The sequence below is a fragment of the Streptomyces sp. JLBT605 genome (genome assembly GCF_058215555.1).
Window position 1 is genome coordinate 3862232 of record NZ_CM177087.1, and the last position, 113417, is coordinate 3975648.

Sequence of the window (113417 nt, forward strand, 5' to 3'; positions counted from 1 at the left end):
ACAACGCCTGCGGCTCCCACTCGGTGGCCTGGGGCACCACCGCCGACAACGTGCACGCCCTGGAGGTGCTGAGTTACGGCGGCGAGCGGATGCGCCTCGGCCGGGGACCGGGTTCCCTGGACGCGCTGCCGCCCCGGCTGCGGGACGGCCTGCGCGCCCTGACCGACGGCCATCTGGCGCTGCTGCGCACCGGATTCCCCGAACTGCCGCGCCGGATCTCCGGTTACGCGCTGGACGCCCTGCTCCCGGAGCGGGACCGCGATGTGGCGCGCGCGTTCACCGGCAGCGAGGGCACCCTCGGGGTGCTCACCGAGGCCGAAGTGCGGCTGGTGGAGGCGCCGCGGGCGCGGGCGCTGGTGGTGCTCGGCTACTCCGACGAGACCGCGGCCGCCGACGCCGCTCCCACCCTGCTGCCGTACGCCCCGCTGACCGTGGAGGGCATGGCGGCCGACCTGGTGCCGGGCGTGGCGGGGCTGCCGGAGGGCGACGCCTGGCTGTTCGTGGAGGTCGGCGGCGACAGCCCGGCCGAGGCGCGGGCCCGCGCCGAGGAACTGGTCAGGGCCGGTGCGGCCGGCACCGCGGCCCGCCCCGGGCGCGGCGGCGGCCACCTCGTCGTCACCGATCCGGCGCGGCAGCGCGCGCTGTGGCGGATCCGCGAGGACGCCGCCGGCACCGCGACCCGCACGGCCCGGGGCGCGGAAGCCTGGCCCGGGTGGGAGGACTGCGCGGTGCCGCCCGCCCGGCTCGGCGGCTATCTGCGGGACTTCCGCGCGCTGCTGGCCCAGCACGGGCTGCACGGCACTCCGTACGGCCATTTCGGCGACGGCTGCATCCATGTCCGCATCGACTTCGACCTCCTCGGCGCGGAGGGGGTCGGCCGGTTCCGCGCCTTCTCCACCGACCTGGCCGAGCTGGTCGTGGCGCACGGCGGCTCGCTCTCCGGGGAGCACGGCGACGGGCTGGCGCGCGCCGAACTGCTGCCGCGGATGTACGGGGCGGAGATGGTCCGGCTGTTCGAGCAGGTCAAGGAGGTGTGGGACCCGGCGGACGGCCTCAACCCCGGCGTTCTGGTCCGGCCCCGCCCGCTGGATGAGAACCTGCGCTTCGCGGTGCTGCCCAGGCGCCCGGTGGACGTCGCCTTCGGCTATCCGCGGGACGGCGGGGACTTCTCGGCGGCGGTGCGGCGCTGCGTGGGCGTCGCCAAGTGCCGTACCGACACGGTCGCGGGCGCGGACGTGATGTGCCCCTCTTACCGGGTCACTGGCGAGGAGCGGCACTCCACGCGCGGCAGGGCCCGGTTGCTGCACGAGATGCTGGCGGGCGAGGTGGTCACCGACGGCTGGCGGTCCGAGGAGGTGCGCGAGGCACTCGACCTGTGCCTGTCCTGCAAGGGCTGCCGCAGCGACTGCCCGGTGGACGTCGACATGGCCACCTACAAGGCGGAGTTCCTGCATCACTACTACCGCGACCGGCCACGTCCGGCGGCGCACCACACCATGGGCCGGCTGCCGGCCTGGCTGCGGGCCGCCGCCGCGCTGCGCGCCGCGCCGCTGGTCAACGGCGTGGCCGGGGTCCCGCCGCTGGCGGCGGTGGCGAAGCGGCTGGGCGGCATCGCCCCGGAGCGCGACATCCCGCGGCTGGCCCGTCAGCCCCTCACCCGCTGGTGGCGCGAGCGTCTCCGCCAGGCCGCGGCCACCCCCGGTCCGTCCGGCGCGGCGCGCACGGTGGTGGTGTGGCCCGACACCTTCACCAACCACCTCTCCCCGCGGGCGGGCCGCTCCGCTATCGCCGTGCTGGAGGCGGCCGGGCTGCGGGTCGTGCTGCCGCCCGCGCCGGTGTGCTGTGGGCTGACCCTCGTCTCCACCGGGCAGCTCGACCGCGCGCGCACCGTGATGCGACGCACCCTTGAGGTGATGGCGCCGGCCCTGGACGCCGGGCTGCCGGTGGTCGGGCTCGAACCGAGCTGCACCGCCGCGCTCCGCACCGACCTGCCGGAGCTGCTGGCCGGTGAGGGGCGCGCCGCCCGGCTCGCCGCCTCGACGCGCACCTTCGCGCAGGCCCTGGAGGAGTACGCGCCGCAGTGGCGGCCGCCCCGGCTGGACCGGCCGGTGGCCGGCCAGACGCACTGCCACCAGCACGCGGTGCTCGGCGACGAGGCGGAGCGCAGGCTGCGGGAACGGGCCGGACTCACCGGCGAGTTGAGCGGCGGCTGCTGCGGTCTCGCCGGGAACTTCGGCTTCGAGCGGGGCCACTACGAGGTGTCCGTTGCCTGCGCCGAGGAGCAGCTGCTGCCCGCGGTCCGCAGCGCCCCGCCGGACGCGGAGATCCTGGCGGACGGCTTCTCCTGCCGTACGCAGCTCCGGCAGCTGGGCGGTGACGCGGGCCACCGGGCCCGGCATCTCGCGGAGCTCCTGGCGGAGGGGCTCTAGCGGCGGGACGGCGATGGGGCGGGCCCTTTCCTTCGGGCCCGCCCCGCCCGTTCGCGCGACGCTCAGGACGTGGGTGTCCCGGGCTTCAGGTTCGAGGTGACGGCACGTCAGACGCCGACGACGTCGGGCGCGGTGACCGCGCCGGGCGCCACGCCGGTGCCTCCGGGGCCGGCGTCGGAGAACAGCACCGAGCGCACCTTCAGCCGGTCACTGCCGCCCGGCCCGCCCGGTTGGAGGGTGTAGGAGTGGCCCTGGCAGCCCGGCTCGGTGAAGACCATCGCGGCGCGGTCGGTGCGGTTGACGGGGGTGTCGGCCGGGTCGGTGGCCTGCGAGTCGTCGACCTCCGGAAGCGTGATACACACGCCGCTCTGCGGGCTCACCAGCATCGCGTAGCGTGCGCCGTCCTCGGTCTGGTAGCGGTAGGAGAAGTCGCCGGTGGCCGCGGAGGCGGTTCCGGGTGCCGAGAGGGCGAGCGTGAGGGCTGCGGCGGAGACGGCCATGACGTGGCTGAGACGCATGAGGCTGATCCTTTTTCCCTAGGAAGAACCGACGAGTAGTGATGATCACCTTAGAAGTGAACAAAACTGACAATGCAGTTCTTCTGCGCGAGTCCATGGACATGCGCTCGCTCGGCTCAAATAGTCATGCAATCGTGCTTGGCCGTTTCGGGGTCCGTCGCCGGGGCTTTCGTCGGGCCTTCCGTCGGGCCTTTCGTCAGGCATTCCGTCGGACTTGCGAGGGGGTGACGGGCCCCCGGCGCGATGCCGGGAGCCCGCGGGGGTGGTGGCCTGTCACATCTCGGTGATCTCGGCGGCCGCCATGGCTCTTCGCGTCACGCTTTCCTGCTCCTTGGGCGCGGTGTCGGAGAACATCACCGACCGCACCTTCGGCTGTTCCTTGCCGGGCTGCGCGCCGGGTTCGATGGTGTGGTGGTGGCCCTGGCAGCCCGGCTCGGAGAAGACCGTCGCCGCGCGGTCGGTGTGGTTGACCGGGGCTTCCGCGGGTGGGGCGTCCGCCGGATCACGGACCTCCGGCAGGTTCAGGCACACCCCGCTCTGAGGGTTCATCAGCGCTGCTTGGCTCATTTCCCCGTCGTCGTTCTGGTAGCGGTAGGTGAAGTCGCCGCCGGCCGCGGAGGCGGCGCCGGGCATCGACAGGGCGAGGGCGAAGGCCGCGGCCGGGACGGCCAGGGCGTGGTGGAGACGCATGAGGCAGATCCTTTGTGGGTCGAGGAGAACCGACAAGTGCTGGCAATCACCTTAGAAGTGAAAAATCTGGCAATACGGTTCTTCCGTGCGAGTCTCGCAAACGTGTCCTCGCTTGGCTCAAAATCATGCAATCGCGCTTGATTGTTTTTGCGGGCGCTGCCACGCTCGGGCCCGACGAGGGGAGACCACCGTGTCCGATCCGGCAGTCGTGCTCGCCGATCTGCGTGCCGAGTCAGAGGAGTTGGACGCCATGGTCGCCACGCTCGGCGACTCCGGCTGGTCCCTGCCCACGCCGGCGCCGGGGTGGTCGATCGCCCATCAGATCGCGCACCTGGCCTGGACCGACGAGCAGGCCCTGCTGGCGGCCACCGATCCGGCGGGATTCGCCCGGGAGGCGCGGCGGGCGGCGGCCGCGCCGGAGAGTTTCGTCGACGAGGGCGCGGCGGCGGGCGCGCGGCAACCGCCCGCCACGCTGCTGCACCGCTGGCGCGCCGGCCGGGCCGCGCTGGAGCGGGCACTCGACGCGCAACCACCGGGCAGCCGACTCCCCTGGTACGGGCCGCCGATGAGCGTGGCCTCGATGGCCACCGCCCGGCTGATGGAGACCTGGGCGCACGGCCAGGACATCGCCGACACCCTCGGCGTACGGCGCGCGCCCACCGCCCGGCTGCGGCATGTCGCCCGGATCGGCGTCCGGGCACGTGACTACGCCTTCGCGGTGCGCGGGCTGGAGCCCCCAGCCGGGGAGTTCCGTGTCGAACTCACCGCCCCGGACGGCACCCTGTGGACGTACGGGCCCAAGGACGCCCCGCTGGTGACCGGTCCGGCGCTGGACTTCTGCCTGCTGGTCACCCAGCGCGCCCACCGCGCGGACCTCGCGGTCCGCGCCGAAGGGCCGGACGCCGACCGCTGGCTGGACATCGCCCAGGCGTTCGCCGGCCCCCCGGGCCCGGGCCGGCCCCGCACCAGGCCCGCCCCGCCCGTCGGGGGTGCTCGATGAGCGGGCCCGGGCCGCTGCGGATCGGCAATGCCTCCGGCTTCTACGGAGACCGCTTCGACGCGCTCTGCGAGATGCTCACCGGCGGACCGCTGTCCGTGCTGACCGGCGACTACCTCGCCGAGCTCACCATGCTCATCCTGGGCCGGGACCAGCTGAAGTCCCCCGGGCGCGGTTACGCGAAGACCTTTGTGAGCCAGCTCGAAGAGGGGCTGGGGCTCGCCGTCGAACGCGGCGTGCGGATCGTCACCAACGCGGGCGGGCTCAACCCCGCCGGTCTGGCCGACGCCATCCGGGAGCTGGCCGACCGGCTCGGCCTCGCGGTGCGCGTCGCCCATGTGGAGGGCGACGACCTGCGCGACCGTGCCGGGCGCGCCGGATGGGGCACCGACGTGCTCACCGCCAACGCCTACCTCGGCGGCGCCGGGATCGCCGCCTGCCTGCGCGCCGGGGCGGACGTCGTCGTCACCGGCCGGGTCACCGACGCGGCACTGGTCAGCGGCCCGGCCGCCGCCCACTTCGGCTGGGCCGCCGACGACTGGGACGCCCTGGCCGGTGCGGTGGTGGCGGGCCATGTGCTGGAGTGCGGCGCCCAGGCCACCGGCGGCAACTACGCCTTCTTCCGGGAGCACGACGTCCGCCACCCCGGCTTCCCGCTCGCCGAGATCCACGCCGACGGCTCCGCGGTGATCACCAAGCACCCCGGCACCGGCGGCGCCGTCACCACCGGCACCGTCACCGCCCAGCTCCTCTACGAGACCGCGGGCGCCCGCTACCTCGGCCCGGACGTCACCGCCCGGCTCGACACCGTCCGGCTGCGCCAGGACGGCCCGGACCGGGTACGGATCGACCCGGTCCGCGGCGAGGCCCCCCCGCCCACCCTCAAGGTCGGCCTCACCCGGATCGGCGGCTGGCGCAACGAGGTCACCTTCGTACTGACCGGACTGGACATCGACGCCAAGGCCGCGCTGGTGCGGGAGCAGATGGAGGCCGCGCTGGCCAGGGTGGAGCGCCGCCCCGCCGAGGTCCGCTGGACCCTGGCCCGTACCGACCGGGCCGACGCCGAGGCGCAGGAGGAGGCGAGCGCCCTGCTGCGGCTGGTCGTACGCGACCAGGACGCGGAGGCGGTCGGCCGGGCGGTCAGTGGTGCCGCCGTCGAGCTGGGGCTCGCCGGATACCCGGGCTTCCACCTCACCGCGCCACCCGGCAGGGGCGACCCGTACGGGGTCTTCGAGGCGGTGGCGGTCGACGCCCGGGACGTCCCGCACATCGCGGTGCTGCCTGACGGCACCCGGCAGGCCATCCCTCCGGCCCCCGCTGATCCCCAACACTCACGCCCGCCGGACCGGCTGCTGCCGGAACCGCTGTTGCCCGACCCGCCGCTGCCCGACCCGCTGCCGCGCGGGCCCGTGCGCCGGGCGCCGCTGGGGCTGGTGGCGGGGGCGCGCAGCGGCGACAAGGGTGGCATGGCGAACGTGGGCGTCTGGGTCCGTACCGACGACGCCTGGCGCTGGCTGGCCCACACCCTGACCGTCGACCGCTTCCGCGAACTGCTCCCGGAGACCGCCGCGTTCCCCGTCGAACGGCACGTCCTGCCCCGCCTGCGTGCCCTCAATTTCACTGTCGACGGGCTGCTCGGCGCGGGCGTCGCCGCCCAGGCCCGCTTCGACCCCCAGGCCAAAGCCGTCGGCGAATGGCTGCGCTCCCGCCACCTGGACATACCGGAGGTGCTACTTGTGAGCGACGCGCGCGCGGCCGCCGGGCCGCAGATGACTGGGGGCACCCCCGGCCGGAGGCTGGGGGAGATGGTGGCGCCTCTGCGCCGCGCGGGCGGAGAAGCGAGCGAGGAGGCACAGTGACCGTGCTCCCCTCCGCGCTCGATCCGTCGGGCCCGGAGTACGCCGAGAACCGGGCCACGATGCTCGCCAGACTCGCCGAGATCGAGGCCGAGCACGCCAAGGCGCTCGCCGGGGGCGGCGAGAAGTACGTGGCGCGCCACCAGCGGCGGGGCAAGCTCCTCGCCCGGGCCCGGATCGAACTCCTGCTGGACCCCGACACCCCCTTCCTGGAGCTGTCCCCGCTCGCCGCCTGGGGCAGTGACTACGCGGTCGGCGCCTCGCTCGTCACCGGCATCGGCGTGATCGAAGGCGTCGAGTGCCTGATCACCGCCAGCGACCCCACGGTGCGCGGCGGTGCCAGCAACCCCTGGACGCTGAAGAAGGCGCTGCGCGCCAACGAGATCGCGTACGCCAACCGCCTCCCGGTGGTCAGCCTGGTGGAGTCCGGCGGCGCCGATCTGCCCAGCCAGAAGGAGATCTTCATCCCGGGCGGCGCGCTCTTCCGCGACCTGACCCGGCTCTCGGCCGCCGGTATCCCGACCGTCGCCGTGGTCTTCGGCAACTCCACCGCCGGAGGCGCGTACATCCCCGGGATGTCGGATCACGTGATCATGGTCAAGGGGCGCTCCAAGGTCTTCCTCGGCGGTCCGCCGCTGGTCAAGATGGCCACCGGGGAGGAGAGCGACGACGAGTCCCTCGGCGGCGCCGGGATGCACGCGCGCACCTCCGGCCTCGCCGACTACTTCGCGCTCGACGAACCGGACGCGCTGCGCCAGTGCCGTCGGGTGATCGCCCGCCTCAACTGGCGCAAGGCCCAACCCGATCCGGGCGCCTCCCTCGTCCGGCCCCCGAAGTACGACGAGGACGAACTGCTCGGCATCGTCCCCGGCGACCTCAAGATCCCCTTCGATCCGCGCGAGGTCATCGCCCGGATCGTCGACGGCTCCGACTTCGACGAGTTCAAGCCGCTCTACGGGCCGAGCCTGGTCACCGGCTGGGCCACCCTGCACGGCTACCCGGTCGGTCTCCTCGCCAACGCGCAGGGGGTGCTGTTCAGCGCGGAGTCGCAGAAGGCCGCGCAGTTCATCCAGCTCGCCAACCAGCGCGACATCCCACTGCTGTTCCTGCACAACACCACCGGCTACATGGTCGGCAGGGAGTACGAGCAGGGCGGCATCATCAAACACGGCGCGATGATGATCAACGCGGTCGCCAACTCCCGGGTCCCGCACATCTCGGTGCTGATGGGCGCCAGCTACGGAGCCGGGCACTACGGCATGTGCGGGCGCGCCTATGACCCGCGCTTCCTCTTCGCCTGGCCCAGCGCCAAGTCCGCGGTGATGGGGCCGCAGCAGCTCGCCGGGGTGCTGTCGATCGTCGCCCGCGCCTCCGCCGCCGCCAAGGGGCAGCCGTACGACGACGAGGCCGACGCCGCGCTGCGCGCCATGGTGGAGCAGCAGATCGAGTCCGAGTCGCTGCCGCTGTTCCTGTCCGGGCGGCTCTACGACGACGGGGTCATCGACCCCCGGGACACCCGGACGGTGCTCGGGCTGTGCCTGTCCGCCCTCCACACCGCGCCGATCGAGGGCGCGCGGGGTGGCTTCGGGGTCTTCCGGATGTGAGGGGTGTGGGGCGAGGGATGGCAGGTGAGGGGTGTGGGGCGAGGGATGACAGGTGAGGGGTGTGGGTTTGTGGACGTTTCCGTGACCGCTTCGATCGATTCGGTTCTGGTCGCCAACCGTGGTGAGATCGCCCGCCGGATCTTCCGCACCTGCCGTGCCCTGGGGCTGGCCACCGTCGCCGTCCACTCCGACGCGGACGCGGCCGCCCCGCATGTGCGCGAGGCCGACGCGGCGGTGCGGTTGCCCGGCACCGCGCCGGCCGACACGTATCTGCGCGGCGACCTGATCGTGAAGGCCGCGCTGGCCGCGGGCGCGGACGCGGTCCATCCCGGGTACGGCTTCCTCTCCGAGAGCGCGGAGTTCGCACGCGCGGTGCGGGACGCGGGGCTGACCTGGATCGGGCCGCCGCCCGGCGCGATCGAGGCGATGGCCTCCAAGACCCGCGCCAAGACCCTGATGGCCGCCGCCGGCGTCCCGCTGCTCGACCCCATAGACCCGGCCGAGGCCACCGACGCCGACCTGCCGCTGCTGGTGAAGGCGGCCTCGGGCGGGGGTGGCCGGGGCATGCGGGTGGTCCGCGATCTCGCCGCGCTCCCCGCCGAACTGGCCTCTGCCCGGTCGGAGGCGGCGGCCGCCTTCGGTGACGGCGAGGTCTTCGTGGAGCCGTATGTCGAGCGGGGCCGCCATGTCGAGGTGCAGATCCTCGCGGACCGGCACGGGACGGTGTGGGCGCTGGGCACGCGCGACTGCTCGCTCCAGCGCCGCCACCAGAAGGTGATCGAGGAGGCCCCGGCGCCCGGGTTGAGCGCCGGACTCCGGGAAACCCTGCGGGAGTCGGCGATCGCGGCGGCCCGGGCGGTGGGGTACGAGGGCGCGGGCACGGTGGAGTTCCTGGTCGCCGGAGGCCGGGCGTACTTCCTGGAGATGAACACCCGGCTCCAGGTCGAGCACCCGGTGACCGAGGAGGTCCACGGGCTGGACCTGGTCGCCCTCCAAATCCGGGTGGCGCAGGGCGAACCGCTGCCGGACACCGGCCCTCCGGAGCCCGGCGGCCATGCGGTGGAGGCCCGGCTGTACGCGGAGGACCCGGCGGCGGAGTGGCGTCCGCAGACGGGGGTGTTGGAACGGCTGCTTGTGCCGGGGGCTGTGCCGGGGCCGGGCTTTGCGGCGGAGCGGGTGCGGGTGGCTGTGCCGGGGCCTCCGGGGCAGGACCCTGGACCGTATGTTTACGGCGCAGGCACCCTGGATCGTGAAGTGAACGCAGTTAGCGCCACAAATACACGGAAGCGTCCAGGACCCTACCCCTGCGGCCCCGTCACGCGTCCGTACCCGGCCGCGGGCCGGCCTCGGTTGCGGATCGACGCCGGATACGAGGACGGGGACGAGATCGGCCCGTACTACGACCCGATGCTGGCCAAGGTCATCGCCTGGGCGCCGACCCGCGCCGAAGCGGTCCGGGTGCTCGCCCGGGCGCTGGAGCGGGCCCATGTCCACGGGCCGGTCACCAACCGGGAGCTGCTCGTCCGCTCGCTGCGCCACCCGGATTTTGTGGCCGGTGAGATGGACACCGGTTTCTATGAGCGGAAGCTGGCCGAGTTGACGGTCTCGGACGGCGGTGCCGCCCGGCTGGCGGCACTCGCGGCGGGGCTGGCGGAGGCGGCGGCTCATGCCGGTGCCGGCGGCTCGGCGGCGCGGCTCGGCGGCTGGCGGAACGTCCCGTCCCAGCCGCAGACCAAGTCCTACCGGTCGGAACCGGACGGGGCCGTCCATGAGATCGGCTACCACGTCACCCGGCGGGGCCCGGTGCCGACCTGCGGTTCGGGTGTGCGGGTCGTGGCCGTCAGCCCCCATCAGGTGACGCTGGAGGCGGACGGGGTGGCCCGGCGGTACGAGGTGACCCGGTACGGCAGCCGCGTCCATGTGGACACCCCCACCGGGGCCCACACCTTCACCGCGCTGCCGCGCTTCCCCGAACCCGGGTCGGCCACCGCCCCCGGTTCCCTGCTGGCCCCCATGCCCGGCACCGTGGTCCGCCTCGCCGACGGCCTCGACCAGGGCAGCCGGGTCCGCCAGGGCCAGGCGCTGCTCTGGCTGGAGGCGATGAAGATGGAGCACAAGATCACCGCCCCGGCCGACGGCACCCTCACCGCCCTCCACGCGACCCCCGGCCGGCAGGTCGAACCCGGCACCCTCCTCGCCGTCGTCACCCCGGATACCGACTGATTTCCACCCCCGCACGCCCGCATCCGAAGGAGTCCAGATGCCCCTCCCCATCGAGACCCCGGAACACCAGGCGCTCCGCGAAGCCGTCGCCGCCCTCGGCAAGCGCTACGGCCGCGCGTACTTCACCGCCGTCACCCGTGACGGCAAGCAGGCCGACGAACTGTGGTCGGAGGCCGGCAAGCTCGGCTACCTCGGGGTCAACCTCCCCGAGGCGTACGGCGGCGGAGGCGGCGGCATAGCCGAGCTGTCCATCGTCCTGGAGGAGCTGGGCGCGGCCGGCTGCCCGCTGCTGCTCCTGGTCGTCTCGCCCGCCATCTGCGGCACCGTCATCGCCCGCTTCGGCACCGAGGAGCAGAAGCGGCGCTGGCTCCCGGGCCTCGCCGACGGCACGCTCCGCATGGCCTTCGGCATCACCGAGCCGGACGCCGGCTCCAACTCCCACCGCATCACCACCACCGCCCGCCGCGACGGAACCGGCCCCGGCGCCGACTGGCTGCTCACCGGCCGCAAGGTCTTCATCTCCGGCGTGGACGCGGCCGACGCGACCCTCGTCGTCGGCCGCACCGAGGACGCCCGCACCGGCAAGCTCAAGCCGTGCCTGTTCATCGTGGAGCGCGAGACCCCCGGCTTCTCGTACCACCGGATCCCGATGGAGCTGCACGCCCCGGAGAAGCAGTTCGAACTGGTGCTGGAGGAGGTGCGGCTGCCCGCCCACGCGCTGGTCGGGCAGGAGGACGCCGGGCTGCTCCAGCTGTTCGCCGGGCTCAACCCCGAACGCATCATGACGGCCGCGTTCGCGATCGGCATGGGCCGTTACGCGCTGGGCCAGGCGGTGGAGTACGCCCGGACCCGCCAGGTGTGGAAGGAGCCGATCGGCGCCCATCAAGCCATCGCGCACCCCCTGGCCCAGGCCCATATCGAGCTGGAACTGGCCAGGCTGATGATGGCGAAGGCGGCCCACCTCTATGACGAGGGCGACGACATGGGCGCCGGCGAGGCGGCCAATATGGCGAAATACGCGGCAGGCGAGGCGGCCGTCAAGGCGGTCGACACGGCCGTGCACACCCTGGGCGGCAACGGCCTGACCGCCGAGTTCGGCCTGGCCTCGCTGGTCACCGGGGCCCGGGTGGCGCGGATCGCGCCGGTCAGCCGCGAGATGATCCTCAACTTTGTCTCTCATCAGACCCTGGGTCTCCCCAAGTCGTACTGATCCGGCCACGCTGGGGCGGGTGGGCCGGAGGCGGTCGGCGGCCAGTCGGCGGCACGCGCGTCCGGTCCCGCATGGCCTTAACGGATTGACCGGAGGAGTCGCCATGGTGTTCCGCAGCGAGTACCCCGATGTCCCGCCCGTCGACCTGCCCATCCACGACGCCGTGCTCGGCCGCGCCGCCGAGTACGGCGACCGGCCCGCCCTCATCGACGGAATCGACGGCACCGTCGTCAGCTACGCCCAGCTCGACCACGCCACCCGCCGCATCGCCGCCGCGCTCGCCGAGGCGGGGCTGCGCAAGGGCGACGTACTGGCCCTGCACAGCCCGAACAGCCTGGCGTATCCGCAGGTCTTCTACGGCGCCACCCGCGCCGGCGCGTCGGTGACCACGGTCCATCCGCTGGCCACCGCCGAGGAGTTCGCCAAGCAGCTGCGGGACTCCCGGGCGGCCTGGATCGTCACCGTCTCCGCGCTGCTGGAGGTCGCCCGGCACGCCGCCGAACTGGCCGGCGGGGTGCGCGAGGTCTTCGTCTGCGACCAGGCGCCGGGGCACCGGTCGGTGCGCTCCATGCTGGAGTGCACCGGCCCGGAGCCGGAGGTGGAGTTCGACCCCGGGTCGGACGTGGCGGTGCTGCCGTACTCCTCGGGCACCACCGGCAGCCCGAAGGGGGTGATGCTCACCCACCGCAGCATCGCGACCAACCTGGTGCAGCAGGGCTCGCTGGTGCCGGCCGAGCCGGACGACCGGGTGCTGGCGGTGCTGCCGTTCTTCCACATCTACGGCCTCACCGTGCTGATGAACGAGCCGCTGCGGCACGGCGTCCCGGTCGTCGTCATGCCCCGCTACGACCTGATACGGATGCTGGCGGCGATCGAGCGGCACCGGGTGACCGCGCTCTTCGTGGCGCCCCCGATCGTGCTGGCGCTGGCCAAGGACCCGGCGGTGGCGGGGTACGACCTGTCCTCGCTGCGCTATGTGCTGAGCGCCGCGGCACCGCTGGACGCGGAGCTGGCGGTGGCCTGCGAGCACCGGCTGGGCATCCCGCCGCTGCTCCAGGCGTACGGGATGACGGAGCTGTCGCCGGGCTCGCACGTCGTGCCCCGGTACGCCAAGGACGTGCCGCCGGGCACGGTCGGCAAACTGATGCCCGGCACCGAGATGCGGGTGGTGGGGCTCGGCGACGGGCGACCCGACCTGCCGGCCGGGGAGGAGGGCGAGATCTGGCTGCGCGGGCCGCAGGTGATGAAGGGTTATCTGGGACGGCCCGCCGAGACCGACGCGATGATCGACCCGGACGGCTGGCTGCACACCGGCGACATCGGGCGGATCGACGCCGACGGCTGGGTCTTCGTGGTGGACCGGATGAAGGAGCTGATCAAATACAAGGGCTACCAGGTCGCCCCCGCCGACCTGGAGGCCGTGCTGCTCACCCATGAGGCGGTGGCCGACGCGGCGGTGATCGGGGTCGTGGACGAGCGGGGCAACGAGATCCCCAAGGCGTTCGTCGTCCTGCGCGCGGGGGCGAGCCTCACCGAGGACGAGGTGATCCGTTACGTTGCCGGACAGGTGGCCCCGTACAAGAAGGTGCGCCGGGTGGAGTTCCTCTCGACCGTGCCGCGTACCGCCGCCGGCAAGATCCTCAGGCGCGAACTGCGCGCCAGGGAAGGGAGTCCGTCATCCCCATGAACAACGCCAACCACGGGCCGCTGGTGCACGGCGAGCGGCGGGAGGGCATCACCGTGCTCACCCTCGACTCGCCGCACAACCGCAACGCGCTCTCCACCGCCCTGGTCGGTGAGGTGCACGCCGCGCTGGACCGGGCCGCCGCGGACCCGGGCACCCGGGCCGTGCTGCTCACGCACACCGGCACCACCTTCTGCGCCGGGGCGGACCTGCGCGAGGCCCGCCCCTCGGGCCCGCGCGACCTGGTGGCGCTGCTCCGCGCGATCGTGGAGCTGCCGGTTCCGGTGGTCGCCCGGGTCACCGGGCACGTCCGGGCCGGCGGGCTCGGGCTGCTCGGCGCCTGCGACATATCGGTGGCGGGTCCGGACGCGAGCTTCGCCTTCACCGAGGCCCGGCTCGGACTGGCCCCGGCGGTGATCTCGCTGCCGCTGCTGCCGCGCCTCGACCCGCGCGCGGCGGCCCGCTACTACCTCACCGGTGAGCGGTTCGACGCGGCGGAGGCGGCCCGTATCGGGCTGGTCACCCTGGCGGCCGGGGAGGACGGCGTGGACCAGGCGCTGGACCCGATCCTGGACGGCCTGCGGCGCGGCTCCCCGCAGGGCCTGGCCGAGTCCAAGCGGCTGGTCACCGCGGAGGTGCTGCGGGCCTTCGACCGGGACGCCGACCGGCTCGCCGAGCAGTCGGAGCGGCTGTTCGGGTCGGCCGAGGCGCGCGAGGGCATGACGGCCTTCCTGGAGCGGAGGGACCCGGCATGGGCGCGGTGAACTTCCCGGACGCGGGCGCGGTGCACCGGCCCGCGCCGTTGCCGGTGCCGGAGCAGGGCCCGGGCACGTCCCGGCGGCCCGGCGGCGCGGGCCCGGCGCCGCGGCCCCTCGGCGCGGCCGGGGTGGACGGGCGTGCCGCCGGGATGGACGGGCGTGCGGCCGGGATGGACGGGCGGGGCGCCGGGATGGACGGGCGGGGCGCGGCCTGGCCCAAGCAGGACCGCAGCCGCGCCACCCGGCAGCGGCTGCTGTCCGCCGCGGTGGAGTGCCTGGCGGAGCACGGCTGGGCCGGGTCCACGGTGTCGGTGGTCGCCGAGCGGGCCGGGGTGTCGCGCGGCGCCGCCCAGCACCACTTCCCCACCCGGGAGGACCTGTTCACCGCGGCCGTCGAGCACGTCGCGGAGCAGCGTTCGGCGGCGCTGCGGGCCCTGGCCCGGGACCTGCCACCGGCCGGCTCGTCCGCCCGCGTCCGGACCATCGTGGCGGAGCTGGTCGACCTCTACACCGGGCCGCTGTTCCGCGCCGCCCTCCAGCTGTGGGTCGCGGCGTCCAACGAGCCGCAGCTGGGGCGGCGGGTCGTCGATCTGGAGGCCCGGGTCGGCCGGGAGACCCACCGGATGGCGGTGCGGCTGCTGGACGCCGACGAGAGCGTGCCGGGTGTCCGGGAGACGGTGCAGGGGCTGCTGGACCTGGGCCGGGGCCTCGGGCTGGCCAACCTGCTCACCGACGACCGGGCCCGCCGGGACCGCATCGTCGAGCAGTGGGCCCGCCTCGTGGACGACGCCCTGAACGGGTGAATCCCCCTGCCCCGGGAGAGAGCCGGGACAGGGGGATCCAGGGATTGGGACGGGCTACCGGGCTACCGGGCTGTTCGGTGCGCCGGTGCGCGCCGGGCAGCGGGCGGGGCCGGTGGGCCGGCGTCAGCCGGTGATACCGCCGTAGCCCGGGATCTCCGCCAGCGCACGCGAGCCCGGGCCCGTGTAGCGGGCCGACGGGCGGACCAGCCGTCCGGTGCGCTTCTGCTCGAGGATGTGCGCGCTCCACCCGGCCGTCCGGGCGCAGGTGAACATCGAGGTGAACATGTGCGCCGGGACCTCGGCGAAGTCCAGCACGATGGCCGCCCAGAACTCCACGTTGGTGGCCAGCACCCGGTCCGGGCGGCGGTTGTGCAGCTCCTCCAGCGCGGCCTTCTCCAGCGCCTCGGCGATCTCGAAGCGCGGCGCGCCCAGCTCGCGGGCGGTGCGCCGCAGCACCCGGGCGCGCGGGTCCTCGGCGCGGTAGACGCGGTGGCCGAAGCCCATCAGCCGCTCGCCGCGGTCCAGCGCCTGCTTGACGTAAGCGACCGCGTCCCCGGTGCGCTCGATCTCCTCGATCATGCCCAGCACCCGGGAGGGCGCGCCGCCGTGCAGCGGGCCGGACATCGCGCCGACCGCGCCGGAGAGAGCGGCGGCCACGTCGGCGCCGGTGGAGGCGATGACGCGGGCGGTGAAGGTGGAGGCGTTCATGCCGTGCTCGGCGGCCGAGGTCCAGTACGCGTCCACGGCGGCCACGTGCTTGGGGTCGGGCTCCCCGCGCCAGCGCCGCATGAAGCGCTCGACGACGGTCTCCGCCTTGTCGATCTCCTTCTGCGGGACCATCGGCAGCCCCTGGCCGCGCGCCGACTGGGCCACGTAGGACAGGGCCATCACGGCGGCGCGCGCGAGGTCCTCGCGGGCCTGCTCGGCGTCGATGTCCAGCAGCGGCTTCAGGCCCCAGACGGGGGCCAGCATGGCCAGCGCGGACTGGACGTCGACCCGGATGTCGCCGGAGTGGACCGGGATCGGGAACGGCTCGGCGGGCGGCAGGCCCGGGTCGAACGCCCCGTCGACCAGCAGGCCCCACACGTTCCCGAAGGAGACCTGGCCGACCAGGTCCTCGATGTCGACGCCTCGGTAGCGGAGCGCGCCGCCTTCCTTGTCGGGTTCGGCGATCTCCGTCTCGAACGCGATGACTCCTTCGAGTCCAGGCACGAAGTCGGACATCAGGCGGCTCCTCATGATGTGGTCGACGGTCGACATGCGGCTCTTGACCGGGGTGTCAGCGTCAGGGTCAGGGGTCATGGACGTTGGTCTGGTTGTGCCCGGCCGGCTACGCGGTCGCCCTGCACGACTCGCGGTCCGTCAGCGGTCACCCCGGTGATGCCCCGCGAGCGTGGAGGTCACCCAGGCGCGTCGGGAGGCAGCACGGGCCGGACACGATAGCGTCGATGTCCGGAGGCCACAGTGGGCCAGCACATGATTTTGGTGGGTTCGGCACCTGCGGGGAAGCGTGAGAAGCGGCACACTGCCCGGTTCGCCGCGGGAGGGTTACGCGGGCGTGCCGCAGGGCAAATGGGTTGCCCGGTCCGTTCCCGGTGACCTGCCGGGTGCCCTGCCGGGTGGCCTGCCTCGTGGGCGGTCTGGTGGCCGGTCCGGGGATCCGCACGGCCCCGGCGGCCGCCGTAGGGCGATGTTGCAAGATAGGCGCGTGCCTCACCTCGACCCGCACGACCCGAACGAGCCCCGTGATCCTTGTCCGGGGCTCCCGCATGACCCGTTCGTCGAGCTCACCCTCGACCCGGCCACCATGCGCAAGCAGTACCGCTCGGAGGGGCTGGCCGAGAGCGAACTCGCGACGAGCCCGTACGAGCAGTTCGCACGCTGGTTCATCCAGGCGGTGGAGAGCGGGCTGCCGGAGCCCAACGCCATGATCGCCTCGACCGCGGACGCGTCGGGCCGGCCGAGCTCCCGCACGGTCCTGATGAAGTCCTACGACGAGCACGGCTTCGTCTTCTTCACCAACTACGACTCCCGCAAGGGCCGGCAGATCGCCGAGAACCCCCACGTCTCGCTGCTCTTCCCCTGGCACGCGCTGGCCCGCCAGGTCATCGTCAGCGGCGTCGCGGAGCGCACCGGCCGGGACGAGACCGCGGCGTACTTCCGCACCCGCCCGCACGGCTCCCAGCTGGGCGCCTGGGCCAGCCCGCAGTCCTCGGTGATCTCCTCACGCGAGGAGCTGGACCGCCGCTACGCGGAGCTTGCGGACCGCTACCCGCAGGAGCAGGTGCCGGTGCCGCCGGAGTGGGGCGGCTACCGGGTGGTGCCCACCGAGGTCGAGTTCTGGCAGGGGCGCGAGAACCGCCTCCACGACCGGCTGCGCTACGTCCGCGAGGCCGAGGGCTGGCGCGTCGAACGCCTCTGCCCCTGACCGAGACGGGCAGCTCCTCGCGGCCGACCCGGGTCCGGGCCGCGCGGTCGACCGAGGCGAGCGGCCTCGCGGCCGCCCCGGTTCCGGTCACCCGCGACCAGCGGAAAGCGCAGACGACCCGTGGGCTGACTTCCCTCGGAGAGGGAACCGGCCGGACGTGCCGGCGAGCCCACGGGTCGGGTGACTGCTTGGGATTGGGCCGGCGGTTCGCCGGCACCGCGCAGAGCGCGACGACGGGCGCTAGCCCGCAGCCACCTCACGCGTCCGGTAATCACACATCTTCCGAACCACCTCCCTTCTCGTGTACTGCCACAGTAGGAACCCGTCGGCCGCGACTCAACAGAATTTCTGCCGGGCAACGATTTCGTCGAACGTGATGTGGTCCGTGTCACGTTCGAGTTGAATGACCCGACGTGCAGCAGACGCAGCAGATGCCGTTGGCGCAGCTCGTTCAGGCGCGTGTCCCAGGGGGGTTCCGGTGACCACTTCGCGACGTTTTGAACCTCCTCGCCCCAGGCCGGCGGAGCCATCGCCACCGGACTCCGGCCCGGATCCGGCAGCCGCCGGGACGGTCCGGGACGACGCCCACCAGGGGCCCGGCCGGGACGACTCCGATCTGCTGGCCGCCCTGCTGGACGGCATGGACGCCGCGCTCTTCGCGCTGGACGCCGACGGCACCGTCACCCACTGGAACCGCGAGGCGGCACGGATCCTCGGCTGGTCGGCGGCGGAAGCCGTCGGCCGCCGCGGCCTGGGCGGCTGGGCCACCCGCGCCGCCGACGCCCCCGACGTCGAGACGCGGCTGATGGCCGCGATGGAGGGGGCGGGCCGCCAGGTCCACGAGTTCGCGCTGCGCACCAGGGACGGCGGACGGGTCCTGGTGCGTACCCAGTCCTCCCCGGTGCGGCGCCCCGGCGGCCGGCCCTCCGGGGTCTACTGCGCGTTCAGCGAGGTGCACGCGCAGATCGATCTGGAGCGGTCGATCGCCCTGAGCGAGGCGCTGCTGGACGACGCCACCTGGGGTGTCGTCGTGGTCGACGCCGATCTGCGCCCCGCGGTGGTGAACAGCCACGCGGCCCGGGCCCTGCGGGCGGGCCGTTCGGCCCTGCTGGGCCGCCCGCTCGGTGAGGTGGTCGCCGACGGAGTGGACGTACTGGAGAACGCCCTGCAGCACGTGCTGGCCGAGGGCACCCCGCCGGCGCCGACCGAGCTGTGGGTGACGCTGCGCCGCGCCGAGGACACCGGCCGCGATCCGGCCGCGGGCGGCGGACGGCGCGGCGCCGGCGCGGACCCCGGCGGCGCCCGCCGGGAGGGCCGCGGAGCGGGGTTTGGCGCCTCGGACGCGGCGGCCGCGGCCGGGGACGGGGCGCGGGCGGAGGCCGGGGCCGAGCGGCGCTGCTGGCGCAGCGGCTTCCTGCGGCTGGCCTCGCCGCTCGCCGAGGAACCGGTGCCGCTCGGCGTGGCCTGGCTGTTCCTGGACGTGACCGAGACCAAGCGGGCCGAGCAGGAGAGTTCCCGGCTGCGCTTCCGGAGCACTCAGCTGCACCGGGCGGCGCGGGCCGCCGCCGAGTGCGAGGACCCGGTGGAGGCGGCCACCGTCCAGCTGGACTTCGCGCTCGCCGGCTTCGCCGACCACGCGCTGATCGACCTGGTCCTGGAGCCGTCCGGCGCCGGACAGCCGCCGCTCGCGGAGATGCCGCCGTACGAGCCCCGGCTGCCGGACGCCGCCGACGCCCCGTACCGCCCGGGCTCCGCCGGTCCGCACCCCGCCCCGCATCCGCCGCACGCCTCGCCGCCGCCGCTGACCGGTGCCGCGGATGCCCTCGCGGCCGCCCGCGCGGACCTGGGGTCGTACGCGCTCCAGCCCCACCGTGGGCCGCACCAGTACGACGCCTTGGCGCCGCTCTACCCGCCGCCGGTGCGGATCCGGCTGGTCCGGGCCGCGGCGACGCCCGCCGGGGCGTCCGGGCCGGTCCCGGGCCCCTGCGGTCCGGTCTTCTCCGGCGGCATCCCGGTGCCGTATCCGGACGGCCACCCGGCGCTCCAGGCAGCCGAACGCTGCGGTTCGGTGCGGGCCAGCTCGGCCCGGCTGGAGGGCGCGGCGGCCGCGCAGTGGGCGCAGGCCCGCACCTGGCCGGAGGGCACCGTGCACGGGCTCTGCTCGGTGCTGCGCAGCCGGGGCCGCACCCTGGGCGTGGCGACCTTCCTGCGCGGAGCGAGCCGCCGCCCCTTCGACCGGGCGGACGCGGCGTACGCGGAGGACGTGTCGGTACGGGTGGCGGCCGCCCTCGACCTGGCCCGGCAGCTGCGCTGACCGACCTGGCGCGGCCGGGGGCGCGGCCACGGGGGGCCGGCGGGCGCCCGCGGGGTGCGCTCAGTGGCGGTAGAAGATCCGGTCCGCGTACTCCGCCATCACCCGCCCGTTCCACTCGTGTCCGCCGTCCACGTTCCCCGACCGCAACATCGGCGGGTCGATGCCGCGCGCCGCCAGCTCGCCGGCGGTCGCGGCGAGCACGGCCTGCATCAGGGCGCTGGTGACCACGGTGGACGCGGGCCCGAAGGGCGCGCCGATGCCCTCGGCGGTCAGCTCGGCGTCACCGAGCGGGATCTTGGTGTCGAGCACCAGATCGCAGTGGTCCTTGAGGAAACTGCCGCTGGAGTGCCGGGATTTGGTACCGGTTGCGTATTCAACGGAGGTCACGCCGATCACCTTGACCCCGAGCGCCCGTGCGTTCAGCGCCATCTCCACCGGCAGGGGATTGCGGCCGGACAGCGAGATGACGACGAGCACGTCGCCGCGGCCGATCGGGCTGGTGTCCAGGACGGCGGCGGCGAGCCCGTCGACCCGCTCCAGCGCGCTGCCGAGGGTGGCGGGCACCACGTCGATCCCGACCACGCCCGGCACCGGCAGCAGGTTCATCAGCGCCAGGCCACCGGCCCGGTAGACCACGTCCTGGGCGGGGAGCGAGGAGTGACCGGCGCCGAAGGCGAACAGCCGGCCGCCCGCGACGACGGTGTCCGCGAGGAGGGATCCGGCCGCGGCGATGCTCTCGCCCTCCTCGTCGCGCACCCGCTGCAGCAGTCCGATCGCGGCGTCGAAGTACTGCCCTGCCAACTTGCTCTCGCTCATCCCTGCGGGTGCCCTTTCCGTGGGTGCGTACGCTGGTGGCGCGGATCACGTTGCGGTCTGGACCAGCGCTCTGTCAATACGGACTCGACAAGGGGTCGGGCCCAAGTCGTGGACCAGCCCCGCTTGTCAGTGGGATGCGTCAGAATTGAGGGCAGGGCCACCGCACGACATATCGAGGGGCACGCATGTCCGGACTGATCGACACCACGGAGATGTATCTCCGCACCATCCTCGAGCTGGAGGAGGAAGGTGTAGTTCCGATGCGCGCGCGTATCGCGGAGCGGCTCGATCAGAGCGGCCCGACGGTCAGCCAGACAGTCGCCCGCATGGAGCGGGACGGCCTGGTCCAGATCGCCGGCGACCGGCATCTGGAGCTGACCGACGAGGGCCGGCGGCTGGCCACCCGCGTGATGCGCAAGCACCGGCTCGCCGAGTGCCTGCTCGTCGACGTGATCGGGCTGGAGTGGGAGCAGGTGCACGCCGAGGCGTGCCGCTGGGAGCACGTGATGAGCGAGGCGGTGGAGCGTCGCGTGCTGGAGCTGCTGCGGCACCCGACCGAGTCGCCGTACGGCAACCCGATCCCGGGTCTGGAGGAGCTGGGGGAGAAGGCGGAGGCCGATCCCTTCCTGGACGAGAGCATGGTCAGCCTGATCGATCTGGACCCGGGCACCGAGGGCAAGACGGTCGTGGTGCGGCGGATCGGCGAGCCCATCCAGACCGACGCCCAGCTGATGCACACCCTGCGCAGGGCCGGAGTGCAGCCCGGCTCGGTGGTGAGCGTGACGGAGTCGCCGGGCGGCGTGCTGGTGGGCAGCAGCGGCGAGGCCGCCGAGCTGGACACCGGGATCGCCGCGCACGTCTTCGTGGCCAAGCGCTGAGCGCGGCGCGGCCCCGCCGCGCCGCTCCCGCCCGTCCCCCCGTCCCTGTCCTGGCGCCGTCTTTCCCCGGCCTGCTCCGGGCCCGTTCCCCGGCTCCTGCCGGAGCGGAAGCGGAACATCCCTCCGTCGGCGCCGGACCGTGTGCCGTGTGCGGCCCCTAGGCCTGGACCAGACCAAAACGGAGTCACTTACCTGCGGTAACCACCGAGGGTGCCTCCGGAGTTACCCAGAAAGCAAGCGCCCGCGCCTCGGGCATGTCACGCTGTCGCTGTCGCGTGTGCGGCCGTGCGGGGGTGCGGCCGATGCGCTGGGTGTGGAGACGAGCGGAAGACCTGGGGCCAAGGGGTGCGGGCGCGGCCTGCCCTCCCTCCGCCGGCCGCCCCCGGTCAGGGAGGGACTCCATGGAACGCACGGGTGGCACCCCCGCACGGGTGCCCGCCAGACGCGGCGCCCTTCGGCCGGTGTCCGGTAGGTGCGGCGCCGCTGGGCCGCTGCCCGCCGGGCGCGGCGTCTACGGGCCGGCGCTCGGCCCGGGGCGAGCCCCGCGCCGGTTGCCGGGCGGCGGTGGGCGGGGTGCCGACGAGGCGCATGACAAAGGCCCCGGCGCCTGGTGCCGCCGGGGCCCCGCCTCCCCATGTCCCCCCTCTTTCCCCCGGACGCCTCCGGCGGCCGGATCCGCGATGGAGCGGGACCTGCCGCCGGAGGCGTCGGCGACCCGAAGCCCCGAGCTCTCAGGGTCTGCCTCGGCGGACTCCCTTCCCCGAGCCGTCCGCCTCCCGTTGAAGATCTCCCCTCGACGAGGACGAACAATCCTTGAGGCCGGTCACTCGAACGAGCGGTCTTGGCCCGCAGAGCCGCGTGTTCGAATAATCGTTCGATAGCCTGGGTCGGGCCGACACAGTCGAGAGGCGCAGAGGCGAGGCGAGGAATGGGGGTGCCAGAAAAATGGTGCGGCGTATCGACGTAACCGGGGCAGGCGGTGTGCGGCTCGCTGCCTGGGAGTTCACCGACCCACCCAAAGCGGCCGCCGGTGGCGGCGCGGAGGCGCAGGATCCCGGCGTGCTGCTGCTGCACGGGCTCATGGGCCGCGCCGCGCACTGGGCGGACACCGCCCGCTGGCTCACCACCCGGCACCGCGCCGTCGCCCTCGACCAGCGCGGACACGGCCGCAGCGAGAAGCCCGCTGACGGCCCGTTCACCCGCGAGGCCTATGTGGCCGACGCCGAGGCCGCCATCGAGCAGCTGGATCTCGCCCCGGTCACCCTCATCGGCCATTCCATGGGCGCCCTCACCGCCTGGCAGCTCGCCGCCCGCCGCCCCGACCTCGTCCAGGCCCTGGTGATCAGCGATATGCGCGCCTCCGCGCTGGGCGCCGCCTCGCAGCGCGAATGGGCCGACTGGTTCGCCTCCTGGCCCCTCCCCTTCGCCACCCTCGCCGACGTCCGCAAGTGGTTCGGCGAGGACGACCCCTGGCTGGAGCGCCCCAACCCGTCCCGAGGCGAGTTCTACGCCGAGGTGATGACCGAGCGCTCCGACGGCTGGCGCCCGGTCTTCTCCCGCCGCCAGATGCTGAGGTCCCGCGAGACCTGGGTCCATGACGCCCACTGGGAGGAGCTGGCCCTGGTCGAATGCCCCGCCCTGGTCATCCGCGGCCTCGACGGCGAGTTGGGCCGCGCCGAAGCCCAGGAGATGGTCCGGGTCCTGCCCCGCGGCCAGTACGCCGAAGTGCCCGACGCCGGCCACCTCATCCACTACGACCAGCCGGTCCAGTGGCGCCGGGCGGTCGAGTCGTTCATGACCTCGGTGGTGCCGGTGTAGGCCGGCGCGGGCGAACAGGCGCGCGTGCGTCGCGTCCACGGCCGCCGGGGCCGGTCCGTGGACCGACCCCGGCGGGGGATGCACACGCGGATGCGTCAGCGGTTGACGGACTGTACCTCACGGACCGTCACGTTCTGCGAGGTGCCGAAGGTGCCGGCAGGAAGGTCGCCGCCGCCGTTGGGGACGCCCTTCCAGGTGATCTCCCAGGTGATCGTCGCCTTGAGCTTGTACGGGGCCTTGCCCTGCGTGGCGCGCAGGTAGGTCAGGCCGCACGGCGGGGTCTTGTCGCCCGAGCCCTTGGCGTACGGGGTGCCGATGCTGCCGTCCTCGTTGATCGGGCATGCGCCGGAGGACGGGTGCAGCTCGGCGTTCTCGGTGCCCGGCTCCAGCTTGAGGGCGACGGGCTTGGCGGTGGTGGTGGCCGAGATGCCCATGTTGTCCAGGGACGCGGTCACCGACACCGGCTTGAAGGTCGCCTTGTCCAGCCAGGCCCAGGTGTGCAGGTTGACCGTCTGCCGGCCGCTCGGGCTGAGGCTGATGTCGGTGTCCGGAACCTTCAGCTGCTGGTAGGCGAGGCCGGCCAGCATCTCCGGGTCGATGGCGTTCTCGACCTCCGGCTGCTCGCCCTTGTCGACCCAGAACGGGAGCTTGGTGTTGCAGGCGGCGCGCTTCACGCCGTCCGGCTCGTTGGGGTTCTCCACCGCACCCCACCACATGCCCTTGCCCTGCTTGTCCAGGTTGTAGTTCTTGTACTCGCCGTCTTTGTAGTTGTTCCGGTATTCGCCCACGGCACGCTTGGCGTAGCTGTGCTGCCCGGGGTAGTTGATCGTCTCGTTGTACATGTCCTCGGTCGACTTGGCGAACTCCTTGGAGTCCCACAGCGGCGCGTACCAGCACGGCGGAGGCGTCCAGCTGCTGCCGCTCACGGTGAGCGAACCGGTCGACTTTCCGGAGCCGTTGTTCGAGGTGTCATAGGTGATTTTCGCGGCCCGGGCGTTGATGTTCTGCCCCTCCCGGCCGCCGGAGGTCGACGAGTCCACCGGGCCGCCCGCATAGGCGGGTGACGCCGCCAGGACAGCGGTGGCCGTGACGAGGGCGCTGAGCAGCGCACGTGGCGCGGAGATTCTTATGCCTTGCATTGGGTGGCTTCCCCCTGAACCTTGACCGACCGTGCCAGCCAGACGGTGTCCTTGTCGGCCGGCTCCATGCCGATCTCAAAGAAGTAGTAATCCTTGTCGCTCGGCTGGGTTCGGAGCACCTTGCCGCTCTTCACTTCCTTGCCGAACATCTTCGACTGGTCTTCGCAGAAGGTGACCGAGGCCCGCTTGCCGTCCTCGGCCACACGGACCTCCGGGCGGGTGTAGCGGTCGGTGCCGGTCAGCGTCCAGCCGCCTTTGACGTGCTTGTCGATCTGCTCCTGCGCGTAGGACTGGGTGTCACCCAGCGGCGAGGAGAAGTACAGGTAGGCGGGGTCCTTGGGCTCCTGCTCGATGATGCCGTGCTTGATACCCCGCACATAGCCCATCGCGCTCTCCAGGACGGCCGCCTGCTTCGCATCGGTCGGCGCCTCCCACTCCGTGACGAGGGTGAAGTCCTTCGGGAAGTTCACCTTGGGTGCGTCGGGGTCGGCCGGCGCCTTGGTGGCCGGCTTCGCCGAGGAGGAGTGGCTCGCCTTGCCGGCACCGGGGATCTCGTCGTCCTTCTTGTCGTCGCTACTGCCGCATCCTGCGAGCAATAGCGCTGCCGCCGCGGCGGCAGCGAGTGCGGGCACGGTGCGACGGACCACGGTGGCTCCCGGTGTGAATAAAGGTGGTTGCGTGGGCAAGGACGCTAGCGGGGTTCATGCGGTTCGTCACGACTTCCCCGCGGTGGAGACGGTCACGTCGACCTGCGGTTGTGACGGGTGAGGGGCGCCCGCGGTTCCCGCGGACGCCCCTCGCATTCGCTCCGTGGCGGGCTACATCGGCGTGGTGACGGTGAACGGCTCGCCGTCGCCCAGGTGCAGGAAGCCCTTGCCCGGGGTGATCGGGTCGCCCACGTCGCGCCGGGAGATGCGGTAGCCGATGAGGTCGCCCGCGGAGGAGTCCTGCGGGGAGAGCAGGATGCCGCGGCGGGCCTTCTTCGCCTCGACCTGCCAGCCGCTGAAGCCGCCGCAGATCTCTTCCTCGTCGCCGGCGAGGACCAGAGCCAGGCCGTTCTCGGTGCCGCGCTGGACGATCTTCTTCAGGGCGGAGGCGGCGTCGCAGTCCTCGACGGCCTCGCCGTCGTCGATCAGGACGACGATCGGCTCCTCGCGGCTGGAGGTGCGGATCGCCTCGTCGAAGTCGTCCTCCTCGATCTCGTCCTCGGTGAAGACCTTCAACACGCCGTTTGCACCGTCGAGTTCGCGCAGCGGCGAGGGCCGGGGCGCGGCGATGACGATCCGGGTGCCCTGGGCGAGGTAGGAGCGGGCCATGTTCAGCAGCACGGTGGAGCGGCCGGACTTCGCCGGGCCGCCGATGACGAACGTCGGGACGCCCTGCGCCAGGTCGGGGCCGAAGCCGGTGAGCTCGTCGCCGCCGACGCCGACCAGCGACCACAGCGGGGAGCGGGAGGCGACCGGGTCGCGCAGCTCCCAGGCGTCCTGGAAGGAGATCCGGTTGGGCAGCACGTCGACGCGGAATGGGCGGCGCTCGCGCGGCACCGCTGCGTCGCGGGCGGTCGCCGCCTCGCCGATGGCCGTCAGCGCGGCGGCCTGGCCCTGGCCGCTGTTGTCCTCGGACAGCAGCGCGAACTGGGTCTCGGTGCCGGTCTCGCCCTTGAAGGCGCGGCCCGGGGCGATTTCCTCGGGCACCTTGCGGTAGTTGATGCCGGCCATCGAGAAGTCCGAGCGGTCCGACAGGCGCAGCGCGTACTTGTCCTCGGTCAGCGAGCTGATCCGGCCGACCAGCAGCTGCCGGTCGCCGGTGATGATGGTGTGGATGCCGACGCTGGCGCCCTCGCGCATGATCGCGTACAGCTCGTCGGTCAGCTCGCCGCTGCCCACCTCGCCCAGCGTCGGAAGCCAGCCTTCCCAGCGGTCCAGCAGCAGCACGATGTACGGCAGCCGCTTGTCCTCGGCGGCCGCGTTGCGCTGCTCGCCGATGTCCGCGAAGCCGTCCTCGGCGAGCAGGTCCTGGCGCCGGGTGAGTTCGGCGGAGAGCCGGTTGACCAGGCGCTGGGCCCGCTCGGTCTGGGCGCGGCCGACGACCGCGCCGCAGTGCGGCAGCCGGGTGAGCGCGTTGAGCGCGCCGTTGCCGCAGTCGATGCCGTACAGGTGCACATCGGCGACGGAGTGGGTCCGGGCCAGCGAACCGGCGATGGTCCGCAGCACCTGGGAGCGGCCGCTGCGCGGCGCGCCCGCGATGAGCAGGTGGCCGAAGGTCGCGAAGTCCACGGCGACCGGCTTGCGGGCCTGGTCGGCGGGGAGGTCGGCGACACCGAAGACGGCGGGCGGCAGCGGGCCGGCGCCGGTGACCGGCGGCAGGTCGTCCAGCAGCAGGGTGCCGTCCAGGGCCGGCAGCCAGGGGCTGTGCTGGGGCGGGATGGCCATCCGCTCGTTGGCGTCGCGCACCGCGTCGACGAGCACCTTGAGGTCGGTGATCTCCTCTTCCTCGCGCTTGGCGGCGGCGGGCTTCTTCAGCGCCGCGCGGCCCAGGTCCTGCCAGTCCAGGCGGCCCGCCCAGGGGGCGTCGACCTGGGTGTCGGCGGCGCCGGGACGGCGGCCACCGACGCGGCCGGACTGGAAGGGGACCAGCGAGGCGTGGCCGAGCCGGACGTAGGCGCGGCCCGGGGTGTTCTTGGAGATGTGCCCGGCGTCCGGGGCGTCGATGACGTCGCTGGACTCGGCGCCGTCGGTGACCCGCAGCGCGATCCGCAGGTTGGTGTTGGCGCGGATCTCGGGGGAGACCACACCGCTGGGCCGCTGAGTGGCGAGCAGCAGGTGGATGCCGAGGGACCGGCCTCGCTGGGCGATGTTGACCAGGCCGGTGACGAAGTCGGGCAGGTCGCGGACCATGGAGGCGAACTCGTCGATGACGATGAGCAGGCGCGGCAGCGGCTTGTTGGACGGGTCGCGGCGCACCAGGTCCTGGTAGTCCTCGATGTCCTTGGCGCCGACGTCGGCGAGGATGTGCTCGCGGCGGTGCAGTTCGGCGCCGAGGGATTCCAGCGCGCGCTCGACGAGGTGGGCGTCGAGGTCGGTGACCATGCCGACGGTGTGCGGCAGGTGCACACAGTCCTTGAACGCCGCGCCACCCTTGTAGTCGACCAGCACGAAGGTCATGTTCTCGGGGGTGTTGGCGACCGCGAGCGAGGCCACGATGGTCTGCAGCAGCTCGGACTTACCGGAACCGGTGGTGCCGGCGATCAGGCCGTGCGGGCCGTCCTTGCGGATGTCGATGCCGAAGGCACCGTCGTAGGACTCACCGATCAGGGCCAGCGTGGACTGGCCGCCGATCTGCCAGCGGGCCGCGATGGCGTCGCCGGTCGGCGGCTCCATCTCGATGACGTCCAGCAGCCGGCTGGACCCGGGCAGCGCCGCGTCCTCGCTCTCCCCGCTGATGTCGCGCAGCGGGGAGAGCGAGCGGGCCAGCCGCGAGCACCAGGCGGGGGAGACGAAGTCGGGGCGCACGTTGCCGATACGGGCGGCGCCGGTCTGCTCGACGCGTAGCCGCAGCTGCGGCTCGGCGGACGTAGTGGTGTCGGTGCCGGCCCGGCCGCCGGGGGTGGCGTGCCAGGCCTGGAAGGACGGGAAGCCGCCGGCGGCCTGGGCGGCGGGCTGCGGGGCGCCGGCCGGCTCGGTGCCGGAGCCGGTGGCGTGCTCCTCCGGGCGCGGCTCGGCGATCACGATGGCCTGGCACTCGCCGGGCAGGAAGCGCTCTTCGGAGTCGAGGCAGACCGCGAAGATGGACATGGCCGGGCCCTCGCGGAGCAGCCGCACCACGCCGGGCAGCGAGCGCAGCCGGCGTGAGCCGTCCCAGACGACCACGATGTCCGGGTCCTGGAAGCCCATGCCCTGGTTGCCGTTCTCCTTCTTCGCCTTGATGCGGGCGTCGAGGATCTGGGTGAGCTCGCCGACCCGGGCACCGACGGTCTCCGCGTCGGTGCCGATCAGAACGTTGGTGTCGTTGCCGCCGGACGGGCGGGCATGCGGCAGCCACCGCACCCAGTCCCAACTGCCCTGCGCGGACGCCTCGGTGAGTACGTAGAACTGCACGTCCATCGGGCTGTGCAGGGTCGCGGCCTGGGCCACGGCCCACCGGCCGAGGGCGCGTGAGGCGTCGCCGGGGCCGGCCATGCCGATCACGCCGAGCCTGCACAGCGACAGGGCGACCGGCGCGTCTTCGATCTTCCAGGTGACCTCGCGGCGGTGGTCGTCCTGCTCGGGGTCGTCCAGGACGACCTCGGAGGGGAGCCGTCCGGTGCCCACCCGCAGCAGCAGGTGGTCGGAGTCGTTGCGGCGGCGCTCCCACAGCCGGGTGCGCGGACCGGTGCCGAGGTTCAGCACCGTGGCCGGGTCGGGTATCGCCTGGCGCCGGTCGAGGCGTTCGGCGACCAGCGCGTCCTGGGCGTCCTTCTCGATGCGCGCCTTGTGTTCCTTGTACTCCTTAACCTCCCGGGCATGCGACTTGCGCCCGTGTTTCTTGTCCATGAAGTAGTTGGCGAACATCATGACCGGGCTCATCACCGCCATGATCATGTAGTACCAGCGGCCGAAGACCATCACCATGACGATGGCGGTGACCAGCGGCATCAGCGCCATCAGCCAGGGCAGCGGCCGCGCCGGGCTCTCCTTGGGCGGGTTGGGCAGCTTGAACTTGGTCTCGCGGTCCGGCGGCCGCAGCCGCGGCGGACGGTTGTAGTCCAGTCCGCCGCCGTCCTCCGACCACTTCAGGGCGGCGTTCGGGGGCGCGTACCGGGCGATCTCCAGCAGGGTGTTGCCGATCGCGAGCTGGGCGCCCAGCGGCCAGGTGTCGCTCTCGCCCTCGATCTCGGTCAGCGGGGTGCCGTCGAGCGTGACGTCCTTGCGGTCGATGTGCACGGCGAGTCGGCAGGTGCCGTCGGTGGCCACCGACAGGGTCAGGGCCCGCTCCGGCAGCTCCGGGTCGTCGATCCGGATGTAGCAGCCGGTGCCGCTGCCCACGTCGTAGCGGCCGATCCCCAGCCGGTGCACGGCCCCGGCGGCCGGTCCGCCGGCGACCCGCAGCTCCACGACGCCGGTCGGCTCGCCGGGCAGGCAGCCCGCCGGGTCGTACAGACTCACCACGGCGCCCTCGCGGAGCGGGGAGGCGGCGATGGTCAGGGTGGGGTCGAGGGCGTAGCCGTCGACGTAGACGGCGGGTGCCCCGGCGGCGGCCGCGCCGGCGCCGTGCGCGCCGATGGGGATGACTTGCGCGTGGGCGCTGCGGCCCAGCTGCTGGGCCAGCTCGCGCGCCACATCGCCGACTTGCGACTCGGGGTCGGCATCGAGCACCACATCGGTGCCGGCGGCACCGAGCGGGTCGACGACGGACAGAGTCAGGCGCACGGTCGTCCTCCTCGGATCGCTGGGGCTGCCCGGGAAATGCAGACCTCAGTGTCAATGGACGATATCTGGCCGGTGGGGCGCGGCGGCAAGGTACGGGTGCCCCGCCGCGGACCTCTTGGCCATTGCCGGTGAGGCGTGTGGGGCTTACGGGATTCCATCGGCGGGTGTGGGAACCATGGCTGCGTGTCCCGTGTCCTCACCCGTAAGCTGCCACATCAGGCGGACCATCACACCATCCGCAAGGGAGCCACGGGGGCTTGCCCTGGGGCGTGTTCGAGAGAAGAGGAGCCCATGGCTGGCAAGGGCGACGTTAATGTCACTTATCAGGACATGCGGGATGCGGCGAAGAAGCTCAAGGATGACCGCATTGAAATCGACAAGACGCTGAAGAACTTGAAGAAGTACGTCGAGAACCTGGTCCGTGACGGCTACGTCACCGGCAAGTCCTCGAAGGACTTCGAGGAGTCCTTCAACGAGTTCGTGAAGGGCGCCACGGACACCATCGAGGGCCTTGAGGGCATGGGCGAGTTCCTGAAGTCCGCCGCGGACGGCTTCGAGGACCTGGACAAGAAGCTCGGCGACGGCATCAAGAAGAAGTAACATCCCGCTGCCGCAAGCCATCCGCGCTGCGCAGTGTGATTGCTTCCGGGCCCGGTGCCGCGGACTGCCTTGGGCGGTCCACGGCACCGGGCCCCGGCATTTTCTCACCAGACTCGGCCACAAAGGGGCGTAACACGCATGGGGCAGGATTCCGACCTCAAGGTCAACGTCGATCTGCTGGTGTCGTCCGAGGAAACCCTCGGCAAGCTCAAGAAGGAGTTCGAGGGCATCGGCAAGAACGCCGACGACATGCGTCCCTACTGGGGGAGCGGGAAAGTCGCCGATGCCATGGACGAGTTCGTGGACAACTGGGACGACTACCGCGCGAAGATGCTCGACAAAATAGATGCCACGCTCAAGGCGGTCAAAGCGACCATCGAGGGATTCAAGGGGTATGAGGCCGACCTGGCCAAGAGTCTGCGCGGAGAGAAGAAGTAAGCTCTGGGCAATCTGATGGCGTGACGCGCATGCTCGCGGGTCGGAAACGGTAAGGCAGCCCACGGGGGAGACGAAGATCAGTGGCCGCAGACTCGAAGCCCAGGCCGAAGGACTGGCACCCGATAGCCGACTCCGACCCGGTGCCCGGGGACCCCGCGGAGATCCGCGCCGAGGTCCGGCACATGGTGAACGTCGCCAAATCCCTGCGTGACCAGGCCAAATGGCTGCGTGGCATCGACAACGACAACGAGCTCAAGGGCAAGTACGCCGACCAGCTGCGCGAGGAGGCCGACGGGCTGGAGAAGCACCTGCGTGAGGTCGCCGGCCGGTATGAGCGGGTGCACGGGCACCTGACGAACTGGGCGAATGATCTTGAGGGCTTCCAAGGCCAGGCCGACACGGTGCTGCGGGAAGCCAAGGAGAAGCAGGCCGAGCTCGACAGGAAAAAGGGCGCCAAGGACGCGGACAAGGAAAGCAAGTCCGGATCCTCGGACGAGGACGACGATCCGCTCAAGACCTACCGCGACCGCCTGGAGACCATCAAGGGCGACCGCGATGAACGCGCCCGGCACCACGAGGGAAAGATCCGCGACCAGCTCAGCGACATCATCGAGGACAGCACCTGGGACGATATCAAGGGCTGGATCCACGAGAACGTCGACACGATCAAACTCGTACTCGATGTCATGAGTTGGGTGGCGACGATCGCGGGCATTGTCGCCCTCTTCATTCCCGGACTCAATTTGCTGGTGATCGCCCTGTCGGTCGCTGTGGCGCTCTCCAGATCCATCATGTTCCTGGCCGGTGAGGCGAGCCTCGCGGAAGTCATCATGGACTGCGTCGGCCTGGTCACCATGGGTGTCGGTGTGCGCATGCTGTCCAAGCTGAAGATCGCCGACAATGTGATCAAGACGGCGTCCAAGGGCCAGCGCCTGAACCGCCTGAAGGACGCGGTGAAGGTGAACAAGGCGGCCCGGGAGGAGATCACCCGGGTGATGGCGACCAGTACCGATGACGGCCTCAAGCAATTCGCCCGGCAGTCTCTCAACCGCATGCGCCGGGAAATGCTGGACAATGCCGGCCGGGTCACCGACGAGGCCCCGGTCCGGCTCAGCCGCATGGAGCGGGCGGGGCTGGGTGACGCCGACGCCCGTGCCGCCATCGAGAACATCCGGCGAAATGCCGCGACGTTCCCGGAATCCGGCGCCAACCTGATCGGCAAGTCGGAGAACTACTACAAGGTCGCGGTCGGCGCCGCCGCCACGGGTGCCGGTGCGGACACCCTGGACAAGGCGCTCGGTGAAAGTCCGATGCTGCCGGACAAGCCCTTCCTCGACGCCTACGAGAACGGCAAGGGCGAACTGTGGAAACTGCCCGAAGACACGCACTGGTGACGGTATGAGCGCCTCTCTCCGCAACAGGTCGTTCGGCCCCCTCGGAACGGGGCCCACGGGCCTGGCCCGGCTGTGCGTCCTGGTGGGGTTCGGCTCCGTCTTCCTGGCCGCGGTGGGCAGCCGGCTCCCGGACGGCGGGCGGCAGGCGGCCTTCTGGGTCCAGCGCTCCATCGTCCTGGCGTGCGTCCTCACCGCCCTGTGGCTGTTCGTCCGCAACCCCCGGCACTCCGACCGGTCCGGCGACCTCACCCAGGCCCTCGGACTGACGGCGCTCCTCTTCCTCGCCGCGCTGGCCACGGCCTTCTGGCCCGGGGTCATCGCGGCGTTCGTCACGCCGCTACTCGTCCTCGCGTCGTGGCTGATCGAAAGGTTCTCTCGTGACTGAGTTCGACGAGCCGACTCCCCGGGTGGCGGTCGGCTACAACCTGGTGCCGCCGCCCGGCTGGGACCGCATCCCGCTGCACGACGGGTCGACCGACGACACGATCCGCCGCATCGTCGAGCGAGCCGTCGAGGAGCTCCCCGGGGACCTGCCCCGGGACAACGTCAGCAAGGCGCGGATGGAGCTGTTCAAGCAGCTGCGGAAGGCCGCCAAGCAGGCAGCCAAGAACAACGGCCTGGCGCTCTACCTCCCCGTCGAGCGCATCCACGGCATGCTCATCCCGGCGTCCTTCGTGGTGTCCGAGCCGGTCGGCGGAGCCGGCATGGGTGTCCCCTCCGAGGAGGTGCTCCAGCGCCTCGCCGCCGGCCGGGGCAGCGCGGAGCCGGCCGAGGTGGACGGCGCAGCGGGCACCAGGCTGGAGCGGATCGTGCCCGCCCCGCCGGAGGCGGAGTTCCAGCACGCCGCGCGCCGCGTGGAGTACATCCTGCCCGTGCCCGGCGCCCTGCCTGCGCGCTGGGTGACGGTCACCTTCAGCACCATCGGCGACGGCCACCCCGACGGCGAGCTCTCCGATGTCCTGGTGGACGTCTTCGACGCCGTCATGACGACCTTCCGCTGGAGCTACGCGTGATCTTCTTCGAGACCGAGGCGGACCCCACCCAGTGGTTCCCCATGCCTCTGCACTGGACGGAGCTGGACCAGGACAAGATCACGGACTGGTCGCAGACCTGCGCCGAGATCATGAGCCGGCGCTACCGGAACTTCCCCGGGACGCCGGACGCCAAGGCGCTCACCGCCCGCTTCCGCCTGCTGCTGGAGGCCCACCCCAACCCCAGGATCCCCGCCAACCAGGTCTTCCTGCACGGCGGTGACCCCCGGCGGATACCGCAGCCGGTCTACGCCCTGACGGTCCCGTCCGAGGGCGAGGACCGGCTCGAGGGCCTGCGGATCCTCGTCCAGGCAACCGAGAAGCAGCCCGTCCGCCCGGCCGACGTCGTCCCGTTCGGCTCGGAGCGGATGGGCGAGGGGCTGCGCTGCCTGCGCTACTTCGCCGAGGACGACCAGCTGTGCGTGTCGCTCAACTACGGCTGGTGGTCCGAAGAGCACCAGGTCTATGCCTCGATCCGCACCGTCACCAGCGACATCGGCTGGCTGCTGGCCAACGACGACGCCTTCGACGACTTCGCGCGCGGCATCTGGCTCGACGCGGACCCGCAGGGCTGAGGTGGGCTACTTCTTCCCCTCGCCCTTGTCCCCGCCCTTGTCGCCCTTCTTCGCGTCGCCGTGACCGCCGTTGCCCGCTGAGCCGCCGCCGTTGCCGCCGACCTTGCCGCGGTCCTCCTTCTTCATGTTCTCCCGCAGCTTCTTGCCGAGGTCGCCGTCGTAGGCGGTGACCTCGCGGACCACGGTGTCGGCCATCTTGGACAGCGCGTCGATCTGCTGGCCGATGTCCTCGCGGCCATCGTCCCAGTTGGACTCGAAGTCCTCCAACTTGTCGACGACGCCGCCGTCCCCGATGTCGCCCCGGTACTCCTCGAACATCTTCTTCGTGCCGTCCATCCGGGTCTTGATGGACCGCAGCCGCCCGCCGAACCCGTCGAGCTCGCTCAGCGGAATCGCGAGACGCCCGTCCTTGCCGCTTCCCATGCCGCCCCCGCCTCTCCTTGCCGATCACTCATACGACGCCACGGCGGCCGGTGGAGGTTGCACCCGGCCCGGGCGATCAGGGCTGTCCGGAACCGTTCGGACTCTTCGGACCGTTGAGGTCGTTCAGAGTATTCAGACCGTTCAGACCGTTCAGACGAAACGGAACGTCGACGTCACCGCGTCGAAGACGTCGAAGAGGGAGTCCGCCAGATCCAGCACCTGGCTGCTGCCGGCCACCAGCGCGACCTTGCCCTCCTCGCCCGGCACCGGGATGAAGGTCTGCATCAGCACCGCGCGGATACGCCGGCTGTCGCCCGGCAGCTCGATGTCCTCGATGCCCTGGGTCCGCGCCGCGAGCCCGACGCCCGGGATCTCCACGGTGGAGGTGGTCCGCCACGGGTCCCCCTCCTTCTTCGCGGTCTTCTGCCGCAGCTGTCCCACGATGGCCGTCGGATCGGTGGGCAGGATGGTGCCGTCGGAGGTACGGGCGCCGACCAGCGAGACGGTGACCGAGGCGGTGATCGGGGCCTCGCCACCGAAGCTCTCCGCCATGCAGCCGCAGTAGACCGCCCCGGACTCCCACGCGTCACGCGCGGACCGCTGGAGGAAGGAGACCATCACATCGCGGTGCGGGGCCATGTCCGGCACCGCGCGGACGCGCTGGTTCACCATCTGCCGGATGCTGTCATCGCGGGACTCGGGACGTACGTCGAACTCCCACCACGAATCCGGCACGGAGATACGGAAGCCTCCGCGCTCGACGGTCTGGTTCTCACCCGTCCGACTCATACCTGCTGATTCCTCCCCCGATGCCGAGCCTCGTTCGACCTGAGACCGTACCCCACCGAGGAACCACCGCCGCCGGGGCGGCGTGAAGGCAATAGAGTTCGCTCACTTGTGCGCGCCGGTGCACTGGACGCGCCGCGCACTCGCATCAGGACATCACCCACGACATCAAGGGAGCAGAGGCAGCACCATGGGGGTACGGGACAGGCTTCGCGGGCTCGGCGACGCGGTGAGCGGAGCGGCGACCTCGGTCGGCAAGGAGATCATGGACCGCGGCGGCCAGGCGGGGCGGGCCGGGAGCAACGTCGGCGGTGACTGGGTGCTCCGGGTCCTGAACACCCTCCCGGCCCCCGCCGCCCCGGCCACCACCGAGTGGGAGTTCTCCCTCGGCGCGCTGATCTGCCACCACGAGCGGGTGCCCGCCATCACCGCGAAGGCGCTGCGCTCCCTGGACAGCCTCGGCGCGGTGCGCTTCGGGCCGGAGTCGGTCGGCTTCGACGGCGAGGACATCCCCTGGGACAAGGTCGTGCGGCTGCAACTGCACAACGCGTTCGCGGCGCTGACCACCGAGGCCCTGGACAACGAGATCGACCGCCTGCGGGAGCTGCTGCCGCCGATCCCCGGCCGCAAGTGGGCGGTCACCAAGGTCATCGACGGTCTGGCCTCGGTCGTCCTGGCGTCGGTGGAGAAGGCCGCCGACCAGCGCCTGGACTCCGTCAACGTCGCCTGCGAGATCGTCTACCGCGGCAAGCTGGGCCGCGAGAAGACGCTCCGCGCCAACCTCTTCCCCACCGCCCTGCTCGCCCACGAGATGGACGTCGCCTACAGCCTGGTGATGACCGCCCAGTCCCGGGGCATCCCGGTGCTCCCCCCGGACCCGGGCAGCATGAACGTCAAGTCCCTGGAGCGGGTGCAGGCCCTGCGCGCCCGTACCGACGCGGTTACCGCCCAGCTGGCGATCGAGGAGCGCGAGGCGGGGGAGCCCACGGCCTGACCCGGCGCCGCGGCGCTCAGGACCACTGCAGCGTGCCCGCCACGACGTCGAAGAGCTCCACCATCGCATCCGCCAGCGGGTCGATCGGGGTGGAGAAGGTCAGCATCAGCCAGGCGGCGCTCGCCGGCACCGGGACCTGGTAGATGACGGTCGTGGTGGGCAGCTCGTTGCCGAATTGCGTGGCGGGCGACGCGGCCCGCCTGCGCACCTCCCGCACCGCCCGCCCGGCCACCGGGAGGTCGACCACCGTTGTGTCGGCGCCCCGCTCGGCCAGCGCGGCCGCCAGCTCGTGCGGGGTGGCCGCACCCGGGCTCATCTCCGGTGGGGGCAGCGTGACCAGCAGCGAGGAGGCCAGCGGCAGCGGGCCGACCGAGAGGGTCGACAGATACAGCTCGATGCCGCCGTTCTTGTACGACTCCTTGGCCTTCTTCTGCAGTTCGTGCATGAACTGCTCCTTGATGTGCGGCGCGTTGTCCACACCGCGGAACTGCTGCTCGGCCAGGGCGATGATGGAGCGGTCCCGCAGGTCGGGGTCGAGCCCCAGCTGGAACCAGCCGTCGGGGACGATCAGGTTGTAGTCGGTCGGGGTGGTGTCCCATTCCGGTGGGGTGCCGTCGCCCGCCGCGCCGGTCACTGCCTCGGTCATTTCTTCTCACCCTCGATCGGGTTGCCATCCGCGTCGAGCGGGATGAGGTGGAGTGTCGAAATCAGCTCGTCGGCCATCTCGGTGAGCTGGTCGCTGAACGCCATGGTGTCCCACCAGACCCGCGCCACGAAGACGTCGTCGATATCGGGCGGGCAGATCGCGTATCTCACGGATTCCCACAGGCCGCGGCCGAGCCCGAGAATTCCCTTGGTGGCGAACATCGCCTGCACCCGCACCGCCGGACCCAGCGCGTGGTCCAGGTAGGTCACCCGCGGATCGCCGACGACTTTGCCGTTGGGGCTCTTCAGCAGTTCGGGCTGCATCTCGGCAGGCGTGACACGCACGCCGTCCTCGCCATAGACGTCGATCGAGGCGAGCGCGAAATGGTGTCCGTTGTCGGCGAAATAGGCCGCCGAGTACGATGCCCGTCGCTTCTTGGCCTCCAGGGCGAGGCGCGCGATGTTCCTGGCCAGTTCCTCCTTGGACACGGTCAGCTCGAGGGGGTTGAAGCTTTCCAGCATCTCCTGGCCGAGTTCGCGGGCTTCTTCGGGGGAATCGGAAATGATGGTGGTGTTCACCCAGCCCGGTGACATGTCGAATGCGCACGCATAGTTGTCCGGGTCCAGGGGGTCGTCGGCAGAATTCACGATCAGGTCCTATCGGCTGGCGCTACTCGGTGGTGGACTTCAGCTTCTCTTTCCAGTCCGGAATCCCCGCCCACTCCCGCGCTGTGTCGTCGTTCAGGAAGTTGGCGGCGGTGAGCCCGACGCCCACGCCCGACAGGACGTTGGCCTTCCGGGAAATCTTGTTGATCGCCGGGAGACCGTCGCCCATGTCTTTCGCCAGCTGCTTGGCGGTCTTGAGCTGGTTGGCGACACTCGAGTCCACCAGGGATATCGACCGCGCGGCGCCACCGCTTCTGCTCATGGCGGCACCGGCCTCGCCGTACTTGCTCGGGCTGACGAGTGTCCGCAGATTCTGCCCGGTGCCCTTCCAGCCCTCCTTGGTGAAGACCTCCTTGAACGGCTCCTTGAACGCGTCCTTGATGTCCTGCCGGGAGAGCTTGCCTTCCTGGTTGGCGATCCGGTTGAGCTTCTGCCGGTCGCGCTTGATGACCTTGCCGGCCTTGGTCCGCCCCGAAGCCCTGCTGAGTCGTGGAATCGCCTTGCCCGCGAACTTCCCGGCGATCTTGCCGAATGCTTTCCCCACACCCAGCATCGCGAAGCCCAGGACGGCGAAGCCGAGGTCCCACAGGTCGGCCTCGCCCCGGAAGACTTGTATGATCGTGCAGACCAGGCTCACCAGCGAGGCGATCATGGCGATGGCGCCGAGTACGCCGGCGAGTGCCTGACCGATGATGGGGATCCAGCCGACGAGCATCGACAGGATCCCGCACACGGCGGATATCGTTCCGGCCCATTCGTTGATGGTCTCAAGGAGCGAGCCCCAGAAGCTCTCCTTGTCCTTCAGCGAGTCGTGATCGATGATGTTCTCGATCGAATCCTGAGCCGCTTTCGCCGCTTCGTCGCGGATCGTCTTCGCGGAATCAATACGGTCCCGGGCGGCCTGGATGTCGCTGTCCGCCGCATCGAGAGAGCTCTCGAACCCCTTCTTCTTGGACTTGTCGTCGTCCTTCGAATCCTTGGAGCTCTTCAGATCGTCAAGGCTCTTCTGCGCCGCGGACTTGCGCCCGTCGGCCTCCTGGGCGTCCTTGAGCGCGGCATCGGCCTTTAACTGGGCGCGGTGCAACTGGGAGGCGTAGTTCCTGGTGTTCTCGTCGCCGACCTGGGTGCCGAGCGCGTCCGCCGCGGCGTCGTACCGCTTGAACGCGGCTTCGAGCTTGCCGACCGTCCCCTCCGCCGTCTTGCGGAACTCCTTGCCCGCGTCGCTGTCCCAGGCGGTCACCTCGGCGACGGCCTTGAGATTCTTGATCTGCTGCTGAAGGACGTCGGCGGTCTCGCGCAGCTTCCTGCCCAGCACAGCCACCCGCTCAGGATCTCCTGGAATGGGATCCTTGTCCGCCACCGGATGCCAGTCGCGCGGCCTTCCTGCCACCGTGCTCACTTACCCTTCTGCGGTTCCTGCGCGCTCCGCAGCGCGTCCGCCAGTTGCCCGTCGAAGTCGTCGTACGCCTGGGCTGCTGCCTTCGCGATCTGGGCGAGCCGGTCGACATCGCCCATGAGCTTCTCCCGGCTCTTGTCCCAGTTGTCGGCGAAGTCGCCGACCGTGTCGGAAAGTCCGTCATGCCCGATGTCGTCGTCGTACTTCTCGTTGAGCTTGGCGATCTCCTTGAAGGCGCTGTGCACCTTCGAGAGTCCGTCCCCCATGCTTTGGATTACAGCCAGGTCGGCCTTCGTGTGGTCCCCCATGACCGATTGCCTCCAGCCCTTCGCTCTCTTTGGCAACTTCCCCCACGCCAAGGGGAATTCGGCCCCGACTGCCCGATCATTACACGCACCCCTGTCTTATGCAGCTGAATGTCCATGACCCGGTTCGGTACCGGGTTCGTAGCAGGTTCGTACCGGGTCGGATGCCGGGTCTGACGCGCCTTGAGGCAGATATGGGCTGCTGATACGGTGCGGTGACTTGACAGTCCTCAGGCCGCCCGCATAGACGCGCAGAGGCGCGTGGCGGTCCTGCAGCGAGGCAAATGCCTGAATCCGGACATAACTTGCGGGAGCGTTGGCGTGAAGATCCAGGAGCGCACGGGGGCGGCGCACGGCAGGGGGGCCTCGGCGCCGGCTCATGGGACGGGAGAGAGGCTCCCGTCCGCGCCTCGGGAACGGAAGCCGGCCCTGGCCGCGCTGGCGGTGCTGCTCATCCTCATCGGCGCGCTCGGTGCCACGGTGCTGGTGCTGCGCGCCGGTGACCGTATCGAGGTCGTGAAGATCACGCAGGACGTCCAGGCCGGGAAGAAGATCCCGGCCGGCGCGATGGAGTCCGTGCTGGTCGCCGAGGACTCCGGGGTCGACTACGTCAAGTGGGACCAGCGGGAGCTGATCTCGGGCAAGTACTGGACGACCACCGACATCAAGGGCGGCTCGCTGCTGGTCGGCCAGATGCTGACCGACGACTCGGGGACGGTGCCGCAGGGCAAGGTGCTGGTCGGGCTCTCGCTGAAGCGGGGGCAGTACCCCAGTGACCTCGCGCCCGGGGACGTCGTCACCCTCTTCCCGGTGGCCGACAACGACAACCGGGGCGACGCGTCCTCCGGTGACGGCAAGGGCGGCACCGGCGGGACGAGCGGCACGCCGCTGGTGGCGCGGGCCAAGGTGTACAAGACCGAATCCAGCGACGGCCAGTTCAGCAGCGGTGATTTCCCGGTGTCCGTCCTGGTCGACCAGGCCCAGGCGGCCAACGTCATCCGCTACGCGGCGGCCGGCGAGGTCGCGGTGGCCAAGGTCCCCAAGGCCGAAGGCTGAGCGCGCACAGCGCATCAGTCATCCATGACGCTTTAAGGGACACGAGGACACGTAAAGACATGGCGCTTATCGCTCTCGCCGCCGACAAGGGCTCGCCCGGGGTCACCACGACCGCTGTCGCGATCTCCGCTGTCTGGCCGCGGCGTGCGCTGCTGGCCGAGGTGGACCCGGCCGGCGGGGATCTGGTGTACCGCGGCGCGGCCGCGCACGGCGGGCCGCTCGATCCCAACACCGGGCTGCTCTCCGTCGCCGCCACCGCGCGGCGCGGACTCGCCGCCGAACAGCTGTGGGACCACGCCCAGCCGATGTCCGGCGGCCTGGACGTGCTGGTCGGGCTGGGGAACTCGGAACAGTCGGCGGGCCTGGCCGGGCTGTGGCCGACGCTCGGCCACGCCTTCGCCGGCCTCGCGCACACCGCGCAGGGCGCGGCCGACGTGATCGCGGACTGCGGCCGCATCGGCTCCGACTCGGTCGTGATCGAGATGTTCCCCCAGGCGTCGCTGGTGCTGCTGATCTCCCGAGCCGAGCCGGAGAACCTGGCCCGCATCCGGGACCGGGCAGCGGCGCTCTCCGCGCGCCTGCACGGCGCGCACCGCGGGGCCGCGCAGCTGGGCACCCCGCTGATCGGGGTGCTGCTGGTCGCCGACTCCGGGACCGGCGGCAAGCTCGCCGGGCAGGTCAACGACATGCTGGTGGCCGCCCAGTGCGGGGCGCGGGTGGTCGGTGTGATCGCCCACGACCCCTCCGGCGCGGACCAGCTGAACGGGCGCAAGCGCGGGCGGCTGGACAAGTCGCTGCTGATCCGCTCGGCCCGCAAGGTCGTCGGCGACCTGCACCAGCAGTTCGGCGCCGCCTGGGCACAGCCCGGGGCGCCTGGGGCGTACCGATGAGCACCGTCGACCACCAGCTGGTCAAGCGGTTCCGGCAGGACGCGGGCGACCGTATCGCGGAGCAGCGGCGGCTGGACCAGGTCTCCGGCGCGACACCGATGTCCACCGAGGACGAGCGGCAGTACGCGCGGGCGGTGATCGCCCAGATCCTCGAAGAGCACGCGCGCGCCGAGATCAACGCCGGGCGTACCCCGCTGGACGCGGAGACCGAGGAGAGTTACGCGGCCGCGGTGCACGCCGCGCTCTTCGGCGTCGGCCGGCTCCAGCCGCTGCTGGACGATCCCGAGGTCGAGAACATCGACATCAACGGCTGCGACCAGGTCTTCGTCGGCTACTCCGACGGCCGGGAGGCGCAGGGCGAGCCGGTCGCGGAGACCGACGAGGAGCTGATCGAGCTCATCCAGGTGCTCGGTGCCTACTCCGGTCTGTCCTCGCGTCCCTTCGACTCGGCCAACCCGCAGCTGGACCTGCGGCTGCCGGACGGCTCGCGTCTGTCGGCCGTGATGGACGTGACCCGGCGGCCGGCGCTGTCCATCCGCCGGGCCCGGCTCGGCAAGGTCTTCATGGCCGACCTGGTGGGCAACGGAACCCTCACCCCGGAGCTGGGGAACTTCCTGGCCTGCGCGGTGCGGGCACGCAAGAACATCATGATCGCGGGGGCGACCAACGCCGGCAAGACGACGCTGCTGCGCGCGCTGGCCAACGAGATCCCGCCCAACGAGCGTCTGATCACCGTGGAGCGCGCCCTGGAGCTGGGGCTCGACCAGTTCCCCGATCTGCACCCCAATGTGGTGGCGTTCGAGGAGCGGCTGCCCAACTCCGAGGGGCAGGGCCAGATATCCATGGCCGAGCTGGTGCGCCGGTCGCTGCGTATGAACCCCTCCCGCGTCATCGTGGGTGAGGTGCTCGGCGATGAGATCGTGACGATGCTCAACGCCATGTCGCAGGGTAACGACGGCTCACTGTCGACGATCCACGCGAACAGCTCCAGCGAGGTCTTCAACCGTATTTCCACCTACGCCCTCCAGGCGAGCGAGCGGCTGCCCATCGAGGCGAGCCAGATGCTGGTGGCGGGCGCGGTGAACTTCGTCGTCTTCATCCAGCGGCGCAACAACTATCTGCAGGGCGGCCGCCTCCAGCGCATGGTCACCTCCGTCCGCGAGGTCAACGGCGTGGACGGCCGGGTGCTGTCCAGCGAGGTCTTCGCGGAGACCGGGGACGGCCGGGTGGTTCCGCACGCGCCCATCACCTGCATCGACGAGCTGACGGCGTTCGGCTACCGCCCGACCGGGACCTGGGGGTGAGGGCATGAACAGCATTTCCTCGATGGGCGGCTTCTTCTCGCTGCCGGTGATGTACGCGCTGCTGTCCGGCGTCGTCGTCGGCGGCGGCGTGGCGCTGCTCATCGTCGCCATCCGCGGACTGCCCGCCAAGGCGCCCCACGAGAAGGCGAAGGCGAGCAAACGCGCCGGCGAGCTGGCCCAGTTCGTCAGCCGGCGCGGCTCGCTGGCCGTCGGCGTCGGCCTGGTGGTGCTGCTGCTGACCCGCTGGGCGGTGGCCGGTGCCGCCACCGCCGTGCTGGTCTTCTTCTGGGACCGGCTGTTCGGCGGGGCCGGCGAGGAGCGGGCCGCGATGCGACGCGTCGAGGCGCTGGCCGCCTGGACCGAGTCGCTGCGCGACACCATCGCGGGCGCGGTCGGCCTGGAGCAGGCCATCCCGGCCTCGGCGCGGGCCGCGGCCCCGGCGCTGCGCCCGCACCTGGACGCGCTGGTCGACCGGCTGCGGGCCCGTACCCCGCTGCCGGACGCGCTCCAGCACCTGGCCGACGAGATCGACGACGCCTCGGCCGACATCATCGTCGCCGCCCTCATGCTCAACGCCCGGCTGCGCGGCCCCGGTCTGCGCGAGGTGCTGGGCGCGCTCGCCAAGTCGGCGCGCGAGGAGGTCGACATGCGGCAGCGGGTGATGGCGCAGCGCGCCTCCACCCGGCGCAGTGTGCAGATCGTCATCGGCGTCTCGGTGGCGTTCGTGCTGGGCCTGTCCATCTTCAACCGCGGCTTCGTGGAGCCGTACGGCACCGCGATGGGCCAGCTGGTGCTGGCCGGCGTGTGCGGGCTGTTCGGCCTCGGCTTCTGGTGGCTGCGCAAGCTGTCCCGGATCGAGACCCCGGACCGCTTCCTGACCCGGGACGAGCCCGCGGTGCGGTTCGTACGGCCACAGTCGGGACCGGAGCAGGCGCGCCCCGGCGCCCCTGGCGGGCACGGACCGTACGGATCGCGTGAGGAGGAGGTGGCGCCGCGATGAACAGCAGCATTACCGCACCGGTGCTGATCGGTGCCGTCTTCGGACTGGGCATCTTCGTGCTGGTGCGCGCCCTGATGCCGAGCAAGCGCGGGGCGGTGGCCCGGGTCGCGCAGATCGACGCGCTGCGGGCGCGCGGTGGCGCGGCGCAGACCAGTTCCGCCGCCCAGCGGGGCAAGGCGGAGGACGGCCGGCTGGACTCGGTGCGGGCCCGGGTCGGCGCGCGGGTCTCCGACTTCTACCGGCAGCAGGGCTGGGAGCAGCGGTCACTGCGCGCGGACCTGAACGTGCTGGAGCGCAGCTGGGAGGCGTTCCTGGCGACGAAGGTGCTGCTGGCCGCGGTCGGCCTGTTCTTCGGCCCGTTCGTCTTCGCGGTGGTCTGGACGCTGGGTCTGGGCAGCAGCCCGGTCATCCCGATCTGGCTGGCGCTGCTCTTCGGCGGCCTGTTCTTCATGCTGCCGGACCTGGAGGTCAAGCGGGACGCCGCGGACAAGCGGCGCGACCTGCGGCGCGTCATCGGTGCCTACCTCGACCTGGTCTCGATGAACCTGGCCGGTGGCCGCGGACTGCCCGAGGCGCTGATGGCCGCGGCCGAGGTCAGCGACGGCTGGGCACTGCGCCGGGTGCGCAACACCCTGGCCGACGCCCGCATCACCGGCGTCAGCCAGTGGCAGGCGCTCGGGAACCTCGGAGAGGAACTGGGCGTCGAGGAACTCAAAGACCTTTCCGGTGCGCTGGCGCTGGTCGCGGACGACGGTGCGAAGGTGCGCGAGTCGCTCGCGTCCCGGGCTGAAACGATGCGGCACCGGGAGATGGCGGAGATCGAGGGAAGTGCGGGGGAGAAGTCGCAGTCGATGCTGGTCGCCCAACTTCTGCTGTGCGCGGGTTTCCTGGTCTTCCTGATCTACCCGGCGGCGGTGCGCGTCTTCCAGACCTGATCTGCCATCCATACCCCCACAAGAGCTGTTGCGAGAGGACATCACCCATGAACATCGGATCCCGGATCAGCCACCCGGCTGTGGACTTCCTGATGACCTTCCTGCGCGCCCGCGTCGAGCGCGCCCGCGATCCCGAGCGCGACCGCGGTGCCTCCGCGGTGGAGTGGGTGATCATATCGGCGGTCGTCGTCGCGATCGTCGGCGTGGTCACCGTGATCATCAACCGTGCCCTGAAGAGCGGCGCGGAGGACGTGGAGAAGTGCATCAAGGGCGCCAACGCCGAGGGAACCTGCTGACCTGGCGCGAGCCGGGCTCACGAGCCGAGTTGAGCTGAGGGAATGAGACGAACGGGTGCGCTGCGCCGCGCCGTACGCCGCAGGCTGGACGCCGCCCGCGGTGACGGCGGCGCGGTGGTGGGGGCGGGCGACGGGCGCGGCAGCGCCGGCCGGACGAGCGACAGCGGCATGACCGCGATCGAGTTCGTGCTGCTCACCCCGGTGCTGTTCTTCCTCATCTTCGCCACCGTGCAGTTCGGGCTGTACTTCTTCGCCGACCACGTCGCGCAGGCGGCGGCCCAGGCGGGCGCGCGCCGGGCGCGGGCGACGGCGGACGAGAACCCGGGCGGCTGGCGCGGTGAGGCGGAGGCGAAGGCCCACACGTACATCCAGCAGCTGGGTCCGCAGCTGCTGCTGGGACCGGACGTGGTGTCGGTGCGCCCGGAGCCGAACACGGTGGGCGTGCAGGTGGACGCCGACGTCCCGACCGTCTTCCCCGGCTTCCACTTCTCGGTGCACGCCCGCTCCCAGGGTCCGGTGGAGCGGTTCGTGGAGGACCTGGGATGAGCGGACCCGAGATGAGCGGATCCGAGGTGAGCGGAGTGCTCGGGCGGCTGCGGCGGCGGTGTGCCGGCGACACCGGCATCTCCACCATCGAAGTGGTCATCCTCGCGCCCCTGATGATGCTCTTCATCCTGGTGCTGGTCGCCTTCGGCCAGCTGGTGGACGGGCGCGGCGCGGTCGACGGCGCCGCCCGGGACGCGGCACGGGCCGGATCGATTCAGCACAACTACGGCGTGGCGGTGAGCGAGGCGCGCAAGGCGGCGGAGGCCGATCTGAAGGACGTGTGCAGCGGCTCGGTCTCCGTGGCGGTGGACCGGACCGACTTCCGGCCCGGTGGCTGGTTCGAGGTCAAGGTGAGCTGCAAGGTCCGGGGTCTGGACATGCTGGGCCTGGACATCGGCAGCACCGTCACGGGCAGTGCCAGCTCGCCCATCGACCAGTACAAGAGGGCGGCATGAGCGGCGGCGTGAGCGATGTGAGCGATCGTCGGAGCCGTGCGGCGGGCCGTGCCGGGCGCACGGTGGCCCGCGCCGCCGCGGCCTGGGCGGCCGGCCGGCGGGCCCGGCTGGGCGAGGACCGCGGCTCCGGCGCCGGGGCCGTGATCATCTTCGCGGTCCTCTTCCTGACGCTGGCCGCCTTCGTCGTCGACGGCGGCCTGTCCATCTCGCAGCGCGAGCGCGCCGCGGACCTCGCCGAGCAGGCCGCGCGGTACGCGGCGATGGACATCGACGAAGAGGAACTGCGCGCCAGCGACGGCCAGAACGCGCCCATCAACTACCAGAACTGCGGCGACCGGGTACAGGAATTCGCCCGCCATTCGGACGCCGACATGAAAGTGCGATGTGTCAGCGCGAGCCCCGACCAGGTCGAGGTGGAGATCCAGCTGACCTACCGGCCGGTGCTGACAGGGCTGTTCTACGACGGCCCGCTCACCGTGCGCGGGCGGGCGAAGGCCGAGTCCCGGACCGGCTGACCGCGGGCCCGGGTGGCCGGCGTCCGGCCCGGGTGACCGGGCTCCGGCCCGGGGCCGATGTCCGAGCCACGAACTAGTCTTGTCCCACAGGATCTGTCGCACCCCCGGCGACCGTCGAAGCTGAGGAATTCCGCCATGGCGCGCACAGCACGCACCGCACGCAACGCCCGCAGGTCGGGCCCGGGCAGCGGCTCGGGCCCCCGGACCCAGCCGCTGCCCCGCAACCCGCAGCGGACCTTCGGCGACTTCCTCAAAGCCTTCCTGGCCTTCGTCGCGCTCTCCGTGCTGCTCGTCGGCGTGCCCGGCTCGCTGGCGTACTTCGTCGGCTGGCCGCTGCCGCACGAGATGCCGTCCATGGACACCGTCCAGGAGCCGATCACCGCCACCGTCTTCATCAAGGTGCTCACGGTCGTGGTCTGGCTGGCCTGGGCGCAGTTCACCGCCTGCGTGCTCGTCGAGGGGCGCGCGGAGCTGTCCGGCATCGGCATGCCCTCGCGGATCCCGGGCGCCGGGCCGAGCCAGCTGCTGGCCCGTCAGCTGGTGGCCGCCGTGCTGCTGGTCGGGGCGGCCACCGCGAGCCTGACCCCGGGCCTGTCCCAGCTGGGCAACGCCTACGACGACAACGCGCGCGGCACCGTCGCCACCGCCCAGCAGACCCCCGGTCAGCAGCACGGGCTGCCCGGTCAGCAGGCCCGCGGCGGCGCCGCGGACCTGCACGCGCAGGGCAAGACCTCGGCCGACCCCACCGGCGGCGGCGAGCACGCCAGGCAGACCGCGCAGAAGCAGAAGAACACGAAGTTCTACCGCATCCAGCCGCCGGAGGGCCGCCACCACGACACCCTGTGGGAGATAGCCCAGCGCCACCTCGACGACGGCCTGCGCTACAAGGAGATCTACGAGCTCAACAAGGACCGCGTCCAGCCGGACGGCTCCAAGCTCTCCCAGGCCAGCCTGATCCGCCCCGGCTGGATCATGGAGATGCCGGCCGACGCCCACGGCGGCGACCTGGTCGAGATGCCCGACGAGGCCCCGAAGGTCTCCAAGGAGGTCCGCGAGCAGATCCAGGAGTACGACCGCACCGGCCCGCACGCCCAGGAGCGGGACGGCGGCGGCGTCCAGCAGCCCGTCGTGGTCCAGCCCGACGGCAACCACGCCCGGCCGGCCGTCGACGTCCACAACCAGCCGCCCGCCCAGGAGCGGCCCGACGCGTCCGCCCCGGCCGCCGAGTCCACCGACTCCGACGGCTCGTCGTTCGGGCTCCCCGAGGCACTGCTCGGCTCCCCGCTGCTCGCCGCCGGCCTGCTGGCCGCCCTCGGCCGGCGCCGCCGCGCCGCGCTGTGGCAGTCCGCCATGGGCGCGCTCGGCCGCGGCAGCGGCATCGACCTGACCCCCACCGGCTCGGCGGCCGACGCGCAGGACGCACTGCTGGTCGGCGCCGACCCGGCGGCCGTCCGCCACCTGGACAGCGCCCTGCGCGGCCTCTCCGCCGGGCTGGCCGCAGAGCACCGGCAGCTGCCCGTCGTCTACGCCGCCTGGCTCACCGGCAGCGAGATCCACCTCCAGCTCGCCGCCCCCGCCGGCCGGCCGCCCGCCCCCTGGCAGCTCGGCCAGGACGAGACCTTCTGGCGCATCCCGCGCGCCGACATCCAGCCGGTGGAGGACACCGACACCGCGGCCCCCTACCCCGGCCTGGTCAGCCTCGGCACCCTGGAGGACGCGCGGCTGCTGCTCAACCTCGAGGCGGTGCCGGGCATCGTCTCGCTCACCGGCGCGGAGGCGGACCGCACCGCGGTCTTCGCCTCGGTCGCCGCGGAGCTGGCCACCAACGGCTGGTCGGACCGGCTCACCATCACCCTGGTCGGCTTCGGCCAGGAGCTGGGCGCCCTGGCCCCCACCCGGATCCGCCATGTCGAGGACGTGGCCGGGCTGCTGGAGACCATGGAGGCCGAGACCCGGCAGCGGCGCGGCGCGCTCGGCGCGGCCGGACACGACTCGGTGCTCACCGGCCGCACCGGCAGCCCGCAGCACACCCAGCGCGCCCCGCACCTGGTGCTGCTGGCCGCCGAGCCCACCGCGGAGCAGGCCGCCCAGCTCGCCGAGCTGGCCGCCGACTCCGGCCGGCTGGGCATCGGCTACCTCATCGGCACCGGGCGCGGCGAGCTCCCCGGCGCCACCTGGGAGCTGGAGATCACCGGCGACGGCCGGCTGCGCGCCCCGCTGCTCGGGCTGGAGCTCAAGGCGCAGCTGCTTCCCGCCGCCCAGCACCGTACGGTCGTCGAACTCTTCGCCGCCGCCGACCCCGACGCCACCCCGGACCCCGATGGCACCCCCGGCCCGCGCCCGTTCATGGTCGACATCAGCGAGCGCGGCCGCCCCGCGGTGTACGCGCGCCTGGTCGGCCCGTACGAGGTCATGGGCCTGGACACCCCCCAGGGCGAGCGCAGCCCGCTGCTGCACGAGGCGCTGGCGCTGCTCCTGCTGCACCGCGAGGGCGTCCACCCGCGGGTGCTCGCCTCCGCGCTGTGGCCGCGCGGCGCCACCGAGGACGTCCGCGACGCGCTCATCGAGCGACTGCGCGGCTGGCTCGGCAACGACCCGGACGGCACCCCGCGCCTGGGCACCGACGCCACCGGCCGGCTGACGCTCGCCGCGTCCGTCGTCTCCGACCTCGACGTGCTGCGCACCCTGCACCACGAGGCGACCGAAGGCCGCGGCGCCCGGCGGGCTCAGGTCCGCGAGCGGCTGCTCACCGACGCCCTGGCGCTGGCCCGCGGCCCGCTGCTGGCCGACCGCCCCGAGGGCCGGTACGCCTGGCTCACCCACGAGATCATCGACGCCCAGCTTCCGCTGCTCGTCGCCGACGTGGCGCTGGCCCTGGCCGGCCACCACCAGGAGGCGGGCGAGCCGGCGCGCGCGATGGAGGCGATCAACACCGCTCTGGCCACCGCTCCGGCGGACGAGCGCCTGTGGAATGAACTGCTCCGCGCGGCGCACGCCACCGGTGACGCCGCCCTGCTCCAGTCGACCGCGGACGGCCTGGTCGCCCGCAACAACGAGCTGAGCGGCGGCGCCCGGGGCCTGCCGGCGCGCACCGAGGCGCTGCTGGACGAGCTGCTGCCGTCCTGGCGCGGCCCTCAGGCGGCGGCCAACTGAACCAGCCGCCGGTTTCCCCAGGCGCCGAGCGACGGATGTTACTGTCGATAACCTGACCGATTTGCTGACCGATTTGCTTCTCGTACGGGGGGATCATGGCGGCCATCAAGCGCACGGCATCGATAGCGGCGCTCTCCATCGCCCTCGGCCTGGGCAGCGCGACGGCACTCGCCCCGACGGCCTCCGCGGCCGCCGGAGAGGTGGGGCCCTCCGCGTGCCGGTACAACTCGCCCGACGTGAACTTCACCATCGACGTGAAGAGCACCAAGCTGCGCAAGGGCCCCGGCAAGCGGTACGCCGGCAAGGCCGAGCTGCGCAAGGGGGAAACGTTCCGGTACATCTGCCGGACCTGGGCCGGTTTCGGTGCCGAGGGCTTCAAGAAGAGCTGGTCGTACGGGAAGGTCGTCAAGCAGACCAAGCAGGGCAAGCGAGTGGTGAAGGGCTGGGTCTCCAGCCGCTACCTCGACTGACACGTTCCGTCCGTGCCGGCCGGACGCCACGGGCGTGGCGCGGCCGGCACGCGTGCGGCGCGGTCAGCCCGGGCGGAGTGGTCAGTCGGCGCGGAGCGGAGTGCCGCGCTCCAGAAAGGCCAGCTGGGCACGCTTCTCCGGCAGGTCGATCTGCGGCCCGAGGGTGAAGCCCGCCCGGACCAGCCGCGCCACCGCCTTCTCGTTGCGGGCGTCCGGCTCCAGCACGATCCGCTGCCGGCTCGGCTCGGCCAGCACGAAGCGCAGGAAGACCGAGAGCAGTGTCCCGGTGAAGCCCTGCTCAGGCTCGCCGTGGGCGGGGCCGATCAGCAGATGCACACCGAAGTCGCCGGGCCGCACGTCATAGCACTCGCCGACCGGGTCGGCCGCGGGCTCGTAGGTCTGGAAGAGGGCGACCGGCCTGTCATCGCGGTGCACCAGGTACGCGTGGTGCGTGGTGAGCGAATCCAGGTAGGCGTAGATCTCCAGGACCCGCTCCCGGCCGGCCTCGCCCATGCCCCAGAACCGGGCCCGCTCCTGAGTGACCCAGCCGTGGATCAGGTCGACGTCGCGCTGGGGGTCGACGGGGACGATACGGACCGTGCCGAACCCGTCGACGACCTGCTCATACGCGGTCGCTCTGGTGGGCGTGGTGGTCTCGGCGTCAGCGGGCATCGGTGAAGTCTCTCCTCGACGGGATCTCGACGGGACGGGGTGGCGTCCGGTTCAGGGGGCGGCGTCCGGTTCGGGGGCGTCCGGTTCAGGGGGTGGTGTCCGGTTCGCGGGTGAGCCGGTCCCAGTCGGTGATCACCGGGGCGAGCTCCCCGCGCAGCCACAGCGGCAGCTGATCGCGCTGGTGCGGGTCGCCGGCCACACCGGACGCGCCGAACGGCACCACCCAGAGGCTGTCCTCGCGTCGCGCGAGGTCCCAGACGTAGCGGGCGGCGGGCCCGCGCACGCTGTGGTCGGTGACCCCGGGGACGCTGGAGGTGGACAGCACGCAGTCGTGGTCGCCCGGCAGCCCCGGCCAGACCTCGGGCTCATCGCCGTACGCCCGCGGCGGCAGCGCCTGCCAGGGCGCGAGCCGGTGCAGCTCCCCCCACGGCGTCGGCCGCTCGCCGTCCGCCGCCGCCCGCGCCGCGTCCTCCAGCGCGTCCCGGACGATCTCCGCCCGGTCGGCCGCGGGCACCGGCCCGGTCGTCAGCAGAGTCTCCAGCGCGAACGCCACCCGGGGCACCAGCGCCAGCCACGGCAGGAACACCTCCGGATACCCGGCCGGACGGGTCAGGTCGGCCAAGGGCGCCAGCGCCGGGTGGGCGGCGAGGCGGCGGACGACCGCGCCGCGGACGGCCGCGTACGCCGCCGCGTCCGTGCTGTCCGCCGCCATCCGGCGGTCCCAGCTCAGCAGCCGCTCGCGCAGCGCCGCGGCCGCCGGGCTCAGTCGCTGTCCGGAGCCCGCCGGGCTCGGGGGATGCCCGGTGCCGTCCAGCGCGGCCACCAGCTCCAGCAGCGGCCGGGCGGAGGCGAGGTGGGTGTCGGTGTGCACGGCGGCCATGTCGCCGCCGGTCCACTCGTGCGAGGCGTCCAGCAGCTGCCGGATGCGGCGGGCCCGGTGCGGGGGCGCGAACTCGGCGCCGAGCGGCCCGGCGAGCCCGCGCTCGTTGGCCATCACCGCGATGCCGTCCCGTACCGCCGCGCGCGGCAGCGGCTCGTGCGCGCCGCGCCACTCGTGCCCCGGCTCCCAGGCCGGCACGGTGCGCAGCCGGTTGTCGCGGTCGCGCACCGGCACGTATCCGGCGACCCGGTGCAGCACCCCGCCCGCCGTGTCCGCGGCGTGCACCACATTGACCGGCTCCACCCACCGGTCGAGCGCGCGGGCCACATCCTCGGCCGTGGTGGCCCGCAGCAGCGCGGGCAGCGCGTCGAAGCCGAGGTCTCCGGTCACCCGCGGGGGGTAGCGCAGGCTGATCGCCTCGGGGTCGTCCGGGCCGCCGATCACCACCGGGCCGCGTTCGGTCTCGATGATCTCGACCTCCACCGGCTCGGCGGCACCCGCCACCTCGATGAGCTCGGTGTGGCGGGTGGCGGGCCGCCAGCGTCCGTCCGCCCCCAGCGCCTCGACCACCACCTCTGCCCCATCCGCTGACGGCATGCGGCGCAGCCGCTCCCGGTAGAGGTCCTGGTAGTCGGCCATGGCGTTGGTGATCGCCCAGGCCACGCCGCCGGTGTGGGCGAAGTGCGCGATGCCCGGGACGCCGGGGACGGCCAGCCCCACCACGTCGTACTCCGGGCAGGCCAGCCGGATCTGCTGGTAGACGCCGGGGTCCTCGATGAACCGGTGCGGGTCGCCCGCGATGATCGGCGCCCCACTGGCCGTCCGCTCGCCGGTGACCATCCAGCCGTTGCTGCCGCTCGTGCCGGGCCCGTCGGTGGCGAACAGCTCGATGTGCTCCTCGCCGAGCCGGCGGGCGACCTCGGAGCGCCAGAGCTTGGTGGGGAACCCGGCGAAGAGGATGTGGGTGGAGAGCCAGACGCCCAGCGGCGTCCACGGCTGCCACCGCCCCGGAGCCAGGCCGGTCGCCGCGAACTGCGGCGCCCGGGCGGCCCCCTTCGCCAGGCCGTCGTTGACCCCGTCCACGTAACGGGTGACCCAGGCGCGGGTCTCGGGCGCGAGGCGGTCGAAGCAGCGGCGGGCGGTGTCGTCCAGCCTGGCCTGCCGGGCGAACCGGTCCCAGGCGACGGCTTCGGTGCCCAGGAACGCGGCGGTTCTCCCCTGCGACCGGTGGCGTTCGACCTCCAGCTGCCAGGCCCGGTCCAGCGCGGCGTTACGGCCCTGGGCGAAGGCGAGCTCGTCCGGGCTGCCGGCGCGCAGGTGCGGGATCCCCCAGTCGTCCCGGTACACCTCGCTGCTCACACTGCTCCCCCTTCACTCGCGCCCCATTAGGTTAGGCTGGCCTAACTTAAGCGAAAGTTGTCCGGGAAACAATTGCGGAGCAAAGGGGAGACTGCGGTGGGGCATGGCTGGGAGGGGATGGTCCTCAAGCTGCTGCGCGGCAAGGACTTCGTGTTCACGGTGACCGGGGCCGAGCAGGTCACCGAGTACTACCGGCGGATCCACCTCACCGACGGCGGGCTGCTCGCCGCGACCGGCGCGCACCCGACGATGTGGGTGCGGATGTGGTTCTCGGATGGCGGCAAGCCGCACCAGCGCGCGTTCACCCTGGTCGACCCCGACCCCGCCGCCGGGACCTTCAGCCTGGAGTTCGCCCTGCACGAGGGGTGCGCCAGTGACTGGGCGCGCACCGCCGCGCCGGGCGACACGATCGAGGCGACCGTCCAGGGCACCGGCTTCAGCGCCCCCACCCCGCCGCCCTCCCGCCTCCTCGTCATCGGCGACCCGGCCTCGCTGCCCGCCGTCAATTCCCTGCTGGACGCCTTCCCGCGGACCCCGGCCACGATCTGGTTCGAGACCCAGCACCCCTCCGACCAGGATCTGCCGATACGGCTCGACCCCGCCCGCCACGAACTCCACCACGTCCCCCGCCAGGACGCCGGCGGCCACCTGGTCGAGCAGGTCAAGGCCGCCCTCCCGGCCCAGCTCGGCGACGTGTCCGAAGCGTTCGTCTGGATCGCCTGCGACGCCGCCACCACCCGCGCCCTGGCCGCGTACCTCCGCAAGGATCTGGCCATTCCCAAGGCCCGGGTCAACGCCCTGGGCTACTGGCAGGCGACCTGAGCGGGCCGGCGGCCAGGGCCGTCCGGCTCGAGGTGACCTCTAACTCGTTGTCGCTGGTGAGAACCTCGATCCACACTGGAGCGTCCTTGGGTGCGTAGAGCACCGAACCGGGGTGACATCGGGGGAGTTCATGGGACGGCCGACGGATTGGCATGTGCTGGATCTGGACAAGGATCCGGTGCCAGGGGATCCGGAGCGGGTGCGGCAGCTTGCCAGGAAGCTGGACGACTTCGCCACCGATGTGGGTGAGGCGCTGCGGCTGATCAAGGGGATGGCCGGGGATGACGCGCTGCTGAAGTGGGCGGGGAAGGCCGCGGACGCGTTCACCGATGAGTTCAAGGACGTCCCCAAGAACCTGAAGAAGCTGCAGAAGTCCTATGACCTGGCGGGTGACGCGCTCTCCACGTACTGGCCGAAGTTGCAGCAGGCGCAGGGCGACGCGGATCGTGCGCTGGAGAAGGGGCGGCAGGCGCGGTCGGATCTGAAGTCGGCGCATTCGCGGCTGGAGACGGCCAACGCCTGGGTGGACCGGGCCAACAAGAAGTCCAAGGAATACCAAGACAACAAAGACAAGAAGGACGTCCCGCAGCCGGACGAGAAGGACGTACGGGCTGCCACCCGCAACGCCCAGGACGCCAAGTCCTCCCAAACGTCGGCTCAGACGGCGGTGGACAACGCGCAGAGCGCGCTGGACGCGGCGAAGAAGATGGCCGAAGACGCCAGGAAGCTACGCGAAGACGCGGCCTCGGACTGCAAGAAGAAGCTGGACGACGCCTCCGACGCCGGTATCCAGAACCGCTCCTGGTGGGAGGACGCGGTCGACTGGGTCTCCGACCACTGGGACGACATCGTCAAGATCTGCAAGGTCGTCGTCGCCGTCCTCGGCGTGATCGTGATGATCATCGGCGGCCCGCTGGCCTGGGTCGTCCTGGCGGCGGCGCTCGTCGTCCTCGCCGACACCCTCCATAAATACGCCAACGGCCAAGCCGGTCTCCTCGACGTCGCCTTCGCCGCCCTCGACTGCATCCCCGGCATGAAGGGCCTGACCACCCTCGGCGGACTCGCCAAGGGGCTCAAGGGAGGGCTGGGCGCTCTCAAGGGCGGCGTGGGGGCGCTCAAGGCGGGGCTCCCCGCGCTGCGGCGCGGGCTCGGCGACATGGCCCAGAACGTCCGGGCCATGAGCGGCCCGTTCAAGGGCTCGGCGCGTATGCCGGGCGGTCAGCTTCCCTACCGTGCCCTCTCGCCCAAGGCGCGGCAGCTGGCCCGGGCCCTGGAGAACGGGCACATTCCGATTCGGTCGGGCGAGGTGAACGTCTCCCATCTGGCGGAACTCCAGGCATTCCACGGCGTGGAACACGCGATCATCCAGAATCCGGCCGGGGACCTGCGCATGTTCCGGGGTACCGAGCGAACCAGCTCCATTCCGCGGGATCTGCGCGGCCAGGATTACGACTTCATCGCGCACACGCACCCCGAGGACCGCATCCCGGGGCCGCCGGACCACCTGGAAGCCAGCCGGGGACTACCCAACAGCATGAGCAGAGACCTGGAATACAAGAAGTCTTCCCATATGGAGGTCGTGGTGAGCCGGGACGGCAATCTCCGATTCTTCGACGGCGATGGAATTCGGGAGCTTCCACAGGGTGTGTACCCTGGTGGCGGACCCGTCAACGACCGGGGATACATCGTCCCGGTTCCGCGGATTGGATAACCGGGAATGAGCAACGAGCTGACATCCTGCCTCTTTTGTGGCCGGTTCGTCCTTCAGATCACGGGCTGGACGGGCGAAATCCGCGACTACCGCCTGATGCGGGCGACCTGGGAGAGCGGCCACCGCTTCCTGGCGGGCAGTGTGCACTTCACCTGTCTGCGCGAGGCCGAGACCGAGGTGCGGGACGGGTTCCGCGCCGAGTTCCAGGAGATCGTGACCGGCACGGGGCGCGACATCACCTTCGAGGTGGAGGGCACCGAGCACACCATGACCCAGCCGGGCATGGGCTACACGGACCAGCTGTTCGCCGGGGAGACCTGCGTCGTCTACCGCAGCCCGGTGACCGACAGCTGGTTCGTGCAGGAGCACGCCGGGCCCTGGTATTTCCTCAACCCCGCCCAGCTGAAGGACATCGCCGAGGACCGGCCGGCGCGCGCGCAGGGTGACGTGGACCGCGTCGTACTGCCGAAGGACCCCGGCCCGGAGATCGCCGAGGCATCCCTGACCGAACTGCTCGGCTACCTCCGCCTGGAGACGCTCTACCAGGACGCGCTGGAAAACGGTTCCCTGGAATACGAATTCTGGGACTACTACGCGCCGAAGCGCATCCTGGAATACGCCGTCGACGCGACCCTCCCGCTGCCCGCGGAAGCGGTGGAATTCCTGAAGGGATATTTCCCCGACTACCGGCCGATCAACTTCGACGAGCTGGAGTAGCGAAGCCTCACAGGCTGCGCCGCACCTGGTGGATCACCTGCTGGACCTCGGTCCCGAAGACGGCGGACTCGCGAAGCGTCTTCCAGACGCGCATGTAGGTGGCGACGGTGTCCGCGTCATCGAGCCAGAGTTCGGCGTGCCAGTCCTCGGTGATGGCGAGCCGGTCGTCCAGGATGGTGAACCCGTTGGCGGGCGTGATCTTGAGTTGCGCTGAGAACGGGACGATTCCCAGCGAGACGGTGTCCATGCCGATCACGCCGGTGAGGCGATCAAGCTGAGCCGCGAGGACGGTTGGCGGGCAGATCTGGGCTCGGAGGGCGGCCTCCCACATGAGCAGGTGGAACCTCTTGCCAGGTTGGTACAGCTGCTCTTGCCGCTTCATGCGGGCACGGACTGCCACCTCGGTGTCACGCGGTGACTGCTGGAGATCCGCGTAAACGGTGAAGATGTGCCGGGCGTACTCTGCGGTCTGAAGCACGCCAGGCATCATGGCGTTCGCCCAGCTTCGAATCACCGTGGCGTCCGTCATCAGCGCGTTCCACGTCTCTTGTACGGGACGATGGCCGGACGCGAGCTGTCGTCGCCATGAGCGGATATGGGATTCGAGGCCGTTGAGCCGTGACAGGAGTTCTTCGACAGCGTCGGGGTGGCCGGTTGCCTCTGCCCACAACCGTAGATCGTCGATCGTCGCAGTCTGTCGGCCGTTCTCCAGCTTGCTCACCTTCGACTGTGGCCAGCCGAGACGTTCCGCCAGCGTCGAACCGGTGAGCCGACCTTCAGGGCTGGATTCGCGCAGCTCGCGCAGGCGGATGCCCAGCTCCGCGCGTGCCTTCTGAAAGTCGGTGCTCACCGGTCCAACGGTAAACGGCTACTGCGCTGAGTTCAGCCCCTCCTCGAACGTCTCACCGGGTACGGCGTGGTGCCAGGCCGCATCCCGCACTTGGCAGTACCGCACCACCTCGGCGGGCTCCGTGATCAGCTCGACGTCGATCAGGTTGTCGTCGTCATCGAAGTTGAGGAGCGCGACCAGCCTGGAGTCAAAGATCCAGAAGTCCTCTGCGGGAAGCCTCAGCTGGTCGGCGTCAGCGCGCCACAGGTTGCGGATGTCCTCGCCCATCGCCCGGTTCCGCTTCGCGGAGTACATGAGGTAACGCTGACCGATCGTGGGCGGGTTGTCGACGATCCGTACACGCTCGCACCGCTTGCCCTGATCCACCTGCGAACGAATCGTGTCGAAGAACGGGTGGTAGTTGTCCAGGGGTCCACCACCGGTTTTCAACGAACTCCTGGTAGCCAGGCGATGTCTCGTCGCTCGCGAATCGGCGCCTGGTCTCCAGCCGCCACGCGGTGTGCTCGAACTTCCCGAACAGGCTCCCGAACTCCTCCAGGTCGATGATCTCTGCCATGGTTCTGCTTCCTCTCGCGGGACAACCGTGAGCTACAGGATCTCCACTCACTGTGAGAATGTCGATGCATAGCCGACCGGCGTGTGAGAACAATCGAGAATATTGCTGGATGCGCCCAACTCTCCGTTCCTCGTGTTGAGTTCGTGCAGGTCGGGGAGTCGGGTGGACCCTCAAGGCCCCGAGTTGGCGCACGCCTGTCTCGCAGGACATGGCAACGAGTGATCGGTGTGGTTGGGCGAGCAGGTCACCAGGGCCACGGACAGAAACAGCGGCCGGGCAAGGTAGAAGCCCTGCGACACGTCGCCGCCCCACTCCAGGGTTTCAGCGGCCGACGCCACCAGCGCCCCCAGTCGACCGCTGCTCCAGTCCTGCCCGGTGAGAAACCGGGGTGCGTATTCCGCCAGTCGCTCGCCGAGCCACGCGGCCGCTTCTTCCGGCGAACCCCAGCTTCCCCTGATATGTCCAGACGGTTTGAGCAGCCAGTGCGCGACCTGGAGTGGAGGCACCTGGACTGTCCGCCACTCGGAGACGGCTCGCCTGTATCTCTGCACGACGTCCGTCGGAGACGTCGGCGTTGGTTCCTGGGCCGGCGGTGGCCGACGCATTGCCTCCTGGTCGAAGATCTCCTTCTCGCCGACCCAGAGGTAGCCATGGTGATGCAACGGCTCGTCCTCTCGGGGCAAGTGAGCGGCAGCCGCGACCCGCGAGGGCCGAGGCCGCCGCTCACAGTCGGGCGTGAGTCAGGCGGAGAGGCCGAAGCGGTTCGGGTCGATGCCCGCCGCGTCCAGTTCGGCCGTGGTGTACCTCAGCGGAGCCAGGTCGGGGCGCTTGCTGTCGCCGAGCGCCCAGGCGTCGGGCCCGATCTTGGCGAGCGTCACGCATGATTCGCCGTCCGGATGCGTGTTCCCTCCGCATGCCTTGGCGAACTGCGCTTCGTCGATGCTGAGGCCGTAAAGGTCGGTTCCGCTTCGCATGGTGTGCACCTCCGGGGGCGATGGCTGAACGGCGGTTTGCCGCTGCTCATCGTGAGGGCAATTCCGAGGCGGTTCTAGACGCTTTCCTCTTCCCTCAAGAAGTCGTCCCGGATGTCGGTGACAAAGGCCCGCATGTCTTCACCCGTAAGGGCCACGTGCTCAAAGCTCTCGAACTTGTCGGTGTACAGCTCGATGTCACGCAGTTCGCTCGTGGTGATCTCGGCGTGTGGGATCTCAACGATGACCAGGCGATTGTCGAAGAGCACGAATGACGACGTTGGAAGCCCCGGCATCCTCACTGACAGCGGTAGGACACCGATGGCGATGTTCGGCATTCTCGACATGGAAATGAGCTTGTCCAGCTGTGCGGCCATCATCGGCGCCTGGACAAGTTTCCATCGCAGAACGGATTCGGTGATCAGGAAGTGGAATCTACGCGCCCGATCGTAGACAACTTCCTGGCGCCGGAGTCGTGCCCCGACCATCCTCTCCAGCGCGTCATCGGTTAGCTGTGAACCCTGCTGGACGCCCCGCACATATTCCGGCGACTGAAGCAGCCCAGGAATGCAGGAGGGTTGAAATACCCTGAGGAGCGCCGTCTGGGCCTCTATCGCCCGGATATCTTCTTGACGCTTGTGGAGCCCGGTGCGCCGGTAGATGCGCCATGCTGTCGCCTCGGTGGCCACCTTCCGAGCCGCCTCGGTCAGCTGGGCCTTGACTTCCTCGGAGACTTCCAAGGCCGTCAGGATGCGCTCCACATCAATGACGCTCGGCGGCAGTACCTGGTTCTCGATCTTGCTGAGCTTGCTTGGAGACATGACGGCGCTGCGGGCCACGACTTTGGCCTGCTTCCCGCTGGCCTCGCGTAGTTCCCGCAGCGCCTTTCCGATTCCGGTGGGGTTCACCCGCGCTCGTGCCGCTCCCACCACTCGGCGAAGGGCACGGCATGGCTCAGCGCGACATCGCGTCGCTCCATCCACTCCGCTACGTCCGAGTGAGCCTCAGCCCCGAGGAACCTGCCGCCATCCCCATAGCTCATGGAGACCACGGAAGACTCGTCGAACATCCAGAAGTCCGGAACGCCTTCGAGTGGGTTCCGCTGTTCGGTGATGTCGAGGATGTGGAACTCCTCGCCAGCGATCGCGTTCTTCTGGTAGCCCCAGCCGAGTTCGAACCGCAGGTAGTCGGTCAACGGCCGGGCCAGGATGTGCACGCGGTACATGCGCTTCCCGGCGTCGACGTTTCTGCGGACCTCGTCGGCCCAGTCCTGGTTGTAATCGTCCGGCTGAGGCCTACCGGCCAGAAACGCGCGAAGGTTCTCGGGGTCAGAGGATCCGCTGTAGTCATTCAGGGTTTCCAGCCGGAAGGCCTCCCGCTCGAAGTCGTCGAAGAGCTTCTCGAAGTCCTCAGGTGAGATGTTCACGCGCGTACCTCCGGACGATGTCTGCGGGGATGCGGACTACCGACTCGCCGGCGGGAATCTCCAGCCCGGCCAGCGCTTCGGCGTCGTCCACGAGATAGCCCTGCACGAGTAAGTCCCCGGTGCCATCAATGGCGTACAGGGTTGCGCAGGTACCCTTCTCGCACTCCCCGACCAGCCGTGTCAGCGACATCCAATGCCCCTTGATCTGTGGTCTTCGGTTGTCTCCCGTTTGATGCTCCCGGGCTGGTGACGCCAGGGTCAAGGAGCGCCGGTTGAGAGAACGGGAAACGGGGTCGCGTGTCGGCTCAGGGCCGTGGGAGACGGTGTTCGCTCGGGTCATACCTCAGCGGGGTGCGCCCTCCGCCGCAAGGTGGAGACGTTCCGCCGTCATGGACGATGCGTGGCAGCCATGGCCAGGGCCAGCATGATCGTCATGACGACAGCGACCGCTCCGCTACCCGCCTGTTCCCCCGCGCCCGTCTGGGCCCGCCGCGCCGCCCACGCCATCGCCCTGTGCGCGGTCCCCTCCGGCCTCTGGCGCATCGCCATGGCGTCCGGTGTCTATGTCGGCTACAGCGACCAGGTGCTGCGCGATGTCTTCGACATACCGGGCTGGGGCATCGCCTACGTCGTCGGACTCTCTGTCCTCTCCGAGCTGGCTGCCCTCTTCCCCCTGTTGCTCGTCACCGACCGCTGGCGGCCGCTGAGCCCCCGTGCGCTCACCGCGGTCGCCTGGACCGCCTCAGCCATCCTGGTCCTGGTGGCGCTGTGGCAACTCGTCGTCGCCTTCACCGTCGAGAGCCAGACGTACATGACGGGCAGCACCGCGCACACCGTCTGGGGCTTCGTCTTCGCGCCGCTGTTCGCCATCCCCGCCCTGATGACCGCGGTGACCTGGTCGTACGCAAAGCGCCACCGGCCTACCGGTGACTGCTGAGGTCGTCGTACGACCCGGCCTTGATGGCGCGTATCAGGGTGCCGAAGGTGTGGGGGGTTGTGGCGATGACGACCTCGGGGTCGTCGCTCTCCCGTAGGGCCACTGTCCGATTGGCGGCGGCCAACTCCACGCATTCGCCATCCTCGTGAGAGAAGGAGGACTTCCGCCAGGTGAGCGCTGCGGTCATCGGAGTGCCTTTCAGAGATCTCGGATGATGGCATCGAGCAGGGTTCGCGACTCAGTCTCGTCGAGGGACACCGCGCGCACGCTGTCGAAGAGGGTCCGGAACCTGCTGAGGCGTGATTCGGCGTGCAGGAAGTCCATACCGAGCCCGGTGTCGATTTGAACGGTGTCGAGCTGTGGAACTGGGCCGCCCGTGAAGTGCATCGCATGGCCGGATCCGATGGGCTCCTCCACGTCGAAGGGAATCACTCGTACGGTGATGCTTGGGCGTTCACACAGCTCCCGCAGGTGCGCGAGTTGCGCACGGGCCACCTTCCGGCCGCCGAACCGCATCCGCAAGGCGGCTTCATGAATCACGGCGTCGTATGGCGGAGGATCGTCTCGCAGCAGGATCTTCTGGCGTTCCATGCGGTGAGCGATGCGTGCGTCCAGCTCGGTCTGCGGAAGTGACGGAATTGTGTATTCGAAGACCGTGCGGGCATAGTCCCGGGTCTGAAATGCGCCGGGGATATGCGTGATCTGGATGGTCCGCAGAAACGCAGCATGGTGCTCCATCTCCGCCAAGTCCCGCAGTGGAGCAGGGAGGATGCCCCGGTACTCCTCCCACCAGCCCTGGCCGCGCTGCTCGTGCGTCATGGCCGCCAGTGCGTCGATGAGCGCGGTGTCCCCGCACTGGTAGAAGGCCGCGATACGACGCAGGCGCTCCTCGCTGACGCCGAGGCGTCCCGCCTCGATGTGGCTGACCTTCGCCGGATCGATGCCGAGCAGCTTCGCGGTGTCGCGAGCGGTCACGCCGGCGGCCTCGCGCATCTTGCGAAGCTCGGCACCGAGGCGCTCCTGGCGGGCAGTTGGCGTGCTCCTCAGCGGCATGGCGTCCTTCCGTTGGGCTCTCACCGAGTGTGGCGCCCCAGCTTCCCACCGTTCAAATCGTTCGCGGGAACTTTGGGCGTCAAGGTTGCAGCGGGGCAACCCTGACTCCTACCGTTTGTGGTGCAGGCCACACGTGGCGTAGCGAAGCAACATGCTGCCCATCTCCGAAACGAGAGAAGCCACCGCATGGACAACCCCGGTATCGGCCAGGCCCATCGACCCCACGCGTACACCCTCTACTGTCCACCGCTGGACACCTCCCCCCGCATCGCCCGCGACTTCGTCCAATCCGTGCTGACGCGACTGCGCATGGACGCCTTAGCCGACGCGGCGACCGCGTGCACCGCCGAACTGGCCACCAACGCCTACCTCCACGCGCCGGGACTCGGTTGCCTCCTCTGGGTCGCGGTCGAGCCGGGGGAGGTGCGGGTCACCGTCTATGACGGGACCCGTGAGGAGCCGGTGATGCGGCCGCCGTGCTCGTCGCGGGAGGGCGGGCGCGGGCTGCGGCTGGTGGAGGCGTTCGCCGACGCGTGGGGGACGAGCCCCGGGGCACCGCTGGGGGTCGGTGGGCAGGAGGGCAAGGGGGTCTGGTTCTCGCTGGCGGCGCCGTCGTAACCGCCACAACAGACGGGGGCCGGGGAGGCGATCATCGCCCTCCCCGGCCCCAGCCATGCGCGCGCCGCAGGCTACTTGCTCACCGCCGTGAGGATCTCCGGCAGTCGGGCGGCCACTCGGGGCGCCGAGAGTCGCAGGCCCGCGAACGCCAGGCCCAGGCCGTACGCCGCGCCCAGGGGCAGGACCAGCCACAGCAGTTCGTGCAGGTCCGCGACGTGCAGCCAGATGGTGACGCCGAGCACCGGGGCGCAGAGCAGGGCGCCGACGATCATGCCGCCGAAGATGCTCATCACGGCCAGGCTGGACTGCGTCGGGTGGACGTTCTTGAAGCCGCTGTCCTGCGGGATCGTGTACGGGTAGAGGACGGAGGTCATCGCTCCGGTGCCCATCAGGGCGCCGAGCAGGGCGAGCGAGAGGCCGAGCGCCTCCGGGTACTCCTGCCACCGGTCCAGCAGGCCGGCCGCGCCGGTCACTACCAGCGTGGTGTACGGCACCGCCAGCAGGGCAATCGCCAGGGTGCGGCCGCGCAGTTCCAGGTAGGCGTCGCGGGTGGTGGTGATCGTCTGCGCCACCATCCAGAACGCCGAGGTGTCCTGCCCGAACTGGTTGTACATCTGCATGCCCAGCAGCCCGCAGGCCCAGCAGGCCGCGTAGATGCTGTCGTTGCCCTGGACCATGGAGACGACCGGGACCAGCAGTCCGACGGCCACCGAGGTGACCCAGCCGGACTTGGTCTTCGGGTCGCGCCAGCCGTAGCGGAAGGTCCGCAGCATGACGGTGCCGGTGCGGCCGGCGGGGAGCAGGCGGGCCAGGCCGCGGGCCTGGTCGCCCTTCGCGTCCGTGCGCGAGGCCGGTTCCTCGATGGCCTGGATGGTGGAGGAGTCGGCCGCGGTCATCAGCCGGCTGAGGCTGCGGTACCACCAGACGAGCAGCAGCACCAGCGCGGCGGCGGTCAGCGCGAGCTGGCCCAGCGCCGTTCCGTACGCGCCGTCGCCGATGCGCGAGACGGCGTCGACCGCGGAGGCGGGCGGCACCCAGCGCAGCACATCGGCGGCCGGTTCGAGCACGGACATTCCGTCCTCGCCGGACAGCTTCTCCATGCCGATGTTCACCAGCTGGAAGCCGACGGCGATGATCAGACCGCTGAGCAGCGCCAGGTCGCGGCCCTTGCGGCTGGTCAGCAGGCGCACGTTGGCGGTGGCGACGGCGCGGGCCAGGGCCACGCAGACCAGCAGGGCGAGCAGGACGGCGAGCACACCGGCCGCCGCGGCGGCGCCGCCGTGCGCGATGGCGATGACCGAGCCGAGGGCCATGGTCAGCGTGAACAGCGGGCCGATGCCGATCAGGGAGGAGAGCAGCAGGGCGACCATCAGCGGGCCCGGCCGCAGCGGCAGCATCACCAGCCGGGACGGATCGAGCGTCTCGTCGCCGCTGGAGAAGAACAGCGGCATGACCGCCCAGCCCAGGGCCAGGACGGCGATGAGGCAGACGGACAGCGCGGCGACGTGGTCGTGGCCGCGCAGCGCGATCAGCCCGAGCAGCTGGAGCGCGGCGAACAGGGCGGTCAGCACCATCGAGGTGACGTACATCGTCTTGCGGCGGGAGGACTGCCGCAGGCCGTTGTTGAGCAGCGCCAGCTTCAGCCGTACGAAGACGGGGACGGTGACGGAGACCGGTATCCGCGGGGTGCGCGCGGCCGCCGCCGGGGCGGTGGGCGCGGAGGCGGGCGTCGGGGCGGTGGCGGTCATCGGGCGCCGCCGCCGAGCCAGTCGAGGTCGTGCCCGGCGCCGCGGTTGCCCGCGCCGACCAGCTCCAGGAAGGCCTCCTGGAGCGAGGCCGCCTCGCCGCGCACCTCGGCGAGCGTGCCCTGGGCGCGGATCCGCCCGGCGGCCATCACCGCCACCCAGTCGCACAGCGACTCGACGAGCTCCATCACATGGGAGGAGAAGACGACCGTGGCGCCGGAGGCGGTGTAGCGCTCCAGCACCTTGCGGATGGTCTGCGCGGAGACCGGGTCCACGCCCTCGAACGGCTCGTCCAGGAAGAGCACTTCGGGGTTGTGCAGCAGGGCCGCGGCCAGCCCGATCTTCTTGCGCATGCCGGTCGAGTAGTCCACGACCAGTTTGTGCTGAGCGGCCGACAGGTCCAGCACGTCCAGCAGTTGGGTGGCGCGCTTGTCGACCTCGTCGCCGGGCAGCCCCCGCAGCCGACCGGTGTAGGCGAGGAGTTCGCGGCCGGAGAGCCGCTCGAAGAGGCGCAGGCCCTCGGGGAGGATCCCGATCCGGGACTTCACCGCGACCGGGTCGGCCCAGACGTCATGGCCGGCGATCTCGACGGTGCCGGAGTCCGGGCGCAGCAGCCCGGTGACCATGGAGAGTGTGGTGGTCTTGCCCGCGCCGTTGGGGCCGACCAGGCCGATGAACTTCCCCGCGGGCAGCGCCAGATCGATGCCCGCTACGGCGACCTGCTCCCCGTAGCGCTTCCACAGGCCGGAGATGCGGACCGCCGCCTGGCCCTCCGCCACCTGGCCTTCCGCCGGCCGGCTCTCCGCTGCCCGCTGTTCCGCCGCCCGGTCCGCTGCCGTCTGTTCGTCCCCCGCCGGGTGCTGCCCTATGTTGCCTGGCTGCTCTGCCACCGATGGTGCCCTTCGCCGTACCTGCGAGGGCCGGTCGCGCCCCCGTCCGCCCACACGATACGGGCGCGGGCACAGCGGCCCAGGGCGGAGTCCAGTCTTCCGTCTACCGCGAATTGCGCCATAGAGGGGAAAATCCCGGCCTTCCGGAGCGGGCGGGATGGAGCGGGGCGTGCAGGTCGGGCTCAGCGCCCGCAGGCGTACGCCAGCGCGCTGACCAGTTCCTCCGCATCCGGCAGCCAGCGGTTGGCGACGGTGGGGCGGCGCGCCCACTGCACCGAGCCGCGCGAGCCCACCCGGGTCGGGGGCGCGAGCACGTAATCCCCTTCGCCATGGGCGGTCAGGTCGACCGAGGAGGGCGCCCAGCCCAGCTTCCGCACCAGCTCGGGCAGTTTCGGCGCGGCGCCGGGCAGCACGAAGAAGTGCATCCGGCGGTCCGGGGTGGAGGTGACCGGGCCGAGCTCGACGCCCATCCGCTCCATCCGGGCCAGCGCCAGGCAGCCCGCGCTCTCCGGGACGTCGAGGGTGTCGAAGGTGCGGCCGGTGGGCAGCAGGATGGACGCGCGCGGCGTACGGCCCCACATCCGGCGGGCCGCGACCGCGCTCCCGGTGGCCTGCGACTCCCAGTCGTCCCGGGCCGGATGGGCGCCAGGGGAGGGGCAGTCGGGAGAGCCGCAGGAGCACCGCTCCATGCCCGCCCCGGCCTCCAGCCAGGTGCCCGGGCACACGTCCCAGTGCCGCTCCTCGGCATACCGGGCGGCGGTGTCGGGCAGACGCTCGCCACCCTGCTTGGGGATCTGGACCTGCGTCCGGTCCTGGCCGGCCTGGCTCTGACTCCGGCTCCGCGGAGCTTCGGTGACGTCCCTGGTGTCTTCCACGCTGAACTCAACTTTTCCGGTCATCAGGGGTTACGGGCCGGGGCAGGGCATGGCGGGGGGCAACGCCAGATCACGCGGGGCGCATGGGTGCATGGATGGGGGCGCGCGCGGTGGGGCGGCGGTAAGCGGGTAGCCACTTTCCGTGATGGGGGGTTGGCATCTCCCTTGAGGGGCCCTGGAGGACCGAGGGGCCTTCGAGCGGAGTTGGGCCGTCGGCCGCACTGCGAAACCCTGGGCGGCCTCGGCTTTCCCCGTCGTGCCTGCCTTGCGCCGCATCCGGGATGCGGTGGATCGACTACCGCACGATACGGGTGAATACGGTCAAGGTCTCGCATTCTCCGTATATCCGCTGGGCAGTGACCACCAGGGACGGCGTTCGTCCTGAACGCACAGCAGTCACAGGGGGTAGAGCCATGGCCGCTAGGCCGCTTGTGGCGCGGCAGCCGAACGAGAGGCTGCAGGCGCTCATTCAGGAGGCCGGCTGTTCCAACGCCGGTCTGGCACGCCGCGTGAACATGTGCGGGGCCGAGCACGGCCTCGATCTGCGCTACGACAAGACATCGGTCGCCCGCTGGCTGCGCGGTCAGCAGCCCCGGGGCCGGGCGCCGGGGATCATCGCCGAGGCGCTCGGCCGCAAGCTGGGCCGTACCGTCACCATCGACGAGATCGGGATGGCCAACGGCAAGAACCTCGCCTCGGGGGTGGGCATGCAGTTCTCGCCCACCGTGCTCGGCGCCATCGAGCAGGTCTGCGAGCTGTGGCGCAGCGACGTCGGCCGCCGCGACTTCCTCAGCGGGACGACGGTGGCCGCCTCCGCGCTGGTGGAGCCCAGCCGCGACTGGCTGATCACCGGGCCGGACTCGCAGGTCGCGCGGTCCGCCGGCGCCCGGGTGGGCCGGTCGGACGTCGCGGCGGTACGGGCCACCACCGACGCCATCGTGGAGCTGGACCACAGTTACGGCAGCGGTCATGTACGGCCGGTCGTCGTCCACTATCTGAACAGTGTCGTCTCCGGTCTGCTGGCCGGCTCCTATCGCGAGGCCGTCGGCCGGGAGCTCTTCGCCGCCGTCGCCCGGTTGACCGAGCTGGCCGGATACATGGCGGTCGACACCGGCCAGGCGGGGCTCGCCCAGCGCTACTACATCCAGGCGCTGCGGCTCGCCCAGGCCGCCGGGGACCGTGGCTACGGCGGCTATGTGCTGGCCGCGAGCATGAGCCATCTCGCCGCCCAGCTGGGCAATCCGCGCGAGATCGCGCAGCTGGCGCGGGCCGCGCAGGAGGGGGCGCGCGGCCAGGTGCCGCAGCGCGCGGAGGCGATGTTCCACGCGGCCGAGGCGCGCGGGCACGCGCTGATGGGCGATCCGCGCGCCTGCCAGGCGGCGTGCGGCCGGGCGCTGGACGCGCTGGAGCGCGCCGAGGCCAGGCCCGACTCCGGTGACGAACCGCCCTGGATCCGCCACTTCGACCGGGCCTACCTCGCGGACGAACTCGCCCACTGCCACCGCGACCTGGGCCAGGCCGAGCCGGCCCGACGGCGGGCGGAGGAGGCGCTGGCCGGGCTGCCGGAGGAGCGGATGCGGCGACGGGCGATCGCCACACTGCTGCTGGCCACGGCACAGGTGCAGCAGCGGGACGTCGAGCAGGCGTGCCAGACCGGCGCCCGCGCGGTGGAGCTGCTGGGCCGGCTGCGGTCGAGCCGTGGCACCGAGTATCTGGACGACTTCACACAGCGGTTGGAGCCGTTCCGTCACGAGCCGGTGGTACGGGAGTTCGGGGCGCGCCTGGAGGTGTACGCGGCGTGAGGGGGGAGTTGGTGCGTTGGTGACCTGGCACGCGGGGTAGGGACGGCAGCCGTACGCCGCGTGAGGGGGCGGCCGTACGCGGCGAGCGTGGGTGGGCACGTGCTGTGACGCTGGGGCGGGGAAGCGCGTACGAGGTGATTGCGGGTCTTTGTCTGTGACCTTCGACGGGCGTGCCCCGCCCCGGCGGTGCACCGCTTCGGGACCGGGTAGCGTGAGCCGACGATTCGTTCAGTTCCGCATATTCATAGGAGTCCCGGTGACGCAGAGCGGACAGGGGAACGAGCCGCTACCTCCTGCGGCCCCGACCGCCCATGAGGGCGTCGTGCTGCCCGCTCACGGTGACCAGTGGGCCCCGGAGCAGCACGCGGCCCCGTCCGGCGGCCAGCCGTGGGGCCAGCCCTGGGGGCCGCAGGCCGAGGGGCCGGCGTCTCCGGCGCAGGCCCCGCACCCGCCGCACGCCCCGGGACAGCTGCCGCCCGCGCAGCCCGTCGGCGGCGCCGCTGCCGGTGCGGCGTATGGCCAGCCGCCGCTGCCGCCGCAGCCCCACGGGCTGCCGCACCAGGGATTCCCGCAGGGCGCCGCCCCGGAGGGCACGCCTCCGCATGGCCTGCCGCCGCAGGGCGCGCCGTTCGCGCAGCAGGCCCACCCGGGCCCGGCCCCGTACGGCCAGCAGCTCCCGCCTGCCCAGGCTGGGCAACCCGCTCTGCCGGGGCAGCCGGGCGCGCCCGGCCCGCAGCAGTCGCTGCCCCCGTTCGCACCCTCGCCGCAGGGCGCGCCGCACGGCCTGCAGCTCCCGCCGCCGCCCCCGGGGCAGGCCCCGGGCCAGCCGGGCGACGGCCAGGGCCCGTCCGGCCAGCCGTTCCCCGGCCGGCAGCCGGGCCAGGACGGTCAGGCGTTCCCCGGCCAGCCCTTCGCGGGCCAGCAGCCAAGCCAGGGCCAGCCGTTTCCCGGGCAGCAGCCGTTTCCCGGGCAGCCGGGCGACGGCCAGGCGCCGTCCTCCCATCCGGGCCAGGGGCAGCCGTTCCCCGGGCAGCCGGGTCAGGGCCAGCCCTTCATGGGCCAGCCGGGCCAGGGCCAGCCGTTCGCGGCCCAGCAGTCTTTCCCCGGCCAGCAGCAGGCGGGGCAGTCTTTCCCCGGCCAGCCGGGCGAGGGCCAGCCGCCGCACGGCCAGCCGCAGGCAGGGCAGCACGGACCGCAGGCCGGGCCGCCGCAGGCCGGGCCGCAGGGGCAGGGGGTGGCCGCGGGGCCGCCGCTGCCGCGACTCGCGCCGCAGCCGCCCACCGCTGGTGCGCCGGGCGCGGGTGAGCAGACCCGGATGCTGCGGCCGATCACCGCGGACATGCCCGCCCCGACGCCCGGCTCCGGCCCGATGTCCGGCTCCGGCCCCGCTGCCGCGCAGGGCAGCGACGCCGAGGAGACCCAGCTGATACCCCCGGTGCCCGGAGGCACCGGCGGCTCGATACCGCTGCCCCCGGAGGGCGCCCAGGGTCCGGCATCCGGCCCGGCGGCCCCCGGTGGGCACAGCCAGGCCCCCGTCGGCCCGTCGCCGCAGACCGGCTCCGTACCGCTGCCGCCGGAGAGCGGCTCGGGGCGGCGCCGCAAGCCCGAGTCGCCGGCCGAGTCGACGACCCAGCTGCGCGCCATCCGCCCCCAGGCCCCCAAGACGCCGCAGGCCGGCCCGATGCCGCCGCACGGCGCGGCGCCCGGTGCCGCCGAGGAGACCCAGGTGCTGCCCGGCCCGGTCCCGGCGCACGGTGGCCCTGGCGCTCCCGGTCATGGCGCGGCCGCGCCGGGTGGCCAGCAGCCGCCCCGTCCGCCGGGCGCGCCCTTCGGGATCCGCCCGGGCCGGCCCGAGGACCGGCAGCCCCCGGCGGAGTTCGACGGGCTCTTCCGCGCCGACGGCGCCGGGCCCGCCGCCGGATACCAGCCGGCCGACTCCACCCAGCAGCTCCCGCTCTACGACGACTCGATGGAGCCGCCCACCGGGCCGGCGGACTACGGCAACGGTGGCGGCGGCTCGCCCCGCCGCAAGCGCGGCCTGGTGATCGGCGCGGTCGTCGCGGCCTGTGCCGTCGCCGGGCTGGCGGCGGGCGCGGCGCTCAGCGCGGGCGGTGACGACGACAAGGACGACGAGGGCCAGAAGACCGAGGTCAGCTCGGCTCCCACCACCCCGTCCCAGAAGCCGTCGCCCACCGCCGACCCGGTGGAGGAGCAGGCCAAGGCGTTGGACACGCTGCTCGCCGACAGCAACAACAGCCGCGCCTCGGTGATCGCGGCCGTCGCCAACATCAAGAGCTGCAAGGATCTGACCGCCGCGGGCCAGGACCTGCGCACCGCGGCCCAGGACCGCAACAACCTGGTGACCCGGCTGAGCCAGCTCTCCGTCGACAAGCTCCCCAACCACGCGCAGCTGACCCAGAACCTCACCAAGGCGTGGAAGGCGTCGGCCTCGGCGGACAACCACTACGCGGCGTGGGCCGGGCAGGTCAAGGGCAAGAAGGGCTGCCACAAGGGGCAGGCGCGGCGCACGCCGCAGGCCACCGCGGCCGAGCGGTCCAGCGTCCAGGCGACTGCGGCCAAGGAGAAGGCCGCCACGCTCTGGAACAGCATCGCCACGAAGTACGGGCTGACCCAGCGCAAGGCCACCGACCTCTGACGGCCGGGTGACCGATGACGGGAGGCCGGCCGCGGCACGCACCGCGGCCGGCCTCCCGTCATGTCGCCCGTCGCCGTCCCGTCCCGCACGCCGTCATGGGCCGTCACGCCGCGGACGCGGTCAGCCGGGCGGTCAGCTCCGCTTGGTGTAGCGCTCCAGCGTCTCCCGGATGTCCACGAAGCCGTCGCGGACGGCCACCAGCCGTCCCTCCCGCACCACCTGGTAGGTGACGTTGGCGTTCACGATCCGCGGATACCGGTGCACGGCCATCTTGTCGCCGATCCCCCAGCGCAGCACCGGGGTCAGCCCGCCGGTCTCGACGGCGAACCCGCGGTCGAGTTTCTGCCGCACGGTGTCGGCGTCGATGTCGTCCGGGTCGATCGAGAGCAGCACGGACCGCAGCACGGTGTAGGCGATCCAGGTGGTCTGCGAGCCGGGGTCGGCGGAGTCGATCCGCACGTCGTCGAAGGCGTACCGGTCGATGACGCGGTGCATGGCGTCCCAGCGCGAGTCGTCCGCGGCCGGGTACCAGCCGGTGGCGTACGCGCCCTCCAGCGCGCTGTCCTTGCCGCCGGTGCTGTCCACCAGGGACTGCCGGACGCTGCCGAGGACGGAGGCGATCCGGACCTTCGGGTTCGCCTCCTGGAGGCGGCGGAAGGAGTCGAAGAAGGTGTTGGTGCGCTTGCCGAGGGCCGCGGTGACACAGGAGCGGCTCAGCTCGGCGCCGTCGGCCGAGGCGGTACCGCGCACGGCGGCGTCGGCGCCCACGCCGTCCAGCGCGCGCTGCGCCTGCCGGGTGTAGTCGGAGGCGTCCTCGGGCGCGCGGACGTCGGTGGCCGGGCGGCGCTTGCCCGCCGCGAGCCCGGCGTCGAGCAGGTCGGGCAGTTCGTCGCCGGCGATGGTGTCCGGCCGGACCAGCGAGACGCGGTCGCAGACGGACGCGAGCTGGCGGCCGTTGCCCGCCAGCAGCGCCGCCTGGCCGCCGTTGACCGGGTACGACACGGGGCTGGTGAACTCGTCCTCGGAGAGGCCGTAGCCGCCGATGTAGGGGATTCCGGAGACCTCCAGCGGCGCCATGAAGGACCGCCCGTACTGGCTGTAGGAGCCGACGACGGCGACCGCGCCCTCGTCGGCGGCCTGCTGGGCGCAGCGGGCCGCCTGCACGGTGTCGTTCCGCTCGTTGCAGGAGATGACCCGCAGCTCGCGGCCGTGGATGCCGCCGGTGTCGTTGACCCAGCGGGCGTACGCCTGCGCCATGGCCGGCATGCCCGGCATGTTGGTCGCGTTGGTGTCTTCCGGCGCCCAGGTCATCACCACGATGGGCTTCTTGCCCGAGGCACCCGCGGCCCCCGGGAGCGACCCGCAGCCGGCTATCAGCGTGGCGCCGACGGCTGCGGAAAGGGCCGCGGCAGCCGCGCGGAGTGGACGGGAGGAGGGGCGGAGCCTTCCGAGCCTTCCGGTCATGCCCCGGGAGCCTTCCGGCCACGCCGGAACTCACGTCCTCGGGAAGTTTGACAAAAGGTGTCCTTGTGGTGAATTGCGGGGGCCGCGACCGGCCCGTCTGTGAAGAACGTACGATCGGTCACCGTGCAAGGTTCGGAGAAGTCTTCCCGTCGCGCCCGCCGCTCGACCACCATGGGCGCCATGCCGCTCAATGACATGCCGTGGTGGCGCTGGCGCTGCAATGTGCGCTCGGCGCTGCACATGCTCTCCGACCCGGTCTTCCAGCAGGAGTGCTGGCTGGCCGGACAGGACGGGTACGGGGACGTGACGGATGCCGTCTACCGGCTCGTCGAGGACACCTGGCTGGACAACTGGTCCGCCGAGAAGTACGTCGGGACGATATTCCGCGACTCACAGGAGGCCGCGCTCGTCGATGTGGCCGTGCTGCGGGTGCTGCGCATCATGCACCAGGTCGGTGCGGACGCCCCGGTCTCGGCCTACCTGGAGCACCACGGCTGGCCGGAAGCCGTCCGGGCCGCGCGCGAGGCCCATGTGCGGCTCGCGGGGAACGACGGCGAGGACCCCGACGTGCCCCCGCACTCGCTCCAGGTGATCGCGATCATGACGCGCGCGGTCTGACCGTCTCCGCGGGTGTGCGACGCTATGGGGTCATGAGCGAGCCGCGATCTGCCGTCCCCGACCAGTACATCCTCACGCTGTCCTGCCCTGACAAGCAGGGCATCGTGCACGCCGTGTCCAGCTATCTGTTCATGACCGGCTGCAACATCGAGGACAGCCAGCAGTACGGGGACCGTGACAGCGGTCTGTTCTTCATGCGGGTGCACTTCCGCGCCGAGACGCCGGTCTCGCTGGACAGCCTGCGGGCCAGCTTCGCCGCGGTGGGCGAGTCCTTCCAGATGGACTGGCAGCTGCACCGGGCCGACCAGAAGACGCGGGTCGTGCTGATGGTCTCGAAGTTCGGTCACTGCCTGAACGACCTGCTCTTCCGCACCCGCATCGGGGCGCTGCCGGTGGAGATCGCGGCCGTGGTGTCCAACCACACCGACTTCAAGGAGCTGGCGGAGTCCTACGGGGTGCCCTTCCACCACATCCCGGTCACCAGGGAGACGAAGGCCGAGGCCGAGGCGCGGCTGCTGGAGCTGGTGCGCGCCGAGGGCGTCGAGCTGGTGGTGCTCGCCCGCTACATGCAGGTGCTCTCCGACAACCTCTGCAAGGAGCTGTCCGGCCGGATCATCAACATCCACCACTCCTTCCTGCCGAGCTTCAAGGGCGCCAAGCCCTACCACCAGGCGCACGCCCGCGGCGTGAAGCTGATCGGCGCCACGGCGCACTACGTGACCGCCGACCTGGACGAGGGCCCGATCATCGAGCAGGAGGTCGAGCGGGTCGGCCACGAGCTCACCCCGGACCAGCTGGTCGCGGTGGGGCGCGATGTGGAGTGCCAGGCGCTGGCGCGGGCGGTGAAGTGGCACAGCGAGCGCAGGGTGCTGCTCAACGGCGCGCGCACCGTCATTTTCTCTTAGTGGGGCGCCGCCCCACACCCTCCCCCAGACTTCGTCCGGGGGACCCCCAGCCCTCAAACTCCCCCAGCTACCGCTGGGAGGTGCCCCCAGGACGGGCTGAAGAGCGTGTCAGAGCCGGGACATGGCGGCGGTGGCGAAGAGGACGTCCCGGATCGCCTCCGGGTCTCCGACCTGCCCCGCCGCCGCGTCCTCCGGCGGCACGTGCCCGGCGGCCAGCTGGTAGAAGGTGTCCCGGTCGAGGGTGATCTGGGCGACCGCCTCATCGGGGCGGGCCAGCGCGGCGGGTGAGTCCAGCGCGATGTACCAGTGGCCGCCGCCGCTGCCCTCGACCTCCAGGTGCAGCGAGCGGCCCGGCGTGCCCGCGGCCACCAGCTGCCGGGGCGGCGCCGCCCGTCCAGCGCGGCGGCGCTCGGCGATCGTCTCGGGCAGCCGCCGCGCGTACAGGTCGATCATGTGGTTGAGGTGGGCGGACGTCGGGGGCTTGTACGGATAGCCGACGGCGTCCGCGATGTCGCCGCCGTGCACCCAGCAGGCCAGGGCGCGGTCGATGAACGAGTCGCGCACCGGCATCCGCAGATCGCCGAACGGCACGGGCCGCTCGTCGACCCCGCGGCCGGCGAAGGACGCGGACCGCACCAGCGAGCACGCCTGTTCGCGCCACGGCTCGTGGATCGCGCCGGGCGACCGGCGGTCGTACCGGTCCCGCGTCGTCCGGCCGCCCAGCGCGCCGGTCACGCCACCGTGCACGCCGGGGCCGGTGCCCTGGCCCGGACCGGTGTCCGGCGCGGTGTCCGGATCCAGGGGCTCGACCGGTTTGGCCCGCCAGATCGCCTCGGTACGGGCGAGCGGGGAGGCGGGCGCGCCCGGGCCCAGCGGATCGGGCAGCCCCAGCACGGTGGCGAGTATGCCGTCGACCGCCATCAGATGCCCGATGACCCCGGCGACCGTGGTGTCCCGCTCGGCCGACCGCTCGCCGTCGTCGAACCACTTCAGCCGCACCGGAGCACGCCACTCCGCCGAGCCCATGTCGCGCAGCAGCGCGTCAAGCCGGGCCGCCTCGGCGTCGTAGGCGGTGGCCCACTCGGGCACCGGGATACGGGCCGGGCGGCGGACCAGGCAGCCGGCCAGCACCCGCGAACGGAGCAGCGGGTTCAGGTCGAGGTTGTCGTCGTGGTGCAGCAACCCGACCGCGTCGCGCAGCCGCAGCGCCTCCTCGGCGCACGGCACGCAGTCGTTGAGGTGCGCCTCGACGGCCGCCGTCTCCTCACTGGAGCAGGCGGCCAGCGCCCAGGCGCCGAGCAGCGACTTGAGCACGTCATGTGAGTGCGCGGGCAGCAGCGGGCCCGGCCCCGCCGACGGCACCTGGCGTCCCGGCGGCAGCGCGAACCCGCCCGCCGCGGGGGACGCTGTCACGGGCGATGCGGGTGACGCTGCCGCGTGGGGCGTTGCCGCGCCGGGCGGTGGCTTCCCCGCCGGTGGCTTCCCGGCCGGCGGACTCGCGGTCGGCGGGCTCCCGGTCGCCGGATTCCCATCCGGTCCGGCCGACGGGTTCGAGACCGGCGGATTCGCGGTCGGGGCCCGATCGGGCCCGGGGGATCCGTCCTGCCCGGTGGTCGGCCCGGGGCCTGCGCTCGGCCGGATCACCGGCTCGGCGGTCGCGTCCGGCTCGGCCGCATGCCCGGCCGCCGCTTCGGCGGATCCGTTCGGCTCGGCCGTCGGCTCGGGAGTTTCGTTCGGCTCGCCCGGCCCGGCGGTTGCCTCCGGCCCGGGCTGCTCAGGTGTCATCGGCCGCTCGCCCCTGGGCCAGTGGCTGCCGTCCTCGGCCGCCGGGCGCGGAGGCGGTATCCGGACCGACCCCGCGGGGCCGGACCGGGCGCCGGGGCGGCCACCGGGCGTGTCGGGGCCGCCGCCGGCCCGCTCGCCGGTGTCGTCCTCGGCGCCGTCCTCCTCGTAGCCGTCGTGGTCGAAGCCTTCGAAGCGGTCCGGGCCGCCGGGCCCCTTCACAGCGCCCGCCCGTAGCTCGGCGGCGAGACCCGGTGCGGGCCCGTGACGTTCGCCGTGGAGAGGAGCTGGAGGCCGAGCCGCAGCCGGCGCCGGGCCTCGTCCTCGGTGACGCCCAGCGCGGCGGCCGCCTGCCGGTAGTCGTGGCGGTGGCGGTAGGCCAGCTCCAGCGCTTCCCGTAGCGGGGCGGGCATCGAGGTGACGATGTAGTCGGCGCGGGCGGCCGCGGAGGCGTCCCGGATCTTCGCCTCCACCTCTGCCGCGCCGGCCGGGCAGCCTTCCGGCAGGCACGCCGTCTCGGCCTCCCGGAGCCGCTGCACGGCATACCGGTGGGTGAGCGAGGCGACCCAGGAGCGGAAGGAGCCCTGCTTCGGGTCGTACGCGTCCGGGTTCTCCCAGATGTGGGTGAAGACCTCACGGGTGATGCGGTCGGCGGCGTCCTCGTCGTCCATGATCCGGTGTGCCAGCTGGTGGACGAGCGAGGCGAAGCGGTCGTACAGCTCACCGAGCGCGGCGGCTTCCCCGCGCGCGAGCCGCTGTTGCATCTTGCGGTCCCAGCGGGGTGGTGCGTCGTGCGCCATGCGGCCCCCATCCTGTCGTCTCGAAGTCCGCCCGGTATCCGGCGACTATGCCGTTCCTCGCATCGAATGTAGTGCGAACGACTGACAGCGCATGCCCGTTCCGGGCAATGTGCCACTTTCGGGGACTGCGGATGGTATTGGGCTCGTCACTTTCCGCACGAGGAGGGCGAGTCGGGGGCGGGCCGGGACGTAGGGTCGTTGCCGGCGGTTGACACCCGCTCGGACGCCGGGACGGGTTTCAAGGGGGACAGGTGTTTCACGGGGGAGGGGACGGGCAGCCGCACTCGGGAACGGGCTATTCCGGTTGGCGGGGCGAGTGAAGGGCATCGACGCGTGGCGCTGAAGGTGATGGAGGGCGTGAGAGGCGAGTGGGTCGTGCTCCGGGTCTCGGGGGAGATGGACCTGGTGACCTCCCCCGCGGTCCGCCAGCATGTGCACGACGCGGTCGCCGAGGGCCGCCATGCCGTGGTCCTCGACCTCTCCGAAGTCCGCTTCTGCGACTCCAGCGGGGTCGGGGTGCTGATAGCCGCGCGCCGGCTGATGCGCTCCTGCTCCGGGAAGCTGCGGCTCATCCTGCCCGCCCAGGACGCGCCCGACGGCTCCCACGTCAACCGGGTGCTGGCGGCGCTGGGCGTGCAGCGCCTGTTCGAGATCTACCCGGACCTGATCGCCGCCACCGAGCCCGCCGCGGCGTAGCCCGAGGCCGTTGACGCGTAGCCAGCGCCGGGCGCCGCGTAGCCCGGAGGGGCGGTGCATCACTCCGGCCGACTGTGTAGCGATGGCGGAACGGGCTGCCCATCGCACCCGCGCCGAGCGGGACCGGCCCGGGCGCCGCCGAGCGGACCGGGGACCCCGACGGCTCAGGCGCCGGCCAGCCCCGGCGGAATGCCGTCGCGCGGGAACTCCGCCCGCACCACGAAACCGCCGCCCTCCGTCGGATGCGCGTCGAAGGTGCCGCCCAGCAACTGTGCCCGCTCCCGCAGGCCGACCAGCCCGTGGCGCCCACCGGGCAGCTCCGGGGCCGGCGCGTCCGCGTCCGGCGGCCCGTTGCGTACCTCCACCCGCAGCGTGCGGCGGGCCGGGTCGCGGTCGGTGATCCTGACCTTCACGCGCGCCCCCGGCGCGTGCTTGCGGACGTTGGTCAGCGCCTCCTGCACGGTACGGAAGGCGGCCCGCTCCACCGCCTCCGGCCGCTCCGCGTGGTCCGGGGCCTCACGGCCGTAGTCCGCCTCGTACGTCACGTCGAGCGCGCTCACCTCGATCAGCCGGGGCAGGTCGGCCAGCCGCGGCTGCGGGGTGAGGTCCGCCCCGTCGCCGCCCGCCTTGCGCAGGATGCCCACCATGTGGCGCAGCTCGTCCAGGGTGCGCACGGCCAGATCGCGGATGGTCCGGGCGCCCTCCCGGGCCCGCGGGTCGTCGGTGCTGATCTGCACCGCCCCGGCCTGCAGGCTGATCAGGCTGACCTGGTGGGCGACGACGTCGTGCATTTCGCGGGCGAGCCGGGCCCGCTCGCGGCCCAGCACCCGGTCGGCGAGCAGCTGATCGGCGTGGCGGCGGCTGCGGGTGAGTTCCTCGACCCTGGCGGCCAGCTCCCGGCGGGTGCGCATCAGCAGGCCCAGGGCGATCGGCCCGATGCTGGTCACCACGGAGTCGATGAGGGTGAGGGTGTTCTCGCGGTAGGCGGTGGGCTCCAGGTCGGACACCGGCCAGGGGACGAAGTGCGCGGCGGCCAGCAGCGGCGCGCACAGCGCCAGCAGATGCAGGTTCGGGCGGCGGACCGCGACCGTGTAGATCGCGATCATGGGCGCGAACCACACGTAGCCGATGAAGATCCCCGGCAGGGTGGCGAGGAAGACGGTGACCGGGAAGCGCCGGCGCAGCGGCAGCACGGCGGCCGCGATCAGCGAGACGTTCAGCTCCAGGCCGAGGGTGACGCCGTTGACCAGCAGCGCGTCGGCGACCGCGAGGACCACGGGCACCAGCAGCGAGGCCCAGCGTATGAGCCAGGCCGGCGCCCGGCGCGGCGGGGCGGTCGCGGCCGCTCCGGTGGTCATGGAGGGGGCAGTGGTCATCGTCGGCCGCCCGCCGGGGGTCTGCCCATGACCAGCCCGGCGCGGTCGGCGACGATCGCCGCCTGCACCCGGTTGAGCCCGCCCAGCTTGCCGAGCACGGCCCGGACGTGGTCCTTGACGGTGCTGGGCGCGAGCCCCATCCGTTCGGCGATCTGCGGGTTGGCCAGCCCCTCGCCGAGCAGCGCCAGCACCTCCCGCTCGCGCCGGGTCAGCGCGCCCACCGAGGCGGCGGCGGTCGCCTCCGCCTCGGCCGCGAGGAAGCCGCCGATGACCGCCCGGGTGACGCCCGGGTCCAGGACGCTGCCGCCCGCGGCGAGGGTCCGCACCGCGCGCACCAGCTGTTCCGGGTCGGTGTCCTTGAGCAGGAATCCGGCGGCTCCGGCGCGCAGCGCGGCCGCCAGGTACTCCTGGGCGTCGAAGGTCGTCAGCATCGCCACGGCGGGCGGCCGCGGCAGCTGGAGCAGCCGGCCCAGCACGGTCAGCCCGTCCACGTCCGGCATCCGGATGTCCAGCAGGACGACCTCCGCGGCGCTGCTCGCCACCCGGTCGACCGCTTCGCCGCCGGAGCAGTCGGCGACCACCTCGATGTCCGGGGCCGTTCCGAGGATCAGCCGGAGTCCGGACCGGACGAGCTGTTCGTCGTCCACCACCGCAACACGGATCACCCGACCGCTCCCTCATTCCTTCTACGTGCGTTCCCAAGAGTGCCGCACAACCGTGGTGAAGTGGAGCGCAGCCGTCCGTCTGTGGGCGGGATAACCCCCGCCGACCGGCGGGGGTAAGACGGGACCAGCGGCGGATTTCGCACCGGCCGTCTACCCGGCAGAGTGCTCTCCATGCTGCACCATCCCGCAGGGGCCACCCGGACCTCTGCCCGCTCCACTACGTGCCACCGCGCTCACCTGCGCAGCGTGGCCGTCCTGGCGGCCACCGGCGTCGTCACGGGGCTGATAGCGGGGTGCAGCACAGAGTCACAGGCCGCCGCGCCCCCCACACGCGGCGGCCTGTCCGCTGTCTACCGGGCCCCCGATGGCGCCGAGAACGCCCGCGCCCGCGACTTCCTGCGGCAGCGGCGGCTGCCGGAGAAGATCGCCCAGCGGCTCAACGACCGGCTGCCCCGCGCCCCGCGCATCGCCATCGAGGGCCGCGCCTGCGGAGACTCGGACGTCGCCTACGACCCCGACAAGGGGCGCGTCGACCTCTGCTACGAGTTCGTGGACGAGGTCCGCACGATGTTCGAGGAGGCCTCGGACGCCGATCTGGCCTCCGGGGGTGACACCGCCGACCGGACCGCCGGCGTGATCACCGAGACGCTTTACCACGAGGTCGCCCACGCGCTGATCGACCGGCTCGACCTGCCGATCGTCGGCCGCGAGGAGGACGTCGCCGACCAGTTCGCGGCGTACAACCTCATCCCGCAGGGCAAGGACGGCCGCGCCGCGGTGCTCGCCGCCGCCGACAACTACGCCCTGTACGCCGAGGACACCGACCCGCAGGACATCGACTTCGCCGACGAACACCTGCCGGACGCCGCCCGTTCGGCCAACTACCGCTGCTACGTCTACGGTTCCGCGCCCGCCAAGGGCCGCGCCCTCGTCGACGGCGAGCGGCTCACCAAGGCTCGTGCCGAGCTCTGCGAGGACGAGTACCACGATCTGCGGCGCGGCTGGAGCGAACTCCTCGCTCCGTACGAGACCAGCAGCTGACCGGCCCCTGGCGGGGGGAGAGGCCGGTTGGCTGCGGGATACGTCGCGGCGCCGCGGAGGAGATGACCCGCGGCGCCGCGGCCCGGCAAGGCCCGCCCGGCACGACCGGCCGGACGGGACGCGCCGTACGTCCGGCCTGACCAGCCGGAGGGGGAAACCCGGCCCCGTCCGGCCTGACCAGCCGGACGGGCCGGTTCGCCGTTCCGTGACGACGTGCCGGAGGGCGGGACCGACCGCCTCGGGATCGATGACGACGTGCAGGAGGGGCGGGGAGGGGCACCTTCGGGGCACTAAAGCGTGATTTGCGGGCAAATGGACGGCAACTTCACGTCGTAGGAGGTGGCCCGTAAATCATGCCGCCCCGAAGGTGCCCCGGACCGACCCGTCCCCCACGACGGCGCCCTCCCACGACGGCGCCCCCACGACACCGCCCCGCCACCTACAGCGGTGGCTCAGCCGGCGCCGGCCCCAGCGTCGTCGTCCCCGGGGCCGCCCGATGGCCCAGCCCCGTCCGGTAAGCGTCCAGCGCGGCCTCCACCCGCCCCTCGCGCCGCAGCAGGTCCCCCAGCAGCCGGCACAGATCGGCCAGATCCCCGGCCGCCCCGGTGCGCTCCAGCAGCGACAGCGCGGCGCAGTAGTGCTCCTCGGCGGTCTCGGTGTCGCCACGCTCCTCGGCGATCAGCCCCAGCAGCCGGTGCGCCCCGCCCGCGTGCACCGCCCCCCGTTCCGCGGACAACGCACCCGCGCCCGCGGCCACAACCGACTCCGCACCCGCACTCACCCCACCATCCGCACCCGCCCCAAAACCCGCACCCGCAGCCACAACCGACTCCGCCCCCGACTCCCGAAGCAGCGGCAGCAGCAGCGCCTCCGCCTCCGCCGCCCGCCCCCGCCGCCGCAGCACATCCGCCAGCTCCACCTCCACCTGCACGGTGAAGAGCGCCGCCCGCTTGGAGGCCAGCATGTCGCGCGCGGTACGCAGTTCGCTCTCCGCCCGCGCGAGGTCCCCGTCCTGCGCGTGGACGTAGCCGCGCATCCAGTGGCAGTGCGCGAGCTCCGTCCTTATCCGCAGCTGCTGGTACAGCTCCTGCGCCTTGGCCAGCGAGGCGTCGGCCTCCGCGGTGCGGCCCTCGGCGATGAGGGTGCGGGCCACCCCCCGGTGCATTCCGGCGATGAGCGCCGGGTCCCCGACCCGGGGCGCCAGCGCGAGGGCCAGTTCGGCGGCGTGCGCGGCGCGGGCGTGCGCGCCCATGTCCATGTACGGGGCGATGGACGCGGTGTACAGCAGCAGCAGCGCGTCCGGGTCGTGCAGACCGGAGGCGTTCAGCTCGTCGACCGCGCTCTCCAGCAGATAGCAGGCGTAGCGGAGTTCACCGGCGAGCAGGTGGGCGGTGGCCCGGCCGCGGATCGCCGGGACGCGCTGCGGCAGCGGCTCGTCGGCCAGCAGCGCCTCCGCCGCCTCGAAGTGGTCGCGCGCGGCGATCAGCTCGCCGGTCTCCAGGGCGCAGTCACCCAGCCCCAGCAGCGCGGCGGCCCGCTCCGCGGTGAGCGCCAGCCGCTCCGCCTCGGCGAGCAGCTCCTGGAAGAGTGCGGCGGCCTCTCCGGCCGAGCCGGTGGCCAGGGTGTGCCGGGCGTCGGTGAGACCGGCGCGCAGCCGGGTTGCCTCCTGCGGGGAGCGCCCGGTGGCCAGCTCCTCGTAGCTGGTGCCGAGCCGCTCGGCGAGATGGCGCAGGGCTGCCTCGGAGGGCCGCACCTTGCCCGCTTCCAGGGTGGACACATAGGCGGCGGTGTAGGCCGGTTCGGCCAGCTGCCGCTGGGTGAGCCCCTGTCGGGTGCGCAGGCGCAGCACCCGGCGTCCGATCTCCTCCGGCCGGTCCGCGCGTACGTCCCCGGTCCCCGTGGTCCCCGTCTGCGCCACCGCAACCCCTCTCCGGTCTCCCGGCCTGCCCCGCATGCCGGCTGTGCGTACCCGCGGTATCTACCCCGGCGGTACGTTAATCGCCGACATAAATTCATTTACGTGAGGACTGATTCGATGTCCAGATCGACGACCGTCCGGCAGCCGGGGCTGGTGCTCAGCGACCATCACTTCGACGTCCCGCTCGACCATACGGCGCCGGACGGGGAACAGATCACCCTCTACGCACGGGAAATCGTCGCCACCGGCAACACCGCCGCCGGCGACACCGGCAGCGGCAGTGGCAACACCGACGGCGGCGCTCCCGACCGCGCCCGCGAGGACCTGCCCTGGCTGCTGTACCTCCAGGGCGGCCCCGGCTTCGGCGCCGACCGCCCGGTGGGCCGCTCCGGATGGCTCGACCGCGCGCTGGACGAGTACCGGGTGCTCCTGCTCGACCAGCGCGGCACCGGCCGCTCCACCCCGGCCAACCGCCAGACCCTCGCCCTGCGCGGCACCCCCGAGGAGCAGGCCGCCTACCTCGCCCACTTCCGCGCCGACGCGATCGTCCGGGACTGCGAGCTGATCCGGCAGCGGCTGACCGGCGGCCGCCGGTGGACCGTGCTCGGCCAGAGCTTCGGCGGCTTCTGCGCGGTGAGCTACCTCAGCCACGCGCCCGAGGGCCTCCAGGCCGCGCTGATCACCGGCGGGCTCCCGTCGCTGGACGAGGACGCCGACGCGGTCTACCGGGCGGCCTATCCGCGCATGGAGCGCAAGACGCTGGCCCACTACGCCCGTTACCCCGGCGACATCGCGGCCGTCCACCGCATCGTGGCGCACCTCGCGGACCACGAGGAGGTGCTGCCGGACGGCTCCCGGCTCACTGCTGAATCGTTCCAGCAGGTCGGCATCCTGCTCGGCTCCGGCGACGGCTCGCACCGCCTCCACTACCTCCTGGAGGACGCCTTCGTGCCGACCCCGGACGGCGAGCGGCTCAGCGACGCCTTCACCGAGCAGGTGGCCGGCATCCTCTCCCGCGCGGGCAGCCCCCTGTACACGCTGCTCCACGAGTCCATCTACGCCCAGGACGGCCGGGCGACGGACTGGTCCGCCCACCGGATCCGCGCGGAGTTCCCGCGGTTCGACGCCGGGCAGGCGCTCGCCGGAGGCCACCCGGTGCTGCTCACCGGCGAGACCGTGCACCCCTGGATGCTCCGGACCCACGCGGCCCTGCGCCCGCTCGCCCGCACCGCCGAACTCCTCGCGGCACGCACCGGCTGGGGCCCGCTGTACGACGCCGAGCGGCTGGCCGGCAACGCCGTGCCGGTGGCGGCCGCGATCTACCACGACGACCTCTTCGTCGACACCGAGCACTCGCTGCGCACCGCCCGCGCCATCCGCGGGCTGCGCACCTGGGTGACCGACGAGTACGAGCACGACGGGGTGCGGGCCGGCGGCCGCCACGTCCTGGACCGGCTGCTGAAGCTCGTCCGCGACGCGTAACCGGGTGCACGACGGCAGCCCCACGCGACGCGTAAGGGCTTCCCCCCGTTTCCCCGGTCTTCCGGTCTTCCGGTCTGACGAATTTCCGGCCGCCGGTCATCGACCGCTCGGCCGTCCACCGCGGTGAAAGCCCTGCTCAAGCGGTGGTCGAGGGCGTCTGGGCTCAACTTCCCCTCGGCCACCGCTCGTCACGCCCGCCGCATACTCGTGTCGCGCCCATTGCCCGGCGGCCGTTGAGCCCTTAGTTTGAGCCACGGCTTAAACCCCCCACTAAAACCGGCTTAACTCGCCGTTTACGGAGCCCTCTTCAGGGAGACCTCATCGTGCGCAGATCCCATCGCCGCCGCAGTCGCATACGCATCTCGGCCCGGGCCGCCTCGCTGGTGGCCGGCATAGCCGTCACCGCCGCCGTGGCCGCCACGGCCTCCGCGGGTACCTTCACCGACGCCGGTGATTCCCACCCCGCCACCGCCTCGCAGACCGCCGGGAAGTCGGCGGAGGTCGAGGTCGAGTACTTCACCGGGCCCGACGGCCACCCCCGTCACGCCAAGGTCCCCGCCGCCAGCCCGGACCGCCTCACCCGCAACTCCAGGTCCCTGGCGCCCGCCGCGGCCGCCGCCGACGGCGACGTGACGCCGATCGTGCAGCAGGGCTCCACGGCCGACAAGCTCGACATCGTCTTCATCGGCGACGGCTACACCCTCAGCCAGCAGGAGGACTTCCACGCCGACGTGCGCAGCAAGTGGAAGGAGATCTCGGCGGTCCAGCCGTACGCCTCCTACCAGGGCCTGTTCAACGTCTGGTCGGTGGACGCCGTCTCCCGCGAGTCCGGCGTCTCCGGCGATCCGGCCAAGGACGTCGTCAAGGACACCGCCCTGAAGTCGTACTTCTGGTGCGACGGCCTGGAGCGGCTGCTGTGCGTGGACACCGACAAGGTCGAGTCCTACGCCGCCAAGGCCCCGGCCGCCGACCTCGTCGTCGTGCTGTCCAACAGCACCAAGTACGGCGGTGCCGGCTACAACGACGTGACCTCCAAGCCGGGTTACGACGGGATCGCCACCGCCTCCTCGGACAACGCCGACTCCGACCAGGTCGCGGTCCACGAGACCGGCCACTCGCTCGGCAAGCTGGCCGATGAGTACTTCTACCCCGAGTACGGCACCTACACCGGCCCCGAGCCCGCGGGTTCCAACGTCAGCACGCTCAGCGCCGAGCAGCTCAAGCAGCAGAAGAAGAAGTGGTACCGCTGGCTCGGCCAGACCTCGCCGGACGGCGGCACGGTCGGCGCGTACGAGGGCGGCGGCTACTACCCCAAGGGCATCAACCGGCCCACCGACAACTCGATCATGCGCACCCTGGGCCGCGAGTTCAATCTGCCCGGGCGCGAGGCCATGATCGCGGGCTTCTACCGGCACGCGAGTGTGCTCGGCAGCTCCACCGCCACGGACACCGTGCTCAGCCGCGGCGCCCGGGTGAAGATCGACGTCCCGGCGTCCGCGAGCGTCACCTGGTCGGTGGACGGCAAGACGGTCGTCTCGGCCAAGGGCAAGCTGGAGATCACGCCGAAGGCCCTGGGTGTCCCGGCCGACGGCGCCACCCACACCATCCGCGCCAAGGCGACCGACCGCACGAAGGCGGTCAAGGACCCGGCGCTGCGCAAGCTGCTGACCGACAGCCGCAGTTGGCGCGTGGCCGGCTGACCGGCTGACTGACGCGCCGGCCGACCGGCTGACCCACCGCCCTCGCCGCCCCGTGGCCCGGACATCCCGGCCGCGGGGCGGCGTTCTTCGCGCGGTGCGCGTCAGGAGAGGTTGGCCGACTTGAAGGTCTGGCCGAGCTTGCACCGGAAGCTGGCGGGCGCGGAGGACGGCCGGATGCTGATCTCCTGCGACAGCGGCTTGGTCTTGGACTGACCGGCGGGCACATCGCTCACGCTGAAGAGCAGGCCGTCCAGGTACTGGCCGCTCCCGTCGACGATCTCGACCGATCCGTCGTAGCCCGCCGTGCCCCGCGAGTTGCCGTTGGTGACGGTGATCGTGGCGGAGGCCCGGTCGCCCGTGAAGTCGAAGTCGCAGGCGGTGATGGCGATGTCGTCCTCGGGCTCCGTCGTGGTCAGCGGACCGGTGGGCGGCGCCGTGGTGGGGGCGGTGGCCACCCCGCCGTTGGCGTGCCCGCCGGTGAGGTTTCCGGTGTCCCCGCCGGTGGTGTTCCCCGCCGTCCCGCCGGAAGTCCCCAGCCCGCCGGAGGACGTGAAGCCGCCATGGTCCGAGCCGCCGGACCGCCGCTTCTTGCCGTCGCAGCCGGTCACCCCCGCGAGGGCGATCACGGCTATTCCGGCTATGGCGACAGCACGGACACGGTTGGGCTTCATGCGTCAAATCCCCCGAATGCGTCATTGGGTTGAGCGCCCTTTGGCAGGCGCGCGCCAGGTTACCAACGGCGGAATGAAGCGCTCCGGTGCCATGGAAGTCCTGCGGGCGGTCACGGCGCAGCGAACTCCGCCCAGACCACCTCGGTGCCGAGCGGCCTGCGCTGGTCGGCCCGGCCGGGTCGGCGCACCGCGCCTGATGATCATTTTCAGCGTGCGGCAAGATGATGGCCATGGACAGCTTCGGGGGAGACGGCCGCATGCTCGCGGGGCGGTACCGCCTGGTCTCGCGGCTTGGGCGCGGCGGCATGGGCACGGTCTGGCGGGCCGTCGATGAACTGCTCGAACGCGAGGTCGCGGTCAAGGAGCTGCACCCGGACGACGGGCTCTCCGGTCTCGACGCCCAGCTGCGACGCGAGCGCACGCTGCGCGAGGCCCGCACGCTGGCTCAGCTGAAGCACCCCAATGTGATCGTGCTGCACGACGTCGTGGAGGAGCCGGCCGGGCAACCGTGGATCGTGATGGAGCTGGTGGACGGGCAGTCGCTCGCCGATCAGCTCGCCGCCTCCGGCCCGGTCGGGCCGCGCGAGGCTGCTCGGATCGGGCTCGCGCTGCTGGACGCGCTGCGGGTGGCGCACGCGAGCGGGGTGCTGCACCGGGACATCAAGCCCGCGAACGTGCTGATGGAGGCGGGCACCCGGCGCGTGGTGCTGACCGACTTCGGTATCGCCCAGGTACCCGGCGCCACCACGATCACCGAGACCGGCTCCTTCGTCGGGTCGCCCGAATACACCGCGCCGGAGCGGATGTCGGGCCACCGGACCGGCCCGGAGTCGGACCTGTGGTCGCTGGGCGTGCTGCTGTGCGCGCTGGTCAGCGGCGAATCCCCGTTCCACCGCGACTCGCTGGGCGGCGTGCTGCACGCCGTGGTCTTCGACGAGATACGCCCGCCGACCGCCGCCGGGCCGCTGCTGCCCGTGGTGCGCGGACTGCTGGAGCGGGACTGGGGGCGGCGGCTGGACGGCGACGCGGCGGAACGGCTGCTGCGCGCCTGCGGGGAGGGCGGGGACACCCCGGAAATGCCCGTCGATGCCTCGCAGGTGGTGCCGCGCGGCGAGCCGGTCCGCCCGCCCGGGGCCGGGACGGAGGGGCCCGGAGGCCGTCAGCCCGGCGGCCATGGCCCGGTCGGCCCGGCCGGTCCGGCGCCGGTGGCAGAGGGCGGAGCCGCAACCTCGCCCACGCCGCCCGGGCCCGTCGGCCCCTCGGCCGCGGCGCCCGCGCCCGCCGCCGGAGCCGCCGGACCACTCGGCCACACTGCCGCACCCACACCCGTACCGGCGTCCGCATCCGCGTCCGCCTCCGTACCGTCCGGCCACGCCGCGGCGCCCGCACCCCGGATCGCCACCCCCGGCCCCGGCCCCGACTCCGCGCGGGACGCGCGGCGCCGCCGGCCCGCCTCCCACGCCCGGACGGCCGTGCTCACCGCCGTGGCGGTGGTCGGGCTGCTCGCCGCCGGAGCGGGCGTCGCCACGCTGCTGCTGCGCAACGACGATTCCGGCGGCGGCAGCCAGGCGCACCGGAGTGGCGGGAAGGTGACGCAGGGGCCGACGACACCCCCGTCGCAGGGGAAGTCCACCGGCCCCGCGAAGAAGTCCGCCCTGCCCGACCAGGGCGGCAAGGGCGCCCTCCCCAAGGGCTACACCATGGTGAACGACCCGGCCGGTTTCCGGCTGGCGGTGCCCGACGGCTGGGGCCGGTCCTACGAGGCGCCCCGGGTCTACTACTACTCGCCGGGCAAGGAATTCCGCATCGGCGTCCACATCCAGCCGCAGGACCCCAAGGGCCCGCTGGGGCTCAGCAAGGAAGCGGACGCCAAGGGCCCGCGGAACTACCGCGGTTACCGCAGCGGACAGGTCATCGAGACCGAGCACGAGGGCATCCCCGCCGCGCTCTGGGCCTTCGTCTGGGACGGCGGCATGGACGACGGCGGCGCCCGCCAGACCTGGGACATGAGCTGGGACGAGGGAAACGTCATGTGCGATCTGTGGGTGTCCGCCCCGGTCAGTCAGAAGGGCCAGGGCAAGCAGTATTTCGACACGCTCGTGGAGACCTTCGACCGCCCCGGTGGCCCCTCCTGACCGTCCCTGGGCCCTTGAGTGGCGGGCGGTGGCTCACGCCAGGTAATGATGGAGCCATGACGAACCACGGGGGACGGGCGGACGAGCCCACCAGTTACGGGCTCCAGCCGGCTCAGCCGGCCGCCGGGCCCGACCCGGCCGATGTGACGGCCTCGATCCCGTCGCAGGGCGGCTACGAGCCGACGCAGATGTCCGCCGCACCCGGGCCCGCAGGGCAGCCCGGACACGCCGGGTACGGCGCGTCCGACCCTCGCGAAGGCAACGCCGGACCCGCTCCCACCCCCGCCTCCGTGCGCGCTACCGCCCGCGCCGCGGCCGCGCGGGAGCCGGGCTCCGGGCGGCTGGTGGGCGGTCGTTACCGGCTGATCTCCCGGCTCGGACACGGCGGCATGGGCACCGTGTGGAAGGCGCACGACCAGGTCGTCGACCGCGAGGTCGCGGTCAAGGAGCCGCGCCTTCCGGAGCACCTGCCGGAGCGGGAGCGGCAGACCGTCTACCAGCGCATGCAGCGCGAGGCGCGGGCCGCGGCCCGGATCGACCATCCCTCGGTGGTCTCGGTGCACGACGTGGTGGTCGAGGACGGCCGCCCGTGGATCGTGATGGAGCTGGTGCGCGGCCACTCGCTCAGCGACCGGCTGGCCGAGGGCACGCTCGACCCGCGCGAGGCGGCCCGGATCGGCCTGGCCGTGCTGGGTGCACTGACCGCCGCTCACGAGGCAGGGGTGCTGCACCGCGACGTCAAGCCGGACAACGTGCTGCTCGGCCGTGGGGGTACTCCCCCTGGCTTCGCCGGGGGCACCCCCACCCAGGACGAAGTCTTGGGGGGAGACCGGGTGGTGCTCACCGACTTCGGGATCGCCCAGGTCGAGGGCGAGCAGGGGCTCACCGAGACCGGCGGGTTCGTCGGCTCGCCGGAATTCATCGCCCCGGAGCGGGTGCTGGGCCAGCGCCCCGGACCGGAGTCGGACCTGTGGTCGCTGGGCGTGGTGCTGTACGCGGCGGTCGAGGGCATGTCGCCGTTCCGCCGCTCGCACACCCCCGCCACCCTCCAGGCGATCCTGTCGGCCGAACCGCAGACGCCGGCCCGTGCCACGGGCGAGCTGGGCACCGTCACGATGCGGCTGCTCAGCAAGGAGCCGGCGGCGCGCCCGTCGGCGGCCGAGGTGCGCCAGGCGCTGGAGAGGGCGGCCCGCCCGCCGCAGCCCGCGGCGACGATGATGGCCACCCGGGCGTACGGCGCCGGCGAGGTCGCGGGGGCCGGCGCGGCCACCGGCGGCAGCCGCTTCGTCCCGCCGATCCTGCACAAGAACCGCAAGGCGCAGCTGGGGCTGGGCGCCGGGGTGCTGGCGGTGGCGGCGGCGCTGGTGCTGGCCCTTGCCAATCCCTTCGCGAGCGAGCCGGCGATGCCCGACGGCTGGACGGTGCGCGAGGACCCGGAGCTGCTCGCGGCGTCCATGGCCGTACCGGAGGACTACCGGCGCGTCGTCGACGACGAGGACGACAGCGACGGCGACACCGGCGTCAGCTTCAATGACCCCAGCGATGTCTTCACCATCTCCCTGTGGCGGCAGGAGGAGACGGACGAGCCCTACGCGCGGTCGGTGGACGGCGCCGCCAGGACGCTCGCCGACTACTACACCAGCGACGACGCCTACAACATGGACGACGCGAAGCCGGGCAAGCCGGTGAAGTCGACCCAGCAGGGCAAGGAAGCGCGGGATCTGACCACCAGCTACCTGGAGAGCGGCGACGACGAGGACGACCCCCGCTACGTCAACCGCGACCACGTCTATATGAACAAGGACAAGACCGTCTGGATCCTGACGGTCACCATGCCCGCCGAGGGCGACGCCCGGACCACGGGCGATCAGCTGTTCGAGGACGTCGTCAGGAACCTGAAGATCGACGAAGACCAGCTCTGACCTGTGCGGACAGGGGTGGGGTGGTGATCCATGCCAGCGAACACTGGCATGGATCCGGAAAAGTTGTTACCGCTGGGTACCCAAAGGCCTCGCCTCGTCATACCCTCACCCGCATGACGGACTCCAGGGACCCGCAGGACACCGGCACCGCGACCGCCACCGCATCCGCCACCGAAGCGCCCACCGGCGGGAACCCGGTCGCCGCCCCCGGCACCCGCACCGCCGCCGACGTCATCACCCCGGTGCTGGTCGCCCGGCTCACCCGGGGGCTCGTCGGCCAGGGCACCACCGCCGGTCACGCCCCCTTCACCGGGGAGAAGCTGGCCGACCTGCCCGAGTCCACCCCGGAGGACGTCGAGACCGCCTTCACCCGGGCCCGGGACGCCCAGCCGGCCTGGGCCGCCACCTCGGTGCGCCGCCGCGCCGCCGTGCTGCTGCGCTTCCACGACCTGCTGCTCCAGCGGCAGCCTGAGATCCTCGACCTCATCCAACTGGAGACCGGAAAGACCCGGCTGCACGCGCACGAGGAGATCCAGGCCGTCGCGCTCGCCGCCCGGCACTACGGCCGCAAGGCCCCCGCCTATCTGCGGCCCAAGGGTCACCTGGGCGCCGTCCCGACGCTCACCAAGGTCACCGAGGTGCGCCAGCCGCGCGGCGTCGTCGGCCAGATCGCGCCCTGGAACTACCCGCTGGAACTCTCCGTCGGCGACGCCCTGCCTGCCCTCGTGGCCGGCAACGCCCTCGTCATGAAGCCCGACACCCAGACCGCGCTGACCGCCCTGTGGGCGCGCGACCTGCTGATCGAGGCCGGGCTGCCCGCCGAGGTGTGGCAGGTGGTGATCGGGGACGGACCGGTCGTCGGTCCCGCCGTCGTCGAGCGCGCCGACTACGTCTCCTTCACCGGCTCCACCCGCACCGGACGTGAGGTCGCCCAGCGCGCCGCCGCCCGGCTGGTGGGCTGCACCCTCGAACTCGGCGGCAAGAACGCCATGCTGGTGCTGCGCGACGCCGACCTGGACAAGGCGGCCGAGGGCGCGGTCCGCGGCTGCTTCTCCTCCGCCGGCCAGCTGTGCATCTCCATCGAGCGGCTGTACGTCCATGCCTCGGTGGCCGACGACTTCCTGGCCCGCTTCGCCGCCCGCACCAAGGCGATGCGGCTGGGCAACGCCCTCGCCTACGGCGCCGAGATGGGCTCGCTGGTCTCCGCCCGCCAGCTGGAGACCGTCACCCGCCATGTGGACGAGGCCGTCGCCAAGGGCGCCACGGTCGTCGCGGGCGGCCGGGCCCGCCCCGACATCGGCCCGCTCTTCTACGAGCCGACCATCCTGGACGGGGTGGAGGCCCCGATGGCGGTGTGCTCCGAGGAGACCTTCGGCCCGGTGGTGTCGATTTATCGCTTCACCGACGAGGACGAGGCGGTGGCGCTCGCCAACGACACCCCCTTCGGCCTCAACTCCAGCGTCTGGACCAGCGACACCCGCCGCGGCCGGGCCATCGCCGCCCGGCTGCGCACCGGCACGGTCAACGTCAACGAGGCCTTCTCGCCCGCCTACGCCAGCGTCCGCGCGCCGATGGGCGGCATGGGCGACTCCGGGCTCGGCCGCCGCCACGGCTCGGAGGGCATCCTCAAGTTCACCGAGGCGCAGACCATCGCCCAGCAGCGACTGCTGCCGCTGGCCCCGGCGTTCGGCCTGGACGACGAGAAGTACGCCCGCCTGATGACCACGGGCCTGCGCGCCATGAAGGCGCTGCGGCTGCGCTGACCCGCGCCGCCGCGCCCTTCGCAACCTGGACCCGGTCCGCGCCTGGTGGACCTGCACTGCCCGACGGAGGTACCTGTGACACAGGACGCGTGCGCGCCCACCGAGCCAACCGGGTCCACCGAGCCCACCGAGCCCGCTGAGGCCACCGAGTACGACTACGACGTCCTCGTCATCGGCTCCGGCTTCGGCGGCTCCGTATCGGCTCTGCGGCTCACCGAGAAGGGCTACCGGGTCGGTGTGCTGGAAGCGGGCCGCCGCTACACCCGCGCCACCCTGCCCAAGAACTCCTGGGACCTGCGCAACTACCTGTGGGCGCCCGCCATCGGCCTCTACGGCATCCAGCGCATCCACGTGCTGGGCAAGGTGATGGTGCTGGCCGGGGCCGGGGTGGGCGGCGGCTCCCTCAACTACGCCAACACGCTGTACGTGCCGCCCGCCCCCTTCTTCCAGGATCCGCAGTGGGGCCACATCACCGACTGGCAGGAGGAGCTGCGGCCGTACTACGAGCAGGCCCAGCGGATGCTCGGGGTCCGGCTCAACAAGACGATGACCCCCTCCGACGTCCACCTCAAGGACGCCGCCGAGCGGATGGGCGTCGGCGACAGCTTCCACATGGCCCCGGTGGGGGTGTTCTTCGGGGACGGCGACGACGCCGGCGGGCAGGCGCGGGCCAAGCCCGGTGAGGCGGTCGCCGACCCCTACTTCGGCGGTGTGGGCCCGTCCCGCACGGCGTGCACCGAGTGCGGTGAGTGCATGACCGGCTGCCGCCACGGTGCCAAGAACACCCTCAACGAGAACTACCTGCACCTCGCGGAGCGGGCCGGTGCCGAGGTGTACCCGATGACCACCGCGGTCGCCGTCACCGAGGACGACGCCGGTGGCTTCCGGGTCCTGACCGTCCCCACCGACCGGCGGCGCAAGGGCCCGCGGACGACCATCCGCGCCCGGCGAGTGGTGATCGCCGCCGGCACGTACGGCACCCAGACCCTGCTGCACCGGATGCGGGACAGCGGCCTGCTGCCCCGGATATCCGCGAAGCTCGGCGAGCTGACCCGCACCAACTCCGAGGCGCTGGTGGGCGCCCAGACCACCGACCGGCGCTACCGCAAGACCGGCCGGACGGGGTCGGCTCCCGGCGCCGGTCGGGGGAAGGCCGACTTCAGCAAGGGGGTGGCGATCACCTCGTCCATCCACCCCAACGACACCACGCACATCGAGCCGGTCCGCTACGGCAAGGGCTCCAACGCGATGGCTCCGCTGTCCATCCTGCAGATCCCGTACGGCGGGAAGGCGCCCCGCTGGCTGCGGTACCTCGGCGCGAACCTGCGGCACCCCACCCACGCCGTCCGGATGTTCAACTACCGCCGCTGGTCCGAGCGCACCATCATCGGGCTCGTCATGCAGACCCACGACAACTCGCTGACCACCTACCGCAAGCCCAAGGGCCTGGGAAAGGGGCTGCTCACCGCGCGGCAGGGGCACGGCACCCCCAACCCGGACCACATCCCCGAGGGCGCCGAGGCCGCACGGCTGATCGCCGACTCGATCAACGGCATCCCGGGCAGCAATCTCGGCGAGCTGATGGGCACCCCACTGACCGCGCACTTCCTCGGCGGCTGCCCGATCGGCGAGGACCCCGAGCACGGCGTCATCGACCCCTACCACCGGCTGTTCGGCCATCCCGGGATCTCGGTGGTGGACGGGGCCGCGGTCTCCGCGAACCTGGGCGTGAACCCTTCGCTGACCATCACCGCCCAGGCGGAGCGGGCGATGTCGCTGTGGCCGAACAAGGGCGAGCCGGACCCGCGCCCCGAGCAGGGCCGGCCCTACCAGCGCCTCACGCCGGTCGCCCCGCACCACCCGGCCGTCCCGGCAGACGCCTTCGCCGCCCTGCGCCTGCCGCTGCTCCCGATCCCGACAGTGCCGAAATCCAGCCCGTCCAAGGACTGAGCCCGTCCGAGGGCTGAGGCAAGCGCCGGACGGGCGGGAAAATCCAGCCCGTCCTGGGGGTCCCCCCGGACGAAGTCTGGGGGAGATTGAGGACCGGGGCTCGGGGCGGAGCCCCAACGCGACCACCCGCACTGGCGGACAGCCGCGCCGGGCCACTCCTCAACGACCCCCGTCCGGGAGGTCGTTACGCGGCCGCCCCATCCGTACGGCGACGCCGCACGACAAACACCGCACCGGCACCCGCGACCACCGCGACGCCACCGATCATGGCGATCGTCGGCAGCATGGAGGAGGAACCGGTCTGGGCCAGCTCGCCGGTGACCGGCAACTCGTCCAGGTCGCCCTGCGGCTTGGGCAGGTTCTTGCCGCCCTTGCCCGGCTTGCCCTCGGAGTCCTCCACCGGGCCCGGCTTGCTGCCCGCGACCAGCACGTCGAACTCGTAGTCCAGGGCCTCGGAGAAGCCGCAGACGTCGTCCTCGTTGTGGTACGCGCCGATGGACATGGCGAAGCCGTAGCTGCCCGGGGTCCTGGCGTCGACCTTCAGCCGCAGCTTGGCGTCCGCGTACTCGTCCGGCCCCAGGTCGGCGATGGTGGTGATGTACCCGGCTTCCTTGTCGAGCGTCTTCCAGACGCCGTCCGCCTGGTCGTACCACTGGAGGGTGAGGTACTTCGAGACGTCCGAGATGTCGTCCTTGGAGATGGCGCCGACGCCGACGAACTCGTCGACCTCCTTCATCGCGCGGTCGGAGGTGTTGATCGTGCGGAAGGTGAAGTTCACCCAGCCCGAACCGGCCACGACCTTGCTCGGCAGCCCGCGCAGTTCGGTGCGGACCGCGGCCTCCTCGGACTCCTCCTCGCAGATGGGGTCCTCGTCGTCATCCCCCGGCGTCGTCTCCGTCGCGGTCGGGGTCGGGGTCGGCGTGGTGGGCGCGGGGGTGGTGGGGGTCTGGGTCGGCGTCGTCGGGGTCGGCGTCGGCGTGGCGGTGGTCGGGCTCGGCGCGGGTGTGGTGGCCGGCGCGGTCGGCTGCTCCGTCGTCGCGCTCGGCGTCGGGGCCGGCGGCTCGGTCGTCGGGTCGACGGTGGCGGACGGAGTCGGCTCCGGCGTGGAATCGGCGTACGCGGCCGGAGCCGCGAGAAGCGCGGCGGGGGCGATCGCGGCGGCGGCTGCGGCGGTCGCCAGGGCGCGGCGAAGCTTCATGAAGACCTCTTCTGGGTCCGTACGCGCTGCTGTGCGCAGGCGGTGACTGGAGAAGGCCGACGCGGTGGGGGCGCGGAATGGCCGTGCGTTTGCACGTACATGACCAGCACTGCCAGAAAAAGGTTGCTCACACAACGGTCACACTGTGAAGTGATCTGGATCACCGAAAGCCGGTATCGGGAAGACTTCGGTCTTCGACCGAACCGGACCTGACCGCACCGGATACGGTCGGCCCCAGGCGTCCCATGGGGCCGACCGTCCTTTGGGTGATGACCGGGCTGCTGTCCCCTGCTGACCGGTCACCGCGCCGAAACGAGGTCCCACGACGCGCACCGCCTGAATCACCGCAGGCGTCGCGTCTCATCGCTTCGGCGAATCTAGCCACGCGTGGATCTTCCGGGCCGCTCCTGGCTGGTTCGGCGCGGACACCGGGACCAACGAGGCGTCCGAGCCGCCGGTCACGCGCCGTACGGGTGATGACCACCGAACATCCGGACGCGGCCGCGCCTGCCGCCGGCTGGCGCGGCCGGGTGGTGATGGCGCGGTCCGCCGGGCCCGGGCCTGGGCGGCGCGACGGGACGGTCCGCCGGGACCCGGGCCAGGGCGGCGCGATCGGGAAGGTCCGCAGCACCCGGCGAGGAGCGGTCGCGGTCAGACGCGGCCCCGGCACAGCTCCAGCAGCGTCATCGCCAGTGCGGTGCCCGGCCTGCCGAGCTCGTCGCGGTAGCGGCCGAGGATCTCCATCTCGCGGGACAGGTCGAGCCGGCGCCCGCCGGTGGCGATCCGGTCCCGCTGGATGCCGTCCGAGACGGCCATCCGTTCCTGGACCAGGGTGATGATCCGCCGGTCCAGATCGTCGATACCGGCCCGCCCCGCCCTGTTCGCGATCTCGGTGCTGGTGCCCTTGCTCACGTGAATCGGTCTCCTTGGGAATTCTCGGATTCTCGGATGCGTGGATGCGCGGATTTCTGGATCTCGCATCCCGATCCCGGGGACCCAAGCCGTCGGACCGGAAACACACAGGCGCCCCGGGCCTTGTCGGCCCGGGGCGCCTGGGAAGTCGCTGTTCAGTGGATCAAGCAGCACGACCATGGCAGCCGGACGGGCCGGTGCCATAGGTAAAGACGAAGGTCAGCTGCTTGGACATGGCCCACAGTATGGGCCCGTTAGAATCGAAAGTCCAACCCCTTAAGTTCCACCGCCGGAAGGCCGCCGAAGTGCCATCAGCGTCCCCAGCTGCCGCCCCCGACACCGTTCTGGTCGTCGACTTCGGCGCGCAGTACGCACAGCTCATCGCCCGCCGAGTCCGCGAGGCGCGCGTCTACAGCGAGATCGTCCCCTCGACCATGCCGGTCGCGGAGATGCTCGCCAAGAACCCGAAGGCGATCATCCTCTCCGGCGGACCCTCCTCGGTGTACGCCGAGGGTGCGCCGACTCTCGACCGCTCGATCTTCGAGGCCGGGGTGCCGATCTTCGGCATGTGCTACGGCTTCCAGCTCATGGCCACCACCCTCGGTGGCAAGGTCGACAACACCGGTGCCCGGGAGTACGGCCGTACGCCGCTGACCGTCTCCAAGCCCGGCTCGACCCTGTTCGAGGGCACCCCGACCGAGCAGACCGTGTGGATGTCGCACGGCGACGCCTGCTCCGCCGCCCCCGAGGGCTTCACCGTCACCGCCTCCACCGACCTGGTGCCGGTCGCCGCCTTCGAGAACGACGAGAAGAAGCTCTACGGCGTCCAGCACCACCCCGAGGTGATGCACTCCACGCACGGCCAGCAGGTCCTGGAGCACTTCCTCTACCGCGGCGCGGGCATCGAGCCGTCCTGGACCACCGGCAACGTGATCGAGGAGCAGGTCGCCGCCATCCGCGAGCTGGTCGGCACCAAGCACGCCATCTGCGGCCTGTCCGGCGGCGTGGACTCCGCGGTCGCCGCGGCCCTCGTCCAGAAGGCCATCGGCTCCCAGCTGACCTGCGTGTACGTCGACCACGGCCTGATGCGCAAGGGCGAGACCGAGCAGGTCGAGAAGGACTTCGTCGCCGCCACCGGGGTCGACCTGAAGGTCGTCGACGCCCAGGAGCGCTTCCTCACCGCCCTCGCCGGGGTCTCCGACCCCGAGGAGAAGCGGAAGATCATCGGCCGCGAGTTCATCCGGGTCTTCGAGCAGGCCCAGGCCGAGATCATCGCCGAGGCGGGCACCGGGGCCGAGGCCGTCGAGTTCCTCGTCCAGGGCACCCTCTACCCGGACGTCGTCGAGTCCGGCGGCGGCACCGGCACCGCCAACATCAAGTCCCACCACAACGTCGGCGGCCTCCCCGAGGACCTGGAGTTCAAGCTCATCGAGCCGCTCCGCAAGCTGTTCAAGGACGAGGTCCGGATGGTCGGCCAGGAGCTCGGCCTCCCCGAGGAGATCGTCCAGCGCCAGCCCTTCCCGGGCCCGGGCCTGGGCATCCGCATCGTCGGCGAGGTCACCAAGGAGCGCCTGGACCTGCTCCGCGAGGCGGACGCCATCGCCCGCGAGGAGCTGACCGCGGCCGGGCTGGACCGCGAGATCTGGCAGTGCCCGGTGGTCCTCCTGGCCGACGTCCGCAGCGTCGGCGTGCAGGGCGACGGCCGCACCTACGGCCACCCGATCGTGCTGCGCCCGGTCTCCTCCGAGGACGCCATGACGGCGGACTGGTCGCGCCTGCCGTACGACGTGCTGTCGCGCATCTCGACCCGGATCACCAACGAGGTCGACGAGGTGAACCGCGTGGTGCTGGACATCACCAGCAAGCCGCCGGGCACCATCGAGTGGGAGTGACCCCACCCCGCGCCCTGGTCTGAAGACCGCCGTCGACGCCGCCGCCCGCTCCCGCCGGGCGGCGGCGTCGACGTCTTTCCGGCTTCTCCCAGGACGTTTCCGGAACGCCTTCCGGGACGTTTCCGGAACGCCTTCCGGGACGCTTCCGGGGCGTTTTCCGGGGCGGATCGCGCACGACCCTGTGCTCCCGCGCCGCCTGGCGATAGCTTCCGCTTCGAGCCCCAGGGACGTCAGGAGCCACCGTCATGCCCGAGCCGATACCCGTCGACCAGCTGCGCTTCGCGATGCCGCCCCAGCACGACACCGTCGAGGCCGAGCGCCGTCACCGCCAGGAGCGGCTGGCGGCCGCGCTCAGACTCTTCGGCCGGTACGGCTTCGAGGAGGGCGTCGCGGGCCAGATCACCGTTCGCGACCCGGAGTTCACCGACTGCTTCTGGGTCAACCCCTTCGGCATGCCCTTCCGGCAGGTCACCGTGAGCGATCTGATCCTGGTGAATCAGCGCGGTCAGGTCGTGGAGGGGCGGTACCACGTCAACCAGGCGGCGTTCGTGATTCACTCGCACGTGCATCAAGCGCGACCAGGTGTGGTGGCCGTCGCGCACAGCCACTCGCTGCACGGCCGGGCCCTGTCCGCACTCGGCCGGCCGCTGGCGCCGATCACCCAGGACGTGTGCGCTTTCTTCGAGGATCACGCCCTCTACGACCGCTACACCTCAGTGGTCGTGGACGAGGACGAGGCGCGCGCGATCGCGGCCGCCCTCGGCCCGCACAAGGCCATCATCCTGCGCAATCACGGTCTGCTGACGGTCGGCGACTCGGTGGACGCGGCCGCCTGGTGGTTCATCGCGATGGAACGCTCGTGCCAGGTGCAGCTGGCGGCCGAGGCGGCCGGGCAGCCGGTGCTCATCGACCCCGAGAGCGCCGCCGAGACCCGCGACCAGCTCGGAAACGATCTCGTCGCGTGGATCAACTACCAGTCGCTGTACCAGGAGATCACGCGGAGCGAACCCGATCTTCTGACCTGACAGTGCCGTCGAGTACGGCACAATTCCACCCCGAAGCTCGACAGTTGGGAGAGCCCCGTGGCGGTGGACCAGACGAAGGACGCCACGTCCGGTGGCGCGCGCCCGCCGGGGCAGCGGCGCGGCCAGGGCGCCGGCCTCGACGGCGGCGGGGACGCCGCCCGGGAGGCCGGCGGGGACGTCGGCAGGGGCGCCGGTGCGGACGTCGGCAGGGGCCGGGGCCCCGTCCGGGGTCAGGACCTCAGCCGAGGCCAGGACGTCGTCCGGGAACCGGCCCACGACGCCGGCCGGCAGCCCGGTGCCGCCTCCGCCTCCACCCACTCCGCGGCGGACCCGGAGCCGGCAGCCCCGGCGCCGACGGGCACGAAGCCGTCGAGCCCCCACTCCCCAACGAGCCCCTCGCGGGCGGGCGCGTCGGGTACGGGGGCGTCGGGGGCAGGTGCGTCGCGGACGGGCGCGCCATCGCCGGACCCGTCGCGGACGAGCGCCTCTCGGACGGGCGGTTCCCCGACGGGCGCCTCGCGCGGCGGCGCGGGCTCGGGCGGCGGTACGGGCTCGGGTGGCGGCGCGGGCTCCGGCGGCGCCCCGGGCTCGGGACGGGGCGGCGTCGGGCGGGCGGTGCCCCGGCCGACGTATCCGCCGCCGCCCCCGGTGCCGCCGATCGCGCCGCCCGCCGGCCGCCCCGGCCGGGCGCACTCCGGACGCTCCACATCGCCCCCGGCGCCCAGGCCCGCCCCGGAGCCCGCGCAGCCCGCACAGTCGCCACGTTCCGCCCACCCACCGCGCCCCGGCACGACGGGTGGGCCGCCGCGCGCCGGTGCGGACCACGAAGCGCAGGCGGTGCACGCCGAAACCCTCCCCGTCCGCTCCGTACATCCCACTGCCCCCCGTCCCGCCGTTCCCCGCCCTGCCGTCCCCGGCACCACCCCCGCCCCCACAGCCGCGCCCGCACCCCGCGCCCCCTCCTCGCACGCGGACTGCGGCTGCCCGCAGGGGGCGCGCGAGGCCCACCGCCGGGCGGTCGCCGAGTTCGCCGCCCTGCGCGACCGACTCGCGGCCGGTCAGGGCCTGCCCGCCGCGCTCGCCCACTCGGCGGGGGCGTCCCGGCAGTGGGTGTCGGACGAGCTGACCCAGGCCGCCCGGGCCGTCGCGGAGCGCGGCCGGGAGGCCAGCGAGGCGTGGCTGTCCCAGGTCTGGCGGCGCATGGTCGCCGTGGTGTGGGCGGCGGTCGGCGCACTGCTGATCACCCAACTGGTCACGGCACTGGCCGCGAACGGCTGGACCGTCGCCCGTACCGCCGCGCTGCTCGCGGCCCTCGGCACCGGTGTGCTGCTCACCGCCGCGGCCTGGCTGCACCGGGCGCGCGGCGGGCTGCTCGCGCCGCTCATCGGCGAGGACAACCGGCTGTCCACCTCGCGCACCGTCGCCGCCGGATGGGTGCTGTTCGCCGGGTACACCGTGCTGATGCTCACCGTGGAGCGGGTGGCGCGGGCGGACGGCCCGCCGTCCGGTGGGCTGGGCCTGGGACGCTCCGCCGCCGCCCTCACCGTGCTCGGGCTGAGCTGCGCGGTGGCGGTGCTGGCCCGGCTGGTCGTGGCCAACCGGGTGCGCGCCCAGCGGGCACAGAAGGTGCGGGCCGAACGCCCGCGCCCCGCCGACCTGCTGACCGACGACGCCGGGCGCGGCAGCTTCACCGAAGCGCAGTACGTGCTGCTGAACGCGGCCGTCGCGGTCTTCGCCTGCGTCACCCTGGCCCGTGAGCCGCACCGGCTGCCCGCCCTGCCGTGGGGCATCGCGGTGCTGGTGGCGGTGTCCGCCGTGACCTGCCTGGCCGGGAAGTACGCCGAGGCCGGGCGGCCCACGGTGCTGTCGGTCGTGCGGGTCCGGGAGGCGGGTGACCTGGACGGGCCGATCCGCATCGGCGACGACATCGAGATCAGGGGCAGCGGCTTCGTCCCGCCGGGCGCGCTGGACCCGGACCGGCTGACCCGCACCGTGGTGCGGATCGGCACCGTCCATGTGCACGTCCCGCTGGTGCCGGTCGCCGGTGGCTTCACCAACCCGGCGGATACCGTGCTGACCGTCCCCGTCCCAGCGGAGGTGGAACCCGGCCGGGCGGATGTCCAGGTCATCACCGCCTCAGGGGCGGAGAGCAACCGCTATCCCATCGACGTCCTCGACTGACCGGTCCGCCCAAGCGCCACCGACCGCACCGTCTCGGCTTGAACCATCCGCCGCCGCGACCCGTATGCATGGTGAGGGCGCGACGAGAGGCGGATGGGCCAGATGACACGCGAACACCAGACGAACGGGCCGGGCGGGAGCCACCTCGAGGACCAGGCCGACCACAGAGGCCAGGCGGACGGCCCGGACCGGAACAACTCGCACCAGCAGGCCGGCTCGCACCGGGCGGATCGGTCGCATCGCCTGGGACGCACCCGCCGCGCGGGCCGCGCGGGCGACACCGGCCACGCCGACCACTCCGCTCACGCCGACCATTCCGGGCGCGGGGGCCGGCTGGGCCTCGCCGCCGGTCTCGCGGGGCACGACTGGCGCTCCTCCGCCACCCGCTACGCCCTGCTGCCGCTGCGCGTCTTCCTCGGCGTCACCTTCGTCTACGCCGGTCTCGACAAACTCACCACCTCCGGTTTCTTCGCTTCCTCGGGCACCGATTCGATCGGCGAGATGATGCGGTCGGTGCGCGACGTCTCTGCCGTGCCGTGGCTGGTCGACCTGGCGCTGAAGGCCCCCGCGGGCTTCGGCTATGCCATCGCCATCGGTGAGGTGGCGGTCGGCCTGGGCACGCTGTTCGGCGTCCTGGCCCGGCTCGCGGCGCTCGGCGGGGCGCTGATCTCGCTGAGCCTGTGGCTCACCGTCAGCTGGCAGACCGAGCCGTACTACTACGGCAACGACCTGGCCTATCTGATGGCCTGGCTCCCGCTGATCCTGGGGGGCGCCCCGGTGCTGTCGGCGGACGCGGAACTCTCCCGCCGGCGCCGCGCACGGCACAATCCCCGCCCCGCCGACTGACCCGGTGGCCATGGACGGTGGCCAGCCGGCCTGCTGCCGCCCTGCCGCCGCCCGCTGGTCACCAGGACCCCATCGACCGACCCCGCCGCCCGTGACTGACCGGGGCCCATCGGCCGCCCCCGCCGCTCGCCGAGCCACCGGGTTCCCTTGGCTGCCCTGCCCTGCCCTGCCCTGTCCTGCCCCGCCCCGCGCTCGCCGAGCCACCGCCCCGAGCTCCTCAGTGCGCCGTCGCGTCCACGTCGGGGTGAGGCGGTGCCGCGGACTCGGTGCGCCGGGTCCGGCGGCGGCGCGCGACATACGCGAGCACCGAGACCGCACCGGCCAGACACAGCCCACCCACGATGACCGGGACGACCACGAACGCGGGTATGTGCCATCTTCCTGCCGCGTCCATGCTGTAGAGCAGGCAGGCGCTCAGCACCGCGAGTCCCGCGACGAGCTTGCCGGGTTCGAACGCGTGTCGTCTCATGGGCGGGTCACCTCCACTTGGCCCACTCCGACCTCCAAGTCCAGTTCCAACGTGCCTCGGGCGGGCTGCCCGCCCATCGGCTCCAGGGTCAGGGTCCGGTCCCGCAGCGGGGATATGTCGACGTCGTCCTCGTTCTCCCCGGGGAGCTGGATGTCTCCGAGACCGACCTCGATGTCGAGCTTGACTCGAACATCGCGCGGCACGGTCACCGCCAGCCGCCCCGCTCCGACCTCCGCCCGGGTGTGCACGGTCTGGCCCCGGTCCAGCCGGATGTCCGCCAGCTCCAGCTTTCCGACACCACTGCCCAACTCGTAGGAGGACCGCACCTGCGCCGCCGCGGCCGGCTCCCAGGTGCGCCGCTTCCAGTCCGCGGTGACCGACTTCGGCAGCGCCGCCGCGGCCGCCAGCAGCCCGGCGGTCAGCACCACGGCGACGATGGTGCCCGCTCCGGTGCGTCCGTAGACGCTGCTGATCAGCAGCCCGAGTCCGAAGACGCCCAGCGCGGCGGCGAACCCGATCTCCAGGCTGGTGCCCAGCGGTCGGCTGTGCCAGGACGCGCCGATCCCGACGGCGGCCGCGAGGACGGCCAGCAGAAAGGTCCAGCCGCCGATCGAGGTCCGCTCCCGGACTCGGCGGGAGCGGCCCGCGGTCGCCCCGCGCGCGAGATGTGAGCCGTGGGCCCGCTCGTCGGGGCTGTCGGGGCCATCGTCCGGACCCCACAGATACCCCGTGCCGACATGCCCGGTCGTGCCGTCCTTGACGATCGGGTCCCGCCACCAGGAGGGGCCGCCACGGGCCGGTGGCGCCTGTGCCTCCGGCGGCGCCCCCTCGTATCCCTTGCCGCGGGCGGCCGGACCGCTTCCGCCGGCGGCTGGGGCGGCAGCCCCGGCGGCGGGGGCAGCGGCGCCGGCCGCGGCGTGGGCCGCCGTGTCCGCCGCGCCCTCGCCGCGCTCCGCCTGGCGGCGGCGGGACCAGTACGCCGTCCCGGCCGCGGCGAGCGACAGCATGAAGGAGAAGGCGACGACACCGTCCTTGTTGAGCATGGACAGGAAAAGCCCGCAGCCCACCAGCGCGCACAGCACCGCGGTCAGCGCGGGGCCCTCGACACGCCCGGACAGCAGCTTGCGGCCCTCGTTCTCCTCCTCGCCGTACGCCGGGACCAGCAGCCAGCAGAAGCCGTAGACGATCAGACCGACACCGCCGGTGACCGCGAGCACGGACAGCACCACGCGGAAGATGACCGGGTCCATGTCGCAGTACCGGCCGAGCCCGGCGCACACGCCGCCGACCACCCGGTGCTCACGGCTGCGGCGCAGCGGCAAGCCCTCCTGTGTGCCCACAACGGGCTGTGCATCGGTCATGCGTCCATGGTGACAAGCCGTCCCGACCTGCGATATCCGGTTCGACCCTGGACCTTCCCTGAGATCGACCCCGAGTCCGCTGCGGCTATCGTGTCGTGTCGAACACATGCGGGGCTGGCCGGAGGGGTGCGCGGTGTCGGACGAGGGGCGGCTGATCGCCGGACGGTACCGATTGGTGGAGCAGATCGGCCGCGGTGGCATGGGCACGGTGTGGCGTTCGGAGGACGAACTGCTCGGCCGTCAGGTCGCCGTCAAACAGCTGCACATCTCACATCACCTGTCCGACGACGAGCTGGCCACCCTCCACGAGCGCACTCGTCGCGAGGCGCGCAGCGCGGCCCGGATCACCCACCCCAATGTGGTCGTGGTGCACGATGTCGTCGACCACGGCGGGCTGCCGTGCATCGTCATGGAGTACGTGCCGTCCACCACCCTCGCCGATGTGCTCAAGGACGACGGCACGGTCTCGCCCGCCGAGGCGGCCCGGATCGGCCGCGGGATGATCGCGGCACTGCGTGCCGCGCACGCCGCGGGGGTGCTGCACCGCGATGTGAAGCCCGGCAACGTGCTGCTGGGCCGGGCGGACGAGGCTGATGGCCCTGGTGGCGGGCGGGTCGTCCTCACCGACTTCGGCATCGCCATGGCGACTGGCACCTCCACCCTCACCAAGGCCGGTGAAGTGGTCGGCTCCATCGACTACATCGCCCCGGAGCGCGTCAAGGGACGGAAGCCCGGGCCCGCCTCCGACCTGTGGGCGCTCGGGGCGACGCTCTATCAGGCGCTGGAGGGGCGGCCTCCGTTCCGTCGGGCCACCGCGATGGAGACCGCGTACGCCATCGCCATGGACCCGCTGGAGCCGATACGGAACGCCGGTCCACTGACCGGTCTTGTCGAGGCGCTGCTGGCCAAGGACCCCGAAGAGCGTCCATCGCTGGAGGAAGTGGAACGCGCGCTGCGGCGTCCGGCCGCGGAGGCCGAGACGACCCTGCTCCGCTCGCCGTTCGCTCCGACGAGCCCCAGCGGCTCCACCGCCACCACCGCGCCTGCCCCATCTGCCGCAGCTGCCCCGTCTGTCGCGTCTGCCGCATCGGCGCCCGGCCAGAGTCCGGCGCCGACCGCTTCCACCGCTCCCACGGTTCCGGTACCGGCGCCCCCTAAGGGTGGCCGGCCGCGCCGCCGCACCGCACTGCTGAGCGCACTGGCCGTCATGGTGGTCGCACTGGTCGCGGCCGGCGGCGTCTATCTGCTCTCCCGCGACGACGACGGGGGTACGACGCAGTCGGAGAGCGAGGGCAAGCACAGCCCCGGACCGACCAAGGACGACTCCACTCCGGACTCGTCCCGGCACACCCCGCCGCCCGTCCCCGAGGGCTACCACCTCCAGTACGAGCAGCAGTTCGATGTCTCGGTGCCCGTGCCCAACCACTGGACCCGCGAGGTGACGTCGTCCCGGGAGGTGAAGTACATCGACCCCAGCGGCAAGGTCGGCATCCGTTTCGACGTCCTGGACTTCGCGAGCCCCGACCCCCTCGAACACCTCCAGCAGGTGGAGAGGCAGTTCAAGGCCGGTGTGAAGGACTATTACCAGCGGCGGATGCAGCGGACGAAGTTCCGTGGTCAGGAAGCGGCGGTGTGGGAGATGAGCTGGCAGGGCGCGGCGCGGGAGTGGTACGCCATCGACCTGTGCTGGGGCCGCAAGGGTGAGAAGGAGTACGCCCTCTACCTCTCGGCGCCCAGAGCCGACTGGGACCGGTATCTGACCGTCTTCAACCAGGTCAGGGACGGACTGGCGCTGCCCGGGGACGCCCCTCGTGCCGCCTCCGGGTCCGGTCAGGGGTGATCCCTGATGTCCCGGAGCCGCTGATCGTGTGACGATCGGGTCCATGGCAGCCACCACGCCGCGTGCCGGGTCGCATTCCGCCCCGCCGCCTGACCTCGCCGAGCCGCCCCTCCGCAAGCTGTACCGCAGCGCGGAGGGGCGGATGCTCGGTGGCGTCGCGCGCGGCCTGGCCGGGCACCTGGGGCTGCCGGTCTCCTGGGTCCGGATCATCTTCGCGTCGCTGTTCATGGCCGAGGGCTTCGGAGCCCTGGTCTACGCGCTGTTCTGGTTCGTGGTGCCGCTGGGCGTCGGCGGCGTCGACACCGAGCGGCCGGCCCCCGTCAGCACCACGCCCGGCCCCGACGGCAGACGCCGTGTCTTCGCCCGCAGGCCCGACAAGGGCCAGGTCGTCGCCCTGATCGCGCTGATAGTCGGCGCCGGCATCTTCGTGGAGAGCTTCCAGCTCGGCCGGGCCAACACCTACATCTGGCCGCTGCTGCTGATCGGCGCGGGTGTGGCCCTGGTCTGGCGCCAGGCGGACAACGCGCGCCGCGCCCAGTGGGTGGAGCTCAGCCGCAGCAAGCGGGTGCTGCCGGTGGCCCGGGTGGCGGCCGGAGTGGCGCTGGTGGGCGCCGGGGTGACCGGCATCGTCGTCATCCAGGGCTCGGCCAAGCACCTGGGGGCGGTCCTCCAGGCCACGCTGGCGGTGATCGTCGGAGTCGCGCTGCTGGCCGGCCCGTATCTGGTCCGCATGATGCAGGACCTGTCGGCGGAGCGGCTGATGCGCATCCGCGCCCAGGAACGTGCCGAAGTCGCCGCGCATGTCCATGACTCCGTGCTGCACACCCTCACCCTGATACAGCGCCGCGCCGACGACCCCCGTGAGGTCGCCCGGCTGGCGCGGGCCCAGGAGCGGGAGCTGCGCGCCTGGCTGTACAAGCCGGAAGGCACCGGCAAGGACGAGGCCGAGACGGACGTGCCGGACACCCTGGCCGAGGCGGTGCGCCGCACCGCGGCAGAGGTGGAGGACTACCACGGCGTGCCGATCGAGGTGGTGGTCGTCGGCGACTGCCTCGTCGACGAGCGGCTCGGCGCCCAACTCCAGGCCGCGCGCGAGGCGATGGTCAACGCCGCCAAGTACGGTGGCGAGGGTGGCCCCGTCCAGGTGTACGCGGAGGTCGAGGGGCGTACGGTCTTCGTCTCGGTGCGGGACCGGGGCCCGGGCTTCGACCTGGAGTCGGTGCCGGACGACCGGATGGGCGTACGCGAATCGATCATCGGCCGGATGCAGCGCAACGGCGGTACGGCTCGCCTGCGGTCCGCACCCGAGGGGGGAACCGAAGTGGAGCTGGAGATGGAGAGGGCGGACGAGGCATGACGGAGCAGCAGGGACCGGGGGCGGAGCCCGAGGCGCCGGACAGGAAGCCGGGGGCGGCCGCGGCGGCCGGCGGGCCGGGGCGCCAGGTGCGGGTCGTGCTCGTCGACGACCACCGGATGTTCCGCACCGGGGTCCAGGCCGAGATCGGCGAGACGGACCGCACCGGTGTGCGGGTGGTCGGTGAGGCGGCCGACGTCGACCAGGCCGTCTCCGTCATCAGCACCACCCGGCCGGAGGTCGTCCTGCTCGACGTCCATCTGCCCGGCGGTGGCGGGGTCGAGGTGCTGCGCCGCAGCAGCGCGCTGATGGCCGACCCGGAGCAGCCGGTCCGCTTCCTCGCGCTGTCGGTGTCGGATGCCGCCGAGGACGTCATCGGCGTCATCCGGGGCGGTGCGCGCGGCTATGTCACCAAGACCATCACCGGCACCGACCTGGTGGACGCGATCTACCGGGTCCGTGAGGGCGACGCCGTCTTCTCCCCGCGGCTGGCCGGCTTCGTCCTGGACGCCTTCGCCTCCACCGACGCCCCGCCGGTCGACGAGGACCTGGACCGGCTCACCCAGCGGGAGCGGGAGGTGCTGCGGCTGATCGCCCGCGGATACGCCTACAAGGAGATCGCCAAGCAGCTGTTCATCTCGGTGAAGACGGTGGAGAGCCATGTCTCGGCGGTGCTGCGGAAGCTCCAGCTGTCCAACCGCCACGAGCTGACGCGCTGGGCCACCGCCCGGCGCCTGATCTGAGCGGCATGGAGGCGGCGGAGGGCATACGCCGGCGGGTCTCCGCGTACGCGCTGGCCACGGACGCCTCCGGCGGCGAGCGGCGGATCCTGCTCGCCCGCCTGTCGGACGCCTCGCCGGTCTTCGCTCCCGGCCTGTGGCACCTGCCTGGCGGCGGCATCGACCCGGGTGAGCAGCCGGGGGACGCCCTGACGCGCGAGCTGGAGGAGGAGACCGGTCTGAAGCCGCGCGACGCGCGGCTGGTGGCGGCCCGCAGCTATTCGGCCCAGCGGCTGGGGGTGGCGTGGCACCTGGTCGCCCTCTTCTACGAGGTCGACCTGGTGCCTGGCCGTCCGCTGGTCGCCGAGGCGGACGGCTCCACGGCCGAGGTGGCCTGGCTGCCGGTCTCCGAGCTGCGGGAGTGCGAGCTGTCCCCGGCGGCGGCGGACGGCCTGCGGATGATCGGCGGCTGACGGCCCGCCTCCAGATGATCGGGCAGGGTCCGGCCGGGCAGACCGGCCGGACCCGGAGCCCGACTTCGGGCGTCAGGCGCCGGACGGCGCCAGGGTCTGCTTGGCGAGCTCGAACGCCGGCAGCATCTCCTCGTGCTCCTCGCTGTCGAGGCCGCCCAGGTGCAGCAGCACGGCGCCCTTCGCGGTCATCACGGCGAGCGCGCGCTCCTTCTTGGACTCTTCCATGAGCTTGTTGTACGTGGTGTAGGTGACCTCGGTGGCCTTCATCCCACCGACCGTGACCGCGCGGTACTTCTCGCCGCTGGCCTTGTCCCCTCCGCCGGCGAGGAAGCCTTCGAGCACCTTCCGGGCGTCGCCGCCGCCGGCCGTCTTCTCACCGGTCCAGACCCGCAGGAAGCCGATGTTCCCGGCGGGCTTGGCGTCGATCTCGCAGACCATGTGGACCTCGCCCTGGTCGAGGAGTCCGTTGAGGGCCTCCGCGAGCTCCTTGTCCTTGGTGTCCTCGGCCGTGGCCGGCGTGGTGGCCTTCGGCTTCCAGCCCTTGGCGAGGTCGAAGGTGACGGGCAGCGGGCAGGCCGTCCCCTTGTCCCCGATCTTCTTGCCGGAGGAGGAGGCAGCGTGCGAGCCCTTGTCGCTCTTCTGGCCGCCCTTGCCCTTGCTGTCGTCCGCGTCGTCGCCGGTCAGCATCGAGCAGGCGCTGAGCGCTCCGATCATCATCGTCGCGATCGCCGCGCCCACCACTGCTCTGCCAGATCTCCGCATGTCGGCGTTCCCCACCCTGTGCCTGTGGTTCGAAAAATTCGCCGAAGCATATACCGGCGGGGACGGCCCGGACGATCCTGGCTTCCATCGTGATCTCGCAGGTCAGCAAGGTGGTCACGGCGGTGCGGCGGCTATGCCGGGCGGACCGCGCCCGCGAACGGCATGTGGTCGATCGGCGCGATCCGCACCGGGGCGCCCGGGTGGGGGGCGTGGATCATCCGGCCACCGCCGATGTAGAGCCCCACATGGCTCACACCGGAGTAGAAGAAGACCAGGTCGCCGGGGGCGAGCTGGGAGCGGGTGATGCGTTTCCCCGCCCCGATCTGGGTGTAGGTGGTGCGTGGCAGGGCGACGCCCGCCGCCCGCCACGCCGCCTGGGTGAGCCCGGAGCAGTCGTAGCCGGTGGGACCGGTCGCACCCCAGACGTACGGCTTGCCGATCGCCTCGTACGCGTAACTGACGGCCAGCGCGGCACGGCTTGAGGGAGCCGGGGTCAGCGGGAGGGAGAGGCCGGCATCCGGGGACTCGGAGGACGCCCGGGAGCGCGAGGTGTGTGGGGCGCCGGAGGAGCCACCGGCGCGCCGCCCCACCGCCTCCGCCGACCCGCCCGAGCCGTCCGCCTGCCTTCCGCCGTCCGCTTGCTTGCCGCCGTTCGCGCCGCCGCTCTTGTCGCTGCCCGCGTGGCCCTCGCCGCCGGTGCCGCCGTCCGCCGACGCCCGGTGCCGCTGCTCGGCGGTGAGGCGGTCCAGCAGCCGGTCGGCGGCGGCCAGCTTGGCCTCGACGGTGCGCTTGTGACGGGCGAGCGCGCCGCGGGAACGGTTCAGCTCCTCCAGCCTGCCGCCCGCCTCCGTGCGCACCTGCGCCAGCCCCCTTATCTGCCGGACGATGCGGGCCACCGCCGACGCCTGTCGATCGGCCGCGTGGTCGGCGGCCCCGGCGGCGGCGAGATACCTCTCCGGCGAGGAGTCCATGGCGAGCCGCAGCGAGGGGGCCACGGCGCCGGAACGGTACTGCGCGGTGGCGTACGACCCCAGCGCGTTGCGGGCGGTGTTGAGCCGGGAGGTCTTCCGGGCGGCCTCATCGCGCAGCTCCTCGTACGAGGACCGGGCGGCCTCCGCCCGTTCCCGGGCGCCGTTGTACCGCTCGGCGGCCTGTTCGGCCTGCTGGTGGTACTCCGCGACCTTCGACTTCACCTGGGCGGGGGTGGGCCTGGGCTCGGCGGCGTGCCCGGTGCTCTCGAACGCGGTGGCGGCGGTCGCCGCTCCCGCCAGCGCGATGGTCGCGGCGGTGCGGGCGGAACGGCTGGAACCGCCGGTGAACGGGCGCTGCTTGGGCTTCCGGTGCGAGGCCACAGCGGTGGGTCACTTCCTTCCGGTGACGCGGCGGCGGCCCGTACGGGGGGAGCGGGCCGCCGCCTGGCAGAGGAAGCTAGACCGGCACATCGGGCAGAGGTTGCGGGAAGGTCGGGAATGACCGGTTTCGGTGGTCGGGGGACCGGTGGTGACCGTTCCGCCGACGGGGAGTCGAAGGGATTCCGGGCGGCTGTGACCGAAGCGGCGATTGCCGCATACCCGGCCGCCGATCCCTGCTAAGGGCCGGGCTACGCTCCGGGCCATGGACGCAACGATTCACGTCTTCGTCGGGCTGCACATCATCGGCATCGCCGCGCTGCTGGGCGGCTTCCTCACCCAGACGAAGGTCATGGGGGCCGGCGAGGCACGGATGTCGCCGGCGATGCTGCACGGCGCGCTGACCATGCTGGTGACGGGCGTGGCCCTGGTGGGCCTCAACCAGGCCGACGACAACAGCCTGAACAACGTCAAGCTCGCCGTGAAGATGGCGGTGCTGGTGGTGATACTCGGGCTGGTCTACGTGAAGCGGGACGAGGAGAAGCTGCCCCCGGCCCTCTTCGGCGCGGTCGGCACGCTGACCACTGCCAACATCTTCATCGCGGTGCTCTGGACCTGAGCCGGGCACCACCGCTGACCTGAGCCGGGCCGCCTGTCGAGCCGGGCACCACCGCTGACCTGAGCCGGACACCCCCTAGGCCGGGCGCACACTCCCGTAGATCGGCATCTCCGTGATCGGCGCGATCTTGACGGTGTCGCCCGGCTTCGGCGCGTGGATCATCATCCCGTCGCCGATGTAGAGCCCCACATGGCTGATGTCGTCGTAGAAGAAGACCAGGTCACCGGGGTGCAGGTCGGCCGTCGCGACGCGCGTGCCGACCTTGACCTGATCCCAGGTGGTGCGGGGCAGCGAGACCCCCGCCGCCTTCCAGGCGGCCTGCGTCAGGCCGGAGCAGTCGTAGGAGTTCGGCCCGGTGGCGCCCCAGACGTAGGGCTTGCCGATCTGGGCGCGGGCGAAGGCGACGGCCTTCTCGGCCTTGGTGGAGTCGGTGGGCGGCGTGGTGGAGTCGCCGGGATCGGTGGTCCCGCCGTCGTTCCCGTCCTCCTGCCGCTGCCGCTCCTCCTCCTGCCGCTGTCGCTCCGCCTCGCGCTGCTTGCGCGCCAGCTCCTCCGCCTTGCGCCGCGCCTCCGCTTCCTTCTTCCGCTCGATCGCCGCCAGCCGCGCCTTCTCCTCGGCGGTCAGCTGTGACAGCAGGGTGCGCGCCTCGGCCAGCTTGGTCTGGACGGACTCCTTCTTCTGCCGGAGCCGCCGCTGCGATTCGGCCAGCTCGGTCAGGCTGGAGGTGGCTTTGGTCCGCTGCCGCAGGGCCTGGGCCTGCTGGGTGCGGAACTCGTCCAGCGCGTCCTTCTGCCGGCCGCTGAGCCGGTCCAGCAGGTGGTCGGTGTCGAAGTAGTCCTGCGGCTCGTCGGCGAGGAGCAGGTGCGCGGTGCCCTCCATCCCGCCGTGCCGGTACTGGGCGGCGGCGTAGGCGCCGAGGGTGCGCCGCGCCTCGTTCATCTTCTGGGTGCGCTTGGCGGCGTCCTCCAGCAGGCGGTCCACCTTGGCGCGCTGCTCGGCGGCGGCCTCCTTGGCGGCGTCGTACTCCTGAGTGGCGGTGCCCGCCTCCCGGTAGAGCTTGTCGACCCGCTGCTTCACCTCCTCGATCGACGGCTTCGGCGCGCCGGGCGCGGCGTTCGCGGTCTGCGTCAGGAGGGTGACCGAGGCCAGTGCGGCGGTCGTGACGCCCACGGCGGTGCGGCGGCCGGCGGAGGACGACTCGAGTATTCGGGCCGTGGACGGGCGGGGCTTACGGTGTGACGCCACTTACAGGCGCTCCTTCCGTGGTCCGCCTACCGGGTCGGCGGTGCGGAGGGCGGGCCGTGCCGGCTCTGTCGCCGACGGGGGTCGGGCCGCTTGGGCGAGCACGCTAGCCAACGGGCGGGGCGCCTGTGAAGGCTGGTGTTCGATTTGCCCGAAACCGTTTCGTGACATTCGGGTGTGGGCTGTCAGTGCCTCCGCCTAGACTCGGTGGGCGATGAGCAGCAGCCTCTTTGACGACAGCTTCCTGGCGGACCTCGACGCCGCGGCCTCCGCCCCCGCGGGCGACGAGCCTCCGCCGCCGCCCGAGGACCCCGAGTACGCCACCGGGCACGGTGCGGAGGAGGTGCCGCATGACCTCTTCGGCGACACTTTTAACGTGCCCGTACCCAGCCAGGCCCGGGAGCCGTACTACCGGGACGGCGCCGCCCGCCCCGCGGTGGACCCGGCCGCGCTGCTGGAGGGGCTGAACGACCAGCAGCGTGCCGCCGTCGAGCACCACGGGGCCCCGCTGCTCATCGTCGCGGGCGCCGGATCCGGCAAGACCCGCGTGCTGACCCACCGCATCGCGTATCTGCTGGGCGCGCGCGGGGTGCACCCCGGCTCGATACTCGCCATCACCTTCACCAACAAGGCCGCGGGCGAGATGAAGGAGCGGGTGGAGGAGCTGGTCGGCCCGCGTGCCAACGCCATGTGGGTGTCCACCTTCCACAGCGCCTGTGTGCGGATCCTGCGCCGCGAGTCGAAGAAGCTCGGCTTCACCTCCTCCTTCTCGATCTACGACGCCGCCGACTCCAAGCGGCTGATGGCCCTGGTCTGCCGCGACCTGGATCTGGACCCCAAGCGGTTCCCGCCCAAGTCCTTCAGCGCCAAGATCTCCAACCTCAAGAACGAGCTGATCGACGAGGAGACCTTCGCCGGGCAGGCCGCCGACGGCTTCGAGAAGACGCTGGCGCAGGCGTACGCGATGTACCAGTCGAGGCTGCGCGAGGCCAACGCGCTGGACTTCGACGACATCATCATGACCACGGTCCATCTGCTCCAGGCGTTCCCGGACGTCGCCGAGCACTACCGGCGCCGCTTCCGGCACGTCCTGGTCGACGAGTACCAGGACACCAACCACGCCCAGTACACCCTGGTGCGCGAGCTGGTCGGCACCGGCACGGAGAACTTCGACCCCGCCGAGCTGTGTGTGGTGGGCGACGCCGACCAGTCGATCTACGCGTTCCGCGGCGCCACCATCCGCAACATCCTCCAGTTCGAGGAGGACTACCCGGACGCGCGCACCATCCTGCTGGAGCAGAACTACCGCTCCACCCAGACCATCCTCAGCGCCGCCAACGCCGTCATCGAGCGGAACGAGAACCGCCGCCCGAAGAACCTGTGGACCCAGGCGGGCGCGGGCGCCGGGATCACCGGCTATGTCGCCGACACCGAGCACGACGAGGCCCAGTTCGTCGCCGACGAGATCGACCGGCTGACGGACGCGGGCGATGCCAAGGCCGGGGACGTCGCCGTCTTCTACCGCACCAACGCCCAGTCCCGTGTCTTCGAAGAGATCTTCATCCGCGTCGGCCTGCCCTACAAGGTCGTCGGCGGAGTGCGCTTCTACGAGCGCAAGGAGGTCCGGGACGTCCTGGCCTACCTGCGGGTCCTGGCGAACCCGGAGGACACCGTTCCGCTCCGTCGCATCCTCAATGTGCCCAAGCGCGGCATCGGCGAGCGCGCCGAGGCGATGGTCGACGCCCTGTCGCTCCGCGAGAAGATCTCCTTCGCGCAGGCGCTGCGCCGCGTCGACGAGGCGTACGGCATGGCGGCCCGCTCGGCGAACGCGGTCAAGCGCTTCAACACCCTGATGGAGGAGCTGCGCACGATCGTGGAGTCCGGCGCCGGACCGGCCACGATCCTGGAGGCGGTGCTGGAGCGCACGGGCTATCTCGCCGAGCTCCAGGCGTCCAACGACCCGCAGGACGAGACCCGCATCGAGAACCTCCAGGAGCTGGCCGCCGTCGCCCTGGAATTCGAGCAGGAGCGGACGGAGGACGAGCCGGGCACGCTCGCCGAGTTCCTGGAGCGGGTCGCCCTGGTCGCCGACTCCGACCAGATCCCGGACGAGGACGAGGAGGGAAGCGGCGTCATCACGCTGATGACCCTGCACACCGCCAAGGGCCTGGAGTTCCCGGTGGTCTTCCTGACCGGCATGGAGGACGGCGTCTTCCCGCACATGCGGGCGCTCGGCCAGACCAAGGAGCTGGAGGAGGAGCGGCGGCTGGCGTATGTCGGCATCACCCGCGCCCGGGAGCG

At 72.1% G+C, this 113417-nt stretch carries 99 protein-coding genes and 1 pseudogene (2 of these 100 running past the window's edge); 58 read left to right on the forward strand and 42 right to left on the reverse strand.

The genetic code is table 11. From position 1 onward, the window contains the following. Positions 1-2429, forward strand: partial view of an FAD-binding and (Fe-S)-binding domain-containing protein gene (locus tag AC4BDD_RS16795; protein WP_490686254.1) — the 3' portion only. Its footprint begins 454 nt before the window's first position; only the last 2429 of its 2883 coding nucleotides appear in the window; its start codon lies beyond the left edge, outside the window; its stop codon occupies positions 2427-2429. Positions 2430-2536: 107 nt separating this feature from the next. On the opposite strand, the gene AC4BDD_RS16800 is transcribed toward AC4BDD_RS16795, so the two are convergent. Together AC4BDD_RS16800 and AC4BDD_RS16805 are read right to left on the reverse strand one after the other, a co-directional pair. Then, a complete protein-coding gene (locus tag AC4BDD_RS16800) occupies positions 2537-2947 on the reverse strand; it encodes a hypothetical protein (protein ID WP_490686255.1) in 411 nt (136 codons plus the stop codon). A 273-nt stretch (positions 2948-3220) separates the two neighbouring features. Then, positions 3221-3637, reverse strand: coding sequence for a hypothetical protein (locus AC4BDD_RS16805; RefSeq protein ID WP_490686256.1), 417 nt, complete (start codon positions 3635-3637; stop codon positions 3221-3223). Positions 3638-3827: 190 nt separating this feature from the next. Between AC4BDD_RS16805 and AC4BDD_RS16810 the strand changes: the two genes are divergently transcribed. The 8 genes from AC4BDD_RS16810 to AC4BDD_RS16845 all read left to right on the forward strand — a co-directional run bounded on the left by AC4BDD_RS16810 (position 3828) and on the right by AC4BDD_RS16845 (position 14772). Next, positions 3828-4637 carry a TIGR03084 family metal-binding protein gene (locus tag AC4BDD_RS16810; protein ID WP_490686257.1) on the forward strand — a complete coding sequence of 270 codons (810 nt, stop codon included), beginning with the start codon at positions 3828-3830 and terminating at the stop codon, positions 4635-4637. Beyond that, on the forward strand, positions 4634-6493 hold the full coding sequence (locus tag AC4BDD_RS16815) for an acyclic terpene utilization AtuA family protein (RefSeq protein WP_490686258.1): 1860 nt from the start codon (positions 4634-4636) through the stop codon (positions 6491-6493). Before AC4BDD_RS16810 ends, AC4BDD_RS16815 begins: the two co-directional genes overlap by 4 nt. Continuing rightward, positions 6490-8094 (forward strand): acyl-CoA carboxylase subunit beta, encoded by a 1605-nt coding sequence (locus AC4BDD_RS16820; RefSeq protein WP_490686259.1) that lies wholly within the window; start codon positions 6490-6492, stop codon positions 8092-8094. Before AC4BDD_RS16815 ends, AC4BDD_RS16820 begins: the two co-directional genes overlap by 4 nt. Before the next feature lie 45 nt (positions 8095-8139). Beyond that, the gene (locus AC4BDD_RS16825) at positions 8140-10317 is read left to right on the forward strand and encodes an acetyl/propionyl/methylcrotonyl-CoA carboxylase subunit alpha (RefSeq protein WP_490686260.1); all 2178 of its coding nucleotides are present in this window, start codon (positions 8140-8142) and stop codon (positions 10315-10317) included. 37 nt (positions 10318-10354) lie between these two features. Continuing rightward, on the forward strand, positions 10355-11527 hold the full coding sequence (locus AC4BDD_RS16830; RefSeq protein ID WP_490686261.1) for an acyl-CoA dehydrogenase family protein: 1173 nt from the start codon (positions 10355-10357) through the stop codon (positions 11525-11527). Positions 11528-11630: 103 nt separating this feature from the next. Then, positions 11631-13214: a 4-coumarate--CoA ligase family protein gene (locus AC4BDD_RS16835; protein WP_490686262.1), complete on the forward strand. Its 1584-nt coding sequence runs from the start codon at positions 11631-11633 to the stop codon at positions 13212-13214. Further along, the gene (locus AC4BDD_RS16840) at positions 13211-13975 is read left to right on the forward strand and encodes an enoyl-CoA hydratase family protein (protein WP_490686263.1); all 765 of its coding nucleotides are present in this window, start codon (positions 13211-13213) and stop codon (positions 13973-13975) included. The genes AC4BDD_RS16835 and AC4BDD_RS16840 overlap by 4 nt, the downstream gene beginning before the upstream one ends. Positions 13976-14160: 185 nt before the next feature. Next, positions 14161-14772: a TetR/AcrR family transcriptional regulator gene (locus tag AC4BDD_RS16845; protein WP_490691802.1), complete on the forward strand. Its 612-nt coding sequence runs from the start codon at positions 14161-14163 to the stop codon at positions 14770-14772. Between the two features lie 123 nt (positions 14773-14895). Here AC4BDD_RS16845 and AC4BDD_RS16850 read toward each other — a convergent pair whose 3' ends face one another. After that, positions 14896-15996, reverse strand: a complete 1101-nt coding sequence (locus AC4BDD_RS16850; RefSeq protein ID WP_490686264.1) for a citrate synthase 2 — start codon at positions 15994-15996, stop codon at positions 14896-14898. 583 nt (positions 15997-16579) lie between these two features. Here AC4BDD_RS16850 and pdxH point away from each other — a divergent pair. Then, complete coding sequence (gene pdxH / locus AC4BDD_RS16855) at positions 16580-17200, forward strand: pyridoxamine 5'-phosphate oxidase (RefSeq protein ID WP_490691803.1); 621 nt, start codon at positions 16580-16582, stop codon at positions 17198-17200. Between the two features lie 403 nt (positions 17201-17603). Beyond that, a complete protein-coding gene (locus AC4BDD_RS16860; RefSeq protein WP_490686265.1) occupies positions 17604-19514 on the forward strand; it encodes a PAS domain-containing protein in 1911 nt (636 codons plus the stop codon). 60 nt (positions 19515-19574) lie between these two features. Here the strand turns inward: AC4BDD_RS16860 and AC4BDD_RS16865 are convergent, their stop codons facing one another. Beyond that, entirely contained in the window at positions 19575-20330 is a 756-nt protein-coding gene (locus AC4BDD_RS16865) for an SIS domain-containing protein (protein ID WP_490686266.1), read from the reverse strand. A gap of 185 nt (positions 20331-20515) precedes the next feature. Here AC4BDD_RS16865 and AC4BDD_RS16870 point away from each other — a divergent pair, with 185 nt between their 5' ends. Together AC4BDD_RS16870 and AC4BDD_RS16875 are read left to right on the forward strand one after the other, a co-directional pair. Then, positions 20516-21208: an iron-dependent transcriptional repressor DtxR gene (locus AC4BDD_RS16870; RefSeq protein ID WP_490686267.1), complete on the forward strand. Its 693-nt coding sequence runs from the start codon at positions 20516-20518 to the stop codon at positions 21206-21208. Positions 21209-22153: 945 nt separating this feature from the next. Then, positions 22154-23026: an alpha/beta fold hydrolase gene (locus AC4BDD_RS16875; RefSeq protein ID WP_490686268.1), complete on the forward strand. Its 873-nt coding sequence runs from the start codon at positions 22154-22156 to the stop codon at positions 23024-23026. Positions 23027-23121: 95 nt separating this feature from the next. Here AC4BDD_RS16875 and AC4BDD_RS16880 read toward each other — a convergent pair whose 3' ends face one another. The 3 genes from AC4BDD_RS16880 to AC4BDD_RS16890 form a co-directional block, all read right to left on the reverse strand. After that, positions 23122-24165 carry a hypothetical protein gene (locus AC4BDD_RS16880; protein ID WP_490686269.1) on the reverse strand — a complete coding sequence of 348 codons (1044 nt, stop codon included), beginning with the start codon at positions 24163-24165 and terminating at the stop codon, positions 23122-23124. Then, on the reverse strand, positions 24153-24812 hold the full coding sequence (locus AC4BDD_RS16885; RefSeq protein WP_490686270.1) for a hypothetical protein: 660 nt from the start codon (positions 24810-24812) through the stop codon (positions 24153-24155). Before AC4BDD_RS16885 ends, AC4BDD_RS16880 begins: the two co-directional genes overlap by 13 nt. Positions 24813-24983: 171 nt before the next feature. After that, positions 24984-29573, reverse strand: a complete 4590-nt coding sequence (locus tag AC4BDD_RS16890) for an FtsK/SpoIIIE domain-containing protein (protein WP_490686271.1) — start codon at positions 29571-29573, stop codon at positions 24984-24986. Between the two features lie 291 nt (positions 29574-29864). Between AC4BDD_RS16890 and AC4BDD_RS16895 the strand changes: the two genes are divergently transcribed. The 6 genes from AC4BDD_RS16895 to AC4BDD_RS16920 all read left to right on the forward strand — a co-directional run bounded on the left by AC4BDD_RS16895 (position 29865) and on the right by AC4BDD_RS16920 (position 33611). Beyond that, the gene (locus tag AC4BDD_RS16895; RefSeq protein WP_490686272.1) at positions 29865-30173 is read left to right on the forward strand and encodes a WXG100 family type VII secretion target; all 309 of its coding nucleotides are present in this window, start codon (positions 29865-29867) and stop codon (positions 30171-30173) included. A gap of 138 nt (positions 30174-30311) precedes the next feature. Then, a complete protein-coding gene (locus AC4BDD_RS16900; protein ID WP_490686273.1) occupies positions 30312-30611 on the forward strand; it encodes a hypothetical protein in 300 nt (99 codons plus the stop codon). Between the two features lie 182 nt (positions 30612-30793). After that, on the forward strand, positions 30794-32005 hold the full coding sequence (locus tag AC4BDD_RS16905) for a hypothetical protein (RefSeq protein WP_490686274.1): 1212 nt from the start codon (positions 30794-30796) through the stop codon (positions 32003-32005). 4 nt (positions 32006-32009) lie between these two features. After that, positions 32010-32390, forward strand: a complete 381-nt coding sequence (locus tag AC4BDD_RS16910; protein ID WP_490686275.1) for a hypothetical protein — start codon at positions 32010-32012, stop codon at positions 32388-32390. Then, positions 32383-33018 carry a hypothetical protein gene (locus tag AC4BDD_RS16915; RefSeq protein WP_490686276.1) on the forward strand — a complete coding sequence of 212 codons (636 nt, stop codon included), beginning with the start codon at positions 32383-32385 and terminating at the stop codon, positions 33016-33018. The genes AC4BDD_RS16910 and AC4BDD_RS16915 overlap by 8 nt, the downstream gene beginning before the upstream one ends. Beyond that, positions 33015-33611, forward strand: coding sequence for a hypothetical protein (locus AC4BDD_RS16920; protein ID WP_490686277.1), 597 nt, complete (start codon positions 33015-33017; stop codon positions 33609-33611). Before AC4BDD_RS16915 ends, AC4BDD_RS16920 begins: the two co-directional genes overlap by 4 nt. A 6-nt stretch (positions 33612-33617) precedes the next feature. On the opposite strand, the gene AC4BDD_RS16925 is transcribed toward AC4BDD_RS16920, so the two are convergent. Together AC4BDD_RS16925 and AC4BDD_RS16930 are read right to left on the reverse strand one after the other, a co-directional pair. Then, positions 33618-34034: a hypothetical protein gene (locus tag AC4BDD_RS16925; RefSeq protein WP_490686278.1), complete on the reverse strand. Its 417-nt coding sequence runs from the start codon at positions 34032-34034 to the stop codon at positions 33618-33620. A 150-nt stretch (positions 34035-34184) separates the two neighbouring features. Next, positions 34185-34823, reverse strand: a complete 639-nt coding sequence (locus tag AC4BDD_RS16930; protein ID WP_490686279.1) for a hypothetical protein — start codon at positions 34821-34823, stop codon at positions 34185-34187. Between the two features lie 187 nt (positions 34824-35010). On the opposite strand from AC4BDD_RS16930, the gene AC4BDD_RS16935 reads away from it, so the two are divergent. After that, entirely contained in the window at positions 35011-35814 is an 804-nt protein-coding gene (locus tag AC4BDD_RS16935) for a hypothetical protein (protein ID WP_490686280.1), read from the forward strand. A 16-nt stretch (positions 35815-35830) separates the two neighbouring features. On the opposite strand, the gene AC4BDD_RS16940 is transcribed toward AC4BDD_RS16935, so the two are convergent. The 4 genes from AC4BDD_RS16940 to AC4BDD_RS16955 all read right to left on the reverse strand — a co-directional run bounded on the left by AC4BDD_RS16940 (position 35831) and on the right by AC4BDD_RS16955 (position 38787). Then, on the reverse strand, positions 35831-36460 hold the full coding sequence (locus AC4BDD_RS16940; RefSeq protein WP_490686281.1) for a hypothetical protein: 630 nt from the start codon (positions 36458-36460) through the stop codon (positions 35831-35833). Further along, positions 36457-37107, reverse strand: a complete 651-nt coding sequence (locus AC4BDD_RS16945) for a hypothetical protein (RefSeq protein WP_490686282.1) — start codon at positions 37105-37107, stop codon at positions 36457-36459. Before AC4BDD_RS16945 ends, AC4BDD_RS16940 begins: the two co-directional genes overlap by 4 nt. A 22-nt stretch (positions 37108-37129) precedes the next feature. Next, positions 37130-38446, reverse strand: coding sequence for a putative T7SS-secreted protein (locus tag AC4BDD_RS16950; protein WP_490686283.1), 1317 nt, complete (start codon positions 38444-38446; stop codon positions 37130-37132). A 74-nt stretch (positions 38447-38520) separates the two neighbouring features. Beyond that, on the reverse strand, positions 38521-38787 hold the full coding sequence (locus tag AC4BDD_RS16955; RefSeq protein ID WP_490686284.1) for a hypothetical protein: 267 nt from the start codon (positions 38785-38787) through the stop codon (positions 38521-38523). A gap of 360 nt (positions 38788-39147) precedes the next feature. On the opposite strand from AC4BDD_RS16955, the gene AC4BDD_RS16960 reads away from it, so the two are divergent. The 11 genes from AC4BDD_RS16960 to AC4BDD_RS17010 all read left to right on the forward strand — a co-directional run bounded on the left by AC4BDD_RS16960 (position 39148) and on the right by AC4BDD_RS17010 (position 49446). After that, on the forward strand, positions 39148-39882 hold the full coding sequence (locus tag AC4BDD_RS16960) for a hypothetical protein (protein WP_490686285.1): 735 nt from the start codon (positions 39148-39150) through the stop codon (positions 39880-39882). Positions 39883-39941: 59 nt separating this feature from the next. Continuing rightward, a complete protein-coding gene (locus tag AC4BDD_RS16965; RefSeq protein ID WP_490686286.1) occupies positions 39942-40772 on the forward strand; it encodes a hypothetical protein in 831 nt (276 codons plus the stop codon). Then, positions 40769-42076, forward strand: coding sequence for a TadA family conjugal transfer-associated ATPase (locus tag AC4BDD_RS16970; protein ID WP_490686287.1), 1308 nt, complete (start codon positions 40769-40771; stop codon positions 42074-42076). Before AC4BDD_RS16965 ends, AC4BDD_RS16970 begins: the two co-directional genes overlap by 4 nt. 4 nt (positions 42077-42080) lie before the next feature. Next, entirely contained in the window at positions 42081-43076 is a 996-nt protein-coding gene (locus tag AC4BDD_RS16975) for a type II secretion system F family protein (RefSeq protein WP_490686288.1), read from the forward strand. After that, entirely contained in the window at positions 43073-44011 is a 939-nt protein-coding gene (locus AC4BDD_RS16980; RefSeq protein WP_490686289.1) for a type II secretion system F family protein, read from the forward strand. Before AC4BDD_RS16975 ends, AC4BDD_RS16980 begins: the two co-directional genes overlap by 4 nt. 47 nt (positions 44012-44058) lie before the next feature. Beyond that, on the forward strand, positions 44059-44307 hold the full coding sequence (locus tag AC4BDD_RS16985) for a hypothetical protein (protein ID WP_490686290.1): 249 nt from the start codon (positions 44059-44061) through the stop codon (positions 44305-44307). A 42-nt stretch (positions 44308-44349) separates the two neighbouring features. After that, a complete protein-coding gene (locus AC4BDD_RS16990) occupies positions 44350-44853 on the forward strand; it encodes a TadE family protein (protein ID WP_490686291.1) in 504 nt (167 codons plus the stop codon). Positions 44854-44864: 11 nt separating this feature from the next. After that, positions 44865-45308, forward strand: coding sequence for a TadE/TadG family type IV pilus assembly protein (locus tag AC4BDD_RS16995; RefSeq protein ID WP_490691804.1), 444 nt, complete (start codon positions 44865-44867; stop codon positions 45306-45308). Between the two features lie 62 nt (positions 45309-45370). Continuing rightward, entirely contained in the window at positions 45371-45823 is a 453-nt protein-coding gene (locus tag AC4BDD_RS17000) for a Tad domain-containing protein (RefSeq protein WP_490691805.1), read from the forward strand. A gap of 135 nt (positions 45824-45958) precedes the next feature. After that, positions 45959-48976, forward strand: coding sequence for an AfsR/SARP family transcriptional regulator (locus tag AC4BDD_RS17005; protein WP_490686292.1), 3018 nt, complete (start codon positions 45959-45961; stop codon positions 48974-48976). A 95-nt stretch (positions 48977-49071) separates the two neighbouring features. Then, a complete protein-coding gene (locus tag AC4BDD_RS17010; protein WP_490686293.1) occupies positions 49072-49446 on the forward strand; it encodes an SH3 domain-containing protein in 375 nt (124 codons plus the stop codon). 81 nt (positions 49447-49527) lie between these two features. Here the strand turns inward: AC4BDD_RS17010 and AC4BDD_RS17015 are convergent, their stop codons facing one another. Beyond that, entirely contained in the window at positions 49528-50118 is a 591-nt protein-coding gene (locus AC4BDD_RS17015) for a GNAT family N-acetyltransferase (protein WP_490686294.1), read from the reverse strand. An 85-nt stretch (positions 50119-50203) separates the two neighbouring features. Then, positions 50204-52357 carry a penicillin acylase family protein gene (locus AC4BDD_RS17020; RefSeq protein WP_490686295.1) on the reverse strand — a complete coding sequence of 718 codons (2154 nt, stop codon included), beginning with the start codon at positions 52355-52357 and terminating at the stop codon, positions 50204-50206. A 96-nt stretch (positions 52358-52453) separates the two neighbouring features. Here AC4BDD_RS17020 and AC4BDD_RS17025 point away from each other — a divergent pair, with 96 nt between their 5' ends. From AC4BDD_RS17025 to AC4BDD_RS17035, 3 genes are all read left to right on the forward strand, one after another. Then, positions 52454-53179, forward strand: a complete 726-nt coding sequence (locus tag AC4BDD_RS17025) for a siderophore-interacting protein (RefSeq protein WP_490686296.1) — start codon at positions 52454-52456, stop codon at positions 53177-53179. A 130-nt stretch (positions 53180-53309) separates the two neighbouring features. Further along, on the forward strand, positions 53310-54890 hold the full coding sequence (locus AC4BDD_RS17030; RefSeq protein WP_490686297.1) for a WXG100 family type VII secretion target: 1581 nt from the start codon (positions 53310-53312) through the stop codon (positions 54888-54890). Between the two features lie 6 nt (positions 54891-54896). After that, the gene (locus AC4BDD_RS17035; RefSeq protein ID WP_490686298.1) at positions 54897-55607 is read left to right on the forward strand and encodes a hypothetical protein; all 711 of its coding nucleotides are present in this window, start codon (positions 54897-54899) and stop codon (positions 55605-55607) included. A 7-nt stretch (positions 55608-55614) separates the two neighbouring features. Here AC4BDD_RS17035 and AC4BDD_RS17040 read toward each other — a convergent pair whose 3' ends face one another. The 7 genes and pseudogenes from AC4BDD_RS17040 to AC4BDD_RS17070 form a co-directional block, all read right to left on the reverse strand. Then, positions 55615-56457, reverse strand: a complete 843-nt coding sequence (locus AC4BDD_RS17040) for a helix-turn-helix domain-containing protein (protein ID WP_490686299.1) — start codon at positions 56455-56457, stop codon at positions 55615-55617. Positions 56458-56475: 18 nt separating this feature from the next. Continuing rightward, positions 56476-57007: pseudogene (locus tag AC4BDD_RS17045) on the reverse strand (DUF6879 family protein); the annotation flags it as partial. 176 nt (positions 57008-57183) lie between these two features. After that, the gene (locus AC4BDD_RS17050) at positions 57184-57519 is read right to left on the reverse strand and encodes a hypothetical protein (RefSeq protein WP_490686300.1); all 336 of its coding nucleotides are present in this window, start codon (positions 57517-57519) and stop codon (positions 57184-57186) included. Between the two features lie 234 nt (positions 57520-57753). Continuing rightward, on the reverse strand, positions 57754-57987 hold the full coding sequence (locus AC4BDD_RS17055; protein WP_490686301.1) for a DUF397 domain-containing protein: 234 nt from the start codon (positions 57985-57987) through the stop codon (positions 57754-57756). Between the two features lie 74 nt (positions 57988-58061). Continuing rightward, entirely contained in the window at positions 58062-58892 is an 831-nt protein-coding gene (locus tag AC4BDD_RS17060) for a helix-turn-helix domain-containing protein (protein ID WP_490686302.1), read from the reverse strand. After that, positions 58889-59410: a DUF6879 family protein gene (locus AC4BDD_RS17065; protein WP_490686303.1), complete on the reverse strand. Its 522-nt coding sequence runs from the start codon at positions 59408-59410 to the stop codon at positions 58889-58891. The genes AC4BDD_RS17060 and AC4BDD_RS17065 overlap by 4 nt, the downstream gene beginning before the upstream one ends. Then, complete coding sequence (locus AC4BDD_RS17070) at positions 59394-59600, reverse strand: hypothetical protein (protein ID WP_490686304.1); 207 nt, start codon at positions 59598-59600, stop codon at positions 59394-59396. Before AC4BDD_RS17070 ends, AC4BDD_RS17065 begins: the two co-directional genes overlap by 17 nt. Positions 59601-59834: 234 nt before the next feature. Between AC4BDD_RS17070 and AC4BDD_RS17075 the strand changes: the two genes are divergently transcribed. Next, complete coding sequence (locus AC4BDD_RS17075; RefSeq protein ID WP_490691806.1) at positions 59835-60347, forward strand: hypothetical protein; 513 nt, start codon at positions 59835-59837, stop codon at positions 60345-60347. On the opposite strand, the gene AC4BDD_RS17080 is transcribed toward AC4BDD_RS17075, so the two are convergent. Together AC4BDD_RS17080 and AC4BDD_RS17085 are read right to left on the reverse strand one after the other, a co-directional pair. Further along, positions 60331-60534: a DUF397 domain-containing protein gene (locus AC4BDD_RS17080; RefSeq protein WP_490686305.1), complete on the reverse strand. Its 204-nt coding sequence runs from the start codon at positions 60532-60534 to the stop codon at positions 60331-60333. The genes AC4BDD_RS17075 and AC4BDD_RS17080 overlap by 17 nt on opposite strands. Before the next feature lie 11 nt (positions 60535-60545). Then, positions 60546-61400 (reverse strand): helix-turn-helix domain-containing protein, encoded by an 855-nt coding sequence (locus AC4BDD_RS17085; RefSeq protein ID WP_490686306.1) that lies wholly within the window; start codon positions 61398-61400, stop codon positions 60546-60548. A 186-nt stretch (positions 61401-61586) separates the two neighbouring features. On the opposite strand from AC4BDD_RS17085, the gene AC4BDD_RS17090 reads away from it, so the two are divergent. Continuing rightward, positions 61587-62018 carry an ATP-binding protein gene (locus AC4BDD_RS17090; protein WP_490686307.1) on the forward strand — a complete coding sequence of 144 codons (432 nt, stop codon included), beginning with the start codon at positions 61587-61589 and terminating at the stop codon, positions 62016-62018. Positions 62019-62089: 71 nt separating this feature from the next. On the opposite strand, the gene AC4BDD_RS17095 is transcribed toward AC4BDD_RS17090, so the two are convergent. From AC4BDD_RS17095 to AC4BDD_RS17105, 3 genes are all read right to left on the reverse strand, one after another. After that, complete coding sequence (locus AC4BDD_RS17095) at positions 62090-63766, reverse strand: transporter (RefSeq protein ID WP_490686308.1); 1677 nt, start codon at positions 63764-63766, stop codon at positions 62090-62092. Next, on the reverse strand, positions 63763-64542 hold the full coding sequence (locus tag AC4BDD_RS17100; RefSeq protein WP_490691807.1) for an ABC transporter ATP-binding protein: 780 nt from the start codon (positions 64540-64542) through the stop codon (positions 63763-63765). Before AC4BDD_RS17100 ends, AC4BDD_RS17095 begins: the two co-directional genes overlap by 4 nt. A 293-nt stretch (positions 64543-64835) precedes the next feature. Then, the gene (locus AC4BDD_RS17105) at positions 64836-65552 is read right to left on the reverse strand and encodes a bifunctional DNA primase/polymerase (RefSeq protein WP_490686309.1); all 717 of its coding nucleotides are present in this window, start codon (positions 65550-65552) and stop codon (positions 64836-64838) included. A gap of 389 nt (positions 65553-65941) precedes the next feature. On the opposite strand from AC4BDD_RS17105, the gene AC4BDD_RS17110 reads away from it, so the two are divergent. Next, positions 65942-67330 (forward strand): NsdA family TPR-like regulatory protein, encoded by a 1389-nt coding sequence (locus tag AC4BDD_RS17110; RefSeq protein WP_490686310.1) that lies wholly within the window; start codon positions 65942-65944, stop codon positions 67328-67330. 286 nt (positions 67331-67616) lie between these two features. On the opposite strand, the gene AC4BDD_RS17115 is transcribed toward AC4BDD_RS17110, so the two are convergent. Then, positions 67617-68519 carry a hypothetical protein gene (locus AC4BDD_RS17115; protein ID WP_490686311.1) on the reverse strand — a complete coding sequence of 301 codons (903 nt, stop codon included), beginning with the start codon at positions 68517-68519 and terminating at the stop codon, positions 67617-67619. A 45-nt stretch (positions 68520-68564) separates the two neighbouring features. On the opposite strand from AC4BDD_RS17115, the gene AC4BDD_RS17120 reads away from it, so the two are divergent. After that, on the forward strand, positions 68565-69986 hold the full coding sequence (locus tag AC4BDD_RS17120; RefSeq protein WP_490686312.1) for a hypothetical protein: 1422 nt from the start codon (positions 68565-68567) through the stop codon (positions 69984-69986). Positions 69987-70118: 132 nt separating this feature from the next. Here AC4BDD_RS17120 and AC4BDD_RS17125 read toward each other — a convergent pair whose 3' ends face one another. Next, the gene (locus tag AC4BDD_RS17125) at positions 70119-71450 is read right to left on the reverse strand and encodes an ABC transporter substrate-binding protein (protein ID WP_490686313.1); all 1332 of its coding nucleotides are present in this window, start codon (positions 71448-71450) and stop codon (positions 70119-70121) included. 171 nt (positions 71451-71621) lie between these two features. Here AC4BDD_RS17125 and AC4BDD_RS17130 point away from each other — a divergent pair, with 171 nt between their 5' ends. Further along, on the forward strand, positions 71622-72068 hold the full coding sequence (locus tag AC4BDD_RS17130; protein WP_490691808.1) for an SCO4402 family protein: 447 nt from the start codon (positions 71622-71624) through the stop codon (positions 72066-72068). A gap of 32 nt (positions 72069-72100) precedes the next feature. Further along, positions 72101-72973, forward strand: a complete 873-nt coding sequence (gene purU / locus AC4BDD_RS17135; RefSeq protein ID WP_490686314.1) for a formyltetrahydrofolate deformylase — start codon at positions 72101-72103, stop codon at positions 72971-72973. A 108-nt stretch (positions 72974-73081) separates the two neighbouring features. Here the strand turns inward: purU and AC4BDD_RS17140 are convergent, their stop codons facing one another. After that, positions 73082-74758 carry a zf-HC2 domain-containing protein gene (locus tag AC4BDD_RS17140; RefSeq protein ID WP_490691809.1) on the reverse strand — a complete coding sequence of 559 codons (1677 nt, stop codon included), beginning with the start codon at positions 74756-74758 and terminating at the stop codon, positions 73082-73084. Positions 74759-74973: 215 nt separating this feature from the next. Next, the gene (locus AC4BDD_RS17145) at positions 74974-75555 is read right to left on the reverse strand and encodes an RNA polymerase sigma factor (RefSeq protein WP_490686315.1); all 582 of its coding nucleotides are present in this window, start codon (positions 75553-75555) and stop codon (positions 74974-74976) included. A gap of 348 nt (positions 75556-75903) precedes the next feature. On the opposite strand from AC4BDD_RS17145, the gene AC4BDD_RS17150 reads away from it, so the two are divergent. Beyond that, positions 75904-76251 carry an STAS domain-containing protein gene (locus AC4BDD_RS17150; protein WP_490691810.1) on the forward strand — a complete coding sequence of 116 codons (348 nt, stop codon included), beginning with the start codon at positions 75904-75906 and terminating at the stop codon, positions 76249-76251. A gap of 164 nt (positions 76252-76415) precedes the next feature. Here the strand turns inward: AC4BDD_RS17150 and AC4BDD_RS17155 are convergent, their stop codons facing one another. Continuing rightward, positions 76416-77627 (reverse strand): sensor histidine kinase, encoded by a 1212-nt coding sequence (locus AC4BDD_RS17155; protein WP_490686316.1) that lies wholly within the window; start codon positions 77625-77627, stop codon positions 76416-76418. Beyond that, positions 77624-78292: a response regulator gene (locus AC4BDD_RS17160; RefSeq protein WP_490686317.1), complete on the reverse strand. Its 669-nt coding sequence runs from the start codon at positions 78290-78292 to the stop codon at positions 77624-77626. The genes AC4BDD_RS17155 and AC4BDD_RS17160 overlap by 4 nt, the downstream gene beginning before the upstream one ends. Positions 78293-78538: 246 nt before the next feature. Between AC4BDD_RS17160 and AC4BDD_RS17165 the strand changes: the two genes are divergently transcribed. Next, positions 78539-79333: a DUF4344 domain-containing metallopeptidase gene (locus AC4BDD_RS17165; RefSeq protein WP_490686318.1), complete on the forward strand. Its 795-nt coding sequence runs from the start codon at positions 78539-78541 to the stop codon at positions 79331-79333. A gap of 439 nt (positions 79334-79772) precedes the next feature. On the opposite strand, the gene AC4BDD_RS17170 is transcribed toward AC4BDD_RS17165, so the two are convergent. Next, positions 79773-81287, reverse strand: coding sequence for a helix-turn-helix domain-containing protein (locus AC4BDD_RS17170; protein ID WP_490686319.1), 1515 nt, complete (start codon positions 81285-81287; stop codon positions 79773-79775). A gap of 81 nt (positions 81288-81368) precedes the next feature. Between AC4BDD_RS17170 and AC4BDD_RS17175 the strand changes: the two genes are divergently transcribed. Together AC4BDD_RS17175 and AC4BDD_RS17180 are read left to right on the forward strand one after the other, a co-directional pair. Beyond that, positions 81369-82733, forward strand: coding sequence for an alpha/beta fold hydrolase (locus AC4BDD_RS17175; RefSeq protein WP_490686320.1), 1365 nt, complete (start codon positions 81369-81371; stop codon positions 82731-82733). A gap of 323 nt (positions 82734-83056) precedes the next feature. Beyond that, complete coding sequence (locus AC4BDD_RS17180; RefSeq protein ID WP_490686321.1) at positions 83057-84433, forward strand: M64 family metallopeptidase; 1377 nt, start codon at positions 83057-83059, stop codon at positions 84431-84433. A 101-nt stretch (positions 84434-84534) separates the two neighbouring features. Here AC4BDD_RS17180 and AC4BDD_RS17185 read toward each other — a convergent pair whose 3' ends face one another. Beyond that, a complete protein-coding gene (locus AC4BDD_RS17185; protein ID WP_490686322.1) occupies positions 84535-85104 on the reverse strand; it encodes a hypothetical protein in 570 nt (189 codons plus the stop codon). A gap of 230 nt (positions 85105-85334) precedes the next feature. Between AC4BDD_RS17185 and AC4BDD_RS17190 the strand changes: the two genes are divergently transcribed. From AC4BDD_RS17190 to AC4BDD_RS17205, 4 genes are all read left to right on the forward strand, one after another. After that, positions 85335-87239 carry a serine/threonine-protein kinase gene (locus tag AC4BDD_RS17190; protein WP_490686323.1) on the forward strand — a complete coding sequence of 635 codons (1905 nt, stop codon included), beginning with the start codon at positions 85335-85337 and terminating at the stop codon, positions 87237-87239. Between the two features lie 56 nt (positions 87240-87295). After that, entirely contained in the window at positions 87296-89161 is a 1866-nt protein-coding gene (locus AC4BDD_RS17195) for a serine/threonine-protein kinase (protein WP_490686324.1), read from the forward strand. 113 nt (positions 89162-89274) lie between these two features. Then, positions 89275-90924 (forward strand): succinic semialdehyde dehydrogenase, encoded by a 1650-nt coding sequence (locus AC4BDD_RS17200; protein WP_490686325.1) that lies wholly within the window; start codon positions 89275-89277, stop codon positions 90922-90924. A gap of 75 nt (positions 90925-90999) precedes the next feature. After that, complete coding sequence (locus tag AC4BDD_RS17205) at positions 91000-92874, forward strand: GMC family oxidoreductase N-terminal domain-containing protein (RefSeq protein ID WP_490686326.1); 1875 nt, start codon at positions 91000-91002, stop codon at positions 92872-92874. 184 nt (positions 92875-93058) lie between these two features. On the opposite strand, the gene AC4BDD_RS17210 is transcribed toward AC4BDD_RS17205, so the two are convergent. Next, entirely contained in the window at positions 93059-94072 is a 1014-nt protein-coding gene (locus AC4BDD_RS17210; protein ID WP_490686327.1) for an LAETG motif-containing sortase-dependent surface protein, read from the reverse strand. A 651-nt stretch (positions 94073-94723) separates the two neighbouring features. Then, a complete protein-coding gene (locus tag AC4BDD_RS17215) occupies positions 94724-94984 on the reverse strand; it encodes a chorismate mutase (RefSeq protein ID WP_490686328.1) in 261 nt (86 codons plus the stop codon). Between the two features lie 305 nt (positions 94985-95289). Between AC4BDD_RS17215 and guaA the strand changes: the two genes are divergently transcribed. The 4 genes from guaA (at position 95290) to AC4BDD_RS17235 (ending at position 100928) form a co-directional block, all read left to right on the forward strand. Next, positions 95290-96876, forward strand: a complete 1587-nt coding sequence (gene guaA, locus AC4BDD_RS17220) for a glutamine-hydrolyzing GMP synthase (protein ID WP_490686329.1) — start codon at positions 95290-95292, stop codon at positions 96874-96876. A gap of 245 nt (positions 96877-97121) precedes the next feature. Next, the gene (locus tag AC4BDD_RS17225) at positions 97122-97901 is read left to right on the forward strand and encodes a class II aldolase/adducin family protein (protein WP_490686330.1); all 780 of its coding nucleotides are present in this window, start codon (positions 97122-97124) and stop codon (positions 97899-97901) included. 837 nt (positions 97902-98738) lie between these two features. Beyond that, the gene (locus AC4BDD_RS17230) at positions 98739-100082 is read left to right on the forward strand and encodes a hypothetical protein (protein ID WP_490686331.1); all 1344 of its coding nucleotides are present in this window, start codon (positions 98739-98741) and stop codon (positions 100080-100082) included. 333 nt (positions 100083-100415) lie between these two features. Beyond that, a complete protein-coding gene (locus AC4BDD_RS17235) occupies positions 100416-100928 on the forward strand; it encodes a DoxX family protein (RefSeq protein ID WP_490691811.1) in 513 nt (170 codons plus the stop codon). 217 nt (positions 100929-101145) lie between these two features. Here the strand turns inward: AC4BDD_RS17235 and AC4BDD_RS17240 are convergent, their stop codons facing one another. Continuing rightward, positions 101146-101397: a hypothetical protein gene (locus AC4BDD_RS17240; protein WP_490686332.1), complete on the reverse strand. Its 252-nt coding sequence runs from the start codon at positions 101395-101397 to the stop codon at positions 101146-101148. Continuing rightward, complete coding sequence (locus tag AC4BDD_RS17245) at positions 101394-102758, reverse strand: PspC domain-containing protein (protein WP_490686333.1); 1365 nt, start codon at positions 102756-102758, stop codon at positions 101394-101396. The genes AC4BDD_RS17240 and AC4BDD_RS17245 overlap by 4 nt, the downstream gene beginning before the upstream one ends. 106 nt (positions 102759-102864) lie before the next feature. On the opposite strand from AC4BDD_RS17245, the gene AC4BDD_RS17250 reads away from it, so the two are divergent. Genes AC4BDD_RS17250 through AC4BDD_RS17265 form a run of 4 tightly spaced genes read left to right on the forward strand, consistent with a single transcriptional unit; the run spans position 102865 to position 107144 of the window. Further along, complete coding sequence (locus AC4BDD_RS17250) at positions 102865-104598, forward strand: serine/threonine-protein kinase (protein WP_490686334.1); 1734 nt, start codon at positions 102865-102867, stop codon at positions 104596-104598. A gap of 43 nt (positions 104599-104641) precedes the next feature. Then, positions 104642-105955, forward strand: a complete 1314-nt coding sequence (locus AC4BDD_RS17255; RefSeq protein ID WP_490686335.1) for a PspC domain-containing protein — start codon at positions 104642-104644, stop codon at positions 105953-105955. Beyond that, complete coding sequence (locus tag AC4BDD_RS17260) at positions 105952-106695, forward strand: LuxR C-terminal-related transcriptional regulator (protein ID WP_490686336.1); 744 nt, start codon at positions 105952-105954, stop codon at positions 106693-106695. The genes AC4BDD_RS17255 and AC4BDD_RS17260 overlap by 4 nt, the downstream gene beginning before the upstream one ends. A gap of 5 nt (positions 106696-106700) precedes the next feature. Then, the gene (locus tag AC4BDD_RS17265) at positions 106701-107144 is read left to right on the forward strand and encodes an NUDIX hydrolase (RefSeq protein ID WP_490686337.1); all 444 of its coding nucleotides are present in this window, start codon (positions 106701-106703) and stop codon (positions 107142-107144) included. Between the two features lie 72 nt (positions 107145-107216). On the opposite strand, the gene AC4BDD_RS17270 is transcribed toward AC4BDD_RS17265, so the two are convergent. After that, positions 107217-107906 carry a lipoprotein gene (locus AC4BDD_RS17270; RefSeq protein ID WP_490686338.1) on the reverse strand — a complete coding sequence of 230 codons (690 nt, stop codon included), beginning with the start codon at positions 107904-107906 and terminating at the stop codon, positions 107217-107219. 131 nt (positions 107907-108037) lie between these two features. Beyond that, on the reverse strand, positions 108038-109258 hold the full coding sequence (locus AC4BDD_RS17275; RefSeq protein ID WP_490686339.1) for a C40 family peptidase: 1221 nt from the start codon (positions 109256-109258) through the stop codon (positions 108038-108040). Between the two features lie 262 nt (positions 109259-109520). Between AC4BDD_RS17275 and AC4BDD_RS17280 the strand changes: the two genes are divergently transcribed. Then, the gene (locus AC4BDD_RS17280; protein WP_490686340.1) at positions 109521-109874 is read left to right on the forward strand and encodes a hypothetical protein; all 354 of its coding nucleotides are present in this window, start codon (positions 109521-109523) and stop codon (positions 109872-109874) included. 75 nt (positions 109875-109949) lie between these two features. On the opposite strand, the gene AC4BDD_RS17285 is transcribed toward AC4BDD_RS17280, so the two are convergent. Further along, positions 109950-111119 (reverse strand): C40 family peptidase, encoded by a 1170-nt coding sequence (locus AC4BDD_RS17285; RefSeq protein WP_490686341.1) that lies wholly within the window; start codon positions 111117-111119, stop codon positions 109950-109952. Positions 111120-111330: 211 nt separating this feature from the next. Between AC4BDD_RS17285 and pcrA the strand changes: the two genes are divergently transcribed. Then, a protein-coding gene (gene pcrA / locus AC4BDD_RS17290) for a DNA helicase PcrA (protein WP_490686342.1) crosses the window boundary here: on the forward strand, positions 111331-113417 show its 5' portion. It continues 436 nt past the right edge of the window; the window shows 2087 of its 2523 coding nt (coding positions 1-2087); its start codon is at positions 111331-111333; the stop codon falls past the right edge of the window.

What these genes read in the sequence shown, in the direction of transcription:
- AC4BDD_RS16800 (WP_490686255.1), bottom strand. Translation starts at nt 2,947, where the DNA reads ATGCGTCTCAGCCACGTCATGGCCGTCTCCGCCGCAGCCCTCACGCTC.
- AC4BDD_RS16805 (WP_490686256.1), bottom strand. Translation starts at nt 3,637, where the DNA reads ATGCGTCTCCACCACGCCCTGGCCGTCCCGGCCGCGGCCTTCGCCCTC.
- AC4BDD_RS16815 (WP_490686258.1), top strand. Translation starts at nt 4,634, where the DNA reads ATGAGCGGGCCCGGGCCGCTGCGGATCGGCAATGCCTCCGGCTTCTAC.
- AC4BDD_RS16825 (WP_490686260.1), top strand. Translation starts at nt 8,140, where the DNA reads ATGACAGGTGAGGGGTGTGGGTTTGTGGACGTTTCCGTGACCGCTTCG.
- AC4BDD_RS16830 (WP_490686261.1), top strand. Translation starts at nt 10,355, where the DNA reads ATGCCCCTCCCCATCGAGACCCCGGAACACCAGGCGCTCCGCGAAGCC.
- AC4BDD_RS16835 (WP_490686262.1), top strand. Translation starts at nt 11,631, where the DNA reads ATGGTGTTCCGCAGCGAGTACCCCGATGTCCCGCCCGTCGACCTGCCC.
- AC4BDD_RS16840 (WP_490686263.1), top strand. Translation starts at nt 13,211, where the DNA reads ATGAACAACGCCAACCACGGGCCGCTGGTGCACGGCGAGCGGCGGGAG.
- AC4BDD_RS16845 (WP_490691802.1), top strand. Translation starts at nt 14,161, where the DNA reads ATGGACGGGCGGGGCGCGGCCTGGCCCAAGCAGGACCGCAGCCGCGCC.
- AC4BDD_RS16850 (WP_490686264.1), bottom strand. Translation starts at nt 15,996, where the DNA reads ATGTCCGACTTCGTGCCTGGACTCGAAGGAGTCATCGCGTTCGAGACG.
- pdxH (WP_490691803.1), top strand. Translation starts at nt 16,580, where the DNA reads ATGCGCAAGCAGTACCGCTCGGAGGGGCTGGCCGAGAGCGAACTCGCG.
- AC4BDD_RS16860 (WP_490686265.1), top strand. Translation starts at nt 17,604, where the DNA reads ATGACCCGACGTGCAGCAGACGCAGCAGATGCCGTTGGCGCAGCTCGT.
- AC4BDD_RS16865 (WP_490686266.1), bottom strand. Translation starts at nt 20,330, where the DNA reads ATGAGCGAGAGCAAGTTGGCAGGGCAGTACTTCGACGCCGCGATCGGA.
- AC4BDD_RS16870 (WP_490686267.1), top strand. Translation starts at nt 20,516, where the DNA reads ATGTCCGGACTGATCGACACCACGGAGATGTATCTCCGCACCATCCTC.
- AC4BDD_RS16875 (WP_490686268.1), top strand. Translation starts at nt 22,154, where the DNA reads ATGGTGCGGCGTATCGACGTAACCGGGGCAGGCGGTGTGCGGCTCGCT.
- AC4BDD_RS16880 (WP_490686269.1), bottom strand. Translation starts at nt 24,165, where the DNA reads ATGCAAGGCATAAGAATCTCCGCGCCACGTGCGCTGCTCAGCGCCCTC.
- AC4BDD_RS16895 (WP_490686272.1), top strand. Translation starts at nt 29,865, where the DNA reads ATGGCTGGCAAGGGCGACGTTAATGTCACTTATCAGGACATGCGGGAT.
- AC4BDD_RS16900 (WP_490686273.1), top strand. Translation starts at nt 30,312, where the DNA reads ATGGGGCAGGATTCCGACCTCAAGGTCAACGTCGATCTGCTGGTGTCG.
- AC4BDD_RS16905 (WP_490686274.1), top strand. Translation starts at nt 30,794, where the DNA reads ATGGTGAACGTCGCCAAATCCCTGCGTGACCAGGCCAAATGGCTGCGT.
- AC4BDD_RS16910 (WP_490686275.1), top strand. Translation starts at nt 32,010, where the DNA reads ATGAGCGCCTCTCTCCGCAACAGGTCGTTCGGCCCCCTCGGAACGGGG.
- AC4BDD_RS16925 (WP_490686278.1), bottom strand. Translation starts at nt 34,034, where the DNA reads ATGGGAAGCGGCAAGGACGGGCGTCTCGCGATTCCGCTGAGCGAGCTC.
- AC4BDD_RS16930 (WP_490686279.1), bottom strand. Translation starts at nt 34,823, where the DNA reads ATGAGTCGGACGGGTGAGAACCAGACCGTCGAGCGCGGAGGCTTCCGT.
- AC4BDD_RS16935 (WP_490686280.1), top strand. Translation starts at nt 35,011, where the DNA reads ATGGGGGTACGGGACAGGCTTCGCGGGCTCGGCGACGCGGTGAGCGGA.
- AC4BDD_RS16940 (WP_490686281.1), bottom strand. Translation starts at nt 36,460, where the DNA reads ATGACCGAGGCAGTGACCGGCGCGGCGGGCGACGGCACCCCACCGGAA.
- AC4BDD_RS16955 (WP_490686284.1), bottom strand. Translation starts at nt 38,787, where the DNA reads ATGGGGGACGGACTCTCGAAGGTGCACAGCGCCTTCAAGGAGATCGCC.
- AC4BDD_RS16965 (WP_490686286.1), top strand. Translation starts at nt 39,942, where the DNA reads ATGGCGCTTATCGCTCTCGCCGCCGACAAGGGCTCGCCCGGGGTCACC.
- AC4BDD_RS16970 (WP_490686287.1), top strand. Translation starts at nt 40,769, where the DNA reads ATGAGCACCGTCGACCACCAGCTGGTCAAGCGGTTCCGGCAGGACGCG.
- AC4BDD_RS16975 (WP_490686288.1), top strand. Translation starts at nt 42,081, where the DNA reads ATGAACAGCATTTCCTCGATGGGCGGCTTCTTCTCGCTGCCGGTGATG.
- AC4BDD_RS16980 (WP_490686289.1), top strand. Translation starts at nt 43,073, where the DNA reads ATGAACAGCAGCATTACCGCACCGGTGCTGATCGGTGCCGTCTTCGGA.
- AC4BDD_RS16985 (WP_490686290.1), top strand. Translation starts at nt 44,059, where the DNA reads ATGAACATCGGATCCCGGATCAGCCACCCGGCTGTGGACTTCCTGATG.
- AC4BDD_RS16990 (WP_490686291.1), top strand. Translation starts at nt 44,350, where the DNA reads ATGAGACGAACGGGTGCGCTGCGCCGCGCCGTACGCCGCAGGCTGGAC.
- AC4BDD_RS16995 (WP_490691804.1), top strand. Translation starts at nt 44,865, where the DNA reads ATGAGCGGATCCGAGGTGAGCGGAGTGCTCGGGCGGCTGCGGCGGCGG.
- AC4BDD_RS17005 (WP_490686292.1), top strand. Translation starts at nt 45,959, where the DNA reads ATGGCGCGCACAGCACGCACCGCACGCAACGCCCGCAGGTCGGGCCCG.
- AC4BDD_RS17010 (WP_490686293.1), top strand. Translation starts at nt 49,072, where the DNA reads ATGGCGGCCATCAAGCGCACGGCATCGATAGCGGCGCTCTCCATCGCC.
- AC4BDD_RS17015 (WP_490686294.1), bottom strand. Translation starts at nt 50,118, where the DNA reads ATGCCCGCTGACGCCGAGACCACCACGCCCACCAGAGCGACCGCGTAT.
- AC4BDD_RS17030 (WP_490686297.1), top strand. Translation starts at nt 53,310, where the DNA reads ATGGGACGGCCGACGGATTGGCATGTGCTGGATCTGGACAAGGATCCG.
- AC4BDD_RS17035 (WP_490686298.1), top strand. Translation starts at nt 54,897, where the DNA reads ATGAGCAACGAGCTGACATCCTGCCTCTTTTGTGGCCGGTTCGTCCTT.
- AC4BDD_RS17055 (WP_490686301.1), bottom strand. Translation starts at nt 57,987, where the DNA reads ATGCGAAGCGGAACCGACCTTTACGGCCTCAGCATCGACGAAGCGCAG.
- AC4BDD_RS17070 (WP_490686304.1), bottom strand. Translation starts at nt 59,600, where the DNA reads ATGTCGCTGACACGGCTGGTCGGGGAGTGCGAGAAGGGTACCTGCGCA.
- AC4BDD_RS17075 (WP_490691806.1), top strand. Translation starts at nt 59,835, where the DNA reads ATGATCGTCATGACGACAGCGACCGCTCCGCTACCCGCCTGTTCCCCC.
- AC4BDD_RS17080 (WP_490686305.1), bottom strand. Translation starts at nt 60,534, where the DNA reads ATGACCGCAGCGCTCACCTGGCGGAAGTCCTCCTTCTCTCACGAGGAT.
- AC4BDD_RS17085 (WP_490686306.1), bottom strand. Translation starts at nt 61,400, where the DNA reads ATGCCGCTGAGGAGCACGCCAACTGCCCGCCAGGAGCGCCTCGGTGCC.
- AC4BDD_RS17090 (WP_490686307.1), top strand. Translation starts at nt 61,587, where the DNA reads ATGGACAACCCCGGTATCGGCCAGGCCCATCGACCCCACGCGTACACC.
- AC4BDD_RS17095 (WP_490686308.1), bottom strand. Translation starts at nt 63,766, where the DNA reads ATGACCGCCACCGCCCCGACGCCCGCCTCCGCGCCCACCGCCCCGGCG.
- AC4BDD_RS17105 (WP_490686309.1), bottom strand. Translation starts at nt 65,552, where the DNA reads ATGACCGGAAAAGTTGAGTTCAGCGTGGAAGACACCAGGGACGTCACC.
- AC4BDD_RS17110 (WP_490686310.1), top strand. Translation starts at nt 65,942, where the DNA reads ATGGCCGCTAGGCCGCTTGTGGCGCGGCAGCCGAACGAGAGGCTGCAG.
- AC4BDD_RS17125 (WP_490686313.1), bottom strand. Translation starts at nt 71,450, where the DNA reads ATGACCGGAAGGCTCGGAAGGCTCCGCCCCTCCTCCCGTCCACTCCGC.
- AC4BDD_RS17130 (WP_490691808.1), top strand. Translation starts at nt 71,622, where the DNA reads ATGGGCGCCATGCCGCTCAATGACATGCCGTGGTGGCGCTGGCGCTGC.
- purU (WP_490686314.1), top strand. Translation starts at nt 72,101, where the DNA reads ATGAGCGAGCCGCGATCTGCCGTCCCCGACCAGTACATCCTCACGCTG.
- AC4BDD_RS17140 (WP_490691809.1), bottom strand. Translation starts at nt 74,758, where the DNA reads ATGACACCTGAGCAGCCCGGGCCGGAGGCAACCGCCGGGCCGGGCGAG.
- AC4BDD_RS17145 (WP_490686315.1), bottom strand. Translation starts at nt 75,555, where the DNA reads ATGGCGCACGACGCACCACCCCGCTGGGACCGCAAGATGCAACAGCGG.
- AC4BDD_RS17150 (WP_490691810.1), top strand. Translation starts at nt 75,904, where the DNA reads ATGGAGGGCGTGAGAGGCGAGTGGGTCGTGCTCCGGGTCTCGGGGGAG.
- AC4BDD_RS17155 (WP_490686316.1), bottom strand. Translation starts at nt 77,627, where the DNA reads ATGACCACTGCCCCCTCCATGACCACCGGAGCGGCCGCGACCGCCCCG.
- AC4BDD_RS17170 (WP_490686319.1), bottom strand. Translation starts at nt 81,287, where the DNA reads ATGCGGGGCAGGCCGGGAGACCGGAGAGGGGTTGCGGTGGCGCAGACG.
- AC4BDD_RS17175 (WP_490686320.1), top strand. Translation starts at nt 81,369, where the DNA reads ATGTCCAGATCGACGACCGTCCGGCAGCCGGGGCTGGTGCTCAGCGAC.
- AC4BDD_RS17185 (WP_490686322.1), bottom strand. Translation starts at nt 85,104, where the DNA reads ATGAAGCCCAACCGTGTCCGTGCTGTCGCCATAGCCGGAATAGCCGTG.
- AC4BDD_RS17190 (WP_490686323.1), top strand. Translation starts at nt 85,335, where the DNA reads ATGGACAGCTTCGGGGGAGACGGCCGCATGCTCGCGGGGCGGTACCGC.
- AC4BDD_RS17195 (WP_490686324.1), top strand. Translation starts at nt 87,296, where the DNA reads ATGACGAACCACGGGGGACGGGCGGACGAGCCCACCAGTTACGGGCTC.
- AC4BDD_RS17200 (WP_490686325.1), top strand. Translation starts at nt 89,275, where the DNA reads ATGACGGACTCCAGGGACCCGCAGGACACCGGCACCGCGACCGCCACC.
- AC4BDD_RS17210 (WP_490686327.1), bottom strand. Translation starts at nt 94,072, where the DNA reads ATGAAGCTTCGCCGCGCCCTGGCGACCGCCGCAGCCGCCGCCGCGATC.
- AC4BDD_RS17225 (WP_490686330.1), top strand. Translation starts at nt 97,122, where the DNA reads ATGCCCGAGCCGATACCCGTCGACCAGCTGCGCTTCGCGATGCCGCCC.
- AC4BDD_RS17240 (WP_490686332.1), bottom strand. Translation starts at nt 101,397, where the DNA reads ATGAGACGACACGCGTTCGAACCCGGCAAGCTCGTCGCGGGACTCGCG.
- AC4BDD_RS17245 (WP_490686333.1), bottom strand. Translation starts at nt 102,758, where the DNA reads ATGACCGATGCACAGCCCGTTGTGGGCACACAGGAGGGCTTGCCGCTG.
- AC4BDD_RS17250 (WP_490686334.1), top strand. Translation starts at nt 102,865, where the DNA reads ATGCGGGGCTGGCCGGAGGGGTGCGCGGTGTCGGACGAGGGGCGGCTG.
- AC4BDD_RS17255 (WP_490686335.1), top strand. Translation starts at nt 104,642, where the DNA reads ATGGCAGCCACCACGCCGCGTGCCGGGTCGCATTCCGCCCCGCCGCCT.
- AC4BDD_RS17260 (WP_490686336.1), top strand. Translation starts at nt 105,952, where the DNA reads ATGACGGAGCAGCAGGGACCGGGGGCGGAGCCCGAGGCGCCGGACAGG.
- AC4BDD_RS17265 (WP_490686337.1), top strand. Translation starts at nt 106,701, where the DNA reads ATGGAGGCGGCGGAGGGCATACGCCGGCGGGTCTCCGCGTACGCGCTG.
- AC4BDD_RS17270 (WP_490686338.1), bottom strand. Translation starts at nt 107,906, where the DNA reads ATGCGGAGATCTGGCAGAGCAGTGGTGGGCGCGGCGATCGCGACGATG.
- AC4BDD_RS17280 (WP_490686340.1), top strand. Translation starts at nt 109,521, where the DNA reads ATGGACGCAACGATTCACGTCTTCGTCGGGCTGCACATCATCGGCATC.